Source organism: Aurantiacibacter zhengii (assembly GCF_003584125.1).
Lineage (GTDB): Bacteria > Pseudomonadota > Alphaproteobacteria > Sphingomonadales > Sphingomonadaceae > Alteraurantiacibacter > Alteraurantiacibacter zhengii.
Genome location: NZ_QXFL01000004.1, coordinates 1 through 113,651, shown reverse-complemented (window position 1 = coordinate 113,651; position 113,651 = coordinate 1). Strand labels below are relative to the sequence as shown.

At 63.1% G+C, this 113,651-nt stretch carries 106 protein-coding genes; 42 read left to right on the top strand and 64 right to left on the bottom strand.

Translation table 11 applies throughout. From position 1 onward, the window contains the following. Window positions 1-159: 159 nt before the first annotated feature. The 6 genes from D2V07_RS10000 to D2V07_RS09975 all read left to right on the top strand — a co-directional run bounded on the left by D2V07_RS10000 (window position 160) and on the right by D2V07_RS09975 (window position 7,054). A complete protein-coding gene (locus D2V07_RS10000) occupies window positions 160-612 on the top strand; it encodes a MaoC family dehydratase (RefSeq protein WP_119586858.1) in 453 nt (150 codons plus the stop codon). Further along, a complete protein-coding gene (locus D2V07_RS09995) occupies window positions 609-1,451 on the top strand; it encodes an HpcH/HpaI aldolase/citrate lyase family protein (RefSeq protein WP_119586857.1) in 843 nt (280 codons plus the stop codon). Before D2V07_RS10000 ends, D2V07_RS09995 begins: the two co-directional genes overlap by 4 nt. 705 nt (window positions 1,452-2,156) lie before the next feature. Next, the gene (locus D2V07_RS09990) at window positions 2,157-2,726 is read left to right on the top strand and encodes a hypothetical protein (RefSeq protein WP_119586856.1); all 570 of its coding nucleotides are present in this window, start codon (window positions 2,157-2,159) and stop codon (window positions 2,724-2,726) included. A 195-nt stretch (window positions 2,727-2,921) separates the two neighbouring features. Next, on the top strand, window positions 2,922-3,662 hold the full coding sequence (locus D2V07_RS09985; protein ID WP_158586802.1) for a fimbria/pilus periplasmic chaperone: 741 nt from the start codon (window positions 2,922-2,924) through the stop codon (window positions 3,660-3,662). Between the two features lie 49 nt (window positions 3,663-3,711). Further along, a complete protein-coding gene (locus D2V07_RS09980; RefSeq protein WP_158586801.1) occupies window positions 3,712-6,156 on the top strand; it encodes a fimbria/pilus outer membrane usher protein in 2,445 nt (814 codons plus the stop codon). Window positions 6,157-6,160: 4 nt separating this feature from the next. Then, window positions 6,161-7,054: a Csu type fimbrial protein gene (locus D2V07_RS09975; RefSeq protein WP_147366931.1), complete on the top strand. Its 894-nt coding sequence runs from the start codon at window positions 6,161-6,163 to the stop codon at window positions 7,052-7,054. An 8-nt stretch (window positions 7,055-7,062) separates the two neighbouring features. Here the strand turns inward: D2V07_RS09975 and D2V07_RS18385 are convergent, their stop codons facing one another. Further along, on the bottom strand, window positions 7,063-7,416 hold the full coding sequence (locus D2V07_RS18385; RefSeq protein WP_147366930.1) for a hypothetical protein: 354 nt from the start codon (window positions 7,414-7,416) through the stop codon (window positions 7,063-7,065). A 352-nt stretch (window positions 7,417-7,768) separates the two neighbouring features. On the opposite strand from D2V07_RS18385, the gene D2V07_RS09965 reads away from it, so the two are divergent. From D2V07_RS09965 to D2V07_RS09945, 6 genes are all read left to right on the top strand, one after another. Next, window positions 7,769-9,937, top strand: a complete 2,169-nt coding sequence (locus D2V07_RS09965) for a S46 family peptidase (protein ID WP_119586851.1) — start codon at window positions 7,769-7,771, stop codon at window positions 9,935-9,937. 82 nt (window positions 9,938-10,019) lie between these two features. After that, window positions 10,020-10,115 (top strand): DUF6890 family protein, encoded by a 96-nt coding sequence (locus D2V07_RS19125; RefSeq protein WP_407641597.1) that lies wholly within the window; start codon window positions 10,020-10,022, stop codon window positions 10,113-10,115. 64 nt (window positions 10,116-10,179) lie between these two features. Further along, on the top strand, window positions 10,180-11,658 hold the full coding sequence (locus tag D2V07_RS09960) for an aldehyde dehydrogenase family protein (RefSeq protein ID WP_119586850.1): 1,479 nt from the start codon (window positions 10,180-10,182) through the stop codon (window positions 11,656-11,658). Window positions 11,659-11,663: 5 nt separating this feature from the next. Beyond that, complete coding sequence (locus D2V07_RS09955) at window positions 11,664-12,629, top strand: glutathione S-transferase family protein (protein WP_119586849.1); 966 nt, start codon at window positions 11,664-11,666, stop codon at window positions 12,627-12,629. After that, a complete protein-coding gene (locus D2V07_RS09950) occupies window positions 12,626-13,465 on the top strand; it encodes a pirin family protein (RefSeq protein ID WP_119586848.1) in 840 nt (279 codons plus the stop codon). The genes D2V07_RS09955 and D2V07_RS09950 overlap by 4 nt, the downstream gene beginning before the upstream one ends. A 289-nt stretch (window positions 13,466-13,754) precedes the next feature. Further along, a complete protein-coding gene (locus D2V07_RS09945) occupies window positions 13,755-14,582 on the top strand; it encodes an alpha/beta hydrolase (RefSeq protein WP_119586847.1) in 828 nt (275 codons plus the stop codon). A gap of 87 nt (window positions 14,583-14,669) precedes the next feature. Here D2V07_RS09945 and D2V07_RS09940 read toward each other — a convergent pair whose 3' ends face one another. The 4 genes from D2V07_RS09940 to D2V07_RS09925 all read right to left on the bottom strand — a co-directional run bounded on the left by D2V07_RS09940 (window position 14,670) and on the right by D2V07_RS09925 (window position 22,351). After that, window positions 14,670-16,256 carry a tetratricopeptide repeat-containing sulfotransferase family protein gene (locus tag D2V07_RS09940; protein WP_119586846.1) on the bottom strand — a complete coding sequence of 529 codons (1,587 nt, stop codon included), beginning with the start codon at window positions 16,254-16,256 and terminating at the stop codon, window positions 14,670-14,672. Then, window positions 16,256-17,041: a hypothetical protein gene (locus D2V07_RS09935; RefSeq protein WP_119586845.1), complete on the bottom strand. Its 786-nt coding sequence runs from the start codon at window positions 17,039-17,041 to the stop codon at window positions 16,256-16,258. The genes D2V07_RS09940 and D2V07_RS09935 overlap by 1 nt, the downstream gene beginning before the upstream one ends. Window positions 17,042-17,133: 92 nt before the next feature. Then, entirely contained in the window at window positions 17,134-20,268 is a 3,135-nt protein-coding gene (locus D2V07_RS09930) for a TonB-dependent receptor domain-containing protein (RefSeq protein ID WP_158586800.1), read from the bottom strand. Window positions 20,269-20,479: 211 nt separating this feature from the next. Further along, window positions 20,480-22,351, bottom strand: coding sequence for an ABC-F family ATP-binding cassette domain-containing protein (locus D2V07_RS09925; protein ID WP_119586843.1), 1,872 nt, complete (start codon window positions 22,349-22,351; stop codon window positions 20,480-20,482). Between the two features lie 203 nt (window positions 22,352-22,554). Here D2V07_RS09925 and D2V07_RS09920 point away from each other — a divergent pair, with 203 nt between their 5' ends. Then, a complete protein-coding gene (locus D2V07_RS09920) occupies window positions 22,555-23,598 on the top strand; it encodes a nucleotidyltransferase family protein (protein WP_119586842.1) in 1,044 nt (347 codons plus the stop codon). Between the two features lie 117 nt (window positions 23,599-23,715). Here the strand turns inward: D2V07_RS09920 and D2V07_RS09915 are convergent, their stop codons facing one another. The 11 genes from D2V07_RS09915 to D2V07_RS09865 all read right to left on the bottom strand — a co-directional run bounded on the left by D2V07_RS09915 (window position 23,716) and on the right by D2V07_RS09865 (window position 33,553). Continuing rightward, entirely contained in the window at window positions 23,716-24,327 is a 612-nt protein-coding gene (locus D2V07_RS09915; RefSeq protein ID WP_233548341.1) for a phage tail protein, read from the bottom strand. A 36-nt stretch (window positions 24,328-24,363) separates the two neighbouring features. Then, window positions 24,364-24,972: a phage tail protein gene (locus D2V07_RS09910; protein ID WP_199698772.1), complete on the bottom strand. Its 609-nt coding sequence runs from the start codon at window positions 24,970-24,972 to the stop codon at window positions 24,364-24,366. A 154-nt stretch (window positions 24,973-25,126) separates the two neighbouring features. Beyond that, window positions 25,127-26,101, bottom strand: a complete 975-nt coding sequence (virB11, locus tag D2V07_RS09905) for a P-type DNA transfer ATPase VirB11 (RefSeq protein WP_119586841.1) — start codon at window positions 26,099-26,101, stop codon at window positions 25,127-25,129. An 8-nt stretch (window positions 26,102-26,109) separates the two neighbouring features. Continuing rightward, window positions 26,110-27,156 (bottom strand): TrbI/VirB10 family protein, encoded by a 1,047-nt coding sequence (locus D2V07_RS09900; protein WP_119586840.1) that lies wholly within the window; start codon window positions 27,154-27,156, stop codon window positions 26,110-26,112. Continuing rightward, the gene (locus tag D2V07_RS09895) at window positions 27,153-27,857 is read right to left on the bottom strand and encodes a TrbG/VirB9 family P-type conjugative transfer protein (protein WP_119586839.1); all 705 of its coding nucleotides are present in this window, start codon (window positions 27,855-27,857) and stop codon (window positions 27,153-27,155) included. Before D2V07_RS09895 ends, D2V07_RS09900 begins: the two co-directional genes overlap by 4 nt. Further along, window positions 27,854-28,582 carry a virB8 family protein gene (locus D2V07_RS09890; protein ID WP_119586838.1) on the bottom strand — a complete coding sequence of 243 codons (729 nt, stop codon included), beginning with the start codon at window positions 28,580-28,582 and terminating at the stop codon, window positions 27,854-27,856. The genes D2V07_RS09895 and D2V07_RS09890 overlap by 4 nt, the downstream gene beginning before the upstream one ends. Continuing rightward, the gene (locus D2V07_RS09885; RefSeq protein ID WP_119586837.1) at window positions 28,579-29,799 is read right to left on the bottom strand and encodes a type IV secretion system protein; all 1,221 of its coding nucleotides are present in this window, start codon (window positions 29,797-29,799) and stop codon (window positions 28,579-28,581) included. The genes D2V07_RS09890 and D2V07_RS09885 overlap by 4 nt, the downstream gene beginning before the upstream one ends. Next, on the bottom strand, window positions 29,799-32,174 hold the full coding sequence (locus D2V07_RS09880) for a VirB4 family type IV secretion/conjugal transfer ATPase (protein WP_407641596.1): 2,376 nt from the start codon (window positions 32,172-32,174) through the stop codon (window positions 29,799-29,801). Before D2V07_RS09880 ends, D2V07_RS09885 begins: the two co-directional genes overlap by 1 nt. Next, window positions 32,153-32,440, bottom strand: coding sequence for a type IV secretion system protein VirB3 (locus tag D2V07_RS09875; RefSeq protein ID WP_119586835.1), 288 nt, complete (start codon window positions 32,438-32,440; stop codon window positions 32,153-32,155). The genes D2V07_RS09880 and D2V07_RS09875 overlap by 22 nt, the downstream gene beginning before the upstream one ends. Before the next feature lie 113 nt (window positions 32,441-32,553). Further along, complete coding sequence (locus tag D2V07_RS09870) at window positions 32,554-33,093, bottom strand: type III secretion system chaperone family protein (RefSeq protein ID WP_119586834.1); 540 nt, start codon at window positions 33,091-33,093, stop codon at window positions 32,554-32,556. A 100-nt stretch (window positions 33,094-33,193) separates the two neighbouring features. Further along, on the bottom strand, window positions 33,194-33,553 hold the full coding sequence (locus D2V07_RS09865; protein ID WP_119586833.1) for a TrbC/VirB2 family protein: 360 nt from the start codon (window positions 33,551-33,553) through the stop codon (window positions 33,194-33,196). A gap of 158 nt (window positions 33,554-33,711) precedes the next feature. Here D2V07_RS09865 and D2V07_RS09860 point away from each other — a divergent pair, with 158 nt between their 5' ends. Beyond that, entirely contained in the window at window positions 33,712-34,158 is a 447-nt protein-coding gene (locus D2V07_RS09860; RefSeq protein ID WP_119586832.1) for a lasso peptide biosynthesis B2 protein, read from the top strand. A gap of 13 nt (window positions 34,159-34,171) precedes the next feature. Here D2V07_RS09860 and D2V07_RS09855 read toward each other — a convergent pair whose 3' ends face one another. The 11 genes from D2V07_RS09855 to uxaC form a co-directional block, all read right to left on the bottom strand. Next, complete coding sequence (locus tag D2V07_RS09855) at window positions 34,172-35,659, bottom strand: vanadium-dependent haloperoxidase (protein ID WP_119586831.1); 1,488 nt, start codon at window positions 35,657-35,659, stop codon at window positions 34,172-34,174. Continuing rightward, on the bottom strand, window positions 35,656-38,982 hold the full coding sequence (locus tag D2V07_RS09850) for an FG-GAP-like repeat-containing protein (protein WP_119586830.1): 3,327 nt from the start codon (window positions 38,980-38,982) through the stop codon (window positions 35,656-35,658). Before D2V07_RS09850 ends, D2V07_RS09855 begins: the two co-directional genes overlap by 4 nt. Continuing rightward, complete coding sequence (locus tag D2V07_RS09845) at window positions 38,982-39,860, bottom strand: hypothetical protein (protein ID WP_119586829.1); 879 nt, start codon at window positions 39,858-39,860, stop codon at window positions 38,982-38,984. The genes D2V07_RS09850 and D2V07_RS09845 overlap by 1 nt, the downstream gene beginning before the upstream one ends. A 159-nt stretch (window positions 39,861-40,019) precedes the next feature. Next, window positions 40,020-40,160, bottom strand: coding sequence for a hypothetical protein (locus tag D2V07_RS18565; RefSeq protein ID WP_158586799.1), 141 nt, complete (start codon window positions 40,158-40,160; stop codon window positions 40,020-40,022). A gap of 131 nt (window positions 40,161-40,291) precedes the next feature. Then, window positions 40,292-40,435: a hypothetical protein gene (locus D2V07_RS18560; RefSeq protein WP_158586798.1), complete on the bottom strand. Its 144-nt coding sequence runs from the start codon at window positions 40,433-40,435 to the stop codon at window positions 40,292-40,294. A gap of 55 nt (window positions 40,436-40,490) precedes the next feature. Further along, window positions 40,491-41,414: a 2OG-Fe(II) oxygenase gene (locus tag D2V07_RS09840; RefSeq protein WP_119586828.1), complete on the bottom strand. Its 924-nt coding sequence runs from the start codon at window positions 41,412-41,414 to the stop codon at window positions 40,491-40,493. A 44-nt stretch (window positions 41,415-41,458) separates the two neighbouring features. Then, window positions 41,459-41,737, bottom strand: a complete 279-nt coding sequence (locus D2V07_RS09835; protein ID WP_233548371.1) for a PqqD family protein — start codon at window positions 41,735-41,737, stop codon at window positions 41,459-41,461. Window positions 41,738-41,742: 5 nt separating this feature from the next. Further along, window positions 41,743-42,654, bottom strand: coding sequence for a phosphoenolpyruvate carboxykinase (ATP) (locus D2V07_RS09830; RefSeq protein ID WP_119586826.1), 912 nt, complete (start codon window positions 42,652-42,654; stop codon window positions 41,743-41,745). 62 nt (window positions 42,655-42,716) lie between these two features. Continuing rightward, a complete protein-coding gene (locus D2V07_RS09825; RefSeq protein ID WP_119586825.1) occupies window positions 42,717-44,681 on the bottom strand; it encodes an asparagine synthetase B family protein in 1,965 nt (654 codons plus the stop codon). A gap of 1 nt (window position 44,682) precedes the next feature. Beyond that, on the bottom strand, window positions 44,683-46,047 hold the full coding sequence (locus D2V07_RS09820) for a mannitol dehydrogenase family protein (RefSeq protein WP_119586824.1): 1,365 nt from the start codon (window positions 46,045-46,047) through the stop codon (window positions 44,683-44,685). After that, a complete protein-coding gene (gene uxaC, locus D2V07_RS09815) occupies window positions 46,044-47,456 on the bottom strand; it encodes a glucuronate isomerase (protein WP_119586823.1) in 1,413 nt (470 codons plus the stop codon). Before uxaC ends, D2V07_RS09820 begins: the two co-directional genes overlap by 4 nt. Window positions 47,457-47,522: 66 nt before the next feature. On the opposite strand from uxaC, the gene manD reads away from it, so the two are divergent. The 3 genes from manD to D2V07_RS09800 are packed head-to-tail and all read left to right on the top strand — an operon-like array spanning window position 47,523 to window position 50,688. Beyond that, on the top strand, window positions 47,523-48,731 hold the full coding sequence (manD, locus tag D2V07_RS09810; RefSeq protein ID WP_119586822.1) for a D-mannonate dehydratase ManD: 1,209 nt from the start codon (window positions 47,523-47,525) through the stop codon (window positions 48,729-48,731). Further along, the gene (locus D2V07_RS09805) at window positions 48,725-49,669 is read left to right on the top strand and encodes a sugar kinase (protein ID WP_407641595.1); all 945 of its coding nucleotides are present in this window, start codon (window positions 48,725-48,727) and stop codon (window positions 49,667-49,669) included. Before manD ends, D2V07_RS09805 begins: the two co-directional genes overlap by 7 nt. Continuing rightward, window positions 49,666-50,688, top strand: coding sequence for an oxidoreductase (locus D2V07_RS09800; protein ID WP_119586821.1), 1,023 nt, complete (start codon window positions 49,666-49,668; stop codon window positions 50,686-50,688). Before D2V07_RS09805 ends, D2V07_RS09800 begins: the two co-directional genes overlap by 4 nt. Before the next feature lie 129 nt (window positions 50,689-50,817). On the opposite strand, the gene D2V07_RS09795 is transcribed toward D2V07_RS09800, so the two are convergent. From D2V07_RS09795 to D2V07_RS09780, 4 genes are all read right to left on the bottom strand, one after another. Continuing rightward, window positions 50,818-51,396: a DUF1989 domain-containing protein gene (locus D2V07_RS09795; RefSeq protein WP_119587170.1), complete on the bottom strand. Its 579-nt coding sequence runs from the start codon at window positions 51,394-51,396 to the stop codon at window positions 50,818-50,820. An 8-nt stretch (window positions 51,397-51,404) separates the two neighbouring features. Then, a complete protein-coding gene (gene gntA / locus D2V07_RS09790) occupies window positions 51,405-52,091 on the bottom strand; it encodes a guanitoxin biosynthesis heme-dependent pre-guanitoxin N-hydroxylase GntA (RefSeq protein WP_119586820.1) in 687 nt (228 codons plus the stop codon). 66 nt (window positions 52,092-52,157) lie between these two features. Continuing rightward, window positions 52,158-52,943, bottom strand: coding sequence for a sulfotransferase family protein (locus D2V07_RS09785; RefSeq protein ID WP_119586819.1), 786 nt, complete (start codon window positions 52,941-52,943; stop codon window positions 52,158-52,160). Further along, a complete protein-coding gene (locus tag D2V07_RS09780; RefSeq protein ID WP_199698771.1) occupies window positions 52,940-53,704 on the bottom strand; it encodes a Crp/Fnr family transcriptional regulator in 765 nt (254 codons plus the stop codon). The genes D2V07_RS09785 and D2V07_RS09780 overlap by 4 nt, the downstream gene beginning before the upstream one ends. A gap of 160 nt (window positions 53,705-53,864) precedes the next feature. On the opposite strand from D2V07_RS09780, the gene D2V07_RS09775 reads away from it, so the two are divergent. After that, window positions 53,865-54,920 carry a glycosyltransferase gene (locus D2V07_RS09775; RefSeq protein WP_233548340.1) on the top strand — a complete coding sequence of 352 codons (1,056 nt, stop codon included), beginning with the start codon at window positions 53,865-53,867 and terminating at the stop codon, window positions 54,918-54,920. On the opposite strand, the gene D2V07_RS09770 is transcribed toward D2V07_RS09775, so the two are convergent. The 3 genes from D2V07_RS09770 to D2V07_RS09760 are packed head-to-tail and all read right to left on the bottom strand — an operon-like array spanning window position 54,848 to window position 58,970. Continuing rightward, complete coding sequence (locus tag D2V07_RS09770; RefSeq protein ID WP_119586816.1) at window positions 54,848-55,765, bottom strand: glycosyltransferase family 2 protein; 918 nt, start codon at window positions 55,763-55,765, stop codon at window positions 54,848-54,850. The two genes, D2V07_RS09775 and D2V07_RS09770, sit on opposite strands and share 73 nt — an antisense overlap. Then, on the bottom strand, window positions 55,762-56,901 hold the full coding sequence (locus D2V07_RS09765) for a glycosyltransferase family protein (protein WP_119586815.1): 1,140 nt from the start codon (window positions 56,899-56,901) through the stop codon (window positions 55,762-55,764). The genes D2V07_RS09770 and D2V07_RS09765 overlap by 4 nt, the downstream gene beginning before the upstream one ends. Further along, the gene (locus D2V07_RS09760; protein WP_119586814.1) at window positions 56,898-58,970 is read right to left on the bottom strand and encodes an HAD-IIB family hydrolase; all 2,073 of its coding nucleotides are present in this window, start codon (window positions 58,968-58,970) and stop codon (window positions 56,898-56,900) included. The genes D2V07_RS09765 and D2V07_RS09760 overlap by 4 nt, the downstream gene beginning before the upstream one ends. Before the next feature lie 303 nt (window positions 58,971-59,273). On the opposite strand from D2V07_RS09760, the gene D2V07_RS09755 reads away from it, so the two are divergent. The 4 genes from D2V07_RS09755 (at window position 59,274) to D2V07_RS09740 (ending at window position 62,654) form a co-directional block, all read left to right on the top strand. Further along, window positions 59,274-59,921: an SRPBCC family protein gene (locus tag D2V07_RS09755; RefSeq protein WP_119586813.1), complete on the top strand. Its 648-nt coding sequence runs from the start codon at window positions 59,274-59,276 to the stop codon at window positions 59,919-59,921. After that, on the top strand, window positions 59,921-61,108 hold the full coding sequence (locus D2V07_RS09750) for a zinc-dependent alcohol dehydrogenase (protein ID WP_119587169.1): 1,188 nt from the start codon (window positions 59,921-59,923) through the stop codon (window positions 61,106-61,108). The genes D2V07_RS09755 and D2V07_RS09750 overlap by 1 nt, the downstream gene beginning before the upstream one ends. Continuing rightward, window positions 61,105-61,905: an SDR family NAD(P)-dependent oxidoreductase gene (locus D2V07_RS09745; protein ID WP_233548339.1), complete on the top strand. Its 801-nt coding sequence runs from the start codon at window positions 61,105-61,107 to the stop codon at window positions 61,903-61,905. The genes D2V07_RS09750 and D2V07_RS09745 overlap by 4 nt, the downstream gene beginning before the upstream one ends. 242 nt (window positions 61,906-62,147) lie before the next feature. Next, a complete protein-coding gene (locus D2V07_RS09740) occupies window positions 62,148-62,654 on the top strand; it encodes a c-type cytochrome (protein WP_119587168.1) in 507 nt (168 codons plus the stop codon). An 83-nt stretch (window positions 62,655-62,737) separates the two neighbouring features. On the opposite strand, the gene hemA is transcribed toward D2V07_RS09740, so the two are convergent. The 14 genes from hemA to bchF are packed head-to-tail and all read right to left on the bottom strand — an operon-like array spanning window position 62,738 to window position 77,933. After that, on the bottom strand, window positions 62,738-63,958 hold the full coding sequence (gene hemA / locus D2V07_RS09735; protein ID WP_119586811.1) for a 5-aminolevulinate synthase: 1,221 nt from the start codon (window positions 63,956-63,958) through the stop codon (window positions 62,738-62,740). A 20-nt stretch (window positions 63,959-63,978) separates the two neighbouring features. Then, on the bottom strand, window positions 63,979-64,764 hold the full coding sequence (gene puhE / locus D2V07_RS09730) for a putative photosynthetic complex assembly protein PuhE (protein WP_119586810.1): 786 nt from the start codon (window positions 64,762-64,764) through the stop codon (window positions 63,979-63,981). Then, window positions 64,758-65,843 carry a magnesium-protoporphyrin IX monomethyl ester (oxidative) cyclase gene (gene acsF, locus D2V07_RS09725; protein ID WP_119586809.1) on the bottom strand — a complete coding sequence of 362 codons (1,086 nt, stop codon included), beginning with the start codon at window positions 65,841-65,843 and terminating at the stop codon, window positions 64,758-64,760. Before acsF ends, puhE begins: the two co-directional genes overlap by 7 nt. Further along, window positions 65,840-66,127, bottom strand: coding sequence for a hypothetical protein (locus D2V07_RS09720; RefSeq protein WP_199698770.1), 288 nt, complete (start codon window positions 66,125-66,127; stop codon window positions 65,840-65,842). The genes acsF and D2V07_RS09720 overlap by 4 nt, the downstream gene beginning before the upstream one ends. After that, window positions 66,124-66,630: a photosynthetic complex assembly protein PuhC gene (puhC, locus tag D2V07_RS09715; protein ID WP_119586808.1), complete on the bottom strand. Its 507-nt coding sequence runs from the start codon at window positions 66,628-66,630 to the stop codon at window positions 66,124-66,126. Before puhC ends, D2V07_RS09720 begins: the two co-directional genes overlap by 4 nt. Next, window positions 66,627-67,253 (bottom strand): photosynthetic complex putative assembly protein PuhB, encoded by a 627-nt coding sequence (puhB, locus tag D2V07_RS09710; RefSeq protein WP_119586807.1) that lies wholly within the window; start codon window positions 67,251-67,253, stop codon window positions 66,627-66,629. The genes puhC and puhB overlap by 4 nt, the downstream gene beginning before the upstream one ends. Continuing rightward, on the bottom strand, window positions 67,244-68,005 hold the full coding sequence (gene puhA, locus D2V07_RS09705; RefSeq protein ID WP_119586806.1) for a photosynthetic reaction center subunit H: 762 nt from the start codon (window positions 68,003-68,005) through the stop codon (window positions 67,244-67,246). The genes puhB and puhA overlap by 10 nt, the downstream gene beginning before the upstream one ends. A gap of 22 nt (window positions 68,006-68,027) precedes the next feature. Beyond that, complete coding sequence (locus D2V07_RS09700; RefSeq protein ID WP_119586805.1) at window positions 68,028-69,455, bottom strand: BCD family MFS transporter; 1,428 nt, start codon at window positions 69,453-69,455, stop codon at window positions 68,028-68,030. Continuing rightward, window positions 69,455-70,171, bottom strand: a complete 717-nt coding sequence (gene bchM / locus D2V07_RS09695) for a magnesium protoporphyrin IX methyltransferase (protein ID WP_119586804.1) — start codon at window positions 70,169-70,171, stop codon at window positions 69,455-69,457. Before bchM ends, D2V07_RS09700 begins: the two co-directional genes overlap by 1 nt. After that, window positions 70,171-71,067 (bottom strand): ferredoxin:protochlorophyllide reductase (ATP-dependent) iron-sulfur ATP-binding protein, encoded by an 897-nt coding sequence (bchL, locus tag D2V07_RS09690; protein ID WP_119586803.1) that lies wholly within the window; start codon window positions 71,065-71,067, stop codon window positions 70,171-70,173. The genes bchM and bchL overlap by 1 nt, the downstream gene beginning before the upstream one ends. A gap of 13 nt (window positions 71,068-71,080) precedes the next feature. Further along, the gene (locus tag D2V07_RS09685; protein WP_119586802.1) at window positions 71,081-74,617 is read right to left on the bottom strand and encodes a magnesium chelatase subunit H; all 3,537 of its coding nucleotides are present in this window, start codon (window positions 74,615-74,617) and stop codon (window positions 71,081-71,083) included. Continuing rightward, a complete protein-coding gene (gene bchB, locus D2V07_RS09680) occupies window positions 74,607-76,139 on the bottom strand; it encodes a ferredoxin:protochlorophyllide reductase (ATP-dependent) subunit B (RefSeq protein WP_119586801.1) in 1,533 nt (510 codons plus the stop codon). Before bchB ends, D2V07_RS09685 begins: the two co-directional genes overlap by 11 nt. Before the next feature lie 4 nt (window positions 76,140-76,143). Then, a complete protein-coding gene (locus D2V07_RS09675) occupies window positions 76,144-77,427 on the bottom strand; it encodes a ferredoxin:protochlorophyllide reductase (ATP-dependent) subunit N (protein WP_119586800.1) in 1,284 nt (427 codons plus the stop codon). Continuing rightward, the gene (bchF, locus tag D2V07_RS09670) at window positions 77,424-77,933 is read right to left on the bottom strand and encodes a 2-vinyl bacteriochlorophyllide hydratase (protein ID WP_199698769.1); all 510 of its coding nucleotides are present in this window, start codon (window positions 77,931-77,933) and stop codon (window positions 77,424-77,426) included. Before bchF ends, D2V07_RS09675 begins: the two co-directional genes overlap by 4 nt. A gap of 231 nt (window positions 77,934-78,164) precedes the next feature. On the opposite strand from bchF, the gene D2V07_RS09665 reads away from it, so the two are divergent. The 7 genes from D2V07_RS09665 to D2V07_RS09635 all read left to right on the top strand — a co-directional run bounded on the left by D2V07_RS09665 (window position 78,165) and on the right by D2V07_RS09635 (window position 84,710). Then, window positions 78,165-79,061, top strand: coding sequence for a cobalamin B12-binding domain-containing protein (locus D2V07_RS09665; RefSeq protein WP_119586798.1), 897 nt, complete (start codon window positions 78,165-78,167; stop codon window positions 79,059-79,061). 11 nt (window positions 79,062-79,072) lie between these two features. Further along, window positions 79,073-80,491: a transcriptional regulator PpsR gene (ppsR, locus tag D2V07_RS09660; protein ID WP_119586797.1), complete on the top strand. Its 1,419-nt coding sequence runs from the start codon at window positions 79,073-79,075 to the stop codon at window positions 80,489-80,491. A 65-nt stretch (window positions 80,492-80,556) separates the two neighbouring features. Next, a complete protein-coding gene (chlG, locus tag D2V07_RS09655) occupies window positions 80,557-81,462 on the top strand; it encodes a chlorophyll synthase ChlG (RefSeq protein WP_119586796.1) in 906 nt (301 codons plus the stop codon). Further along, on the top strand, window positions 81,459-82,784 hold the full coding sequence (locus D2V07_RS09650; RefSeq protein WP_119586795.1) for a BCD family MFS transporter: 1,326 nt from the start codon (window positions 81,459-81,461) through the stop codon (window positions 82,782-82,784). Before chlG ends, D2V07_RS09650 begins: the two co-directional genes overlap by 4 nt. Further along, the gene (locus D2V07_RS09645) at window positions 82,781-83,977 is read left to right on the top strand and encodes a geranylgeranyl diphosphate reductase (RefSeq protein WP_119586794.1); all 1,197 of its coding nucleotides are present in this window, start codon (window positions 82,781-82,783) and stop codon (window positions 83,975-83,977) included. Before D2V07_RS09650 ends, D2V07_RS09645 begins: the two co-directional genes overlap by 4 nt. Further along, on the top strand, window positions 83,974-84,456 hold the full coding sequence (locus D2V07_RS09640) for a TspO/MBR family protein (protein WP_119586793.1): 483 nt from the start codon (window positions 83,974-83,976) through the stop codon (window positions 84,454-84,456). The genes D2V07_RS09645 and D2V07_RS09640 overlap by 4 nt, the downstream gene beginning before the upstream one ends. 5 nt (window positions 84,457-84,461) lie before the next feature. Then, complete coding sequence (locus D2V07_RS09635) at window positions 84,462-84,710, top strand: hypothetical protein (protein WP_233548337.1); 249 nt, start codon at window positions 84,462-84,464, stop codon at window positions 84,708-84,710. A gap of 16 nt (window positions 84,711-84,726) precedes the next feature. On the opposite strand, the gene pufC is transcribed toward D2V07_RS09635, so the two are convergent. The 10 genes from pufC to D2V07_RS09585 form a co-directional block, all read right to left on the bottom strand. Next, on the bottom strand, window positions 84,727-85,842 hold the full coding sequence (pufC, locus tag D2V07_RS09630; RefSeq protein ID WP_119586792.1) for a photosynthetic reaction center cytochrome PufC: 1,116 nt from the start codon (window positions 85,840-85,842) through the stop codon (window positions 84,727-84,729). Then, entirely contained in the window at window positions 85,839-86,813 is a 975-nt protein-coding gene (gene pufM, locus D2V07_RS09625; RefSeq protein ID WP_119586791.1) for a photosynthetic reaction center subunit M, read from the bottom strand. The genes pufC and pufM overlap by 4 nt, the downstream gene beginning before the upstream one ends. A 14-nt stretch (window positions 86,814-86,827) precedes the next feature. Next, window positions 86,828-87,652 (bottom strand): photosynthetic reaction center subunit L, encoded by an 825-nt coding sequence (pufL, locus tag D2V07_RS09620; protein ID WP_119586790.1) that lies wholly within the window; start codon window positions 87,650-87,652, stop codon window positions 86,828-86,830. A gap of 101 nt (window positions 87,653-87,753) precedes the next feature. Then, complete coding sequence (gene pufA / locus D2V07_RS09615; protein WP_119586789.1) at window positions 87,754-87,927, bottom strand: light-harvesting antenna LH1, alpha subunit; 174 nt, start codon at window positions 87,925-87,927, stop codon at window positions 87,754-87,756. A gap of 81 nt (window positions 87,928-88,008) precedes the next feature. Continuing rightward, window positions 88,009-88,164 (bottom strand): light-harvesting antenna LH1, beta subunit, encoded by a 156-nt coding sequence (gene pufB / locus D2V07_RS09610; protein WP_119586788.1) that lies wholly within the window; start codon window positions 88,162-88,164, stop codon window positions 88,009-88,011. Window positions 88,165-88,285: 121 nt separating this feature from the next. After that, on the bottom strand, window positions 88,286-89,731 hold the full coding sequence (gene bchZ, locus D2V07_RS09605) for a chlorophyllide a reductase subunit Z (protein WP_119586787.1): 1,446 nt from the start codon (window positions 89,729-89,731) through the stop codon (window positions 88,286-88,288). Further along, entirely contained in the window at window positions 89,728-91,251 is a 1,524-nt protein-coding gene (gene bchY / locus D2V07_RS09600; RefSeq protein ID WP_119586786.1) for a chlorophyllide a reductase subunit Y, read from the bottom strand. Before bchY ends, bchZ begins: the two co-directional genes overlap by 4 nt. 39 nt (window positions 91,252-91,290) lie before the next feature. Further along, window positions 91,291-92,289 (bottom strand): chlorophyllide a reductase iron protein subunit X, encoded by a 999-nt coding sequence (locus tag D2V07_RS09595; RefSeq protein ID WP_119586785.1) that lies wholly within the window; start codon window positions 92,287-92,289, stop codon window positions 91,291-91,293. Beyond that, window positions 92,286-93,221, bottom strand: coding sequence for a chlorophyll synthesis pathway protein BchC (gene bchC, locus D2V07_RS09590; protein WP_119586784.1), 936 nt, complete (start codon window positions 93,219-93,221; stop codon window positions 92,286-92,288). Before bchC ends, D2V07_RS09595 begins: the two co-directional genes overlap by 4 nt. A gap of 109 nt (window positions 93,222-93,330) precedes the next feature. Further along, a complete protein-coding gene (locus tag D2V07_RS09585; protein ID WP_119586783.1) occupies window positions 93,331-94,440 on the bottom strand; it encodes a methyltransferase in 1,110 nt (369 codons plus the stop codon). Between the two features lie 114 nt (window positions 94,441-94,554). On the opposite strand from D2V07_RS09585, the gene crtD reads away from it, so the two are divergent. Further along, window positions 94,555-96,114, top strand: a complete 1,560-nt coding sequence (crtD, locus tag D2V07_RS09580) for a 1-hydroxycarotenoid 3,4-desaturase CrtD (protein ID WP_119587165.1) — start codon at window positions 94,555-94,557, stop codon at window positions 96,112-96,114. A gap of 86 nt (window positions 96,115-96,200) precedes the next feature. Further along, the gene (locus D2V07_RS09575) at window positions 96,201-96,950 is read left to right on the top strand and encodes a hydroxyneurosporene dehydrogenase (RefSeq protein ID WP_233548336.1); all 750 of its coding nucleotides are present in this window, start codon (window positions 96,201-96,203) and stop codon (window positions 96,948-96,950) included. Here D2V07_RS09575 and D2V07_RS09570 read toward each other — a convergent pair. The 4 genes from D2V07_RS09570 to bchI are packed head-to-tail and all read right to left on the bottom strand — an operon-like array spanning window position 96,900 to window position 100,697. Continuing rightward, window positions 96,900-97,100: a hypothetical protein gene (locus tag D2V07_RS09570; protein ID WP_119586781.1), complete on the bottom strand. Its 201-nt coding sequence runs from the start codon at window positions 97,098-97,100 to the stop codon at window positions 96,900-96,902. The two genes, D2V07_RS09575 and D2V07_RS09570, sit on opposite strands and share 51 nt — an antisense overlap. After that, window positions 97,093-98,010, bottom strand: a complete 918-nt coding sequence (gene bchO / locus D2V07_RS09565) for an alpha/beta fold hydrolase BchO (RefSeq protein ID WP_119586780.1) — start codon at window positions 98,008-98,010, stop codon at window positions 97,093-97,095. Before bchO ends, D2V07_RS09570 begins: the two co-directional genes overlap by 8 nt. Continuing rightward, complete coding sequence (locus D2V07_RS09560; protein ID WP_233548335.1) at window positions 98,007-99,689, bottom strand: magnesium chelatase subunit D; 1,683 nt, start codon at window positions 99,687-99,689, stop codon at window positions 98,007-98,009. The genes bchO and D2V07_RS09560 overlap by 4 nt, the downstream gene beginning before the upstream one ends. A gap of 6 nt (window positions 99,690-99,695) precedes the next feature. Beyond that, entirely contained in the window at window positions 99,696-100,697 is a 1,002-nt protein-coding gene (gene bchI, locus D2V07_RS09555; RefSeq protein WP_119586778.1) for a magnesium chelatase ATPase subunit I, read from the bottom strand. A gap of 131 nt (window positions 100,698-100,828) precedes the next feature. Between bchI and D2V07_RS09550 the strand changes: the two genes are divergently transcribed. Continuing rightward, window positions 100,829-101,527, top strand: a complete 699-nt coding sequence (locus tag D2V07_RS09550) for a Crp/Fnr family transcriptional regulator (protein ID WP_119586777.1) — start codon at window positions 100,829-100,831, stop codon at window positions 101,525-101,527. 15 nt (window positions 101,528-101,542) lie between these two features. Here the strand turns inward: D2V07_RS09550 and D2V07_RS09545 are convergent, their stop codons facing one another. Beyond that, complete coding sequence (locus D2V07_RS09545) at window positions 101,543-102,223, bottom strand: OmpW/AlkL family protein (RefSeq protein ID WP_119586776.1); 681 nt, start codon at window positions 102,221-102,223, stop codon at window positions 101,543-101,545. Between the two features lie 213 nt (window positions 102,224-102,436). On the opposite strand from D2V07_RS09545, the gene ccoN reads away from it, so the two are divergent. From ccoN to hemN, 10 genes are read left to right on the top strand one after another with little or no spacing between them, the layout of a single operon-like run. Continuing rightward, window positions 102,437-104,092 (top strand): cytochrome-c oxidase, cbb3-type subunit I, encoded by a 1,656-nt coding sequence (ccoN, locus tag D2V07_RS09540; RefSeq protein WP_119586775.1) that lies wholly within the window; start codon window positions 102,437-102,439, stop codon window positions 104,090-104,092. A gap of 11 nt (window positions 104,093-104,103) precedes the next feature. After that, complete coding sequence (ccoO, locus tag D2V07_RS09535) at window positions 104,104-104,925, top strand: cytochrome-c oxidase, cbb3-type subunit II (RefSeq protein WP_119587164.1); 822 nt, start codon at window positions 104,104-104,106, stop codon at window positions 104,923-104,925. After that, on the top strand, window positions 104,922-105,092 hold the full coding sequence (locus D2V07_RS09530) for a cbb3-type cytochrome c oxidase subunit 3 (RefSeq protein WP_119586774.1): 171 nt from the start codon (window positions 104,922-104,924) through the stop codon (window positions 105,090-105,092). Before ccoO ends, D2V07_RS09530 begins: the two co-directional genes overlap by 4 nt. After that, window positions 105,085-105,996 carry a cytochrome-c oxidase, cbb3-type subunit III gene (gene ccoP / locus D2V07_RS09525; protein ID WP_119586773.1) on the top strand — a complete coding sequence of 304 codons (912 nt, stop codon included), beginning with the start codon at window positions 105,085-105,087 and terminating at the stop codon, window positions 105,994-105,996. The genes D2V07_RS09530 and ccoP overlap by 8 nt, the downstream gene beginning before the upstream one ends. Then, window positions 105,983-107,437 (top strand): cytochrome c oxidase accessory protein CcoG, encoded by a 1,455-nt coding sequence (gene ccoG / locus D2V07_RS09520; protein ID WP_119586772.1) that lies wholly within the window; start codon window positions 105,983-105,985, stop codon window positions 107,435-107,437. Before ccoP ends, ccoG begins: the two co-directional genes overlap by 14 nt. Continuing rightward, a complete protein-coding gene (locus tag D2V07_RS09515; protein WP_119587163.1) occupies window positions 107,437-107,895 on the top strand; it encodes a FixH family protein in 459 nt (152 codons plus the stop codon). Before ccoG ends, D2V07_RS09515 begins: the two co-directional genes overlap by 1 nt. Continuing rightward, the gene (locus D2V07_RS09510; RefSeq protein WP_119586771.1) at window positions 107,892-110,006 is read left to right on the top strand and encodes a heavy metal translocating P-type ATPase; all 2,115 of its coding nucleotides are present in this window, start codon (window positions 107,892-107,894) and stop codon (window positions 110,004-110,006) included. Before D2V07_RS09515 ends, D2V07_RS09510 begins: the two co-directional genes overlap by 4 nt. Continuing rightward, the gene (ccoS, locus tag D2V07_RS09505) at window positions 110,003-110,158 is read left to right on the top strand and encodes a cbb3-type cytochrome oxidase assembly protein CcoS (protein WP_119586770.1); all 156 of its coding nucleotides are present in this window, start codon (window positions 110,003-110,005) and stop codon (window positions 110,156-110,158) included. The genes D2V07_RS09510 and ccoS overlap by 4 nt, the downstream gene beginning before the upstream one ends. Next, a complete protein-coding gene (locus tag D2V07_RS09500; RefSeq protein ID WP_147366929.1) occupies window positions 110,155-110,388 on the top strand; it encodes a hypothetical protein in 234 nt (77 codons plus the stop codon). Before ccoS ends, D2V07_RS09500 begins: the two co-directional genes overlap by 4 nt. A gap of 32 nt (window positions 110,389-110,420) precedes the next feature. Then, the gene (gene hemN, locus D2V07_RS09495) at window positions 110,421-111,734 is read left to right on the top strand and encodes an oxygen-independent coproporphyrinogen III oxidase (RefSeq protein ID WP_119586768.1); all 1,314 of its coding nucleotides are present in this window, start codon (window positions 110,421-110,423) and stop codon (window positions 111,732-111,734) included. Between the two features lie 11 nt (window positions 111,735-111,745). On the opposite strand, the gene acs is transcribed toward hemN, so the two are convergent. Beyond that, window positions 111,746-113,651 (bottom strand): acetate--CoA ligase (gene acs, locus D2V07_RS09490; protein ID WP_119586767.1); only part of this gene is annotated, 1,906 nt, incomplete at its 5' end.

Below are 113,651 nucleotides of genomic sequence, written 5' to 3'. Positions count from 1 at the left end.
GATCGAGCGGGGGAAGACTGGTGTCGCGCGTAGTCCCGGCAGAAAGGCAGCTGGACGCGGCGATCGAAGCGGCAAAGGCTATTGCGAGTATGACTTTCGTTGAGAAACGCGATCCGAAATGGCAGGGCCGCTAGAGGCCAGCGAAAAGGAAGAGAGTGGATGGCAGGCAAGTTTTTCGACGAGTGGCAGGTGGGTGAGACGATTACCCATGAAATCCGTCGTACGGTGACGGAGACAGACAACCTGCTGTTCTCCACGATGACGCACAACCCGCAGCCGCTTCATCTCGATGCGCAGGCTGCCAGCGAAAGCGAGTTCGGCCAGATCCTGGTCAACGGCACTTTCACTTTTGCGCTGATGGTGGGGCTGAGCGTTGGCGACACCACGCTGGGCACGCTGGTGGCCAACCTTGGCTATGACAAGCTGCTGCATCCCAAACCGACATTCCTTGGTGACACGCTGCGCGCCGAAACCGAAGTGATGGATAAGCGCGAGAGCAAGTCCCGCCCTGGCTCGGGTATCGTCACCTTCAAGCACCGCCTGCTGAACCAGCGTGACGAGGTGGTGTGCGAGTGCCTGCGCATGGCGCTGATCAAGGGCAGCAAGGCGTGAGGCTGCGCAGCCTTCTGTTCGTCCCTGCCGACCGGCCGGAACGCTTTGCCAAGGCTGCCGCGAGCGGGGCCGATGCGATCATCATCGACCTGGAGGATTCGGTCGCTCGGGCGAACAAGGCGAAGGGCAGGGAGGCCGTGGCCGAGTTCCTGCAATCGCCCGGCGATATCCCCGTCATCGTGCGCGTCAATCCGCTCGACAGCGGCGAAACGGAAAGCGATCTCGCCGCTGTCCTGGCGAACCCGCCGGCAGGCGCCATGCTACCCAAGGCCGAAGGTGCGAAAAGCGTCGGGCTGCTGGTAGAAATGATGGACGGTGCGGCAATACCGGTCTTCCCCATTGCCACCGAGACCCCGGCCGCGATCTTCGAACTTGGCACCTACCGGGACGTTACGACCCCGCTGATGGGTCTGACCTGGGGGGCGGAGGACCTGCCCGCCGCAATCGGGGCCGCGACTTCCCGCGAGGATGACGGCAGCTATACCTCGCCATACGAGATGGCGCGCAACCTTACCCTGCTGGCAGCGCACGCGGCCGGCGTGCCTGCAATCGAAACGGTCTATCCGGACATCAGGAACACCGAAGGCCTTGCCGCCTATGCGGCGCGGGGACGGCGCGATGGGTTTACCGGCATGATGGCGATCCACCCGGCACAGGTGCCCGTAATCAATGCAGCGTTCGAGCCGACAGCGGAAGAAATCGCTCACGCCAGGGCCATCGTCGCCGCGTTCGACGCGCAGCCGGATGCAGGCGCTCTGCAACTCGACGGCAAGATGATAGACCGGCCGCATCTGACGCAGGCCAGGCGCCTGCTTCGGAGCGCGGGCGAAACTGCCTGAACCAGAGGCGCATCGGCGAGGCGACGAATCGTCGGCGCTGACTTGCCAAAGTTGCGAAAAATGCATCGCATGATGGGCCTGTATGCAATCATATGACAGGCGTGTTCGGTTCGCTCGGGCTGCGTTTTCAGAGGGCCGATCCCTGCAAGTTCTTGGAGTTCATTCGACGGATTTGGGAGGGCATTTGGCTGTTATCGGAGCATCGCGAGAACGAGGTATCCGTTCGCCTTAACAGGCACTGTTAAGGCGCCGACCAAGATATTTTCGCGACAGAACAGAAGGTTAATCGCAGTCCCCTGCCATTCGCATTGGGCTGTTTCCGCTGGGCGAGCGGCACACGATCCTCCAGATTGACGCGAGATGAAGCTCAGAAAGCCGTTGATACTGCTTCCATGGAATGGATATGGGAAAGCCAGGCTTGACGACCTCAGGCGAGGCCAAACCCTCACCAAGACGAACGTGCCAGTCTGACACAAGGGCGGCGGAATCGGGGCAGTTCGTTGCAAAAATGTAAATGCATCGTTAACCAATAGTCAGTCGCACCGGCAAATCGATTCGTTTTCAAGGCGAGTATAGATTGCCGGTTACAAAAGGGGGGAGAGGACTCCCACACCAAAGAAGGCGAAACGCGCCTCGCTAAACGACCAACCGAAGATCCTCGATTCTTCGGATGGAGATCTATTGTCCAAGGAAGAGGATAAACTCATGAAGAAACTTGCAATTCTTGTCGCAGGCGTTGCCGCTATTTCAGCCGCTCCAGCTTTCGCGCAGGCCAACACGACCAGCGATTCGTTCGTTGTCAACGCTACCGTGACGCCGACCTGCCTCATGGAAGACGTGCAGGATATCACCATCACGCCGGCGCTGAAGATCGTCACCACTGCTGGCTCGAATGCCCTGCTCTTCGGAAATGGTTCGACCCAGACGAACAGCAACGAGGTGTTCCTGAGCTGCAACGACAACAACCAGATGACGATCACGACCAATGGTCCGCTGGTCAATCCGCGCGGTGTCACCCCCGAAGAAGAAGCCGAAGGCTTTAGCGACGAGATCGATTTCCGCGTCGCGGCCAACAACTATGGCGTGGGGACCGGGAACAACCGCCTGTACTACGCTACCAGCACCGGCAACACCCGGAACGATGATCCGCGTCACGCCCTGCATCGTCAGATCAGCTTTGCCGGTTGGGTCGACTATGACGACAATCGCGGTTTCCGCGCGGTCGCAGGCACCTACAGCGCAACCGCAGAAGTGACGGTCGCGATCGCACCCTGATATGCGCTGACAGTTCAAATGCCGGCGCGCTTCGCGGCGTGTCGGCATTTTTACGTTGTCTTCGGAGTTGGGCACCAAGGTGAAGAAGAATTTTGCGCAGCCGCAGCCGCGCCAATTCTTAGAGGGGTTTAGATGTCATTTCGCCGTACTTTGAGTGTAGCGTCTGTTGCAGCAGCCTTCGTTCTGTCGATCTTCATGACCGCGCAGCCGCTGAAGGCGGCGCGGGTAACCCCCATGGTGGCCGAGATCGAGCCTTCCGGCACCGGGTCTACCCTGCGCCTGGAAGTTTCGAATTCAGAAGATCGCGCAATCCCTTTCGAAATCACGATGCACCGTGGAATCATTTCCGAAGACGGGACGGTCACGCTTGAGCCCGCCGATGATCGCTTCGTCGTCTTCCCACCCCAAACGGTGCTCCAGCCGCAAGGCCAGCAGGTTTTCCGCATCCAGTACATCCCCGATGGCTCCACGAACCAGTCGGAAATATTCTACGCTTCGGTCAGCCAGGTCCCTGTGGCGCTGAGCGAGGATGAATCGCGCATTCAGATGCTGATGCGGTTCAATGTTCTGATCAACGTGGTTCCGCGGGGCACTCAGGCGGAGCCAAAGGTGGAATGGATCAGGACCGCAGAGCGCGTCGTTCCCCTGAGCGAGGAAGAGGCGGAGGTTGCGGAGGAAGGCGTCGAGACCAAGACCGTCTCCGGTATAGAGGTGCGCATAAGCAATTCCGGCGACCGTTATTTCGGAGCGGGACAGACAAACTGGGCAATTAAAGGCACCACGCTCGAGGGATCGCCTTTCGAGCAGCGGTTCAGTGACAGCGAAGTGCGCCTGAACACGGGCCTGGGAATCGTGGCTCCGAGCAAGGCGCGGATATTCTTCATACCGCTCGAGCAGTCACTGGATCCGGACAGCGTCGAAATCGAATTCCAGTAAGCCGGCGTTGGGGGCAGGGGACATGTACGGGCATTGCATTTCGGGAGCGATGCTCTTGCTGTCGAATGCGGTTGCGCCGAGCGTCGTATCTGCGCAATCCGTCCCGCCGGAACAAGGCGGGCCTGCCATTGAAGATCGCGCCGAGCAACCCGCCCCTACCCAACTCCTTCTGCCCCTTGTGCGCGGCGGGCGGGTCTACGGCGATGTTCTCGTCGATCTCTATCTGGATGGCCGGATACTTTATAATCGGGCGTCCCTCATCGAGAAACTCGAACCGCTGCTCTCGCCGGACGGATATGCTCTTTTCGAAGAGAACCTGATCGATAGGCCGAAACTGACCCCGCAAGATGTCGCAGCCGCAGGTATCGACCTTCGCTACAATTCTTCCCAGCTGGAAATCTCTGTCGAGCGGATCGATGGTTCGCTAGCCGTTCTTCAATCGCTCGGCTTTGATCGGGTTGCCGACGAAGTGCCGATTACCCTCGAGCCCAGCGGGACAAGCGCCTATCTCAACGTGTTCGGCGATTTCGGGGTCGACAATTTCGGATCGCCGCTCGCTCCGGGCATACTATTCGATGGGGCACTGCGCGCCCGCGACATCGTCCTCGAATTCGAGGGTGGCTATGATGAGAACATCGCCGGTGGTAGCGGCTTCTACAGGCGGTCGGTACGCGCGATTTACGACGAACCGGAAGAAAGCCGTCGCTGGTCGGCCGGAGACGTGCAGGTTGCGGGCCTCAGCCAATTGGGCGGGATCTTCTTGGGCGGTATCGGCGTGCAGAAGGGACGCCGCGTCTTCAACGATTCCGGGCCAATCACCGAGCTGGGTGGCCAGCAAATCCTGCTAGAGCGTGATGCAACTCTCGAAGTCCTGATCGACGGTCGGCAGGTCGACTTGTTGCAGTTGACCGCAGGCCCGTACGACCTGGCTCAGTTGCGTGCGCAATACGGTGGGCGCAATGCCCAGTTGTTCGTGACGGATGCGGCGGGCCGCCGTCAGATCACGTCATTCGATACGTTTCTCGATCCCAATGCCCTTGCTCCCGGGGAAACCGAGTACGGGGCTGCGATAGGGTTCATCCCCGTCGGGTTTGGCATCAACCCGACCTATTCAAGCGATCCGGCGCTCTCGGCATATTACCGCCGCGGGATCAGCAATCGGTTCACCGTGGGTGGCGCAGTCCAGGCATCGCAAGATGTCCAGGTCATCGGCACCGAGATGATTGTTTCCCCGCGCTCGATTCCCGGCCGGTTCGAACTCGGCCTGGCTGCAAGTCTTGGCCAGGGAACAGGGTATGCCGCTGAAATCCGCTATTCTCACCAATTCGAAAATTCCCTGGGGTCGGGCCAGATTTCGCTCAACGGAGAGTACCGCAACGCCAATTTTGTGACAGTCAACGACGGGATATTTTTCAACCGGGCGGACTCGTTCTTTCTGAATGGAAATTTTTCCCAGCGGATCGATGAACGATCTTCCATTGTGGTGGGCGCGAACTGGTTCGAACGTGGCGGGACGCGGGCGAACCGATCAATCTTTGCCGACTTCGTGCGCTCGACCCGCCGGTTCCGCTTCAGCGTCGGCGTCGAATACGGCGATGACTTCTTCCGGCGCAATTTCGGCGTTCGCGCCACTATCTCGATCCCGCTTGGCCGATCGGTCAGAGCTGACGCGAACTATAGCAGCCGCAGAGACGATGCCCGCGCCTCGATCTCGAAGGGCTTCGAGAACACTGTCGGATCCTGGGGATACGACGTGATCATGCGAAGCTCGCAAGGCATCCAGGGCGTTGAGGCAAGCGCCTCTTATGTCGCCAACCGGTTCTTCGCCCGCGGGTTCGTCGCTTCCAGCGGAAATGGCATAGGCAACATCACTGACGCGCGTAGTGCGCGACTTCAGATCGGCACGGCACTCGCATTTGCGGACGGTGTCGTGGGCATCGGGCGTCCGATCAGCGACAGCTTCGTGCTCGCGCGTGCGAATTCCGATCTGGAGGGACCGCGAGCGACGCTGGGCCGCACGCTTGGGGCCGGTCGCTCGGAAGCCCTGAGCGGACCTCTTGGCGCCGCCCTGAATGGCAATCTCAGCTCGTACAATCGTCAGTCCATCATCTACGACTTGGCGGATGCGCCTGCTGGTGTCGATATCGGAACTGGTGTCGAAACTGTCCTGCCTCCCTATCGCAGTGGGTACAGCATAGTCATCGGCTCAGGAGCGAGCGTTACCGCAATCGGGTTCTTGAGTTACCCCGATGGCAGGGCAGAGCTGCTGTCGGGAACGGTAATGTCGATCGACGACGCGGAGTTTGTCGATCAACCGTTCTTTACGAATTCCACAGGTCGTTTCGCCATCGTCGGTTTGCGGCCGGGCTACACTTACCAAATCGATTTGTTCGGGGCTGAAGCAAGCTTTACGGTCGAAGTGCCAGACAATTCGGATCCCATTCTTCAACTGAATGAGATTTACATAACTCCGGAAGGCGGAGAAGAGGAGTGAGAGGATGATCCTTTCCCGCATCATAGCAATGTCAGTAGCGGTTCTGTTTGCTACCACGTTTGCTACGACAGCCAAGGCAGAATGCGACCCGTCGTTTGTCGATGGTGACAATACCATCAGGCTCATCCCGCCACCTTCGTTCAGTAGCGACCAATTGAACGAAACCTTTCAGGTGCGGATCAGGAATGCTGGCGACGAACCATGCCTGCTGCGTTTGGGTGTCGGTCGCAGAATTGCAGATGGGTCCCAGCAATTCCCTACTTATTCGCTGACCGGACCGGACGGAAACGTTCCTCTGTCATCCTTGTCGGGAGCCCCGGACACCGGAAGCTTTGGCACCGAGTTCGTGGCGCCTCCCGGCGAACAGGTTGTTATCGCTTATGAGATCAGGATGGACGTGGGCTGGGGCTCGGAGGCAGGGATTTTCACAGAGGACCTGGTGTTCCAACTGTTCGACGACCGCCCCGGACATCCCCCGATCATCCGTGATGCGAGATTGATGCTCGAGATACCGAAAATGGCCCTGATCCGGTTTGCAGGGGTAAGCGGTATCGATGGCCCAGCACTTATCGAGATGGGGGCCATTTCTCCCCATTCCGTGACGCAATCACCGCCATTTGCCCTGCGAATTCTCAGCACGTCAGGATATCGTATGGAACTCGTATCGGACAATGGCGGGGCGCTTCGCCGGGTCAATGGACCAGATCTGATTCCTTACGAACTTTCGTTACGCGGTCAGAGGCTCGAACTGGATGGAACCTCCGACGGGATCGAAGTGAACCGCCACACAAGCTCCTTGGGCGATGTGCATCCGGTGACCGTGATTATCCAGCCCAATCCGGAATACCATGCGGGCGACTATTCCGACCGCGTTTTCATCACCGTCACGGCGATGTAACCCAGCTGTCAGAATGGCGTGACTGTCAGCGTGATCGCGAGGGGGGTGCGCAGCGAATTGTAGGTCACATTCACTTCTCGCACGCCGTACCGTGCTCCTGTGCGCTTGGCGATCTCGCTCGAGCCATTTGCTTCCAGAGACCTGTGCACGCCCGCGAATTCGAAGTTGACCTGCTCTTGTTCGTCCAGCGCCCGGTGAGAGGCTACGATCGCATATCCGCCAGACCCGTTGCACATTTCCAGGACTTCGCCACGAAAAATGCCGGCGCTGCCCGAAATATACAGGTCCGACGCAGAAACGTGGCAGACCTCAGGAACAACAGCGGCTACCCTGAAGCTACTGGCGACTGGCTCGGCGTTCACACTGGTCGACAGTGCGCAAGCGGCAAGAGAACATACGACTAAGCGGTACACGAGCTTCTCCTTCAGGGCCCGTGTAACCTCAAATTATTAAGCCTGCGTCTACGGGCAACGTCCGGTTTCGCCCGGCACCGGCGGGTGTTGTCCATCTTCTCCGAGCTGACACTTCCGGCGAGGCGCAGAAAACGGCGCTGAACGGTCGGATACAATACCAGGTCCGCAACCGCTGCATGAATCCAGTGATTTATCGAAAAGGTCCGGTTGCAGCTGCAACGTTATCGTTCTAGCGAGAGCGCCGAATAGGCATGACACTGGGGCTCGCCAGGCGCGCGTTCCACTGCGAGGAGAATCCAAGATGAACAACGCAAAACTGCTTTCGCTTAGCCTGCTGCTGAGCTCCTCGTTGGTTGTGCCGGCAGCGGCTGAAGAGGGCATGTTTACGCCGCAGCAATTGCCCGACATTGCGGAGCAGCTCGAAGAGGCAGGCCTCGAACTCGACCCCGACACGCTGACCGACCTTACCGGCTTCCCGATGGGCGCGGTGGTATCTCTTGGCGGGTGTTCGGCAAGCTTCGTCTCGCCCGAGGGACTGGTTGTCACCAACCATCACTGCGCGCGCGGATCGGTGCAATACAACTCCACCGCCGAGAACAACTACCTTGCGAACGGCTTCCTCGCGCAGACGCAGGATGCCGAACTCCCCGCTGCGCCGGGATCGCGGGTCTATGTCACTACAGAACTGACCGACGTGACCGAGCGGATGCGCGCGGGCACCGAAGACATGGAACCGCTGGCGCGCTACGAAGCCATCGACCAGCGCCGCAAGGACATTACTGCCGAGTGTGAGGCGGATCCGGGCTATCGCTGCCTCGTCGCAAGTTTCTATGGCGGGGCGGAATATACCCTGATCAAGCGGCTCGAAGTGCGTGACGTCCGCCTGGTCTACGCGCCTGCCGACTCCATCGGAAAGTATGGCGGCGACGTCGACAACTGGATGTGGCCGCGACACACCGGCGACTTCTCCTTCTATCGCGCCTATGTCGCACCCGATGGTTCGGCAGCGGACTTCGATGAAGCCAACGTTCCCTATTCGCCGGAACACCACCTCAAGGTGAGTGCGGCGGGCGTCGAGGATGGCGACTTCGTCATGGTCGCGGGCTACCCCGGTTCGACGAGCCGCTACGCCCTGCTCGCCGAAGTCGAGAACACGTTCGACTGGCAATATCCGACATTCCAAGGGCTGCTGACGAGCTGGATCGCCACGATCGAGAACACCGCGCCCGAAGGTTCGGATGCGCGGGTTAAATATGAAAGCCGCCTCGCCAGCCTCAACAATTTCGAGAAGAACCTGCGCGGGCAGATCGAGGGCGCGCGCCGCGTGGGGCTGGTGGATCGCCGTCGTGCGCGCGAGGCTGCGCTGGCCGAATGGATCGGCGCCGATCCCGCACGTGCCGGGTACGGGGATGCGATTGCTGCGCTCACCGACCTTTCGGTCGAAAGCGCGACGGCTGCGCGTACCAATTTCTGGTTTGGCAACGCCACCCGGCCGCAACTCTTGTCTGCCGCCCAGCGTCTCTATCGCCTTTCGAAGGAACGCGAGCTGCCCAATGCGGAGCGCGAAAGCGGCTATCAGGAGCGCGACATGACATTCTTCCGGCAGGGCCTGCAGGCGCTGGACCGGCGTTTCGATCCCGAGGTAGACAAGGCAGAGTGGGTCCTGTTCCTCAGCGGCTATATCGCACAGCCCGAGGCAGAACGTGTCGAGGCCTTCGATGAAGCCCTGGGAATCACTGCCGAAACGACCGCTGCCGACCTGCCCGGTCTTGTCGAGCGTTTCTATGCCGGAACGCAGCTTGACGATGCCGATACGCGTCTCGCGCTGATGGAGGCGGATGCGGCCCAGTTCGAAGCCAGCGACGATCCCTTCATCGAACTGGCCGTGGCGCTCTACGACTATGAGCGCTCGCTTGAGACCGAAGGCGAAATGCGCGCCGGTGAGTCTCTGGCGCTTCGCCCGGCTTACATGGAAGCGATCACCCAGTGGCAGAAGGAGGAAGGTTCGCTGCCCTATCCCGATGCGAACTCGACCCTGCGCATTACCTTTGGCAATGTCATGGGCGGCTCGCCCTTCGACGGAATGGCTTATCTTCCCTTCACCACGCTGGAAGGGATCACGCAGAAGGACACCGGCGAAGCTCCGTTCGATTCTCCGCAGGCCCAGCTCGATCTGATCGACGCACAGGACTACGGCAGCTACGAACTGGAATCGATCGGTTCGGTGCCAGTCAATTTCCTGTCCGACCTCGATGTGACGGGCGGCAACAGCGGTTCGGCAACGCTCAATGCAAGGGGCGAACTCGTCGGACTGCTGTTCGATGGCACTTTCGAGAGCGTAAACTCCGACTGGGATTTCGACCCTCGCACAACCCGCTCGATCCACGTCGATACGCGTTACATGCTGTGGGTGATGGAAAAGGTCGATGGTGCCGAGGGCCTGATCGAGGAAATGGACATCGTTCGGTAACATCGTGCATTCCCGATGCTCGTAACTCGAACCACTCGGCCGCATTGGCCGAGTGGTCGAACCTCATGTCTGATAGTAGGCGATCGGGACAATCGGGGCCGCTATTTGGCTGCGTTCAAAGCTTAGTCAAAGAATGAGATCTGCGGTTCCTAACGGTTCCCAACCTCAGTTTCGATAAGTGTGATTGCAATTTTCTGTCAGCGCAGCGCGAAACGATTGCGGACAAGGCCCGTTTGATTGGCATGTCCAGACCATATGAAAAGCTCGACCGCCTCTTCGTCGCGGGTGAATGGCGTGAAGGAAAGGGCGAAGCCCTAACAAACATCAGCCCGTGGGACGAGAGCGTCATCTTCGAGATGAACGCCGCCCAGAAAAGCGATGTCGACGAGGCATGCCGCGCCGCTGCAGAAGCGCAGAAAGAATGGGGTTCACTCCCTCCAGCCGCGCGTGCAGCCAAAATGGGCGAGATCGCCGACGTGCTCGATGCACGCCGCGAGGAAATCGCAGAGTGGATCGTAAGGGAAGTGGGCGGCACGAAGGTCAAGGCCGCGCTAGAGCTTCAACTCGCCACCGACTTCGCGCGCAAAGGTGCGGTCTGGCCCTTCATGGTTGAAGGCGCGATCATGCCGGAGGACATTCCCGGCAAGGAATCGCGTGTCTACCGCCAGCCTGCCGGGGTCGTTGCACTGATAAGCCCGTGGAACTTCCCGCTCCAGCTTACTGCACGCACGCTGTTCCCCGCGCTCAGCCTAGGCAATGCAGTGGTGATAAAGCCGGCCAGCGATTCCATCGTCACCGGCGGCACCATTTTCGCCGCCATCGCGGAGGAAGCGGGCATCCCCAAGGGACTCGTTAGCGTCCTGCCGGGTTCGGGCAGCGATATCGGCACGCCGCTGATCGAACACGACATCCCTTCGGTCGTGTCCTTTACCGGGTCGACGAAAGTGGGTCGCGGGGTGGGCAAGACCGCGCTCGATGCCAACCTGATCAAGCCCGTCGAGCTTGAGCTGGGCGGCAACAGCCCGATCGTGGTGCTCGACGACGCCGATCTCGACTATGCCGTCGAAGCCAGCGCCTGGGGCAAGTTCATGCACCAGGGCCAGATATGCATGATCGCCAACCGCATCATCGTGGCAGAAGGGATATACGACCGGTTCGTCGAGGCTTTCGTGGAGCGCGTCGGCAAGTTCGTGGTGGGCCAGCGGGACGACCCGGAATGCTTCATCGGTCCGATCGTAAACCGCGACCAGTTCGACAGCGTGACCGGGCTGATCGCCAAGGCGAAAGAGCAGGGCGCAACCTGTGCGCTCGGCGGAGAGCCCGACGGGCTCGTGGTGCCACCGCACGTATTCACCGACCTCGACGATGACAGTTGCCTGCTCAACACCGAGATTTTCGGCCCGGTGGCGCCGATCGTACGCGCGAAGGACGATGATGACGCCGTGCGCCTGGCAAATGCGACCGAATACGGGTTGTCGGCGGCAGTGTTCAGCGAGGACGAAGGCCGCGCGTTGAAGGTGGCGAAGCGGATCCAGTCTGGCGTGTGCCACATCAACGACCAGCCGGTGAACGACAGCCCCTTCTCGCCCTTTGGCGGCGTCAAGAATTCAGGGATCGGTCGCTTCAACGGGCGCTGGGCGGTGGAGGCCTTCACAACCACCCGCTGGATATCGGTGCAGCACGACAAGCGCAGCTACCCGTTCTCGGCGAAGGACCTCTGATCCTCATGGGTTATCTGAAGAACGGCACGTGGCACGACGAGTGGGCCCATAACGACGAGAATTCCGGCGAGTTCGAACGTGACGAAAGCGCATTTCGCAACTGGATCACGCCGGACGGTTCGCCCGGTCCTACCGGGGAGGGCGGCTTCGTTGCCGAGCCCGGCCGGTACCGCCTCTATATCAGCCTCGCCTGCCCGTGGGCACACCGCGCCAACGCCGCGCGCCATTTGAAAGGCCTGAACGATGCGATCGAACTAAGCGTGGTTCACTGGCTGATGAAGGACGGCGGCTGGTCCTTCCGCGAAGGGGAGTGCGTGACCGGCGACCCCGCGATCGGCGCCGTTCATCTTCACCAGCTCTACACGCACGCCAAGCCGGATTATTCGGGCCATGTCACCGTGCCTGTTCTGTGGGACATCGAGCGCGAGACGATCGTCAACAACGAGAGCGCCGACATTCTGCGCATGCTTGGCAGCGCATTCGACGGGGGTGGCGCGAACGATCTCGATCTCTATCCCGAAGGCCTGCGCGACGAAATCGATGCTCTGAACGACCGGGTCTACGATGCGGTCAATAACGGGGTATACAAGGCGGGTTTTGCAACCACGCAGGCTGCCTACGACAAGGCGGTTAAGCCATTGTTCGCCATGCTCGACGAGCTGGAGAAACGGCTGGAAGGCAAAGACTGGCTGGTGGGCAACAGGCTGACCGAGGCCGATATTCGGCTATGGACCACGCTGATCCGGTTCGACCCCGTTTATCACACGCACTTCAAGTGCAATATTCGCCGGATCGCAGACTACACCAACCTGTCGGCGCTGACGCGGCGGATGATGAGGCTCGATGGAATGGCAGAAACGGTGAATTTCCGCCACATTCGGCATCATTATTACGAAAGCCACGAGCGGATTAACCCGCACGGCATAGTGCCTGCAGGGCCGGATCCGCTGGTACCGGGGACGGTACCATGAGCACCCGGCAAGTGGCTTCGCTCCACCCGGCCGTGCGGGACGACATCCAGGATCTGGTGACGCGGCGCCCATTGCCGGGGCCGGGTTTGCCACAGGTCGACCCGTTCCTGTTTCTCAATCACCACGGGCCGCAGACCTATCCTCCGGGCAACCGCGGTCTGCCCTTCGGCCCGCATCCGCATCGCGGATTCGAAACGGTTACCTTCATCATCGAAGGGAGCCTTGCGCATCACGACAGCGGTTCGGGTGCAAGCGTGGTAGAGGCCGGAGGGGTACAGTGGATGACCGCCGGCAGCGGACTGGTGCATGCAGAGCTTTCGCCGGACGATTTCAAGCGCTCGGGAGGGCCGCTTGAGCTTCTGCAATTGTGGGTCAATCTGCCCGCACGGCTGAAGATGACCGACCCGGCCTATGTGCCGGTACCCGCATCGGACATCGGTGAAACACATTTGGCTGAGGGCGTCATGATGCGTGCGGTATCGGGCGCGCCAAATGCGCCTCTTACATCCCTAACGGGCGTAATGCTGGCGACGATTACCATGGAAGCCGGAACCAGCGCCACTCTGCCCGCGCCCGAGGGGCGGAACGTGCTGTTCTATACTGTTCGGGGATCGGCACAGATCGGCAAGTCACACGTGCCTGAGCACAACCTCGCGACGTTGGGCGAAGGTGCGGATGTGGAGGTTGAGAGTGATGATGGCTGCCTGATCCTGTTCGGCCACGCCGACCCGATAGGTGAGCCGGTGGTGGCCCATGGGCCGTTCGTGATGAACAGCGAAGCCGAGATAGTGAAGGCAATTCGCGACTATCAAGCCGGGCGGCTTGGCGGTCTCTGAACTGCTGCGCCATTATGAGCGTTCAGCGATTTGCTCAACTTTTCCAGCACCAGCGTAGCGCCATTGGCCTGTTCGACCAGTTCGGGCGAGAGAGGAATCCTGAAGGCCATCTCAAACCCGATGATATCCGGGGAGAACCGGCGTCTTGGCGCTCTGCGAGCCAGAAGCGGCAGAGCCGTTTGCGAACCACGATCGGTGCGAAAGATTCTTGATTTCTTTGACTTTGCCTATCGACTTTCGCGACGGTAGCCAGAAATGTGAGGCATGCGATTTATGGGAGACCTGCACGATGGCACTTAACCGTTTGGTATTCTCGATCCTCTTGGCGGTGTTCCTTGCTTCGTGCACTGCCGGTCCTGCGAATTCCGATCCGATCCCGGTCCACAGCGAGTTTTCCATACAGTCGACTGTTCTAGGCGAAGAACGGGTTACCAATGTCTACACCCCGCCGACCTATGATGACGGTCAAGCGGCGCTTCCGGTCGTCTACATGCCGGATGGAGGCATCGAGGAAGATTTCCCCCACATCGCGAACACCATCGCCGCACTGATTGAGAGGGGCGATATCCCACCGGTTATCCTAGTGGGCATCGAGAACACCGAGCGCGGCCGGGATCTGACGCCGGATTCTACCACCGACTTCGATCGCGACTATGCTCCGCAGACCGACGGGGCGAGCAAGTTCCGCGCTTTTATTCGCGATGAATTGATGCCCGAGATCGAATCCCGTTACCGGACGACTGCAGAACGCACCATTATCGGCGAATCCAGCGCGGGACTTTTCGTCATGGATACGTTTTTCCGCGAGCCTGATCTGTTCGATCATTACATAGCGATGGACCCGGCGCTGTGGTGGGATGACCATGCTCTCGTCAGGCGGGCGTCAGAAGCCATGCAGACGATATCTGGCGAGAAATCCCTCTGGTTCGCAGGTTCCGATGCCGAGGATATTTTCACCCATACGCGTGAGCTGGCCAGCATCTTGGACGATCGGGCCCCTGATAACCTGCGCTGGACTTATACAGACAGGCCCGAAGAACAGCACAGCACAATCTTCAGGGCGACAAAGGAAGAAGCATTGATCTGGAGTTTGGGCGAAAACCGCTTGAACAATTGATCGAAGTCGATCTCTGTCTGGTATTAGTCCCTTTCGGCTACAAAGATGCGTCCCCGCCTTGGGTGAGGCACGCGAGCTCATCTTTGGTCAGGTTTTGGCCAGGCTACCCAGAACATTCCGCAATGGTTCAAGGTGATGGGAATAGGGGCGCCAGACTTCCATCCCGTCACGGTTGAGGGGGCGGCGAACCTGTTCGCTGCTGGGGGTGCGCACGGCCCTTTGCAGCCGGTGAAACTCGAGCACTTCGTCCTCCCATTCGAGGCCCAGATATTCGAGCGCTGGCGCTAGTTGACCTTGCGGGTCTTCGACCAGCGCCTCGTAATCGACCTGGTGAACGAGCCCGGGGCAGCTTCGGGCAAAATGATCCATCAGCCGCACGTTCTCGACATAGCTGCGCCCGACATGCTCAAGCGCAAAGGAGGACGCGTGCGCACTGGTAAACGACTGGGTAAAGTTCGAGAAACAGCAGTCCATCGCATCGCGGCGGATACTGATGAACCGCGCCTGCGGCAGGATCTTGCGGATGAAAAGGACGTTGCTCCAGTTCGGCGGCAGCTTGTCGATGAAGAACGGTTTCTCTTCCGCAAGGTGCACCGCTGCGCGGGCCATGTAATCCCTTCCCAGCGCGTCCGCGACGTCGGCGTTCATTGCGTGGATGGCCTGGGTCACGCTGACCTTGCCGCGGCGGGTGGCCATCTCCATGAAGCTGCGCAGCATGGCGGGTATGTAAGGCAATTCGCCTGCCGGTTCGATCTGCGTATGCGATCCCAGCATCTGCTCCAGCAAGGTGGAGCCAGAGCGCGGCATCGATACGATGAACACCGGCACGATATCGCCAACCGGCTTCTGCGGCAGCCGGGCGATATAATCGGCATCGACGCTTGCAATGATCTCGTCGACTTCCTGCGTCAGCTCTTCGGGATCGTAGTTGATCGCCTCCGCGCGGATCTGGTTGCCTGCTCGATAGTGCGCGAAAGCTTCGTCGTAATTCTTGCGGTCGTGAAAGGCGCGGCCCAGCGCAAAATGCAGCGGGGCCGTATTCCGCTCGTCAACAGCGATTGCCAAGGCTGCCCGCATGGTCTCGATGTCATCGTCGGTCAGGATAGGTGACTTGATACTTGCCAGGCCCCACCAGGCATCGCCGAAGCCGTCGTCGATCTGGATTGCCCGCCTATAGGCCGCGATGGCATCTTCGACTTGTCCATTGGCACGCAGGCTGTGACCGAAAGCCACCCATCCCAACAGGTGCTCCGGATGGGCCTCCGAAATCGCACGATACATTTCCCTGGCCTGTTCGCCGCGACCCGTCTTCTCGTGGATCGACGCGAGGATGAGCTTCGTGTTCGGGTCGGGCCTTTCGCGGTTCAATACCTCGAACATCTCTCGCGCTGCTTCGGGCTTCGCCTGTTGATTGAAGACCGAGGCGAGCTGGCGGCGTGTCTCGTGATCTCGCGCACCGGCATTGATCGCCTTGCGCAGGAAATGCTCCGCTTGGCCCAGAGCGCCCAGCTTCGCCGCAGCTTCGCCGAGCATGGCGAGGCCCTGCGGATGCCCGGGATTGCTGCGCAGAAATCCTATGAGATGCTGCGAAGCCAGTTCGTTTTTGCCGTCCTCCAGCAATTCCTTAATGGGAGACAGCCGGGGATCAACGGAAGGGATCGCTTGGGCATGCATCAATTGTAACCCAGCAGCTTGCGCAGGCAGGGTGCCTGGTAGTCCACCAGTGCCCGGTGCTTCTCGGGCAGGGTCTCCGGCAGGTCGATGGTTACGCCTGTCAGGTTCTCGCGCGCAGTGGCGCTCTCGCCGCGCGCGGAGCCCGCTTTCACGCGTTCGGCCCAATCGTTCGGAGTGGCGATACCGCAGGCACCCAGCAGTCCGCTGAAGAACTCTGCCGCGCCGCTGCTTTCGGTATCCTGCACGTACGAGACGAGCTCTTCATACTTTACGACATGGCATCGCGCGCCGAGCCAGGCGGCAGCGTTGAGTTCGTATATATCGTTGAGCGAAGGGAGCTTTTGCGGAAGGCCGAAGATCATCATCGTCAGCAATTCGTCGCTTGAAAGGACACCGGTACGCAGATGATCGACATTGCCCCGGAACTGTTCCGAGAGGATGAAGCGGGCCCGCGCGATGACCCAGTCGTACGGATCACGGTAAAGCAAAATTCTTCGGACGTGGGCGGTTTCGATCACCGAGGCATCGGCGAAGAAGAGATGGCCCCAGCTCAGTTTCGGTGAGGCCGGATCGAACGCGCTGCGATGGGCCTGCAGGTTGCCCCACTGGATGAAGTCCGCCGTGTAGGTCTGGTCGGTGGGCACGAACATGCGCAGGATGTTGCGCAGCAGATGGCTTCCGCTCTTGGGAATGGAGTTGAGAAAAACCCCCTGCTCGAGGGGTTTGCGGTCGAACCGCTCTGCGACCTCGTCGAGATTGTCACGTTGAACTAAGATTTCCGGCATGTCCGCTCCTTCCCGGCGGCCTAACAGAAAGGGCGGCATGTTGCCATGCCGCCCTCTCGTTTCGAACGGTTCCCCGCCCGTATCTGTCGACCTTAGAAATCGAGCGATACGTTGACGAAGGCGCGGCGTCCCACGAAGGGATACTGCGACGCCGCCACAACCGGACCAAGCATCGAGATCTGGCCGCCATTGCGCACCGAAACACGCGGCGGACGGGTATTGAAGATGTTGCTCACACCGGCCGTGAGTTCGGCGCGGCCATTGAGCAGTTCCTTGCTCACCGAGAAGTTGTGGTAGAACGTCGTGCTGGCGGTCAGATCGGGGCAATAGGTCCCGTAGATCGGCAGATCGTCGCTCGGATCGGACGTGCCCTGGCTGTTGAACGAATTCAGGCACGGACCGCCGTAACGATCTTCGAAATCTTCCTGGTCCGATGTCGCTCCGATCAGGTTGATGCCGTAGAAGACTGACAGACCCGAGGGGTGCGAGTAGCTGGCACGGAAGTCGGCGACCCACTTGGGAGAGCCGGATTCCCCGTTGCTCGATTCCACCGGCGAGGTGGGAAGGAGCTGGAAGTCCCTGTCGAGCTGGCGGGTTGCTTCAGCGCGCAGCGTGACCAGACCTGCCCCACCAAGATCGTGAACCACGTTCGCGGAGAAATCGATCCCCGAGTTCTGCTGGCTCGCGATGTTGATGAACTGGTCGTAGATTTCATCGATCTGATAGATCGCCGTCTCGTTCTGGCCGCGGGTGAACTGGTCACACAGCGGTTCGTTGGCGAAATCCTCCGAATCGTAACATCCGAAGAGGATGGTCGAAGCGCCAAGCTGCGAGATTTCACCATTCACCTCGATTTCGAAATAGTCGACGGCGAAGCTGAAGTCGGTATCCGGCAGGAAGGAGAAGTTGGGCGTCAGGACCATGCCGACCGTCGTGGCCTTCGAGGTTTCGGCCTCGAGAATGCCAAGACCACCCGAAGCGAAGGACGTCGCAGTGATGCCGCCGCCCTGGTAGTCAGCCGGAATGCCGTCCGCAGCGCAGTTTGCAGCGACGCGTTCGGACGTCGTGCCGTTTTCCACACCGGCACCGTAGTTGATGCAGGGATCGTTGCGCTGGTTAACGAAGCTCGTCTCGTCGGCAAGGAACTGTTCGAACAGCGCAGGTGCGCGGAACGAAGTGCCGTAGCTGCCGCGGAAGCGAAGCCAGTCGGTCAGAGCCCAGTTGAGGCCGATCTTGTAGGTGAAGTTGCCATTGTCTTCGTCTTCCACGCCATCGGAACGGCGCGTTGCCGTAACGTTCGTGAGGCGGCCAGCGAGCGACAAGGTGAGGTTTTCGAAGAACGGACGATCGGCGAGGATCGGAACGCTGAGTTCGCCGAAGGCTTCGGTCGTCACGCTCTTGCCCGCGGTGACGCCGCCCGAACTCGAGCCCCAGGCGTTGCCGGCCAGAGTGATATCACCCGGCGTGTCGTTGATCTTGTCGCGACGCGCCGTGAGACCGGCAGCAAGGCCAACCGGCCCGCCGGGGAGTTCGAAGAGCTCGCCAGAGACGACGACTTCGCCGGTCAGCTGGGTGTAGACCGTACGGCCTTCTTCCCAGTCGAACAGGAAGCCGATCTGCTCCGACGTCAGGTTGCCGCGCAGGAATTCGGGATCCGCCCAAGGGATGTCGATGCAGTTGCGGCCCGAAATGGGCGTGACGGTGCCGACGCAGGAACTGGTCTGGAAGTAGCCCGTGTCATAGGCGTCCTGCAGAATCTGCTGCGAACGATAGCGACCGTCGCTCCGGCTGTACTGGACGTAGGCGTCGTACTGCCAGTTCCCCGTGGCGGACAGCAGGCCACGAAGGCCGGCCACGCCGCGGTAGTAATCGACCGTCTGGCTGCTGTCGGACTGGTTGGTAATCGCGGTCGGGCTGATGAAGTTCACCCCTTCGAACCCGTCGCCCCAGTAGTTGAACGTGGTGCCCGGTCCCGTACCGTAGAGTTCGCCGGTGTAGCCGAAGTTCCAGAACTGGCGCCAGCCGTTCTGGTAGGTTTCGCGGCGGTTGAACAGGAATTCGCCGAACAGTTCGACTGCGTCGGAGAACTCGTAAGCACCTTCCGCATAGGCGGTATAAAGATCGGTTTCCGGGATCAGCGTCTGTTCACCGGCGAACGGATGGTAGGCGTTCTGTACGGCCATGCTCTCGGCGTTGTAACCGGTCGGGAAGAAGCCAGCGGGGGCGCTGAAGTCACCCTCGTATGCCGGAGCACCATAGGCGGGAATGCCGAGGTTGCCCGCAGCCACGCCGCTGCCGTACTGGTATTGCAGCAGCACGGTGCTGCCGTTGGGCGAGGTCTGGATGCCCGTGTTGGGGCCGCCCGGACCGTCAAGCTGAAGGTTGTCGATCAGGTTGTAGGTCCAGATGTGGCCCCAGCGCAGATCGTCGCACATGAATTGGCCCGTCCGCGGATCGACCAGGTCGGCGCGGTTGCCGCTTTCGTCGAAGATGTACGATTCCGGGCAAGCCAGGTAATCGCGATCGTTGCGAGCCAATTCGTTGGTGTGGGAATAGTCGCCGGCCACGGTGATATGACCGCGGTCGAAGTTCTTCGTATAGGCGATACTGCCACGATACTCTTCGCCGCCAGCGTCGAAGGGCAGCGAGACGTTGAAGTCCAGCGAGAGGCCTTCTTCGCGGTTGCCGGTGAAAATGTTCACAACACCTGCGATAGCGTCGGAACCGTAGATCGACGATGCGCCAGTCTTCAGGATCTGGATGTCGTTGACGATCGAGAGCGGGAGGACGTTGAGGTCGAAGGACGACACGCCGCCGCGCGTACCGGCGGGGCCGGCACGGCGACCGTTGAGCAACACCAGCGTACGGTTCGGGCCAAGACCACGAAGGTCGATTGTCTGCGCGCCCGGGCCACCGTTGGTCACGAAGTTGGACGACAGGGCTGCGGTGATCTGCGTCGAACCGGCAGCGACGGGCGAGCTCTGCAGCGCGCTAGCAAGGTCGAGCTTGCCTTCGCGGCGAGCGATCTCGGGGCTGACGATAGAGATGGGGTCGGGGCTGTTGAACGGCGTTACCGAGGTAATGCGCGAGCCGGTGACAACGATCGTCTCGGCCGGAGCAGCGTCCTCGGTCGGAACAGCTACCGTCTGATCTTCTTCACTCTGCGTGTCTTGCGCGTAAGCGCCCGTGGAAAGCGCGATGGCTGCAAGACCGGCACCGGCGCTCAAAACTGAACGACGTTTCAAATTCATACTGCTGTGACGCATTAGAGACCCCAAATACGATTGATTCCAAGTGCATTTGGGTAAAGCGCACCCCCGAAGTTACAAGGGATACCTTTCACGCGCGCCACGCGGCAGATTTTTTGCGACTTTTGCGCAACACTTGCCCTTGCCGTCAGCGCGCGACGGTGCCGCGTCAGGCAGTGGACAGCGCGATTTACGCCTTCTCGAGTTTTTCCAGATCTTCGCCCAAGGCCAGCCAATCCGCCTCGGCCTGTGCCAAGCCATCACTGACCTGCGAACGCCGGACCAGCAGATCGCTCATGGCGATGTCGGCCAGATGAGCGGGGGCAGACGCAGGCTCGCCGATTGCGCTGTCGATTTCGGTCAAGCTGGCTTCAAGTTTTGCCATGGCTTTTTCGGCCGAGGCCAGCTTGGACTTGAGGTAGCGTGCCTTCTCCTTTGCTTTCGCGCGGTCGGCAGGCCTAGTCTTGGGCGTGCTGGAGCTAGCTTGCTTCTTCGGTTGGTTGCGGCCCAGCACGAAGTCGATGTAATCGTCCATGCTGCCGGCGTATTCTCTCGCAGTGCCGCTATCGACCAGCACCAGCCGGTCCGCCGTCAGCTCTACCATGTGGCGATCGTGGCTGATGAGGATAACGGCGCCAGCGAAATCGTTCAGCGCCTGCACCAGCGCTTCGCGCGCATCGACGTCGAGGTGGTTGGTCGGTTCGTCCAAGATCAACAGGTGCGGCGCATCGCGGGTGATGAGGGCGAGCGCGAGCCTGGCCCGCTCCCCGCCGGAGAGTTTCTCCACCTTCTGCGTGGCGCGCGGGCCGGAGAAACCGAACCGGCCCAGTTGCGCTCTCACCGCGCCGGGCGCCATGCCCTCCATCGCCCGCGTCATCAGCTCAAGCGGCGTCGTGTTACTCTCCAGTTCCTCGACCTGATACTGCGTAAAGTACCCGACCTTCAGCTTGCCGGGCGCAGCCAGTTCCCCTTCGATGGGCTTTAGCTGCGAGGACAGCAGGCGGGCCAGCGTGGTCTTGCCGTTGCCGTTGCGGCCCAGCAGCGCGATCCGGTCGTCCGCGTCGATCCGCATGTTCAGCCGCTGCAGGATCGGCGGTGCCTCGCCATAGGCCACGGCAGCCCCATCCAGGGTAATCATGGGTGAGCGCAATTCTCCGGGCGAGGGAAAGTCGAAGGACAGCGACGGGTCTTCCATCAGCGCAACGATCGGCTGCATTTTGGCCAGCATCTTCGCACGGGCCTGCGCCTGCTTCGCGGTGGAAGCGCGCGCACTGTTGCGCGCCACGTAATCCTGCAGGCGCGCCCGCTGCGCATCCTGCGCTGCCTTGGCCGATTCCAGTTGCGCCGCGCGTTCGGCACGTTGCTTTTCAAAAGCGTCGTAGCCGCCCGAGTAGAGCGTCAGCTTGCCGCCCTGCAGGTGCAGGATGTGATCGACGACATTGTTCAGCAGGTCGCGCTCGTGGCTTATTACCAGCAGCGTCGCGGGATAGGACCGGAGGAAGTTTTCGAGCCACAGGGTCGCCTCGAGATCGAGGTGGTTCGACGGTTCGTCGAGCAGGAGCACATCCGGCTCGGAAAACAGCAGCGCGCCCAGCGCCACGCGCATTTTCCAGCCGCCGGAGAAGCTGGAGAGGGGCCGACGCTGCATCTCCTCGTCGAAGCCGAGACCGTTCAGGATCTTGGCCGCGCGCGCCGGTGCCGTGTAGGCATCGATCGCCAGCAGCCGCTCGTGCACTTCGCCAAGCCGATCCATATCGGTGCAGGTTTCCGCTTCCTCGAGCAGGGCCGCCCGTTCGACATCCGCAGCGAGCACGGCTTCCTCCGGCGTGATCGCACCATCGGGAGCCTCCTGCGCGATATAGCCGATGCGCGCCCTGGACGATTTGCCGATCTGCCCGTCGTCCGGCTCGATCTCGCCGATGAGGGTCTTCATCAGGGTCGACTTGCCAGCCCCGTTGCGGCCAATCAGCCCGACCCGCGCGCCCTGCGGGATCGACGCACTGGCGCGTTCGAGAATGGGCCGGCCTCCAAGCCGGACAGTGATACCGTCGATCGTAAGCATGGCGGGCCCATAGCAGCACAAGAGGCCGCTCCCAATATGGTGAATCGCGACAGGTTGCCGAAACGGCGGAGGCCCGAGATTTCGGCTAACCTGCGACAAACAATCCGTGCGCCCATGCGGCAACTGTTCCAGCAATTCAGACGAAGGGGGAACTGGGCAATTCAGGCTTGCCTTGACCCGTGTCGATCCTAAGGCTGCGGCCGATGCCCTTCCGCCCTTCCGAGAATGTTCAATCGCTTGCGGACGCAATCAGGCCAGCGCTGGGTCTTGGTGCCGCAGAAGCGCCGCCTCCTGGCGATCTGCAGTTTGTCGTAGAGCGGCACCGCGTCACGTTCTTGCTCCACCATGCCTTGCAGGTGAGCGGAAGTAGCAATGAGCAACTCCTGTCGGACCTTACGGGTATCGTTCAGGGCAAGGCGCGGCAGGTCTTGCGGCAAAGAGCGGCCGCGGCGTGTGTGCAAGCCCTTCTCGACGACCGCGGCATCGCCAGCGTCGAAATCAAGGGGTGGCAATTGGGGCACATTCTCTACGGCGAGGAAACACTGCGGCAATCGCGCGATGTCGATGTCCTCCTGCGCCCCGATCAGGTTGCGGAAGCGATCAAGGCGACTGCCGAGGCAGGATACACGAACATACGAGGTGGGCCTCTGAAGGCCGGTATTGCGCAAGCTATCTTGCGGTTCCATCGGGAGGTCGAGGTACGCGATCCCCGCTCGGGCGTGATTGTCGAACTGCATTCACGGTCCCTTGAAAATCCGCCCGCGGGCTGGAGTGACGCGACCATGCTGGAAGCCCCTCTGGACCTCTCCAATCCCCATTATGTTTTGTACCTCATACTTCACGGGGCTGGATCCAACTGGAAGAGGCTGAAATGGCTCGCTGATCTCGCCATGATTGTTCAGCGTGTGGAGAGGGATGTGATGGACCAGGTCCTGGACCTGGCACGCCGTTTTCAGTGTCTTCCGGCCATTGCGGCCAGTCTCCGCGCGTGCGGCGCGATCTGGGGGGAGGCGTTTGTTGACGAGTGGCTCGCACAAGCAGAACCGCACATGGATGAGAAACGCGTCCAGGCGCATCTCCAGGCATTCGCCGCCGCGCTCAATCGCGAATCTCCACTATCCGCAATGGAATTATTCGCCAGGCGGCTGGAACTGATGCGAGATCCGCCGCTTTTCGGTGACAAACCCCCATCGCGGATCGGTGCCATCGGAAACCGGACCGCGATGTGGTTCCTTCGCCGTATCTAGAAGCTCGTAAACAAGTTCGCCGCGGTTCATGGCATCGGCTGAAGCAGCCAGACCAGGAACCGCTGCTCACACATACTGTTAGACTGCCGGTTCGTGGCCCGGCAGCGACACATGCAATCAGTTACGTGACGGGAAGATGCCCTGCAGGGCGATACAGTAACGAATTACCAGAGAAGGCTGGATATTGTTGACAGCCTGGCTGCCCCCCATGGTCTGCGAGGAGATCGCGCCTGCGGCCATTTGTTCCCCAGTCAAGGTTGAACCCTCTTCGTAGGTATTTGTTGCCGCGCGGGCGATGAACGAGTTGATCGGATTGCGACTGATGGCATTGACGCGCGACACGTTCATTCTGGGGCTGTGATTGTGCGCTGGCATCTGGTTGACGGTAAGCGTATTCGTTTCACTACCAAAGGCCTGACCCTGGACGCGTGTAGTCAGTCCCGGTCCGGTGCCCAGATGCATGGGTACGCGGCCCTGAAGGTTTGGAAGCGCGAAGGTCGTACGGCCATCGCCACCATAGGTCGTTCCGAGCAAGGAGAACAATGCGGAGTTCTGAGCGATCGAAAGCAACTGGCCGTTTGTATCGCTGTACCCGCGCGGGCAGAAGGTAAATCCGACCATCTTGATCTCGCCGAGGAAGGGGGTCTCCTGCGCAACTGCGGGAACCGATCCCATCGCGAGACATGTGCTGGCCGAAAGAACGGCGGCAATCTTGGCAATTCTGGACATATGCTATTCCCTCAAATCAATTTGTGTCTGCCGCAATCAGTTGCGCGACGGAAAAATGCCATACAGCGCAACGCAGTAGCGCAGGACCAAGGTTGGCGCGATGTTGTTGACGGCCTGGCTACCGCCCACCGTGCTGGACGAGATCGCTCCGGGTGCCATCTGGTCTCCGGTAACATTCGTTCCGGCCTCGAACTTGTTGTCTGCTGACTGGGCGAAATACGAATTGATCGGGTTGCGGCTGATCGCATCGCTGGTGGAAACGTTCATTCGTGGGTCATGATTGTGCGCTGGCATCTGGTTGATGGAAAGCGTGTTCGTTTCGCTGCCGAAGCGCTGCCCCATCTGACGGGTGGTGAGACCTGGCCCAGTACCCTGGCCCATAGGGACACGGCCTCGAAGATCGGGAAGCGCGAAGGTTGTGCGGCCATCACCGCCGTAGGTGGTGCCATAAAGCGAAAACAGCGCAGTATTCTGCGCGATAGACAAAAGCTGTCCATCAGCGTGAGCCCAGTCTCGCGGGCAGAAGGTGAACGCATAGGGGACAATCTCGCCGATCATGGGCAGGTCCCCGGCCTGCGCCGGAGCGGCAGTCATGCCCGCAGCGGCCAAAGCGAGCGCCGACGACGAAACGAAAAACTTTTTCATGCTTCCCCCAGTCAAGCACCAGTAAACAGGTCGCCATACCGCGCCTATAAAACCGGTTCTCGATTGCGACCATACACGATTTAATCTCGGGATTAAGTCTGAATTTTCACTTTTTAACTGAAAAAGCGCGCACCTTCGGAAAAGGTGCTCCGCGTCAGTCGCGAGAAGCGACGAGCACTTGCGAAACCGAGCGCCTGCCGTGATCGCGGGATAGCTGGACGAAGACATCCACGCTTTCGCGTACATAGTGACGCACATCGTCGCGGCCCAGCTGCGTACCGGCCTGCAGCACCAGGAGGGTGAGCTGCTCGATTGCGCGAGCGGGGGTATCGGCGTGGATGGTCGTCATCGAGCCCGGGTGCCCGGTGTTGACCGCGCGCAGAAATGTAAAGGCCTCTGCTCCTCTCAGTTCGCCAAGGATGATGCGATCCGGACGAAGGCGCAGGGCCGAAATCAGGAGGTCTTCGGCGGAAACATCTGCCTCGCTCATCTGTCCGCGCGCGGCGATCAGGCCGACGGCGTTCTCTTGGCGTACCTTCAGCTCCTCTGTATCCTCAATCAGGACGAGGCGCTCCCTGGCGGGAATCTCTGCCAGCAGGGCGTTGAGGAAGGTCGTCTTGCCGCTCGAGGTGCCTCCGGAAACGAGGATGTTGCGCCTTTCGCGAACGGCCTGCTTCAGCAATGCGGCCGCTTCGTCGGGGCCTGCGGTCCGGTCGGTCGTTACCCGCTCGAGGCTTGCATGCCCGCCCGACAGGCGATCGAACGCGCCTGCATCGTTCCAGTCGTCGATCGAAAGTTCAGGCGAGACGTGCTTGCGGATTGCAATCACATGACCGGCCCGCGTTGCTGGAGGCGCGACGATCTGCACCCGGCTGCCGTCCGGAAGGGTCGCCGCGAGCAGCGGCTGCGCGCGGCTGATCCCTTGCGAGGAATGGGCCGCAACCTGTCTTGCCAGCCGCCGGAGCATGTCCTCGTCGAGTGCTTCAACCCCCTCGCGCGAGATACCGCCGCCGATGGTCTCGAACCAGATTTCGCCTGGCCGGTTGATCCAGATGTCGGTGATGTCGTCGCGGCCCAGCCACGGGGCCAGGGGGGCAAGGAAGTTGTCGAGATAGTAACCCGCTTCCATCTCGCGGCTCAGCGCTCGACATTCGAGAAATCGAGATCACGCGAAACATAGACGGTGACGCTGGTGCCGTGGTCGATTTCCAGCACCGGTCGTGCCTGGTTCGGGCCGGGACTTGAGATGTTCTGTGTGCTGCCGGGCAGCGCCACGACGGTTCCGCCGCCGCCGGTCGCCTCGCCAATGGCGATGCCGGTACCTATGCCGAGGAGGGTCTGCAGCAGGGCACCGCCGAAGCGGGAAAAGAACCGGGAATTGACGTCGCCTTCCACGCCGCCCCGTCCCAGGGGATCTGACGCCGGGGAATCGAGCGAGATCGATATTCCGTCGGGCGTCAGCAGCCGGGTCCAGGTGATAGCGGCGCGGCGTTCGCCGGGATTCACGCCCGCCTCGTACTCACCGAAAAGCCTGCTGCCCCGCGGGACAAGCACGCGGGTGCCGTCGAACCCGCGGATATCGCGCTGTACGAGGGCCCGCACGCGCCCCGCGCGCGTCGAATCGAAGGCCGTCTCCAGCACGGCGGGAATAATCGTGCCCTGTGGCACTGTCATCGACGGGTTTGCCAGCTTCACCGCCCCTCCATCATCGGCAAACGGACCGGGACCGCTATCGACGTTTTCCCTGCGCTGGTAGACAACCGCCGGTGAAGATGGTGCAGGTGACGTGACGGGGGCAGGTGGAGGGCCGGGCGGCGTGTAGCCTTGCGGTGGTTCGACCGCAGGAGGACGCTGGGGCGGTGTGGGAAAGCTGACCGGTGGGGCCGCTGCCGGCGGCGAGAGCGGCGCTGCTTCCTCTCCTATATCGCGGGGCAACTCGCGCGCCGCCGGGGGCAGCACCAGCGGCGGAGGGGAGGATATCCGCGATGTGCTGTCCTGCGGCAACAGCACGCTGGGAATTTGCGCAGCCTCGCCAGCCTCGCGGAGGGTGCTGAACAGCCAGAACCCGCCTACTAACAGGATGACGAGGAAGGCCCAGAGGCCATAGTCCCTCTGCGACCCGGTACGTACGACGGGACGAAGATCGTCATCGGGGAGGTAGGAGGTGGAGGACGGACTGCTCATCGTTCGGCATCCGGTTCGGAATTACGCCGCGCAGTCGCTTTTTCCCCATCGAGCCGGAAAACCAGTTCGCCATAGACCCGGTCGATCACGTAGATGCCGTCGCGCATGTAGCCGTTGACCATTTCCTCGTCCCCCGTCTGGCCGATGGCGAAAACCGCCGGAAGAGCCTGCTCGGGAAAGTAGGTGATGTAGGTGCGCTGCGCATCGTCGCGAATGGCCTGCGGACGAACCTCGCGGTCCCCGCGCATTTGGTAAGACCAGCTTTCGGTGGGGGCTGGCGGGGCGGCGGAAGCGGTAGCCCTCGTGGCCGTTGCCCCGTAAGTGAAGCGCAGCAGGTAGGCTGCTGTCAGCCCCTGTCCGGTGCGCAAGGAGAGGGGGTAGCGGCGCCGGTCGGTCTCTATCGTCATTGCGGCAGCTTCGGCGGCTTGATCGGCAAGTACCAGCAGGCTGTTGCCTTCGGGAGAGATGCGGACGCTGTAATCGAACTCGTTCGTCAGGGTTACCCGCCCGATCGCCTCACCCGGCTCCAGCATGATCGTGGTCCCGGAACCAGGCATGATGGTGAGCAGGACCTCTATCCCAGGCTCCCACGCAATCGTCTGCACGCGCGGATTGTCCAGTTCGAGATTGGGCACCACCGGCCCCTGCGCCTGCGCGATGGAGGCTGACGCGAGAAGCAGAGAGGCGAGGGGTAATCTCATTCGGTTTCATCCTGTCGTTCGAGCAGGACGGGTGCGCCATCGGCGACTTCGGGCAGCGTTTCCGCATTGCGGCGATACCGCGTGACCTGGAAACCGAGCGGGTTGAGGAACCGATCGGCCTCGCTCATCTCGGCACCCACGAACGTATAGTCGATCACCGCAGCCCAGTGTTGTGCCACCTGCGGCTGTCCACCCGCATCCATGCGCGTTGTCGAGAACCGCACGAGGGCACGATCGGCCGACAAGGCAGAGACACTGCGAACCTCTACCGCAATGCGGGTGCCAGAACCATAGATCGTCAGCGGATTTCCCGGAGCGCCCGCTCGCATGGAATCAACATAGCGCTGGCGCGCTTCGCCATCGCTCCACAAGGCCACCTTGCGGTAGTCCTCCTGCACGTCGTTCGTGTCGAAGCTTTCGCGGGCGATGACATATTGCACGAGGAAGCTGCGGGTAAGCGCGGCATCGGCGGTAACGATCTGCTCGTCCAGCGGCGCGAGAGCCTCAACATGGCCGGTCTGTCGATCAACCAGCAGCGTGTAGGGCTCCACCGTCTTCAGCGGCAGCAGGATAACCAGTGCAATCGCCAGCAGCAGCGCGATGGCAGCGGACACGCTCGCGACGATCCAAGCGATGCGACGCGATTTTTCCAAGCTATCGGTAACGCTGTCCGACCAACTCTCGGCAATCGCGATATCGTCATCAACTGGACTGTGAAGGCTCATCCGTCCCTCCTCTGGCTCGAGAGCGAACGTGCATGGGTAGTGCGGCGATAGGAATTGCCAAGTCGCTCGGGCAACTGGACGTTATTACCAGATCGCGCACTTCCTCCACTTGTGAACGCGGATCCCGAGCCGCCCTGGCCCGAAGCCGGGGAACTTCCCGCAGGGGAGGAAAGGCGGGCGTATCGGTTCTGTTCGAAGTTCACGCGGTTCTCTATCTGCTGCGCGATCCTGTGCGCACGGTTGTTGAGTGGTAGCGGCTCGCGCGGTTGCCCCCCATCACGCAGCGGGGCGAAACCGGCGCGGCGTGCAAGTTCCGGGAAACGAAGGGCGGTGGGCCAACCGGGCATGAAGGCGACCTTGGCGAGCAGCCAAATCATCAGCAGTTGCAGCAGCGCGAAACCGGCAGTCATGGCAAACAGCTCAATCGGGGCGCTAGGTGCGGCATAGCCCGAACCGCGCACGAGCAGTGCGTCGCGCAGGAATGGCTCCAGCACCGCCAGTTCAACCGCGAGGACGACTGTCACTCCGACAGAGCCGAGCAATGTCAGGACCAGCCCTCGCAGCCACCCGGCAAACAGTCCTCGCGTCGCTTCGAACAGCAGCATTCCCGCAGCCAGCGGCGCAAGCGCCAGCAACAGCCCCGCCAGAAGCCGCAACAGGCCGAGCGAGCCGATCAGCCCGGCAAGGTAGAGCAGCCGCGACCAGCCAAAGGCGCTGTCGTCCTGAAAGATCGTTCCGGCAAAGGTGGCATTGCCAGCCTGTCCGGCCAGGTACTGATCGCTCCAACGGCCGGTGCCGGTGTCGATCAGCGTGAGGATATCGTTGTCGACGCCCTGCAAGCGCTGGATGAAGTTGCCGCCCGTGCCGGCAAAGCCGGGGTTGGAGAGCGAAGAGGCGATCTCGGCAGGTCCATCCAGGGTCACGTCGTGAACGACAGTGCGGAACGCCGGCCAAGAGAAGGCGAGGGTGAGGACAATCCCGATCTTGAGTGCATCGTTGATCAGGTCCCGCCCGTCGGGGGTGGGCCCGAACAGCAGGCGAATACCCCAGATCGCGATGAACAGGGTCAGCAATCCGGCCATGGCCGTTGCGGCGATGGAGCCGGGCTGGCCCAGCGTTTCGTAGCCATAGCTGCCCAGGTAACGCGCCTGGCAATCGATATGCGTGACCAGCCTGGTCACAAACTGCGTTCCGGTGATGATCTGCGGGCAGGACATTACGCGGCCCGTTCCAGCAGTTTCTTCATCCAGCGGGCGGGATCGCTGCCCGTCTCCTCGACCAGTTCGTCGAACAATCGCACAGTGCTCTCGCGACCTGACAGGATAGTAAGCAGGTCGCGCTCTCCCGATAGATCCAGCCGCGCGACGACGCTGTCGTTGCCGTGCTTTATCAGGAAGCAGTGCGAATTGTCGGGGAGCATGCGCACAAGGTCGAATTCGTGGCGGGTGAGGCCGAACCCGTTCATGTAATCTTCTGCGCGTGCCTTGGGATTGATCATGAAGATCTGCGTCGCGGCCTGTTCGATGATGGCGCTGGCGATCCGGCTTTCGAGCGCATCCTGCGCGCTCTGCGTGGCAAAGCCGACGATGCCGTTCCGCTTGCGGATGGTCTTTTCCCAATCCTTGATGCGGCGCACGAACACTTCGTCGTCGAGCGCCTTCCACCCTTCATCGACAACGATGATCGCGGGCGACCCGTCAAGGCGCTCTTCCACGCGGTGAAAGAAGTACATGAGCGCCGGTGTCCTCGCCGCCGGATCGTCGAGGATCGAGGTCATGTCGAAGCCGACAGTCTTCGCTTCGAGATCGGTCCTGTCCTGCTCGTTATCGAACAGCCAGGCATGTTCACCATCGCCCCACCACGGTCGTAGCCGGGCAAAGAGGTCGCGCGCATGCGGACGCGCGCCGCCACGGAACAGTTCGACGATATGGCGCAGCCGACGCTGTTCGCGCGGTTGCGCGAAGTTGGTGTCTATCGCGTCACGGATCGCCTCGAGCTCTTCCTCGTCAGCGCCGCCGGCGAGAACGCCAAGCCATTCGATCAGGAACTGGCGATTGGCGGGCGTATTCTCGAGCTGAAGCGGATTGAGACCGGATGGCCGGTCCGAAGAGAGGCGATCATATTGCCCGCCGATAGCGCGAATGAACAGTTCCGCACCGCGATCCTTGTCGAAGAAAATGATGCGCGGATCGAACCGCCGGGACTGCGCGAGAAGGAAGTTCATCACCACCGTCTTGCCGCTGCCAGAGGGTCCGATGACAGTGAAGTTGCCAAGGTCGCGCTGGTGGAAATTGAAGTAGTACGGCCCTGCAGCGGTGGTTTCGAACAGCGTCACCGCATCGCCCCAGTGGTTGCCGCTGGGCTTGCCGGTGGGGAAGTTGTGCAGGCTTGCAAGACCGGCGAAGTTGGTTGTCGAGACAAGTCCGCGCCGCGCGATATACTTGAAGTTTGCCGGGAAGCGCGCCCAGAAGGCCGGTTCGAGCGCCAGGTCCTCGCGCACGCCGGTAATCCCGAGATCGGCGAGCAGGGCGATGACCTCTGCCACCTGCCCGTCGAGCGATTTGAGATCGCCGGTGTGGACGGCGATCGTCGTGTGGTGCTCCCCGAAGCCTGCGCGACCTGCCGCAACCTCGTCTTTCGCCACGGTCAGCTCGTCGCGCAGCGATAGCGCCTCGTCCTCCGCGGAACGCATGCGGCGCAGTGCAAGGTTCATCCGGCCAAGAGCTTCGCCGCGTTCGACGAAGGCGAAGCTCTGCGTCACGTCCAGTTCGAAGGGGAGGCGGTACAATTCGTCGAACATGCCGGGCATGGTTCGGCCTGGATAGTCCTTGATCGATACCAGGGCAGTAAAGCGCCGCTCAAGCGGACCGGCAGGTCCAAGCTCGATCGTGTCGGTCCCGAAACTGATGCGGCGCGCTGCAAGATGATTGCCAAGATCGCCGTGGGGCAGGCCAACCGGGCGCATGTCGGCATTATAAAGGTAGGACAGAAACTCGAGCGGCTCGGACCTCGTGCCATCGGGAGTCTCGTAGGTTGTAAGCAGGCGCGGATCGTACTGCCGCAGCGAAGAGACCAGCGCATCGCGCGCATTGTCCAGTGCGTGCTTTTCGGCGGCACGGCGAGAAGCGTCCTGCCCCGACCGGCGGCCGAACCAGTTGCCGATTCGATCCGTCAGCCCGATCCGGCCCTGCAGCGGTCGCCGGACGATCGTGAGAAACAGGTCGTTCACATAGAGGTTCTTGGCCCCCAGACGCTGCCGCCAGCGCGTATCGAGCGTCTGCGAAAAGCGATCCGGATGGTTTCCTTCCATGGTCACGTCTGCGCGGCGCCGAACGACATGGTGGTAGAGGGCAAAGCGCGAATTGCCGACCACCCGTAGCATGGCATCGCGCAGTTCGGCCCGATAGTTCAGTTCTTCGCTATCGGCGGTTTCGAAGTGAAAACCGGCGATGCGAATGGTCTGCATAAGACGCCCGTCGCGCGTCTCGATCGTCGCTGCATCAAGATGGCGGGCATAGGGAAGGTGACGCCCGGCCGGGGCTTCGCGCTCGGCAAGTTTGGCGTTGCTGGTCATGGACGGTACGAATTGCAGCGCCAGTAGGCGTGGTTCTTGACACGCGGGCAATTGCGCACGCGGGTTAGCCAGAGTTCGACGATCCGCGGTTCACGCAGGCTGAGCAGAACACCTGCGAGGTGGATAACGACGGCAGCGAGAAGAACCCACAGGCTCTTGAAAATGAGGAACAGTTCAACCGCGATGATCAGGTTAATGATGGCGAAGCTGAAGGTAACGCCGGCAAACATCACCGGGCGTGTCAACGCTACAAACAGCGTATCGCTGCGCAGTTGCTCGCCCATACCCCCCTCTTCTCAACTTCCTCTGCTCACCGAACCGCCAGTCTGCGCAGCGGCAGGACAAAAGCAAGGTGAATCTGGCCTGCAGCCGCGAGCGATAACGCTCGTATCGTTAACTATTCGCTGGCAGTCGTGCTGACCACTTCGTTGTGAAAGTCGGTAGCCGTCTGCACGAAGTTGGCGAATTCCGACACCAGATTGCCCTGCGGCGTGCCGAAGTCTGCAATCACATACCGCGCGACATAGGGGCTGCCATCCTCCAACGTTCCGGCGCTGACCATCGGCTGTTCGCGGGTAAATGCAGAGACCGATTCCGACAGCCGCTCTTGAAATTCGGCAGGGAATGCTTCCCAGACGGCCAGCAAAAGCATCGCCTTGCACCCCTCGCGCGCCGTTTCATCGCAGGCTTCGAACTGTATTCGGAAACCGAGACCATTGGCTGCGGTAGCGCTGATGAACTCAGAACCATCCTCGTTCGCTTGTGCCACCTGGTTCGCCACAACCACTGCGAGGGCAGGGGTTACAGTATCGATCCCGAGCGAAGAGACATGCTCTTCCTGGTCGATCGTCTCTATCGGCAGCGCCTGGCCAAGGGCCGGCACTGGGCCGAGGAGCAGGGCGAATGGAGCGGCCAGCACCCATTTACGATGGTTCATTGTCTTTAATATCCTCGTCTTTGTTCGCGGAAACGTGAGCGAACTCAACGCTCCATCCATACGCGATTGACTGTGCTCGGCAAATCCAATCCGCCGAACCCTAGTTCTCTTCCCCCTCTGCCTCGGGTGAGGGCTGGACAAACGGCGTATAGGTCGAGGGCTCGAGGCGTTCCCGCGCGCCGAGATCATCGTATGCCTGTACCGGAGGTGCGGCAGGCTGATCGGCGCCCTGCCAGGTCCCCATTACGCCAGTTGCGATGACCGGGGCGGCAAGGAGAACGAAGCAGCCGAGGATCACGCGCGCGCCTGTACGTATCGACAGGCGCCCCGTGAGCATGGAAAAGCCGACAAATGCCACCGCGATGATGCAGATCGTCACCGCCGCCTGTCCGAACAGCGTGTCGGCAATCCAATCGACAGAGCTTTCTATCGGTCGCTGGTTGGCGGAAGTAGAGAACATGGCCGCTGGAATAGCTCGTATCGCTTTCGACAGCCAGTCTTTGTAAAAGCCTTGCGGCCTGCCTTGCCGGGTAAAGGCGAAAGTTACGGTGTTGAATCGATGGCTACGCGCCGCGCCATATGGTTGCTGCTGCGATTATCGTTTAGGGTCATCCCGCCATGGCAATTTTAAGCTTTCGTCGCAAAATCGTGCTCCGGATAGAAACGGTTTTCTGCCTTGCAGTCGCGCGTTTTCTCATCCGGTTTCTGCCGTTCCGCTGGTGGCGCAGCGCGCTTGGTCCGCTCGGGAAGTCGGCGAACGAGGGGGAACAGAACCTCTCTGCGGAAAAGGAAATGCGCGCCATGCAGGTCGGGCGCTTTGTCACCCGTACGGCGGAGGCGGTGCCCTTCGCGGCGGTCTGTCTTCCGCAGGCCATGGCCGGGCGGTGGATGCTGGCCCGCCGCGCGATCCCCACACGCATTGTCATCGGCTCGATGAAGGACCTGGAGGAGGGCGGTGCGCTGAAGCTGCACGCGTGGCTGATCGCTGGCAGCAAGACTGTGATCGGCCATGACGAGAGCGAGGCATACACACCGCTGAACGACACGCGCGTCGGTGCTGAATGAGCGAAGTCTTTTCTCAGCCGTGGCCGAAAAGATCCTGCGCACGGTCGTGAACCAGCTGCCCCACGCTGCGCCCCATGCGCAAACCTTCTATGTTGTCGGCCTGGATGTGATAACCGCCCATGATACGGCTGATACCCGCCATTTCAGCAGACTCGGTCAATGAAGGAAGCCAGAGGGTCACCTCGGCGCCAAGAGCATCAGGTTCGGTAATCTCGCCGGGATGCCGGACAAGCTCGACCTCCAGCCGGTCCGATCCTGTAAACAGGCGGAGGGTTTCTGCGCAGGCTGCGCTGACCGTGCTGTGGCCGGAGACATAGCTGGGGAAGGGCGGGCTGACGAAAACATAGGGCGAATAGGGATACCATTCGCTGCCGCGCATCTCCACAGTACCCCGGCCCGGTCCACCCCAGCCACGAATGGTTCGGTCACCGTAATAGTGGCGCACCAGCGTCCATGGCCTGGACGTGTCCCAGTATCGCTTGGAATCCCACGACGCGATAAAGGCATCGTGCGCGCATTGCCCCACCTGGAAGAAAAGCTTCACGTCAGTGTCGAGATCGTTGCCGTCGCGCCGTGAAATGTCCTGCGCAAAGCGGAGCCAGTGCCCCGACTGCCCGGTGGAGCCTGGCCCATCGCGCATGAATTCGACGATAGCTTTCTGTTCGTCGGTGAGCCCTGCGTTGTAGGCGAGCACCTCGTCGATTTCGGCGCGCAGGCGGTCGGACCCGACACGGGGCGGCTCCGGAGCGCGGAACTGGTCGGGGCTGGCAAGAGCGAAGGGTTCGACCCGGTACCATTGCGGCGTGAGAAAGCCGGGGGCGAAAGTCGAACCGTCGTCGCGCCGGAACGTGATCGGCTGCCAGCGGTCGGGGTTGTAAATCGTGTCTGGCGGATTGACCGGCGCGTACTGGGTGTAATCGGAATAGGGGACACCGCTGGAACCAGTCTCGTCTCCCAGCTGGTTCGCCCCGTCCGAGTGCTTCATCGCACACAGACGCTCTCCGACCAGCACCCCGATGCCAATAGCGCTGGAGCGCGCCGCTACTCCGCGCGCAGGGTCGAACCCGAAGCGCCGCAGCGCGGTATTGATCGACGCTCGCGATTCGGGGTAGAGGTCTCCAAGTGCGCAGGCAGCCGCATAACTTATCGCTGCCTGCTTGTTCTGAAGCGTGCGTTCGGCTGCCGGGCGGCGGAGGGAATCGCCGAAAAGCGGCCCCCGCGCACGATCATCGAAAGGTACCCATGCTTCGTACATCGCCGCGGTGACGATCGCCATCGCACGCGCCAGCACGGTGGGGCGGGCGCTGTTGCGCACGACATCTTCGGCGGCGACGTCAAGCAGGGTGTCGAGCCAGTGATAGGCCAGTGATTGCTGCGCGCCGCCGATGGATAGGCCCGCATGCTGCAAGTGTTGTTCGGCAGCAAGTGCGCTCACCGGGCGCAGGGCTCCGCCCGCCAATGCGACCATGCAGCCGGATTTCAGCAGATTGCGACGGTTCATGACATTCCTCCCCTACTGGTCGCCGGGCTGTTGCCGCGCGTGATCACGACTTCGCCACCGGAAAGATCGGCGGGGCGCAGCAGCGAGCGCCCGCCATCGGGCCATACCACCTCTACAAGCGAGACCGAGCGCGCTTCTCCGAGCCCGAAATGCGCGGCAATCGGGTCGAACGACTGGTAACCCCCGCTGGCCCTGACCGACCGGGTCTGGCAGCGACCGGGGCGCACCTGCGTTTCCCCGTCGGTGCAGATGGTCACCCGGGCACCCACGGCCATGCCGTTCCCGCCGGGCTGGCGCAAATGTACCCGCAGGCCGGGGCCGGCGGGACGGTCGTTACGATGGACGATGACATTGGGGCCGGACAGAGAGCGGATCAGGTCGATATCGCCGTCGCGGTCGAAATCCAGCCGCGAGGCGCTTAACGACGGCAGGGGATCGGCGAGGCCGAATGCTTCGCTGGCGTCCACGAAGCTGCCGCGTCGGTTCTGATACAGGCGATTGATGTCACCTTCGGGCGCGCGCGCCCAGTAACCGGTCAGCACGTAAAGGTCCTGCCAGCCGTCCTGGTCGAGATCGGTGAAGCGCGCATCCCAAGTCCAGCCGGGAAGGCGCACACCCTGGGCGTCGGAATCCTCGGAGAACACACCGTCAGCACTGCCGGTTAACAGGATGTTCGCGGCGCTCAGCGTGGGTCCGAGCAGGTCGTCCAGTTCGGTGAAACGTGGCTTCGGCGTCAGCTGCAGCAACAGTGTGTCGCACAGGTCGACAAAGCGCGGCGTGCGCGCCAGCTCGCGGCGGCAGCGATCGTACATGGGACGGTCCGGCGCGTCGGTCCGGTTGGAGTTGTAATACTGTGTAAGTGCCCTGGCGGCGCACTGCAGGCGGTAGGTGCGGTCCCGCATGCGCTCGCAGCCGCTTTGCAAGCCAGACTGGTAGGCGCCCTTCAACTGCGAGATCTCGTTGAGTTCGGCGACACACGATGTGCGCCCGGCCGCATCCCAGCCCTGGTCTTCGCCCAACTGGGCACACAGCACCTCCAGATTGGCGATCCGGTCCGCAGTGCCCTGCGTGCGGCGCGGCATCGCGATCTGGCCGCCGTAGTAATCCGGTATCAGGTCGTTGTTGTAGTCGCCCTCGTCGTAACTCATGCTGGTGAGCAGGCGAAACGGAAAGGGCGTGCTCTCGCCGCGCGCGATATCGAAGGTTCCATCGGGGCGGAACATCGCGAACTCGTCGGTGTTGGCGACATCGTCGCCCGAGAGAAGGTCGATTGTGCCGTTGCGATCGAAGTCGCTGGCCAGCAAGGTCAGCGACTGCCCTGGATAGGCTTCGGAGGTAATTGCCTCGAACGCTCCCATTCCGCGGTTGAACAGCAGCGTGTTGGGCTGCATCTCCGCGTAATTGTTACCAAAGCCGGGAGCGGAGATCCCGATAGCGGCGTTGCCCAGCGCAATATCGAGCCGCCCGTCACGGTCGAAATCGGCAAAGGCCAGCGATTGCGTGATGGCCCTGTCATCACCGGGCAACTTGAGCATGGACCTTGCATCGAAGCCGCCGTCCCGGTTCCAGAAGAGGTAGTTACCGCTGCGTTCGGTGGTCACCACGAGATCCAGAGCACCATCGCCGTCGAGATCGGCAAGCGCGACCACGTGGACGTTGACCGACTCCACCGGTCCGAGATCTGCGGCTTGCCGCACAAACCGGCCACCGACGTTGGCGTAAACCGCCAGCCCGCCGTCGAGGAAGCTCTTGCGCAGGATCACATCGGTCCAGCCGTCGCCGTGAATGTCGCCTGCGGCAACACCGCCCTCGAACAGGTGGAAGAAAGAGCGGGCCAGCGAGTTGATCGGTTCAGTGATGCCGATGCCGATGTCGCGCCCCATCACGCGGGAGAAGACGGTCTCGCCACCCGCAGGGGCGGGCGCCGCAAGAGGCAACGAGGCCATGGCCGCGACAGGCGCATCACCGGATTGCTCGAACGCGATCGTGACGGGGGACACGGCCTGCGCGTCCAGCATCGGGCGGATGTCCGCCAGGGGCACCGCGACTTCGGTGTCGGGCGCGGCCGGCCAGGTCGCCCCGGTCTCGGTAGCCAGAATGGCGCGATAACCTTCCAGCTTGTAACGCTCAGCAGGAGCGGCCAGCTTATAGGCCAGCAACCCTGCGCACACCGAAGCGCAGACCACCATCAGCCACAGCGACACCGCCGTGCGGAGCGAAATCGCACGCCAGATCACGATAAAGGCGTAGACGCTGAACGATCCCAGCGCGACCACCGTCACCGCGCCATAATGATCGCGCATGCCGAGGCTGATCAGGACGATCGTGAGGATCACGTCCAGCGCAATCGGGGCGGGGGCAAAGCTCATGAACAGGGCAAGGCCCAGCATGACGGCAACAAGAGTAATCAGTCCGCCGTTTGGAAGCGCGCGTACGAGTGTGGTGGGACTGAACAGTTCGACAAACAAGGCGCCCAGCAGGGCGGCCGCGAACATCATCGGAACCGTCACGATGAAAATGAAGAAGAAATTGCGCGCGTATGTCCGCACGAACCACTTGATGGTGGCCAGGGGGCCGTATTCGCCAGCCTCGAACTCGCGGGGAGACAGCTTGCGCATCAGCCAGCCCGAAAGACCGCCAAGTTTCTGGCTTACAGCACTCACCGCGCTGGCGTTACGCGTGGCTTCGGTTTCTGTCTTCAGGACGTAACGGCACAGCAGCGGAACGCCGACCAAAACCATGACCAGCGAAGCCAGCAGCTTCACTGCGGCGACTTGCACCGGTAGCAGGGCGAAGCTCATCGTCACTACGATCACGTTGAGGGTCGGCGATGCGATCATTGCCGAAAGCGTCGTCTCCAGCCGCAGCCTGCCGGCATGGAGGCCCAGCGCAATGGGCACGGCGCAATTGACGCATACGCCGAGCGGAGCACCGATCAGCGCGCCCAGCGCCGAATTGGCGAATCCGTTGCGGAAACTGCGTTTCTGTAACAGCGACAGGAGCGTGAGGGCCATTGCGCCGAACAGCACACCAAAGGTCATGCCCTTGCGATTGGTGGCCAGCCAGTTGACGGTGTTTGCCCAAAGCGCAGACAGGAAATCAGAGCCGGGGATGACTTCGATGGCAACATCGAACGAGAGACCCGAGAGCGGCGCATCGCCGCCCATCAGCGCCTTTTCTTCCAGCGCCGGGTAACGTGACTGCGTCCAGAAATATACCGCGAGCAGCGCGGTCAGCAGCAGGACCAGGGGTAATCGCAAGTCCCGTCCACGCCGCAAGCCAAGCTCGCCTGTTTGCGCAATAGTGTCACCGATCGCATTCATCAGGCGTTCCCCATCCCATGCCGGGCAGACCCCTCGCCGGACATCAGGAACTTGGTATAGGTCATTTGCGCCAGTTCAAGCAGTTCCCGATGCCTGGCGGCGAAACTCGATACCTTTTCGGGCTCCACCGGCCGGTATGGGGCAGCCGCTTCGGGGTTTCTCGCCTTTGCATCGATCAACGCGTTCCACGGCTGACCTTCGCCCCTCAAACCGCAATGCCGCAAGATTTCCGGCCAGCGTCGGGCGAGGTCGCAATAAGCGATTTTCAACAGGTCCGCGTCGGTCACCTCGGCAAAAGCCCGCAGCGCGGTACAATATCGACTGACAGCGGCGTGCATCAGCGACGGGGCCGTCATTCCTTCCTGTTCCGGCTCGGGCGCATACCGGTCTTCGTCACCCCCGCGGAGTAGGTAGGATGGCGGATGGCGCTCTATGGACTCCAGAACCGGTGCAGGTTCGCGGTGGAGGAAAAGAAAGCGCGCGCCGGGCAGCGCCTGCATCAGCTTCTCGCTGTAACTGTGTGCCTGCGAATTGAACTTGATGACAAGTTTGCGGTTGATGCTCCGGGCCCAGTCCTGCCAAGACCCGATCGTGCGGGCGACGATGCCGATCGCCATGTCTTCATCAAGCGTATCGTCCAGCAAGGTCCGCATGATGCGCATGAACGGCGGTTCGCTCAGGACGACGACTTCGCCGGTCGCTTTCATATTCTGCGTCAAAAGTGTGGAACCGCAGCGCGATACATGGAAGATCGCTGAAGTATCGGCGAACTCAGTGGGGAGTGCTACCTGATCGCACCATGCATCCAGCGGCTGGATGGCAGCCACGGGTGCCTCTACGGGCAGGCCGAGCTGGAAAAAGCCCGGACGCCAGTCCATTCGCGCCGGGTCGACAAATTGCACTAGCCGATGCGAACCTGCGGTGCGGAAATAGTACGGAAGCCGAGTTTCCGCTACGTCGGAAAGTGCCCGGGACATGGTCGGTAAATTTTTGGTAGCGGCCCCTTGTCACTGCTCATCGGCAGCGGGCCTTGCCGATCACGAAACGCCGGTAAAATCCTCATCCGTGGATGAACCCAGCACTGCGGCCACGTCTGCCACGGTCACGACCACATTCATGGACGGGGTAATCCACGCAAGCTTTTCACCCTCGGCGGCTGAAAACTTCGAGACACTCATCAAACTTCCCCCAAAAGCAATAACGTCGGTTGCGGCAGTTCATTGCTGTATTCGCTTCGAAAGTCAATCGCGCTTACCATCGGTTTTGCGCCATGCGGAACCGTGGCTCGCCACTTTTGGACTGACTGCTTCTACGACGGCGTGCCGGACCAATCCTCGTCCACGTCAGGACCGACACTTGAAGCAACCTGTGCCACGGTGACGACGACATTCATTGACGGCGCAAGCCACGGCAGCTTCTCACCTTCAGCTGACAATGATTTCGAAACGCTCATAGTATCTTTTCCTGAAATCCAATGGGTTGACCCAATGATGTGTTCGGCGGGGAAGTCAATCAGATAAATTTTCGATTTCCCACCATGCGACACTGTTATCGGCGCGCTTTCGAATATGCCCGCTTACGGCGAAGCGTCCCCGCGCAAAGCCGCCGACATGACTGAGCGGCGTGACTGCATGGTAAAACGCGCTGGGAAAAGCGACAAAGCGATTCGCCAAGGGAATGACCTTGCTGAACCAGGCGGGAGATACCGTCGATTTGTCCGGGCAGGAATCGAGGACAAGCAATTCGCCACCGCTAAAGCTGGCTCCCTCGTCAGCGAAATAGTAGAGCCACGTGATCGCTCGCCCCGCATCCGCGAAGGCGGCGTGGTTGTCGGCATGGATCCGGAAGAAGCCCCCGTCGACATGGTTCGTCAGCTTAAGTTCGCACCTGTCCACTGAGAATTCCGGCAGGCCGAGACCGTGCTGTAGAACTTGCAGGTTCTGGGAAATGAACGTGCCGAAGAATTCACGCTCGAGAGTGAACTTGTAATCCAGCAAACTTTGGCGACGATCGGGATCGTATGACGGTTCGGCGCCCTCGTTGGTGGCCAGGGCGGCGCGAAACTCTCCTTCGCGCTCGCAGGCGTGACGATGCAGGGCCTGCATGCGTTCGACGGGAAGGAAATCGTCGATGATGACAAGCGGAGCTATTGCGAATCCGCCGTTCGACCAATTATTCGCCGGAATGCACGGCCAGTCGCGGCCGCCTCCGGTCGAGGCGTCCCCCCCTCCCGTGCCGAGCTTGGCGAACTCGGCTCGCGCCCCAGGCAGGTCACCGGAGCGGCGCAGCAGGTTCGCCGCGAACAGGGTTGTGTTGGTGTCGCGATTCCGCTCCGCCAAGGCTGCAAGAAGCGCCTGGTTCAGCCGGGCATCACCCAGCTTGAGAAGCTGGGCGAAACTATCTCGAGCCGTCTCTAGCACGGTGAAATCCAACCCCCTGCAGAATACCTTTTGCGGTACTCCACTGCCACATCCGCCTAACTCGAAATCTCGACCAGGCCTTCCTCGTGCAACTTGCGGTAAAGGGCCACCACCTCGGCAAGGCAATGATCGTGCGCGACATCGTACTGTTCTTGCAGCGTGTCTACGATCTGCGACACGCTGGTCGACCCGTCTGTCAGTTTCCAGATATCACGGCCTGTCTCGTTCAGTTCGATGAACTTCCCGCTATCCATCGACATGAGGACGGCGGCTCCGCTGACTTCTGTCGACAATACGTCCTTCGCCGGCAAGGGCACGGTCCGAGAGGAAATCACTTCGCTCAATTGCCTGTCTCCACGCGAAAATCAGTCGCTTCGATGGCCTCGCTGATGGCGGACACGATGAAATTTGTCGAGTCCCCCGTTTGCGGGCGAAGGGCGAGCCACGCAGGGATCCTATAGGCGAGATCGATGCACCTTCTGACATGCTCGGCTTCGTTGCCGGGTACGATGTAGCCTTTGCGATAGGTGTGCCGGCGAAGGTACTGCGCCACCAATCCCGGCTCCAGCTGCTCGAGCGAAGGCCGCGCCGAACTGGTCCGTTCGATCACGAACAATCCCGCGATAGGGGCAGGGTCGGCGCGAAACTGCTGGTGCCGCGCGATGGCAAACTTGCCTCGTTCGCCGGCGAGTTTCCGCATTTCTCCACCCGGTTCCACCAGCCCCTCTATGGCACCGGGGGTCAGCTTGGTCTGGGCATAACCGGGTTGGACGCATTCGCCCTGCCGGTCGAACACTGCAAGGTCGTCCGAAAGCAGTTCCGCTCCCTGCTCTACGAGATGGGCCGAAGTCGTCGATTTGCCCAGCCCGGACTTGCCGCAGATCGCGAACGCCCGGTCACCCACCGATATCGCGGCGGCGTGCAGGACCAGCAGGTGACGCTGATGCAGGACACCTCCCATGCAGCTTCCGAGGAGATAGGCTTCCACATCCTCGGCACTCGCCCCGTTGACGGGTTGGTACGTAATCTTGCGCCCATCGTGGATATGAAACCGGGCAACGTTCGGTACGTCGATCAGCAATTCGCGCGCATTGGCCGTCCATCGCGGCGTCTTGGCCTCGACAGTGTCTAGCCGGTCGGGCACCTCGCTTTTAACGATCCGGACGTCGGGCCCGCCTTCGTGGGCGCATAGAGCGCGCAGCGGCAGGTCCGCTTCGATGTCGAGTCCATAGGCGCGGTAATGGAATGTCATTGCAATTTGCAGGCAAACTCAGAGTGATTTCCGGCGGGTAATCCGAGTTAAAGTCGCGCGTGTCAACGCAATGACCGGCTGTTCGCCGTGGCCGCCGGGATGGCCAGATCGGGTCGTTCGCCCGCGCCTGGTCGATACCACAGGCCGAGCAGGGCAAGGCGCAGGACCTGTCCGTGATCGGCACGCCGATAATGCGGATTTCCGCCCTTGATCATTTCCATCTTGGGGAATTCGCCATGCGCAAGCGTTGCGTCCAGCGCTGCAAGAACTTCGTCATAACTGGCAAAGTCCGCCAGGACCGGGTCGCGCGCCATCGCGGCGATATGATCGCGAAGGGCAAGGCTGTGTTGCAACACGTTCACGAAGACGCCCGGAACGGTCATGCCGAACTTGTCGCGGCGCTGGCGAACCTTTTCAGGCAGCCTCCCGCGCATCAGCAGTCGTATAAGTCTGCGCGGTTCACCGGCCCGGTTGCGATAGGTAGCAGGCAGGCGGTGCACGAATTCGATCAGGCGTATGTCGAGCATGGGGTAGCGATACTCGACGCCGCGCGCTCCTGCTCCGACCTGACTATCTTGCAGGCGGTACGCCATCACGGGCCTGGAGAGGTTATGCGCATCCCGCTGTCGAAACGTGCCTGACCATGCAGGCCAGCTGTGCAGCTCGGCGCGGCCTGGGTAACCCGCCGCCGCGCGTGCCTTTTCGCTGGCAAGGCGAGGACTCGTGCGAATTGCGTGCTTTTGCGCAGGAACCAGCGCGCGCACAATCGGCACCTGCCGCATTATCGTGGCTAGCGTTCGCACTCGCCCTCCACCGCTTGCAAGCAATCGAAAAGTCGAAAGCCAGTCGCCCTCGGCAACGAGACTTTCTGCGAGCGCTCCGGCGTTTGCCGTCACCATCTGGTCTCCGCCAAACCCTGATAGCAGCACCCTTGCACCGCGCTCGGCGAGCAGATCGGGCGCTTCGCTGGCCAATCCGTTGAAGTCGTTGCGTGGCGGCACACCGTGGCGGGCGATAGTGCCAGCCAGCATGTCGAGCACATTGTCTGTCCGGTTGTCGACGTTCACTCGTTCGATCTGCGGGTAGTGGGCATAGACGGCATCCGCGAAATGCCCTTCGGAAAGCAAGGCATAACGACGCTGGAAGTCCTCCTGCGTCGACTGGGTAACACCGATCAGCCGCTCGTCGCGCCTCGATAGCTGGTCGGCGGCAACTGCTGCTATCGAGCTGGAATCGAGTCCGCCGCTCAATTCGCAGCCAATCCTGCCTCTTCCCGTCACGAGGCGGTCGGCAACAGCCCTCTCAAACAGTTCACCAGCCCTGGAAATTGCCTCACCCAGATCGATGTCGAGCAGCTCTGCGTCGACGGGCAGTGACCAAAAACGGTGCCGCTCTTCCGCAGAGCTCCGGAAGCGCACGACGTGAGCCGGAGGCACTGCGGTTATCCCGCGATAGGCGGTGTATTCGGCATCCGGCTTCACTTCCTCCAGATAGTCTACCACCCATTCAAGGTTCCAGCGCGTGTCGCAGAATGGCAAGGCGAGCAGCGGAGGCAGCGCGGTGGAGAAGGCGACGAAGTCCTCGTTGCGGATCACGAAGAGCGGGCGAACGCCCAAGTGGTCGCGAATGAGGACAAGATCGCCGCTGTCGTGATCTTGAACGGCAATCGCGAAATCGCCGATCAAATGCTCCGCAAGCTGCTGGCCGAACCGGTGCCAGCCTGCGAGTATGAATTGTGCATCCGACATGGCTTCAGCCGACCCGAGGCCGAGCTTGTCCGCCAGTTCAGCGCGGTTATCCAGCCGACCATCGAAAAGCACCGTAGCCGCATCGTCCGCGACAATCGGTTGCGAGCGGGATGCCCACGGCGTCGTATCCATCTGCTTGCAAAATGCGGCGAGACGAGACTTGTCTGTCGTCTGGCTCCGATCCGCCGGCCATGCCTCGACCGCATGTTTTGCAGCGCCAAGCCATTCGGCTGCAATGGGCGCGCCTGCGCGGGATACGATGCCGAAGATGAAGCTCATATCACAGTAGGGCGGTTACGAAAGCGCGGTCGGACGGCGTGGGTTGCCAGTGCGATGCAAGCAGGCCACCAGGCCCGAACATGGCCTCCACGATGCCTTCCGTACCGGCACTTTCCCAGGCGGCTGCCAATTCCTGCGCCATAGGATCCTCCACCTCCCGGCGATCGCCGCGAACATGGCGCAGCCAGGCGGCGAGGGCGGTCAGGATCGCGGGGCATTGCTGCCCGTCCCGTTGATGCGCGGCGAGCGTTTCCAGCCACCGCTGGGGTATCTTCTGGCTGCCGTCCATGGCGATCTGGATCAGCTGGTGGTTAAGCGCCGGATTGGCGAAACGGGCGACCAGCGCATCGGCATAGGCCGACAGGTCCTGATCCGCGCCCGCCGTAATCGTCGGCGCGGCTTCCTCGCGCATCAGACTGTCCGTCAGCTCCCGCAGTTCCGCATCGGCAATCGCTTCGTGCACATAGGTGTGGCCTGCATCCAGTCCGCTATAGGCCAGCAGCGAATGCGCGCCGTTCAGCATGCGCAGCTTTGCGGTCTCGTAAGGGGTAACGTCAGTCACGATCTGCGCGCCGTGGTTTTCCCACGAAGGACGCGGCCCGGCAAAGCGGTCTTCGATCACCCACTGGCTGAAGGGTTCGGTAAAGACCGCCCCCTCGTCGCGCATACCGAGCGCGTCTGCAAGGTCGTCCAGGTCGGTCGCCGCGCTGGCGGGTACGATCCTGTCGACCATTGTGTCTGGCGTGCTGCATTCGCGCGCGAACCACTCCGCCAGTTGAGCGTCATTCCGCTCTAGCCATGCACGCAGCAGTTCACCCAGAATGCGCCCATTGCCTGAAAGGTTGTCGCAGGACAGCAAGGTGAGGCCAGGCAAGCCAGCCTCTGCACGCTGCGCCAGCGCTTCTGCCAGAAGCGGGTAAAACCCCTCGCCAGCACGCTCGAAATCAAGCGAGCCGTCGGCCTGTCGGCAATAGCCCTTTTCGGTAACGGTAAAGCTGGCGATGTGGCAGTCGGGGGAGGCGAGACGCGCGACGATTGCGTCGTTGTCCTGCCCCGCCACCAGCACCTCGCGCACCGCGCCGATCACGCGCGTCTCGGCACTCTCGCCGCTGCGCTGTGTCAGCGTATAGAGCCCGGATTGCGGGTTGAGTTGCTCTGCCACGGTAGCGGAGCGCATGGAGACGCCGCAAATCGCCCAACCGCCTTCGCCGGCATTCAGGCAGGCATCGGTATACCAGGCCTGGTGCGCGCGGTGGAACGCGCCGATACCGAAATGGATAATACCGATGGCGGTCTTATCACGGTTGTAGCCGGGCCGGGCAACCGCATCTGGCAGCCGGTCGAGGGTGTCGGGAGAAAGCCTCACAGTTTGTAAGCCTCCTTCGCCAGGTTGTACGCGAGATCGGCGGCAAGATTCGCGGCCGCCTCTTCTGAAAGGCGATGCTCTGCCACCAGTTCGGCGAGGTAACCGCAGTCGATACGGCGAGCCAGTTCGTGACGTGCAGGGATGGAGAGGAAAGCGCGCGTGTCGTCGTTGAAGCCCACAGTATTGTAGAAACCCGCAGTTTCCGTGGTCATCCGGCGGAAGCGGCGCATCCCTTCGGGGCTGTCGTGGAACCACCACGCCGGGCCCAGCTTGAGCACCGGATAGTGCCCCGCCAGCGGCGCAAGTTCGCGCGAATAAACCGTCTCGTCCAGCGTGAAGAGGATGATCGAGAGATCGCGCTCGTTGCCGTATTTCGCCAGCAGCGGGCGCAGATTCTCGACATATTCGGTGCGCATCGGGATATCCGCGCCGATGTCGCGACCGAAGCGTTCGAACAGCTGCGGATTGTGGTTGCGGAAGCTGCCGGGGTGGATCTGCATGACCAGCCCGTCCTCCAGGCTCATACCTGCCATCTCGGTCAGCATCTGAGCGCGGAAGAGCTCGGCATCCTGCAGCGAACAGGTGCCGGACGTGACGCGGGTGAACAGCGCCTCCGCGTCGGCCGGCGAAAGGTCTGCGGTGGCGGGCGTCGGGTGGCCGTGGTCGGTTGAGGTGGCGCCCATTTCCGCGAAGAATGCACGCCGCTGGCGATGCGCGGCGAGATATCCCTGCCACGTCAGGCAATCCTCTCCTGTGATGTCGGAGAAGCGCTGGAGGTTATCAAGAAAACCCTCGAACTCGGGATCGACTACCGGATCTGGGCGGTAGGCGGTGATTACCCGGCCGTTCCAGCCGCTATCCCGGATGGTCTTGTGGTGCTCCAGTGTGTCGAGCGGGTTCTCCGTCGTTGCGATCACCTCGATATCGAAGCGGTCGAACAATGCGCGCGGACGGAACTCGTCGCTCGCGAGCTTGGCATTTATCGTATCGAAGTAGTGGTCCGCCGTTTCGCCTGACAGCGCCACGTCGATGCCGAAAGCCTCGGCGAAGACCCAGTCCAGCCAGATCTGCGAAGGTGTACCGCGAAACAGGAAATAGTTCTGGCCGAACAGCCGCCATGCCTCTCTCGGGTCTGCCGATGAGACACTCCCTTTGGGCGCGATGCCAAGGTCTTCCATGGGGATGCCTTGCGAGTAGAGCATGCGCAATACGTAGTGATCGGGCTTCAGCAAGAGCTCTGCCGCATTGCCGAAGCATTCATTCTGCGCAAACCACGAAGGGTCCGTATGGCCGTGCGGACTGATGATCGGCAGGCCCTTCACCTGTGCGTACAGCGCACGGGCGATATCGCGGACTTTACTATCGACAGGCAGCAGGCGATCAGGATGAAGCGTGAGTGTTTGAGGCATACGTCTCTCGTGAAAAGATTTGGCGCCGCTATGCCACAGGCAGGCGCAGGGAAAAGGGAATTTGCGATGAAGATCACCGGGGCGAAGTGTATAGTCTGCTCGCCTGGACGCAATTTCGTGACGCTGAAGATCGAAACCGATCAGGGCGTCTACGGGATTGGCGATGCTACGCTGAACGGGCGGGAACTGTCGGTCGTTTCCTACCTAGAAGATCACCTCATCCCCACGCTGATCGGCAAGGATCCGCGGCGCATCGAGGATATCTGGCAATACCTTTACCGCGGTGCCTACTGGCGTCGCGGCCCGGTTACCATGCGCGCCATTGCCGCGGTCGATGTGGCGCTGTGGGACATCAAGGCCAAGATGGCAGGCATGCCGCTGTACGACCTGCTGGGCGGAAAGAGCCGCGATCGGGTGATGGTCTACGGCCATGCCAACGGTACCGATATCGACGAAACCGTCGATGCGGTGGGCCAGTATATCGACATGGGTTACAAGGCGATCCGCGCGCAGACCGGCGTTCCCGGCATCAAGGATGCCTACGGCGTTGGACGCGGGACGTTGTACTACGAACCCGCCGATGCCGCGCTGCCCAGCGAGACCGGGTGGGATACGCGAAAGGCGCTGAATTACGTGCCCAAGCTGTTTGAGAAGCTGCGCGAAACCTACGGCTTCGATTATCACCTGCTGCACGACGGGCACCATCGCTATACCCCGCAGGAAGCTGCGAACCTGGGCAAGATGCTGGAGCCCTTCCAGCTGTTCTGGTTGGAAGACGTGACGCCTGCGGAAAACCAGGAAGCGTTCAAGCTGATCCGCCAGCACACCGTTACGCCGCTCGCCGTGGGGGAAATCTTCAACACCATCTGGGATGCGAAAGACCTGATCCAGAACCAGCTGATCGACTATATCCGAGCCACCATCGTTGGGGCGGGGGGCGTTACCCACCTGCGCCGCATTGCCGACCTTGCCAGCCTCTACCAGGTGCGTACCGGCTGTCACGGCGCGACCGACCTATCGCCCGTTACCATGGGCACCGCGCTGCATTTCGATAGCTGGGTACCCAATTTCGGCATACAGGAATACATGCGCCACACAGAGGAAACCGATGCAGTGTTCCCGCATGATTACCGGTTCGACGACGGCTTCATGATCTGCGGTGATACGCCCGGCCACGGCGTCGATATCGACGAGAACCTGGCGGCCAAATATCCCTACAAACCTGCCTATCTTCCTGTCGCGCGCCTGTCCGACGGAACGATGTGGAACTGGTGACGGCCCCCCGGATAATCTGCCTTGGCGAAGGCATGGTGGAGGAGCGGGTGGCACCGGACGGTACGCTGACCGCACACTACGGCGGCGATACGCTGAACACCGCGATCCATCTTGCTAGGCTGGGCTGCAATGTCGCCTATGCCACGGCGCTGGGATGCGACGAGGAAAGCGATAAGTTGGTCGCCGCATGGCAGGCGGAGGGTATCGACACTTCGCTGATCGGGCGACATCCGGATCGCGGGGTGGGCCGATACCGGATCGCGGTGGACAGCGCGGGAGAGCGCAGCTTTTCCTACGACCGGTTGCGCAGCGCCGCGCGCGACATGTTTGCTCTCGACGCGAGCGATGGCTGGACAGACGCGGTCGGTGAGGCAAACTGCTTTGTATACTCGCTTATCTCGCTGGCTATCCTTCCCGAAATAGGGCGGGAACAGGTGCTGGACCTCGCGGAGAAAGCCAGACGAACCGCCTATGATGGCAACTTTCGCCCGGCCTTGTGGGAAAGCGCCGATGCCACGCTGCATTGGCACGAGCGCGCGATAGGCAGCGCCGATATTGGGCTGCCGACCGTCGAAGATGAAGTCGCCCTTCGCGGCGAGGGTTGGGCGGGCGCGGAAGCGGACGTCGCGGCGTGCTGGCGGGGCCTGGGCTGCGGCGAAGTGCTGGTCAAAGCGGGCGCTGCCGGTTGCCTGTTGCCTGACGGAACCCCGCTCGCCCCGCCAGAGCCGCTGTCTCCCGTCGACACCAGCGGTGCCGGCGATGCCTTCAACGCAGGCTACATCGCTGCCCGCCTGCGGGGGCGCGAACCAGGGGATGCGGCGCTGGCCGCGCACCGCCTGGCGGGGTGGAACATCATGCGGGCCGGGGCTATCCCGGCTGCGGACGATGCGGCGCCTTACCGCAACATGCGGGGACATGATCGGGAGCAAGCGCAATGAGCGAAATCGGTGTCGGCCTTATCGGCTTCGGTCTCGGCGGAAGGGTTTTCCATGCGCCTTTCATCCAGCACACTCCGGGCCTGGCGCTGCGGGCCGTGGTGTCGAGCGACCCTGCCAAGGTGCAGGCGCATCATCCCGAAGTCGCCGTGATGCCCACCGTCGACGATCTCCTGCGGGACGAGGGGATCGCCCTCGTGGTCGTCTCCAGCCCGGATCACCTTCATGGAGAGCACGCGATAGCTGCTCTTCAGGCGGGCAAGCATGTGCTGGTGGACAAGCCCTTCGCCACCAGTCTCGCCGATGCGCGCCGGGTATCCGAAGTGGCAGAGGAACAGGGCCGCCTGCTCACGGTATTCCAGAACCGCCGCTGGGATGCCGACTTCCTCACGCTGCGCCGCCTGCTTGATGCAGGGGAACTGGGCGATGTGGTGCATTTCGAAAGCCATTTCGACCGCTGGCGCCCCGATGTCGCGGAGGTATGGAAAGAGCAGCGCGACGGGGGATCGTGGCAGGACCTGGGGCCGCACCTGATCGACCAGGCGATCGCGCTGTTCGGAAGGCCGCAAGCGGTCACGGCGGATATCGCCACAATGCGAGCCGGGGCGCAGGCGCCCGACTGGTTTCACGTGGTCCTCCACTACCCCGCGATGCGCGCCATCCTGCATTCGACTAAGATGGCGGCCAGCCACGATCTCCGCTTCATCGTTCACGGCACCGGTGGCAGCTGGATAAAGCACGGCATGGATACGCAGGAGCCAGCCCTTATCGCTGGCGCCTTGCCGCGGGATGAAGACTTTGGGCGCGATCCGCGGGAAGGACTGCTGACCTTTGGTGACGAGCGGGAATCTATCCAGCCAGCGAACGAACGCGGCGACTACGCTGCCTTCTGGAAAGCGCTGGAGGCCGCCTTGTGCGGCAAGGACGCCAATCCCGTACCGGCTTCGCAAGCTCTCGCCGTGATGGAAGTCCTCGACGCCGGATTGCGCAGTTCCGCCGAGGGCAAGACCGTCGCCCTTTAGTTAGCCAGTTAGTTAGCCAGTTTGCAAAACGACCATGCTACGCGCGATCTGAATAGAGGCGAATTAGGTTAGCAGAGCGGAAAGCGCGAGTTCTCCTAACTGGTCTAGACCAGCGAAATTGCCCGCGGTTCAGAGTATCCTGTAACCGATGGGTTTGAAGGTCCCGCCGTTGGAAGCAAATGCCGAACACGCCGTCAGGCCGATCACGAGGTCCATGCGCGCTTTCAGAGTCAGCGTGTCGCCCGCTTTCGAAACCGGCGGCTCGACCGAGAGGCGACCGGTCTGGCCGTCGACCGGCACGTTCATGAAGACGTTAAACGCGCAGGGCAGGTCATCCTCCGCAATATCGTATTCTTCCAGTGCCGCCGCGAGGTTGCCGAAGCAGCCCCGGTGAACGGGCTTGTCAGGATAGAAATGCCGGAAGGTATCCTTGCTACACGGTGTCAGCAGGAAGTCGTGCAGACCGACATCGTCGGCAACAATGTCCAGCATGGGGTTCGAACGGTTCGACCACAGGGTGTTACCGGCGGTCAGGCTGATCGTCTCTTCGTAATCGAACGTGCGTCCGTTCGACAACGCCTCGCGCCGGTCGGCCAGGCCGAACGCTAGCAGGTCGGAGACCTGCCCTCCTTCGATATCGACCACTTCGAGGCGCTGTCCTTCGCGAAGGACGAAGCTGGTGCCGCTGCGTGGCTCTATTCGTGTCATCTCGTTGGTCACGACCGGCGATCCTCGAACGGCGGCTTCCAGTCCTTGTCGACAGCGCGGCCGCTGTACTGGCGCGCTTCGCTTGTGTCTCCATGGCGCGACAGCATCGGGTTGATGTCGCCTGCCAGTTCGCGATCCCGCTCCAGGATGGCTTCGCGCATCCTTTCGTACCGCCCCTGTTCGCGCAGCCGCTCGAACTGGTCGTGCAGATTGAAAACCATGACCGGGCGAGAGAACCTGCGGGCCGGGCGCGATGCGTTGGGATGCATCCCCACGACAAAGAACGCTTCCCCGCCAAAGCTCAGGCTGAAGTGCGGACTTTCAGGATCGGCGCTGACTCTTTTGTCATAGGTCTGGCCGCGCCAATGGTCCTTGTCGGCGAGCGACTGCAGCCTCTCCCACAGGTTCGCTTCGAACTCGTCCTCCGACAGGTCCAGCGGTCCTTCGAAAATCACCGCGAGACTCCGCAACCCTTCGGGATCGTCCTTGTAGGCAAAAGCCCACTTCAACAGCGCGTCATGAATGGCAACATCGTTCCATGCGCTGGTGAGGTCGCGGGCGTGAACGACGTTCAGCTTACCGGTGGCGAGCGCCGACTTTGCCCCCACACAGGGAAACCCCTTGTCCCTGATGTAGTCTGCAAAGCGTTCTTTCGCTGCTTCGTCGCCTTCAAGTGTAGGTTCGAGTGTAGGCATCCGATGCTCCAAATCCTTTGGCGGAAAAGCGTCTCAACAGGCGCAGTGTTCCGGGATTAGGAAAAGTCAAACACCCTCCAATGCCGCTTCCCGGACCGCCCGCAGCGGATGTTTCACCACGCCGAAGCCGGGATCGATGCGCATGCCGGGAAGATAGCCGTAGCGGCTGGCGCGTACCGCCTGCTGCTGGTCCAGGCACGACGCGCCGTCGTAGGTCTCGTTGCCGTCGCGGACCTCTTCCTGGACTTTGACCGGCGCGAGGCCCGCAAATTGCGTGATCCGGTCCAGCACCGCCTGCGGCTGCGCGACCAGGTCCTCGTATCGAACAACCGTGGCGGCGTGAATGTATTCAAGATCGGCGAATGCCAGATCGTAGGCGTCGAGCGTGTAGTCGATCAGTTCCTCCGCGGGCCTGTCCACCCACTTGCGCAAGGCAGCGGCTACCGCTTCGGGATGGCGCAGGATGACTATGAACTGGCTGAGCGGGAAGAGCTGTTGGTAAAGCCGCATCCGTGTGAGGTTGACCGGCGATTTTTCCAGCCTCCATTGTCCTTTAGTCGTGAACCAGGGCGCCCAATCGTGCTCCATCCTTTTGCGGGTCGGCAGCGTGTCGTGCGCGCACCCCTCGATCAGATGCTGCTCGGGGTCGACGGCATAATGCCCGGGAACGCCGTGCCTTGCGGTGTGCGGTATGGCCCCTTGCAGATAGACACCTTCGTTCTCCGGTACGGGAGCGTCGACTATGGCATCAATAGCGTCGTGCGCTGCCAGCAGCCGCGCGATCAGACTTGTGCCAGTCCTGTGGAGACCGCAGACGAAAAGATACCGATAGTGCCGCTCGCCCGGTGTCATTCGGGTGCGAGTTCGTCACCGATGCCAAGGCTGTCATCACCATAGAGATAGCCCGGATCGAACCTGCCGAATGCCTCCAGCCCCTGGCGGTTTTTGCAGTAGAAGCGGCCGCGGCGAAATTCGCCCAGTCCTGCCTCTCTCAGCGAGCTTAGCATCCGGCTCATGTGAACAGGCGTGGTGCCGCAGATATCGGCCAGATGGCTTTGGGTCAGCGAGCTAATGAAGCCATCAGCCTTCGCCATTCCCACCAGTTCCAGGCGCGCCCAGGTTTCGGCAAGGAAGTGGGCAGCGCAGGCATCCGCACGCAGTTGCTTTGTCTTGAGAATCCATTGGCGGTGAATCGCAGCGTCCAGCAAGGTCGCAAACCACAGGATGCGTGCCAGGTGGATATTGCGTTCGCACGCCTCCTTCAGATCCGCATGGCTGGCGTAGGCGACGCTGCAGTTCCCCACCGCCACGATGTTGTGATCCAGGCGTTTGAGCGCGAAAGAATGAAGGTCCACGAAATCGCCGGGCACCTGAAGCCCTACGATGTGCTGCCGACCGTCCTGTTCGATCGTGCGCAGCATCATGCCGGAGGTCAACAGCATGCTCTTGTCATACAGTCGGCCTGCTTCGAGTACGACCGTACCGTCCGCAGCCTCCTGCTGATCGGACAAAATCTCTTCGAGTTGTGCCTTCTCCGTGATCGTCATTGCATGGCGAAGGCGACCTTGCAGGAAGGTCTCGCTACGGGGATAAATTGAAATATCGCGGGCCATCATCGATCCTGTTGTCCAGTTGCCGGGTGGCTCAACTATTCAATTTCAGAAAAGGGCTTCGGTTCCCTGCATCTGCGGAACGGCAGCGAAGTCCTCTCGTTGCAACGCAATGCGGATCGCAGTGGTCGCCCATATCCGACATCCGGTCGCCGAGCCTTTCATGGGTGGGATGGAAGCGCATGCCGCTCTTCTTTGCCAAGGGCTGCGCAGCGCCGGTCACGATGTTACGCTTTTGGCTGCGCAGGGTAGTAGCGATCCTCAGCTGATCCGGATTTGCGAGGAGCCGTACGAAAGCGTCCTGCCGTGGGATGAATGGCGCGGCACCAGCAAGCTCGACGAATTCCAGCGGCGCGCCTTTGCCAGAGCGCGAGAGATCGTGGCCGAGCAATCTTTCGATGTCGTGCACAACAACTCGCTGTTCCCCGACCTGATCGACTGGGCGCGCGAGGACGGGATCGCCATGGTAACATCGCAGCATGTCCCGCCGTTTGGTAAGATGGCGGATGCTGTACGCCGGGCCGCGGGCTGCGGCATCGCGCAAATTACCGTCGCCTCGCACAGCCAGATGCCGTTGTGGTTCGATGAGCCTTCGGCTAACATTCGCGTGGTGCACAACGGCATTGACTGTCGTAGCTGGCATCCCGCGGAGGACGGCCTCAGCGGTCGCCTTGTCTGGACCGGTCGCATCACGCCCAACAAGGGTCTTCGCGAAACCATAGAGGCGGTGCGCAAGGCGGGGGCCGCGCTGGATATTGCGGGTCCTGCCGAGGATCGATCCTATTTCGAGGAATGCATGGAAGCGGGTTCGGGCGCCGATATTCGCTATCTCGGGCAATTGCATGGGGACGCGCTTCGCCTGCTGGTGCGACAGGCAAGGGCCGCTCTCGTCACGCCGATGTGGGACGAACCGTTCGGCTTGGTGGCGGCAGAGGCGTTGGCAAGCGGGGTTCCCGTCATAGCTTTCGATCGCGGCGCCATGCGCGAAGTCGTCGGACCGGTCGGGCTGCTTGTCGAAGGCGGCAGTTCCGACAGGCTGGCACGGGCCATTGCGAAGATCGATACCCTCGATCGAGGTCGCTGCCGGTCAAGGGCCGTGGAACGCTTCTCCGTCGACGCGATGATCGCAGGTTACGAGGGGGCCTATCACGATGCCATCGCTGCGGGAGACCGCGCTTCGTCCTCCAGTTGTTCCAGCACGACCGCGCTGCTGGCGTAGGGCTGCCGCTCCTGCTGACGGGTTAGCGCCAGGTCTTCCTCGGTCGGTTCGCGAAGAATGCGCCAGCCGTTCTCGCTGCGTTCGATCAGGCCCATAAGGGTGAATGCACGCAGCCAGTGCTGCATGGTCGGGTGTCCCCATTTGCGCCGAAAGTGTTCAGCGTTGGCAACCACACTGCGCAGGTGGTGAACAGGTGGCATGTGGTGGGGGTGGTACTGGTGATAGGCCTTCGCCCCGCGAAGCCACCAGATCGGCAGACCTGCGGCGACGGCCCCGCGCGCGAAGTCGGTATCTTCACCGCCATACCCCTCGAAACTTTCGTCGAAACCGCCGGACCTTGCAAAGTCGCGCGCCGTCATCGCGAAATTGAGCGACCAGAAACAGCGATAGTCGTTGCAGGGTGCAGAAGGTGTCTGCGGGGGACCAGCGCGTTCCGAATGCTTTTTTGCTACCGCTTCGAAATGTCCGAAATCTATTCCGCTGTCCGTAGCACCGGCGGGAAGATAACCGACCTCACCCATCATGATGCCAGAATGCGTGTCGGCCATCTGGGCGTAGTCGCCGATGAGGCGGGGGTGGGGGATGCAGTCGAGATCGAGAAAGACGAGCAGCTCGCTCCTGGCGTTCCGCGCCGCCGTATTACGACCCAGTGCAAGGGGTATGCCTTGGCTACCAAGTACGATCTGACGGATCGGAAAGCTGGTTGCGGGCAGATCGTATTTCTCGTCCTGTAGCACCGCAATCACCAGTTCGCACGGGGGGCGCTTTGACTGGCACAGGCCCTTCACCATGTTGACGAGGTGCTGGTTTCGTCCGTGCGCGAGGGTGCAGACGGAAACTTTCATGCCTGCGCACTTTCAAAAACGTTCGCAGACTTGCTGCCAGCCCAGATGGAGCAGATGAGCCCGTCCAGCCAATCGGCTGCATCGCGGGCGGCAGCAGGTTCGACCAGCGCCTGTTGCGCATCGTGATCGAGACGCGAAGCCGCATCCCAGAGCTTGCGCCAGCTGTTCACGTGGCTTGGCCACATGCGCGATACAGCCGCCAGCCCCGCCTGCTCAAGCGCGTCGGCTTTGCACAACTGTTCGTCGAAATAGCGCCATTCGGGCACCACGATCCACGGCTTACCTGCCGCCGCGACCATGTGTACGGTGGTGTTGCCACAGCTGGATACGATGCCATCGGCAGCGGCGATCCAGTCCTCGGGATTGTCGACCCAGCCCTTGTGAGACAGGTTGCCGGGCGGCGTTTCGTGCCATTCGCTGGTGATGTTCCCGATGGTGATCCAGAGCGCCTCCTCATCGTCGCGCGCGCCGAGCGTCAACGGCGCGGTCGGTGTACCGGTGCCGCCACCTCCGGCGATAACCAGCACGATACGCTTGTCCGCTGGCAGGTTCAGCCGCTTGCGTGCCTCGGCCTTGTCGGTCCGCTTGCTTGGTGAAATGCCCAGGCCCGGTGCATAATGGGTCTTGTCGCGCATCCAGCCCGGCCTTTCTGGCTGTTCCAGCTGGCGGGAATAGGGCGCCAAAATGCCCACGGCGCTCTCATAGCTCGACATGTGTCCTGCATCGCTGCGGTCGCCGTGCTGCAATACCGCGACGTGCGGAACGGATGCGATCCGTGCCAGCTGGCCGAGTTCTGCGGACACGTCGGTCACGAACAGGGCAGCGTCGGCTGTGTCGAACCACTGCGCAATCGTGGCAACTGCGTGCCGGATCGTGTGCCAGCCGAGCGGCGCGCAGTGCAGGGTGTCCGGCGTCCGCCAGTCGGCAAGCTTCGGCGGCTCCCCGCCGTTAGCCTCGAAAAGAGAGGGAAGCTGACACAGTTCAATCCGTGGGTCGAGACGAGGAAAGATGTTCGTGCGCGCGCAGAACAGGGTGACGGGGCGGTGCGCCACCATTTCGTTGGCAAGCGCGCCAGCCCGTTCGGCATGGCCGCGGCCCTGGTGGTGGACGAAATAGCCGACGGGACGTTCGCTCATGCCGCCGACCTCGCAGCTTCGCCTGCGCGCCGACGGCGGCGCGCGTGGCTCAGGTGTCCTTCCAGTACGCCGCCGGCATGGGCGCGCCTCGCGACATACACGCCGGGGTCCCGCACAAGGTCGCGAAGGTCCTCGTCGTAATTGCTCACCAGCACGGCGTTGCGACACTCGCGCAACATATCGAGGTCATTGCCGCTATCGCCCACAGCGACCACGGCTTCGGGCACCACGCCCGCTTTCTGCGCGACATGGCGCATCGCGGCGCCCTTTCCTGCGCGAAGCGGCAATACGTCCAGCAGCTTTCCGTGGCTGAAAATGACTTTCGCCTTCAGGCCAGAGTCTTCCAGCCGTTTCCTGACGCGCGATGTCAACCCGTCTCCGGCGGCGAAATAGGAGCGCTTCCAGCGCCTCTGTTCGACCGCGGGCTGCGGCGTGAGTCCGTTCAGCCCGTCCAGAACGCGCGTGACTTCGTCCGCATGCCAGTCCGCCTCGATATACTGTGCAAAATCGCGGTCCGCCTCCAGCCCGCTGCCTGTCTGCCAGTAGATTTCGCTACCAACGCTTGTGATCAGGACACGCGGGCGGGGCAGGTGCCATTCCCGCAGGATCCGCCGCGCCTCGACAAGGCTGCGGCCTGTCGCGACGCAGAACGACATTCCGTCCCGGCGCTGCACGTAGCGAGCCAGCCGTTGCGCGCCGTCCCGGCAACCGGTCAAGGTGTTGTCGATATCGCAAACCAGCAATTCCCGAGGAGCGCTGGCGAGTAGCTGATGCGGCTGGCTGTCGGTAATCTCCAGCGCCAGTTCGACGAACCCGTCGGCATAGGCATCCCAGCTCATGCTGCGGCAACGGGTTCGGCCGTTGGTGGAAGCTGTCTTCCAAGCTTCTTCATTATCCAGGAAATCGATCACGGCCGATGCGATGGCCCCGGTGTCCACCGGGTCGACGAGCGTGCCGTGTTCGAGGTCTGCGACGATATCGTTGGGTCCGCCATTGCGCGTGCTGACCACCGGCAGGCCGTGCGCCGCCGCTTCTACCAGCGTCAGGCCATAAGGTTCGGTCAGGGCGGGATTGACGAACACGCCGCCGGTCGCGCTGGCCAGCGCGTAGAGCGACTGGACATCGTCCTGCGTATGGCGCGGGGGATAGGCCACGCTGCCGTAGAGATTGTGCCGATCGATCGCATCGGTCAGATCGGCCAGCACGGCGCGCTGCTCGCTTTCGCCGCTTTCCAGCCCGCGGCGCAATCCTGCCAGGATGACGAGATTGGCCTGGCTGCGCAGCGCCGGGTTCTGTCCGAACGCCTCTACCAGGGCGACAAGGTTCTTCTTGTGCACCGGCCTCGCGATGGCGAGGATGATCGGTAGGCTAGGTTCGCGCAGGAAGGGGGCGATCAGCGCCCGTGCAGGCTCCAGATCGGGTTGATCCTCGGGTATGGCGACACCCGGTCGCAGGCGGTGAATGGTGGTAGGGTCCACGCGGTCATAACGCAGCAACTGCCGTTCGCATTCGTCGCGCGATGATGCCACGATGGCATCGGCACAATCGATGGCGCGCTGCTCCTCTGCGATCCGCTGCCGCAGGCCCCGTGCATCGCTTCCAGCTACGGCATCTCGCTTGTCGATCGCCAGCGAATGAGCGGTATAGACAAAGGGAATGCCGAGTTCCGCGCGGATCTGGCACGCCACATCGGCGGCGTCCGCGAAATGGGCATGGATCAGGTCTGGCAGGCGTGGCCTGTCCCGCAGTTCGGTGATCAGCGCGCGCACGAAGGCTCTGCGGTCGTGCGCCAGTGCTTCCTTGGCAAGGTAACGCCGGTTGCCGCTGTCGATGCGGGTGATGGTGACGCCAGATGGCAGTATTTCGACCGGTCGCGCATAGCTGGCGCCCAGTTCGGGCTCTTCAAACAGCCGGGTGACGATTTCGGCACTCTCCACCTTCGGATGGCGCGCAAGTGCGGCCATTTCTCCAAGGATGTAGGCGATGTGCCCACCGGTATCCTCTGTCAGTCCGTAATTGACCGGCGGACCCTTTATGCAGCCACCCAGGGCGAGGGACATGATGTGCATATGCTGCCTTTTTCGGTGTTGGTAAGTCTCCACAAAGCGGACCCATTGGCGCACCGTTCCGAAGTTATGATTTACTAAGATTCTGATTTTTCGAAATTAACTTAAGTTAACATCAAGTACTTTTCGGTCTGCGCACTGCAACCAATTGGCCGATGTTCCGTTGCAAGGTTCAACTGTCGACATCCTTCGTCAGACGTTCAACGCAAGGATGCGATCGGCCTCGAGGCACCTGGATGGTGTTAAACCGGTGCAAAGGATGCGAACGGTTTTCGGGGCTCCAGAGCAACTCGGAAAGGTGTGGCAATGCGCAGCAATCGAGATTTGAAAACCCCCGCTTCCGTCGTGGGCCTTGGGCTGGCGATTGGCGGTATCGCCTTCGGAACCTTCCTGTCCCGTCGGCGGAAAGGCGGCGCGGACGATGCGCCTGTCTACGCACGGAAATCCCCTCCGGGCGATCACAGCCTGGTCGGGCGCACCGTGACAATTCGCAAGCCGCGCGCCGAACTCTACAGCTTCTGGCGCAACTTCGGTAACCTGCCGCAGTTCATGGAAAACGTGGAGGAAATTCGCGAGAACGGCGATACCGCGACCTGGGTCATCAAGGCTCCGGGCGGCGCGAGCGTCGATGTCGAAACGCGCGTTTCGGACGAACGTGAAAATGAACTGATCGCCTGGCGCTCCACCGACGGGTCGGACATTACCACCAGCGGAAGAGTTGAATTCACGGACGCTCCCGGAGACCGGGGAACGCGCGTCTCGCTGATCATGGCCTACGATCCGCCGGGCGGTGCCGCAGGCCGCGCACTGGCAAAACTTTTCCTGCGCGAACCCCAGGTTCAGGCCCGCCACGACCTGAAACGGTTCAAGGCGCTGATGGAAACCGGGGAGATCACCACCTCGGCGCGCCGCAGGGACCAGACCCGCGAAGCCAAGCAGCAGGAGAACGGATGATGAGAGCGCTTACCTGGCACGGAACGCACGACGTTCGCGTGGAAACCGTGGACGATCCCGAGATCATCAACTCGCGCGATGCCATCATCAAGATCACCTCTACCGCGATCTGCGGCAGCGACCTTCACCTTTACGATGGCGTCATTCCCGGCGTGATGCCCGGCGATGTCCTGGGCCATGAATTCATGGGAGAGGTGGTGGAGACCGGCAAAGATTCCACGCTGAAGAAAGGCCAGCGGGTAGTGGTTCCGTTCACCATATCGTGCGGCGGCTGCTTCCATTGCAAGATCCAGCAGTTCTCGGCCTGCGAGAATTCCAATCCGGCTGAAAAGCAGGACATGTCCGCTACGCTTTACGGGCATCCGATGGCCGGACTGTTCGGCTATTCGCACCTTACGGGCGGCTATTCGGGCGGGCAGGCAGAGTACGTTCGCGTGCCCTATTCCGATGTGGGCCCGATCGTCGTTCCCGATCACCTTGAGGACGACAAGGTCCTGTTCCTTTCCGACATCCTGCCCACCGGCTGGATGGGCGCGGAAAACGCCGAAATCCAGCCCGACGATACCGTTGCCGTCTGGGGCTGCGGCCCTGTCGGCCTGTTCGCCGTGCAGTCTGCCATCGTGATGGGGGCGAGCAAGGTGATTGCCATCGATCACTATCCGAACCGGCTGGCGCTGGCGAAGCAGATGGGTGCGGAAACCATCGATTTCCGCAAGACGGACGTGCGCGAGGCGCTGATGGAGATGTCCGGCGGCATCGGCGTCGACGCTGTGATCGACGCGGTCGGCATGGAAGCCCATGGCTTTGCTGCCGACAACATGATCGATATCGCCAAGCAGAAGATCGGCATCGGCGCGGACCGGGCGAAGGCATTGAAACAGGCGATCCTGGCGGTGCGTCCGGGCGGGCGCGTTTCGATCCCCGGCGTCTATGGCGGCATGACCGACAAGTTCCCGCTTGGGGCGCTGATGGAGAAGGGTCTGCAGGTCCGCACGGGCCAGACCCACGTGCAGCGTTACCTGAAGGATCTGCTGGAGAAGATCGAGGATGGCACGCTCGATACGACCTTCATGATCTCTCACCGCCTGCCGCTGGAGGACGCCGCGCGCGGCTACAAATGCTTCCACGACGAACAGAACGACTGGACCAAGGTTGTCCTCAAGCCCGACATGGAGATGGCCAAGTGAGCAAGAACAAGATTGAAAAGCTGAGCGGCTTCACGGTCGTGACAGGGGCGAGCAGCGGCATCGGACTCGAGCTGGCCAAGCTGGCGGCGAAAGACGGATGCGATCTGCTGCTGGTCGCCGACCGTGATCTTGCCGCTGCGGCAACAGAGGCGCGCAACTGCGGCGCTTCATCGGTTGCCACACTTGAATGCAATCTCGCCACCGAAAGCGGGGTAGAACAGTTGATGGACGCAATCGGCAGCCGCCCCGTCGATAACCTTGTCGCCAATGCCGGCACGGGCGAGGGCGGTGCATTCCTGGACCAGGAATGGAGCAAGATAGCGCATACGATCCACACGAACGTAACCGGCACGGTGTCGCTGATCCACCGCGTAGGTCGCGCCATGCGCCAGCGGAACCAGGGTCGCATTCTTGTGACCGGTTCGATCGTCGGCGATATGCCGGGAGCCTACAATCTGATCTACAATTCCACGAAGGCCTTCATCGACGACTTCTGCGTTGGACTTGCTACCGAAATCAAGGACACCGATGTCGTGATAACCTGCCTGCTACCCGGCGTAACCGACACCGAGTTCTTCGAACATGCCGAAATGGAGGACGACACCATGGTCGGCCAGACCGACATGAAAGCCGATCCGGCCAAGGTGGCCAGGGACGGTTACGAAGCCTTGCTGGATGGTGAGACCAAGGAAGTCAGCGGGCTTATGAACAAGGTCCAGTATTTCTTCGCCGACATCTTGCCAGCGGGTATCGTGTCGAAAATGCATGAACGCATGGCAAAGCCCGACGATGCCTGAGCGGATATCGGCAGCCGCCCTCAGGCTGTAACGGGACGCAACCTTCGCACATCTGTTAGCGCGTCGCTGCAATATTTGTCGGGGTTTGCGCAGAAAATGTCCTGAGATATTTCTTTCTTTCTGCTATGGCATGGACGAAAGTCAGGATTGCCCGCGTAGAAATCTGGACACTAAATGCGCGCTGGGCCGTTAGTTTGCGATTGCCGTCTGTTCGGCAACGCATGAAAGGGGAGAGTTCGTTGATGAGAACCTTGTCGCAAGTTGCAGCGGTAGCCGTTTCCCTAACCTTCCTTTCCGCCTGTGGAGGCGGAGGTGACGAGCCGCCGCCGCCGCCCGAGCAGACCACCGCTGCCGAAACAGAAACTGCAGCAACTCAGGAAGCTCCCGCCCCGACCGCGGACTCGACCGATACGATCGACGGAACGACTCTGGCTGAGTTCACAGCGGATCCCGCTCACGGCGGCGAGGTTTTCCAGCAGTGCGCCGCATGCCACGTGCTTGAGCCTGGCGTGAACCGTGTCGGCCCGTCGCTGGCAGGGGTCGTTGGCCGCGAGGCCGGCACTGTCGAGGGCTACAACTATACCCCGGCCAACGCCAACAGCGGCATCACCTGGACGCCTGAAAAGCTGTTCCAGTATCTCGAGAACCCGCAGCGCGTCGTTCCCGGTACGAAGATGGCTTTTGCAGGCCTTTCCGACGGGCAGGATCGTGCAGACGTGATCGCCTATCTGGAATCCGGCGGCGAATAAGCTGCGATCATAGATTGCCGAATAAAAAAGGGGCGCCGGATCGACCGGCGCCCTTTTATTGTGCCAGTTATCCAAATCGAAGGTCAGGCGGCGATGGCACCCCTGGCCAGTTCGCACTGCGACCAGATGTCGCTTAGCGCGTCGATCAACCGGCCGATGTCGCCATCGCTGTGGACCGGCGAGGGCGTGATGCGCAGACGTTCCGAACCGCGCGTAACCGTGGGGTAATTGATCGGCTGCACATAGATGCCGTGGTTGTCCATCAGCCAGTCGCTGATCCTCTTGCACTTGTGCGCATCGCCCACCATCACCGGAATGATGTGGCTCGGATTGGGCAGGTGCGGAATCCCCAGCATGTCCAGTTTGCGCCGTACCGTTTCCACCCGGTCGCGTTGCAGGATACGCTCTGCCTCGCTTTGTTTCAGGTGGCGGATGCTGGCACAGGCACCAGCGGCCACGGCAGGCGGCAGCGCGGTGCTGAAAATGAAGCCGCTGGCAAAGCTGCGTACGAAATCGACAAGGTTGCTCGATGCAGCGATATAACCGCCCATCACGCCGAAGGCCTTGCCAAGCGTCCCTTCGATCACGGTGATACGGTCCATCAGGCCTTCGCGTTCGGCCACGCCGCCGCCGCGCGGGCCGTAGAGGCCGACGCCGTGAACCTCGTCGATGTAGCTCATCGCGCCATGGTTTTCGCACACGTCGAGGATTTCCGCGATCGGCGCGATGTCTCCGTCCATCGAATACACGCTCTCGAACGCCACCAGTTTGGGCACCTCGGGGCCATAGGCCGACAGTTGCCGGTCGAGATCCTCGGCATCGTTATGCGCCCAGATCTTGTAGGGCGCGCGGCTGTGGCGGATGCCCTCGATCATGCTGGCGTGGTTCAGCGCGTCGGAAAAGACAACGCAGCCCGGGATCTTGCTGGCCAGCGTTCCCAGGCCCGCCCAGTTGGAGACATAGCCGCTGGTGAACAGCAGCGCCGCTTCCTTGCCGTGCAGGTCGGCCAGTTCCTGTTCCAGCAACACGTGATGGTGATTGGTGCCGGAGATATTGCGGGTGCCGCCTGCACCAGCGCCGCATTCATCCAGCACGCGGTGCATCGCCTCGATCACGACGGGGTGCTGGCCCATGCCGAGATAGTCGTTGGAGCACCACACGGTAACGTCCTGCGTGCCGCCGCCGACATAGCGCGTGGCGTGGGGGAACGATCCGCGATGCCGCTCGATCTCGGTGAAGACGCGGTAGCGACCTTCTTCGCGGACTGCTTCCAGTTCGCTATTGAAAAACCCCTCAAAATCCATGGCCAGATCCCTTTTGACTTTTACTGCTGGGTATCGTGGTTGCGGGCCGGAATGGCCCACCGCCACAAGGCACCGTCGCGAAACGGCAATGCGAGAAACAGGTGTTCGAGCGCGCCCAGAGCCGCGAGCGCGAAAAGCAGGCTGGCTCCGGCGGATTCGGCGCTGCCGGGTGCCGCACTGAGCGCCGCGGCGCCCAGCCACAGCGCCAGCGCCGTACTGGCGACCAGCGAGGCCAGCAGCAACGGGTGCAGCCTGCGCGGTCCGAAATAGCTTTGCAAGTAGGCGAGGTGCGGCGGCAGGATCTCGGTGCTCATATTGGGCACGCCGACGTAGATGTTCAGCTTGGTGCTCAGCCGCATGACGAACAGCAGCGCAAAGACCATGGCGCCCACCTGGTTGGGGGCAGACCAGGTCAGGGTGATCAGTACCAGCGCCGTTATCACCAGCGCGACCTCGTGCCAGGCCATCGCCGCGCTGGCGTGGCTGAAACGTTCCCAGCCGCGCGCATCGGGCGGGCAGGAGCCGCGGCGCGGACCCGATACGGCGCCGGTCAGGAAAGCGATTTCGTGCCAGGCCCAGATCAGGATCGCCCCGGCAAAGGAGAGGTAGACCGCGCCTAGCGAAACGGTGTGCATTGCGGCAATCACCGCCACCAATCCGGCCACCCCCGCGATGCCGGCCCAGGCCAGGCTGCGGGGGAAGGTGCCCCGCTCGCGGTTGTCGAGCCAGGCGATCAGCCCCGTGGCGAAGAACCACATGGCAATCGTCACCACGACAGGGAGGATATGGCCCGACCAGCTTACCATGCAGGTTGCAGCCGGATCGTTTCGGGCAGTTCGTTTTTCCTGGCACGGTGGAAATACATCGAGGCAAAGGCCATGCCCGCGCCTGCCATGCCGCCGAGGCGCTGGAGTGCACCTGTCACGCCGCCACGGGACTTGCCGTCCTCAATCCGGCGGTTGGCAACCAGCAGCCTGTCCATTTTGCGGCGGAAACCGGCATCGTCGATATCCAGCTCCACCGGGAAGACCTGCTTGCAGATCTGGTTGCAGATGGAGAAGACCTTGTAATCGTACTCGGTCGGATCGATGCCAAGCGCGGCGTGAAATACCGGGCGGTTGTGGTCCCGCACGTACATCGTCGCATAGACCGCCAGCAGGAAGAAGCGGATCCACAGCTTGTTGTGCCCGCGCAGCAGCTTGGGATCCGCCCGCATCAGCAGGGCAAAGGCTTCTCCGTGGCGGAATTCGTCGTTGCACCATTCCTCGAACCAGCTGAAGATCGGGTGGATCTGCTTGTCAGGATTGGCGGCAAGGTGCCGGTATATCGTGATATAGCGCGAATAGCCGATCTTTTCCGAAAGGTAGACCGCGTACCAGATGAATTTCGGCTTGAAGAAGGTGTATTTCTTGGTTCGCGTCAGGAAGCCGAGGTCGATACCGATACCGGCATCCTTCAGGCTTTCGTTGATGAAACCGGCATGGCGGCTCTCATCGCGCGCGAGCAGCTTGAACAGCTGCTTCACATCCGGGTTCTTCGTGCGCTTGGCGATTTCCGCATAGAGTACGCAGCCGGAAAATTCGGCGGTGAGCGAGCTGACGAGGAAGTCTATGAATTCGGCGCGCAGTTCGGGTTCCAGCCGGTTGATCGCGCCCTTGAAGCTGTCGTCCTTCTTGAAATGCTTCTTGTTGGGGTCGCCGATCATCTCCGCGATCAGCGCGTCCCATTCGCCGCGCACGGGGCTGACGTCTATCGCATCCAGCGCATCGAAATCGGTGGTGTAGAAACGCGGCGACAGCACGGTTTCGTGCGTGGCCATCGCCATCGTGTCTTCGCTGGATGCCGGAGTGGCCGCGGGCGTGGGGAATTTTGTCTGGGCGTTCATCGCACCCTCCCTGGGTTGAAGCTGACTTCGTACAGTTCCTTGAAGTCGAAATAGGCGACCAGTCTGGTCCATGCCCGTTGCAGCGCGTTGGCCCGGGTGACCGTGGCCATGCGCTCGAACACCGCCGTTTCGCCGAACGCAACCGCGATCGGGGCACCGTGAACGCGCACCCGGTCGCCCGGTTCGATGGCGATTTCATCGGCCAGTTCGACGTGGGCGTGGAAATGATACTCGCTCTGTTCCACCGCGATACGGCAGGGCACGTTGAAAGTGCGTGCGCTCACGATGCTGTTCCTTCGGGCAGCAGGGCGATGAAGGCGGCGCGGTTGTCCGGGCCGAACCCGCCAAGTTCGATGATGCGCCCGGTTGCCTCGTCCGTCAGCGAGAGGGAGCCGTCTTCCCACAGCGTGAGCGCGAAGGGAGGAGCCGCGCCGATGCCCTGCATCCGCCTTTCGCGGGCAAGGCCGCGCAGCACGCCGCGAATGAAGCCGCTGCCGGTGGTATCGCTGGTGATCAGCGCGACCTCGTTGTCGCTGCCGGCTTCGGCGATGCGCACGCCGCCATCGGCGAGGTCGGCGAAGGTCAGGTGACGCGTGGTGACAGGCGCAACATTCGCCTCGGCGCGCACGGCGGTGGGAACGGCCTCGCGCTCCAGCCAGCCCGTCGTCACCAGTGCCGTCATTGTCAGCGACGCGAACACCAGGCCACCCACCAGGAACAGCGCCGGGCGCGGCACCGTGTTTTCGTGGCTGTGGCCGTGACCCTGGTGGTGCGCCGCATGGGTCATGCTGCGGCCTTTCTTGGCGGGGCGATGTTCGCCGCTGGTGCCGTGTCCGTATCGATCCGGGCGTTGGGGACCACGCCGCTGCAGGTGCGGCGCAGGATCGCCGCGACGTTTTCCGCATCGGGCAGTGCGCGCAGCATCGGCTCTGCATCACGCAGGCGCAGCGGGCGGACATGGGGCCACAGCACGGCATAGCCCAGCCGGTGCTTGCCGGTGAGTTGCAGGGCGATGTCGCCGTGACCGGCCGCGTGGGCACGCAGGCTGGCGGAACCGACGGTGGCAAGCGGCAGGTTGATGCACTTGTTCAGCGCCACACCGATCCGCAGCACCAGTCGGCGGTTGGTAATGGTATAGACGGTCGTCTTGCCAACGCCCCAGGCGAAAAGATTGAGCAGGCCAAGGGCCAGCACGCCGCTGATCGCGGTGAGCAGCGCGCCGCCCAGGCTTCCGCTGACGAGTGCGAGCACGGTCAGCAGGGTGAAGTAGAACCCGATCCAGCGGGTGTAGAGCGCGCTGCGGGCGAACACCCGCCAGTCCGGCACGCCCTGCCACACGATATGCTCGCCTTCGGGCAGGTACCCGGGCAGGCCGCGGATCGGCTCGTTCTCGTACTCGGTTACAGCCACGGTTCCTGCCTTTCGTCATTGGCGTAAAGGTAGCCACCGCCAAAATAGGCGACGATGCGCTCCTCCTCGTACCGGGTGATGGTTCCCGCCCCTTCGAGGCCGGGGACGCCGGTGAAGTGGGCGGCGTTGATGGCGTCGATGGAAACGTGGTCGCGTTTCACCAGCGCCATTGCCATCGGGGCAAGGGCCGTGCCCGCCCCGGTGTCCACGGCCAGGTAGCGGATGCAGTGCTCGGCCCGGTCGACCCACAGGTCCGTTACCGTGCCGGCCTTCATGCCGTCGGCACCATAAACCGGCAATCCGCGCGGGTCGGTGCTGAGCGGTGCGATGGAGAAACCCTCCAGCGTCGACATGGGCACAATGCGCGGCGCGCCGTGGGCATCGATATCCGGGGTGCGGGCGCGCTCGGCGTAGGCTGCCGGACCCACGCCATCGGCCAGCGGGTTGCCGGTGGGAGAATAGGGTGCGCCGCCGAAGTTCTCGCGCCGCCTTGCCGCGATATCCACCTTCTCGCGACCCTGGGTAGGCGCGGTGACCGTGCCGCCGCCATGGGGCAGCTTGAACGACTTGGTGGATGCGGTGGAGAGCGGGCCACCGGGCGATTCAATCGCGCCGGTCAGTTCATCCTCCAGCGGATAGCCTTCGCGTCGGTCCTCTCGCCGCAGGTAGAAGATGAGAGCGATGAAAAACAGGACGAAGGTGTAAAACGCCAGCTCCGCAACGTCGATCGATCCGACAATATTCTCGTTCATGGTTCTTTCCTTTCCCGCAGGGTCACGTGGGGAACTCGGTCAGCCCGAAACGGGACTGTTGCATGTGGTCTGCGTTGCTGCGGTCGCGTCCCACCAGCGGACCGATCACCACCAGGGTGACCAGCAGAAGGGCGATTTCGATCATGTAGACGGTGGCGTAGCCGGTCGCCCGGTCGGCCACGGCGGCACCCAGGCCGTCCGCCACCGCAAAACTGGAAATCAGGTCGCGCAGGACGCCGCCGATGGCGATAGCAAGCCCGGCACAACTCGCCTGCACCGCGCCCCATGCGCCCAGGGCGATCCCGCTAGTGCCGTTGCTGGCCAGGGCCATGGCGGCCACCAGTGTGCCGACGGAGAACAGGCCGACCCCGAAGCCGATCCCAATAGCTCCTGCTGCCAGCATGCCGGGAACGTCGAACGGGGCGGCGAAAATCACCAGCATGAAAGCGGCGATCCCGGCGGTAATGCCGTAACCGGCCATGCGGAGGGGATCGGCCCCCTGGTTCATGCGGCGGGCGGTAAGGGCAAATCCTGCCAGCGTGCCCAGCGCCCAGGCGCCTGTCAGCCCGGTGGTGGCGCCCACCGTCAGGCCAAGCACCTCGCCCCCGTAAGGCTCCAGCAGCGCATCCTGCATGGCGAAGGCCGCTGCGCCAAGGCCGATGGCGATCAACAGGCGGCGGGTATCGCGCTGCGCGGTGAAGGCACTCCATACCTCGGCCAGCGGCGGCCGCGGCGTATCGCGCGAAGCGACCGCAGCACTGCGCGTTTCCTGCTTCCACAGCGCTGCGATGTTGAGGAACAGCGCCAGCACGGCGGCCCCCTGGATCACCTGAACGAGCCGGGTGGGGGTGAAATCTGTCAGGATGGCACCGATCACCAGCGCCGCCAGCATCATGCCCGCCAGTAGCATCACGTAAAGGAGTGCCACCACACGCGGCCGCCGGTCCGCGGGGGCAAGATCGCTGGCGAGCGCCAGTCCGGCTGTCTGCGTCGTATGCAGGCCCGCGCCGGCCAGCAGGAAGGCCAGCACGCTTGCTGCAAGGCCCAGAGAAAAGGTTTCCGGCCGACCCAGCAGCAGCAGGGCAAACGGCATGATGGCAAGGCCACCGAATTGCATCAGCGTGCCGAACCAGATGTAGGGGACACGGCGCCAGCCGAGGACGGAGCGGTGCGTGTCGGAGCGGTGGCCGATGGCGACGCGGAAGGGGGCAAGCAGCAGCGGCAAGGCGATCAGCCCGGCAACCAGCCAGGCCGGAGTGCCAAGCTCCACGATCATCACCCGGTTCAGCGTGCCGTTCAGCAATACCATGGTCATGCCCACGCTCACCTGGAACAGCGACAGCCGCAGAAGGCGCGGCAGGCGCAGTTCGTCGCTCGCCGCATCGGCAAACGGCAGCCAGGTCAGGGCGACCCGGCTCCAGCGTGCCGCAAGGGGAGCGCCGCGGTTCATCAGCGCCGCACCAGTTCCAGCGCCTGCGAGGTGTAGAACCCGCTCGACACACGATGGCTGCGCCCGATGCGCCAATCCGAAAGAGATGCCAGCATCTGTCGCAGGTCGGCCTCCGACACCGGCACGATGGCAGGCGAACGGTCCGAACGCGGGAACAGCTTGCCCACGCGGTGCATCGCGCCCAGCAGGGGCGTGTAGGGGGCGAAGGTGAACAGGAGCGAGGAGCGGCAGTTGGCGGCCAGCCCCGCCACGGCTTCGACCATGTCGGCAGGGGTATAATGGATCAGAGAATCCATCGCCACGATGTGATCGAACGTGCCCAGCGCGGGGTCGAGCATGTCGCCCACGCGCCAGTCTATGCGGCCATGACCGTGAAAGCCGTCCGAACGCTTGCGCGCAATATCCACCAGGCCGCCTGCCACGTCGATGGCGGTGATTTCCGCACCCCGGCACGCCGCATCCATGCTGAGCGCCCCTGTGCCGCATCCCGCGTCGAGCAGGCGCTGGCGGCGCAGGTCGGCAGGCAGCCAGTCCAGCAGCGTGGCGCGCATTTCCTCGCGACCTGCACGCACGGTGGCGCGAATGCCGCTGACCTTGGCATCGGAGGTGAGGTCGATCCATGCCTTGCGCGCCGTGCCGTCGAAATAGGCGGCCAGCTTGTCGCGCTGCATGTCGTAACGACCGGGAGCGGTGGAATGGGAGTATTGCGTGGCCATCACTCGAACCCCAGGAAGTCGAAGATGTCGCGGTCCTTCATCGGCTTTGCTTCCACCGGATCGACCCCGGCCCACAGCATTGCCGCCAGGCGCAGGTATTCGTCCTTCGCCATCTGGACCTCGGGCGAATCCTCCATTTCGAACAGCGTGCACTTCTTCAGGCGAGAGCGGCGGATCGCATCGAGATCCTGGAAATGGGCAAGCCGCTTCATGCCGATGGCATCGGAAAAGCGGTCGATCTCGTCGGTCTGGGCTGAACGGTTCGCGATAACGCCAGCCAGGCGCACCTCGTAATTCTTCGCCTTCGCGCCGATGGCCGCGACAATGCGGTTCATCGCGAAGATGGAGTCGAAATCGTTCGCGGCTACCACCAGCGCGCGTTCGGCATGTTGCAGCGGTGCGGCGAAACCGCCGCATACCACGTCGCCCAGCACGTCGAAGATAACCACATCGGTATCTTCCAGCAGGTGGTGCTGCTTGAGCAGTTTCACCGTCTGCCCCACGACATAGCCACCGCAGCCGGTGCCCGCGGGCGGGCCGCCGGCCTCCACGCACATCACGCCGTTGTAGCCTTCGAACATGTAGTCCTCGGGCCGCAGTTCCTCGCTGTGGAATTCCACCGTTTCCAGCACGTCGATCACCGTCGGCATCAGCTTCTTGGTGAGGGTGAAGGTGGAATCGTGCTTCGGATCGCAGCCGATCTGCAGCACCCGGTGGCCCAGTTTCGAGAAGGCCGCGGAAAGGTTCGACGATGTCGTGGACTTGCCGATCCCGCCCTTGCCGTAGACCGCGAATACCTTCGCGCCCTTGATCTTGTCTTGCGGGTCGAGGCCGACCTGCACCGATCCCTCGCCATCGGGGGGCGAGAAGGTTGTCTTCGGGTCGAGCAGGTTCATAGATTGATCCTCATTATTCTGCGGCCACGCCTTCCATCCGGTCTTCGAGGTCGTCGGACGCGGCCTGCAGGGCTGCGAGCGTTTCCTCGTCCGGACGCCACAGGTTGCGCTCGCACGCTTCCAGAAGGCGTCCCGCGACACGGGCGGATGACTTGGGATTAAGCTCGGAAAGGCGGCGGCGCATCGCCTCGTCGAGCACGAAAGTTTCGCTGATCTGCTGGTACACCCAGGGTGCCACGTCGCCCGTCGTGGCAGACCAGCCCATGGTGTTGGTGACGTGTCCCTCGATATGGCGCACACCCTCGTAGCCATGCTTCAGCATGCCCTCGAACCACTTGGGGTTCAGCGTGCGCGTGCGGGTTTCCAGGGCGATCTGTTCTGCCAGCGTGCGCACCTTTGTCGCGCCCTGCGTGGCGTCGAGTATGTAGACAGGAGCATCCTTACCGCGCGCCCTGGCGATGGACCGGCTGATACCGCCAAGCCCGTCGACATACTGGTCGAGATCGGTAATCCCGACCTCCACGCTTTCCAGGTTCTGGTAGGTGAACTCGACATCGGCCAGCGCGCTGCGCAGCAGGTCGCGCTGCTGCACCGGCATTCCGTTCACGCCGTAGGCATAGCCCTTGTGCGTTTCGAACGCGTCGGCCAGCTCGTCGGGATCGGCCCAGGCCCCGCCTTCGATCATCAGGTTGACATTGGCACCATAGGCGCCCTCGTTGTTGGAGAAGACCCGCAGGGCAGCGGTTTCCAGATCGCAGCCGTGGGCGGCCTGGTGGGCCAGCGTGTGCTTGCGCACGAAATTCATTGCCGCCGGTTCGTCCGCCTGGCTCGCCAGCAGCGCGGCCTCTGCCAGCATCCGGGTCTGCAACGGCAGCAGGTCGCGGAAGATGCCCGAAAGCGTCATCACCACGTCCACACGGGGGCGGCCCAGTTCTTCCAGCGGGATCAGCTCTGCACCCGACAACCGCCCATAGCTGTCCAGACGCGGGCGTGCGCCAATCAGGGTAAGAGCCTGCGCGATCTGCACGCCCTCGCTTTTCATGTTGTCCGTGCCCCACAGCACCATCGCCAGGCTTTCGGGGAAGTCCGCACCGCTGGCAGTATGGCGTGCAATGACACCCTCTGCCTGGGCGCGGCCCTGTTCGCAGGCGAAACGGCTGGGAATACGGAAGGGATCGAAGCCGTGGATGTTGCGACCGGTGGGCAGCACTTCCGGATTGGCGAGCAGGTCACCGCCGGGGGCTGGGCGAATGTAACCACCATCCAGCGCATGGACCAGCGCGGTCAGTTCGTCGCAGCTATCCAGCGCGGCGGCAAAATCCTCGGGCACGGCGTCGGGGTTGGCCTCGGCAAAGGCGGCCAGCAGGTCCACGCGTTCCTCGCCCGCCGGGGTCTGACCCAGCACGTGGAGACCGTGCGGGATCAGCGTGCGTTCGAGCTCGTACAGGTCTTCTGCCAGCGTCTCGATATTACCGCACGGAATGTCGAGAGCGTCGCATTGTTCGGCGATCATGGCTTCCAGCGCGTCCCGCTCGGCACCCGGCTCGGCAGGGCGCCAGCGCTCTACGCTGGTTTTCAGTTCCGCCAGCCCCTTGTACAGTCCGGCCTGCGCCAGCGATGGCGTGAGGTAGCTGACGAGGGTCGCGGCAGAACGGCGCTTGGCAATGATGCCTTCTGAAGGATTGTTTGAGGCGTAGAGGTAGTAGTTCGGCAGGTCGCCCAGCAATCGTTCCGGCCAGCAATCGCCGGACAGGCCGGTCTGCTTGCCGGGCATGAATTCCAGCGCGCCGTGGGTGCCGAAATGCAGGACCGAGTGGGCGCCCAAATCTTCGCGGATCCAGCGGTAGAAGGCGCTGAACGCATGGGTCGGGGCAAAGTCGCCGTCGAACAGCAGGCGCATCGGATCGCCCTCGTAACCGAAGGCGGGCTGGATCCCGACAAAGACATTGCCGAACTGCGCGCCCAGCACGTGGATGTGCGAACCGTCGCTCTGCTGCCTGCCGGGCGCCGGGCCCCACTGCGCCTCTATTTGCGCCAGATGCGGCTCACGCCGTACGTGGTCGTCTGCCGGAATGCGCGCGGCGACATTGGCATCGGCACCGAAGCGGGCGGCATTGCCCTGCAACACTGCTTCTCGCAGCGCATCGACGCTTTCGGGCACTTCCAGCGAATAGCCTTCGTCAGCCAGACGCAGAAGCGTGGCGTGGAGCGATTCCCATACGGCAAGGTGCGCCGCGGTGCCGGTGGCCCCGGCATTGGGCGGGAAGTTGAAAAGGGCGACGGCCAGCTTGCGATCCGCCCGGGCCGAGCGTCGCAGGGCGATCAGTCGCACGACCTTGTCGGCCAGCGCCTGTGCGCGTTCGGGGTCGCTCTGCATGGCCCGCACGCGGCCTTCGCCCTTGTCGCTGCGCCCGCCGAACACGCTGGGCGCGATGCCGCCGTCAAGTTCGGGAAGGGCGACCATCATCGTGGCTTCCAGCGGCAACAGTCCCTGCCGCCGCTCGCGCCATTCTTCCAGGGTCTGGAACTCGATGGCATGCGCGGCGAGATAGGGCACGTCGAGAGCGGCCAGAGTATCGGCGGCCGCATCGCTGTCGCTGTATGCCGGGCCGCCGATCAGCGAAAAACCGGTGAGATTGACCACGGCATCGACGACGGGCTTGCCATCGCGCACGAAGAACTTGTCGATCGCCGGGCGCGCGTCCAGGCCGCTGGCGAACACCGGCACCACGCGCAGGCCCGCTGCCTCCATGGCTGCGATCACGCCGTCATAATGCCCTGCGTCATGGCCCAGCAGGTAGGATCGCATCAGCAGCAGCCCCACGGTGCCGTTCTCGCCTTTCCGGCGAGGGAGCAGGCGCAGGCTTTCGGAAATCTTCTGTTCGGTGCCCGGGTGATAGACCCCGACTTCGGGATATTCGCGCGGCGGATCGAACGCGGTCATGCCCCGGCGGGTGAGCCGTTCGCCTGCAGCATACCGGTCAACCAGCGCGCGGACCATCGCCACCACATTCGCTTCCGATCCCGCCAGCCAGTATTGCAGGGTGAGGAAATAGGCGCGCACATCCTGCGCGGTGCCGGGAATGAAGCGCAGGATCTTGGGCAGACGGCGCAGCATTTTCATCTGTCCGGCACCCGAACTCGCGCCGTTCTTGCGCGACCCGCGCATCTTTTTCAGCAACGCCAGCGGACCCTTGGCAGGCGTGTCCATCCGGTAGTTGCCCAGCCGGGTCAGCTTCACGACCTCGCCCGCGGACATGAGGCCGAGCATCGCGTCGCACTGCTCGCGGCGTTCTTCCAGCGCGGGCATGATGGCGCGCACGTGATCGTCGAGGAACAGCATCGTGGCGATGACGATGTCGGCCCTGGCCACGTCGTCCTTCGCGCGGTCGAGCGAGGCGGGATCGCGGTCCCAGTCAGCGGCGGCGTGCAGGGACAGGTGGATGTTATCCATCGCCAGATGATCGCCCGCCCGCTCCGCTGCACCTTTCAGGTGCTTGTCCAGCGTCACGATGGCGACGCGGACGTGGGGGCGGCCACTACCGGGCATAATGCGCTTTCGCATCGTACAGGGTGGCAATGTCGATGGCCGCGCGGCCCTGGTCGGCGGCGAAGGTTTCGGTATTACGGCGGGCCTTGCCGCGCACGAAGAAGGGGATCTTCTTCAGTTCCCGTTCGGCCTCTTCGGTCCAGAGCGTGTCGATGGTGTCGCCTGCCAACGCCTGTTGCGGCGCGGCGGCTTTCGGCGCCCCGGCGTGAAGGTGGGATGCGCCCGCATCGTCGGAGAATTCGAAATCCTCGCGGAACATCGTCAGCAGGTGTTCCTCCAGCCCCATGACCAGCGGATGCACCCAGCTGTCGAAGATCACGTTCGCGCCTTCGAAGCCCATCTGCGGGCTGTGGCGGGCGGGGAAATCCTGGACGTGGACGGGCGAGGAAATCACCGCGCACGGCAGGCGCAGCCGCTTGGCGATATGCCGTTCCATCTGCGTGCCGAGCACCAGTTCGGGAGAGGCTGCCGCGATGGCGTCCTCCACCGCCAGGTGATCGTCGGTTATCAGCGGTTCGACGCCGTAAAGGGCGGCAGCCTCGCGCAGTTCGCGCGCGAATTCGCGGTTATAGCAGCCAAGGCCGCAGACGACGAAGCCAAGCTCGTCCTGCGCGATCCGGGCGGCGGCGATGGCATGTGTCGCGTCACCGAAGATGAAGACCCGCTTGCCGGTAAGATAGGTCGAATCGACCGAACGGCTCCACCACGGCAGGCGCGAGCCGTCGCCATCCAGCGCCGGGGCGGGATCGACGCCCGCCAGCGCTGCCACTTCGCGCACGAACGCGCGCGTCGCGCCCACGCCGATGGGCACGGTGCGAATAGTGGGCTGGCCGAAGGTCTTTTCCAGCCAGCGTGCCGCTTCCATCCCAGTTTCAGGATAGAGAACCACGTTGAAATCGGCCGCGCCCAGGCGGGCAATGTCGGCAGGCGAGGCACCCAGCGGGGCGACGCAATTCACGTCGATCCCCAGCGCATCCAGTATCCGGCGCACCTCGATCACGTCGTCGCGGTGGCGAAAGCCGAGGGCGGTGGGGCCAAGGATGTTGGCCAGCTTGCGCCCTTCGCCGCGAGGGCGGATCGACTGGTCCGCCAGGTGCCGCACGACCTGGTAAAAAGTCTCCGCAGCGCCCCAGTTCTCCTTGCGCTGGTAGCTGGGCAGCTCCAGCGGGATGACGGGGCAGGGCAGGTTCATCGCATCGCACAGGCCAGCCGGGTCGTCCTGGATCAGCTCCGCCGTGCAGCTTGCGCCCACCATCACTGCCTGCGGCTTGAACCGCTCGATCGCATCGCGCGCAGCGTCCTGGAAAAGCTGGGCGGTATCCTTGCCCAGGTCACGCGCCTGGAAAGTGGTATAGGTAACGGGCGGGCGCTTGCCGCGCCGTTCGATCATGGTGAACAGCAGGTCCGCATAGGTATCACCCTGGGGGGCGTGGAGGACGTAGTGCATCCCCTCCATCGCGGTGGCGACGCGCATGGCCCCGACGTGGGGAGGTCCTTCGTAGGTCCAGACGGCCAGCTGCATCGCCCTATACCCTCAGCACGTCGCGCCGCCGCAGCGGGCGGGCGAAGAGTTCGGCCAGGTCGCCTGCCTGCTCGAAACCGTGGATGGGGGAGAACACCAGTTCAATCGCCCACTTGGTGCTCAGGCCCTCGCTCTCCAGCGGGTTGGCAAGGCCGAGGCCGCAGACGGTCAGATCGGGCCGGTCGGCGCGTACTCGGTCCAGCTGGCGGTCGACATGCTGGCCTTCCGAGATGCGCGTCTCTGCCGGCAGCAATGCCAGTTCGCGGCCGACCAGGCGGCGATTGAGATAGGGGGTGCCGACTTCGACGGGCACCATGCCGAGTTCCGTGGCCAGGAACCGCGCAAGCGGCACCTCGAGCTGCGAATCCGGCAGGAAGGTGATGCGCTTTCCTTCCAGCTTCTCGCGGCTGTGAGCGATCGCGCGCTTGGCCCGCTCACGGCCCGGAGCGATGACGCGGTTAAAGTGCATGTCGTCTACGCCGAAGGCATGCGCCGCAGCACGCAGCCAGTCTGTCGTGCCTTCCGCGCCGAAGGGCAACAGGGCTTCCAGATGCCTTGCGCCGCGATTTTCCAGCGCCATGGCGGTTTCGGTCAGGAAGGGCTGGGCGATCAGGAACAGCGTATCGGGGCCGACGGGCGGCAGGTCGCACGCGCGGCGGGCAGGCAGCACACCGACACGCTCGACGCCCAGCTCTGCGAACAGGCGCATAAACTGGTCTTCGACGATATCGGGCAGGGCGCCCACCACCAGCAGCTCTGTCGGCGATCCGGCTGGCAGTGCGGACATTTCCGGCACCAGTGCGGCAAGGCAGGCGTCCTCGCCTTCCGTGAAGGTCGTCTCTATGCCGCTGCCCGAATAATTGAGAATGCGGACCTGCGGCGCATATTGCGTGCCCAGCCGCTGCGCCGCCTTGGCCAGGTCCAGCTTGATAACTTCGGAAGGGCAGGAGCCGACGAGGAACAGCGTGCGAATTTCCGGGCGACGTTCCAGCAGGCGGGTGACGACCCGGTCCAATTCGTCGTGGCAATCGGCCATGCCTGCCAGGTCGCGTTCCTCGATGATGGCGGTGGCAAAGCGCGGCTCCGCAAAGATCATCACGCCCGCGGCGGATTGCAGCAGATGGGCGCAGGTGCGCGAACCCACGACGAGGAAGAAGGCGTCCTGCATCTTGCGATGCAGCCAAACGATCCCGGTCAATCCGCAGAATACCTCGCGCTGACCCCGTTCGCGCAGCACCGGCGCACAATCGGCACCGCCTGCGGGAGCGTGGGCAACGCCGCCGCTCATCCTGCGGCCGCCATCGTCTGAGCGGTCTGCAACCGCGCGGCGCGCAGCTTCAGCAGGAATTGCCCGGCGTTGATGACGTATGCGGCGTATGCGGCGAGAGCCACCATCATGCGCTGCTCGACCGTTCCGAAAGCGCCAAGCAGCATCACCAGGTAAGCGGTGTGCAGCGCCAGCACGAGCATGGAAAACACGTCTTCCCAAAAGAAGGGGCGGGCAAACAGCCAGCGACCGAAGACGACCTTTTCCCAGATGGAGCCGGTTACCATGATGGCGTAGAGCGCAGCGGTCTTGGCGACGATGGATATGTCCGCCGCCCATTCCCCCGTGCCCGTCGCCAGATAGCGCAGGACAAGGGCGAGGCTGCACAGGAAGATCAGAAACTGGATGGGGGCAAGCACGCCCTGAACGATGGTCCACGGGGAATTGTCCCGGCGCCGGCGCTCTTCCGGAGTGTAGAGCGCCCCGCCTGTACCGTCACCACTGCGACTGTGAGTCGCGGTGTGCATTATGGCATCATTTCCCGTCATACCAGGCGTAACCTCCGCTGGTTAGACAAGCAACCTACGACTCTATTCCCCAAAGTGTCAATCTATCTTGACGACAATATAAGTTGACATAAGGGCGTTTGCACGCCGACAAGATGAGGCGTAGGGTCCAATCTCCGGCACGATTCGTCACGTCAGAGGTCGAACGGTCGGAATGACGCAATTCGCGCCGCACGAGACCGGGAGAGGTCCATGGCTTCAGCGTACAGGACAGGGGCAGCACCAAGCCGGAAGGCAGTTGCAGGAACGCTTGGTCACGATGACCAGATCCGATCGGATACCAATAGCGACAACGACGATCCCGACACTTGTCTCGACGTCGACAAGCTGATTGCCGGCACGATCATTCCGCATCTTCTGCTAATTCGCCCCACTGCGCCCGGAGAGCGACCGGCTATAGAGAATGGCACAATCCATCCTGACGAAGCGCTGGAATTCGCCACCCTTGCCCTGACCCTGGAGGCGGGCGACCTGTTCGACCGTGTCGAGGCCTACCTCGATCGCGGCGTCAGCGCCGAGACCATCTTTCTCGATTTGCTGGCACCAGCGGCACGCCGGTTGGGCGTGATGTGGCAGGAAGATACCTGCGACTTCGTGGACGTGACGATGGGCCTTTGGCGCCTGCAGGAAATCCTGCGCACCGTGGCTGAGAACTCGCCGGCAATAATGGAAGGCGCGATCGCCCCGCGTTCGATCATGCTGTCTCCCATGCCCGGCGAACAGCACTCTTTCGGCACGCTCATGGTGGAAGAGGTCTTTGCCCGTGCTGGCTGGACCAGCGAGGTTCTGCTTGAGCCCAGGCGGCTCGAATTGCTCGCCCTGGTCAAGGATCGTTCCTTCGATATCGTTGGATTGACGCTTAGCGGCGATTGTCCTAGCGACGCGCTTTCTGAATTCATCAACTGTCTGCGAAGCGTCTCAAAGAATCCGGATTTGATCGTCATGATCGGTGGAAGGCTCGTTAATTCCGATCCTTCCATGGTCGATAGAGCCGGGGCCGACGGTACTGCCGTCGACGCCAGTTCGGCGCTTCGCCTGGCGGAGCAACTGGTGGCGAGAGTGAGGCCCTTGGCAACAGCAAGCAACTAGGCTGGCGAACAATGCTTTCGCGAAAGTACAGCATCGAAAAGCGACCGACTTTCGGTGACGTCTCTGCGTTCGAAGGGCTTGCCCCCGAAGCTGTGATGCAGCTGGCGATGGCGGGCGGCGACATCACCCTGGTGCTGGACGACAAGGGGCGGATCCTCGATGCCTCTGCCAACGGAAATGAATTTCCCGTGTTCGAACAATGGATTGGCCAGGAATGGTTCGACACGGTCACCGTGGAGAGCCAGACCAAGCTGATGGAAATGCTGGCCAGCGCCCGCAAGGGCCAGGTCCAGCACTGGCGGCATGTCAACCACATCGGCGATGAAGGCGATCTTCCGGTCGCCTACGTCGTCATCAACACTGGCGACAATGGCAGGCTGATCGCGATCGGTCGCAGCATGCGCGAAGAGGCGGCCCTGCAACAGCGGCTGCTGCAGGCGCAGCAGGCGCTGGAGCGTGATTACATGCGCCTGCGGCAAAATCAGGCGCGCTATCGCCTGCTGCTGGAAAAGAGCCCGGAAGCGGTGCTGGTGGTGGAGCACGAGAATTACCGCATCCGGGAAGCAAATCCTGCCGCGCACCGGCTTTTGGGCGAAAAAAAGGGCAGCCTTGTCGGCAGCAAGCTGCTGCCGCTGTTCGCCGCGGGAGAGCGGGAGTCGCTGATCGAACTGATGGGCTCGGCCATGGCGTCCGACACGGTGTCGCCGCGCGTGGCGCGGTTGCGCGAGGGCGAAACGGAAATCTCCGTGACCGCCAGCGGCTTTCGCCAGCAGGGCGCGCGCTGGTTGCTGTTGCACCTGGCACCTACCCAAAGCGATCCCGTCGCCGTCGATGGACCGATCAGCGACGTGGTAGCGGCCATGCCCGATGCCTTCGTCCTCACCGATGACGACATGCGTATCGTGGCAGGCAATGTCGCCTTTGCAGAGCTGATCGGGGCTGCCAGCATCGACCAGGTGCGGGGCAAGTCGATTGGCGACTTTGTCGGCCGGCCCGGCATCGATCTCGAACTTATCCGTGGTCAGCTTGGCAAGAGCGGGTTTGCCAGCAACGTGATGACCGTGGTTGGTGAACAGGAAGACGGCGGAGGTGAACCCGTTGAACTGTCTGCCGTGCAGACGGAGGGCGGAAATCCGCACGTCGGGTTCGTCCTGCGTCCGGTCGGACGGCGTTTGCGCGACCTGCCGCCGACCGCCCATGACCTGCCGCGCTCTGTCGAACAGTTGACAGAACTTGTCGGGCGGATGTCGCTGAAAGACATCGTTCGGGAGAGCACGGATCTGATCGAGCGACTGTGCATCGAAGCGGCCCTGACCTACACTTCCGACAACCGCGCCTCGGCGGCGGAAATCCTCGGCCTCAGTCGGCAAAGTCTCTATTCGAAGCTCAATCGATACGGTTTTGCCAATTCCGTCGCAAAACCAGACTGATCTGCCTTACACTTAAGGTGTCAAAAGAAATTGACGTTGCCGTCTGGCGAGCTTAGCCTCGTGCCATGGCTCGTTCGGTTTCTACCATCCCTTCGGCGCCGCTTCTGGCGGCAAGGGATGTCATCGAACTCCTTAAACCCATCACTTGGTTCCCACCCATGTGGGCGTTCATGTGCGGCGTTGTCTCGTCCGGGGTTTCGATCGATGGTCGCTGGGCTTTCCTCATTGCAGGAATAGTGCTGACCGGGCCGCTGGTGTGCGGCAACAGCCAGGCCATCAACGACTGGTTCGACCGGCATGTCGATGCCATCAACCAGCCCGATCGGCCGATACCTTCGGGCCGCATTGCCGGGAACTGGGGCCTCAGGATCGCCGTGGTCGGCAGCTTGCTGTCGCTGGCTGTCGCCTGGCTGATAGGGCCGTGGGTGTTTGCCGCCACGATCCTGGGCGTGGCCTGCGCCTGGGCGTACAGCGCGCCGCCATTCCGGTTCAAGACCAGCGGCTGGCTCGGCCCTGCCGTAGTTGCGCTGACTTACGAAGGGCTCACCTGGTTCACCGGGGCCAGCGTCATGGCCGGCACCTTGCCATCGGGCCAGATATTGGCCGTGCTGCTGCTCTACAGCATCGGTGCGTTCGGGATCATGACTCTCAATGATTTCAAGGCCGTAACGGGCGACCGTGCGACCGGTTTGCGCTCGCTGCCGGTCACGCTGGGTATCGGTTACGCCGCCCGGCTGGCCTGCCTGGTGATGGCCGCCGCGCAACTGGTCGTTATCGCGCTGCTATGGCGCTGGGGGATGACCTATTCCTGCGCCGCGGTGACGGCGGTGTTGCTGGCGCAATGCGCGCTGATGCCGCGCCTGTTGTCCGATCCTGTCCGCAATGCGCCCTGGTACGCGGCGCTGGGCGTCACACTTTACGTGCTGGGAATGCTGGCAGCGGCACTCGGACTGGGGGGATACCTGGGATGAATAACGGGCAGGCCGCAACCGGATTTGGCTGGCTGGCGATTGCCAGGCTAGGTGCCGTACAGGCCTCGATCGGTGCTATTGTGATGTTGGCCACCTCCCTGCTCAACCGCCTGATGGTGGTGGAGTACGGACTGGCCGCAGCAGTCCCCGCGGGATTGGTTGCGTGGCACTATGCGGTGCAACTGACGCGCCCGATGTGGGGACAGGGGTCCGACAAAGGCCGCAAGCGGACACCATGGATCCTGTTCGGCATGGCGCTGCTGGGGCTGGGCGCGCTGGTGGCTGTCAATGCCACCATCCTCATGCCGACAGCGGGCGTTGCCGCGATCTTGCTGGCCGTGCTGGCCTTCACAATGATCGGCGGCGGCGTGGGCGCTGCGGGCACGTCCTTGCTGGCCCTGCTTGCTTCGGGCGTAGTCCCGCACCGGCGCGCGGCGGCTGCGGCAACGACGTGGATCATGATGGTGGCAGGGATTGTCCTCTCTGCCGGAGTAGCAGGTTCCATGCTCGATCCCTTCTCCGAAACCCGCCTGGCCCTGGTGTCGAGCGGAGTCGTGGCATGCGCGCTGGTGGTCACTGGCCTGGCAGTATGGCGGCTGGAAGCCAGCGCCTTGCCGGTGGAGGCGTCCGGCCGCGATACGCCGGTTCCCGATTTCCGCGAGGCACTGGACGAAATCCTGCGCGAACAGACCGCTCGGCGGTTCACGCTGTTCATCTTTGTCTCCATGCTCGCCTACTCGATGCAGGATCTTATCCTGGAGCCGTTTGCAGGCCTGGTGTTCGGCATGACGCCGGGCGAGTCCACCCAGCTTTCCGGAATGCAGCACGGCGGCGTGCTGATCGGCATGATCGCCGCGGGCGTGGGCGGCAGTGCCTTCGCGGGCCGGTTGCCCGGTGAATTGCGCAGCTGGACCGCCATCGGCTGCCTTGCCTCGGCGCTCGCGCTCGCAGGATTGGCTATCGGGGCGCAGGTCGGGCCGGGCTGGCCGCTGGAGGCAAATGTCTTCGTGCTCGGGCTGGCCAATGGCGTGTTCGCGGTGTCGGCCATCGGTTCGATGATGGGCCTGGCGGGTGCCGGTGAACGCACGCGCGAGGGTGTTCGCATGGGCGTGTGGGGCGCGGCGCAGGCCATCGCCTTTGGCGCGGGCGGCCTGCTGGGCGCGCTGGGCGTGGATTTCGCTCGTCGCGCGCAGGGCCACGATGCGGAGGCATTCCAGCTGATTTTCGCAATCGAGGGGGGCCTGTTCATCGTGGCGGCGTGGCTGGGCCTGCGGGCTGCATCGCGGCGCAAGCACATTACAGTGGAGGTAGCGGGATCATGACAGAAGAATTCTTCGACGCGGTGGTGGTGGGCGGCGGACCGTCCGGCGCGACGGCGGCCTGCGACCTCGCCAAGGCCGGTCACAAAATCCTGCTGCTGGACAAGGCGGGGCGGATCAAGCCGTGCGGCGGTGCCGTTCCCCCCCGATTGCTGGCCGATTTCGACGTGCCGGAAAGCCTGCTGGTGGCGCGCGCGCGTTCAGCCCGGATGATCGCGCCATCGGATCGCAAGGTGGATATGCCCGTGGGCGTGATCGGTTACGTCGGCATGGTCGACCGGGACGTGTTCGACGAATGGCTGCGCGAGCGAGCGCAGACCGCCGGGGCTGAGCGGCGCACCGGCATTTTCGAGCGGGTGGAGCGCGACGATGGCGCAGGTCCGCTGGTCTGCTACCGCGAAGGGCGCGGCGGAGAACTGCGCAAGGTACGCACCAAGGTGGTGATCGGCGCAGACGGCGCCCGTTCCGCTGTCGCACGGCAGAACATTGCCGGGGCCGAGAACATGAAGTGTGTCTTCGCCTATCACGAGATCATTCGCTCTCCGGCCAGTACGAAGGAAGGCTTTGACGGCGATCGATGCGACGTGTTCTACCAGGGCAAGCTTTCGCCCGATTTCTATGCCTGGATATTCCCCCATGGCGAGACCGCCAGTGTCGGGGTGGGCAGCGCCAACAAGGGTTTTTCCCTGCGCGGCGCGGTGAAGACGATGCGCGGCGACCTGGGGCTGGCAGGCTGCGAGACGGTGCGCACAGAGGGCGCGCCCATTCCGCTACAGCCGCTGAAGCGGTGGGACAATGGCCGCGACGTTATCGTTGCAGGCGATGCCGCTGGCGTGGTGGCTCCCGCATCCGGAGAGGGTATCTACTATGCCATGACCTGCGGTCGGATCGCAGCCATCGCCGCCAACGACTTCATCGTCACCGGCAAGCCCGCCATGCTGCGCCGCGCGCGCCGCGACTTCATGCGATTGCATGGCCGGGTTTTCTGGATCCTGGGGATGATGCAGCGCTTCTGGTATTCCAGCGACAAGCGGCGCGAACGTTTCGTGGAGATGTGCGCCGACCCCGATGTGCAGGAACTGACCTGGCAGGCCTATATGAACAAGCGGCTGGTAAGGGCGAAGCCGATGGCACACGTGCGCATCTTCCTGAAGGATTGCGCCCACCTGCTGGGGCTGCGACCGGTAGCACAATGAGCAGAAGCTGGGTTATGCCGGTGATCGTCGCGGCGCTGGCAGCGCTGGGCATCGCCACGCAGGGGGCCACGATCACCGACCTGGGGCCGTGGTATCAGGGCCTTGAGAAACCGTCGTGGACACCGCCGGGGCCGGTCTTCCCCATTGCCTGGACGGTGATTTTCGCGCTGGCGGCCTGGGCGGCCGTCACCGCGTGGCGGCGCGCGCCGAATGCACGGCAGGCCGACTGGCTGATCGGCATGTTCGCCCTCAACGGGTTCCTGAATATTTTGTGGAGCCTGCTGTTCTTCCGCATGCAGCGCCCCGACTGGGCCTTTGCCGAAGTGCTGCTGCTCTGGCTCTCGATCCTTGCGCTGGTGGTGCAGTGCTGGCGCCAGTCGCGCCTGTCGGGCGTGCTGCTGCTGCCGTACCTGGCCTGGGTCACCGCTGCCGCTGTCCTCAACTGGAGCGTGGTCGAGCTGAACGGCCCGTTTGGCTGATTAGCATGGATGAATTCTTTGCAAGCGGCCACGCGGTAGATGTCGTGCTGGCGGTGGTGGCGCTGGAATTCCTGTGGCTGGCCTTCAGGCACGGCCGCGCCGTGGACGCGGCGCTGATGCTGTTGCCGGCAGCTTTCATCCTGCTGGGACTACGCGCGGCGCTGACAGGCGCGCCATGGTACTGGGTGGCAATTCCGCTGACCCTGGCCTTCCCGGCGCACCTGGCCGACCTTGTCCGCCGGATGCGCCGCTGAAGCTTATCTTTCCGCTCTAGTCGGTGGCCTCGACCCCGTTCTGGGTGTCGTCCGCGGCCGGGCCCATGATCATGTCCATCGCCGCCTGTGAAGGCCGCCAGCCGGATTGCGGGGGAGACTGCAGCGCAGGATAGTCCGCCACCATCTGCACGCCGCCCATGGGCTTGTTCTGCCCCTGGTGGCAGGTGGTGCAATTCACCTTGTAGGGATCGCCCATCGGACCCAGGCGGTTGTCCGGGAAGATGGACTGCAACGGCGTGATGTAGCTGCCGTTGAGGTTGCGAACCATGCGGATGCCATGCCACGCGGTGGCGCGCGGCGGCGTGGAGATGTTCCAGGCCGAGAACGACTGTGAGTTATGGCAGTAGGTGCAATTCACGCCCAGCGAATCCGACATGTGCATCATCAGGGCGTAGCTGGATTCCGTTTCCATCGTGGTGATCGTGTTGGCAGGCGTGGGGTGCATCGTGGTCGATACCACCCGGATATCCTCCGGCTCCACCTCGCCCAGCAGGTAGCGCGCTACGGCATACTGGGGCAGCGACGAATAGGCGGTGTTGCTGACCGGTTCGTTCTGGCCATTGCGGTTGCCCACGATGCCCCGCTGCGGTTCGCCCGGCAGTGTCCAAACCGCTTCGGGAATGTTGTTGCCCCGGTGGCAGGTCCAGCAGGTGACACCCGTGGCACCCACGTGATCGGACCAGTTGTTGTTCGCACTCTGGGTCATCTGGATCATGCTGCGGGCGACGGTCTTGGTGTAGATCTCGTCGGACGCCATGTTGGCCGGGTTGTGGCAGTAGGCGCAGCCCTCCTCGGGCGCGACCCATTCCGTGATCGCCGCCATCAGGTAGTTGAATTCGTCTACCGAGACATTGGAGAGCACCTGGACGTTCTCGTACACCTCGCCTGCGGACTGGCCTCCTGGCGGCGGCAGTTCGTAGGGCGGCGCAGGCACTTCGTCGCGGATCTCGCTGTCGGAGATATAGATCTGGTCCATGCCGGTGCCGCGATAGCCGTTCTGCTGGGAGACCTTGGGGGCCACCTCGCACCCGGCCAGGGTTGCCGATCCCGCGAGAACGGCCAGCGCTGCCAGCGGAAGGCGCCTGCGGGTCAAATTGCCATGAAGGGTCATTCCACAATACTCCCCAACCCGGCAGGATCAGCAATCCCGGAGTCGGGATAGCTGGGCGCATAGCCGTGTTCCTGCGCCCACAGGTACCAGTTGTCGACAACCGTGCCTGTCAGCAGGATGCCGATGCCGCCGGTCAGCGTGGTCAATACCGCGAACCACCAGGCCCAGCGGTGGATCGATTCCATCGTGGCGTTGAAGCCCATCGTCCAGCGCCAGAACAGCGCGGCGCGCTCCGACGCGGTGCCGCGATCGGTGATCTGTTCGATCTCGCGCTCCCCGCCGTAGCGGCCGACCGCAAGGATCGTGGCCCCGTGCATCGCGAAAAGCAGGGTGGAGCCATAGAGGAACGCGATCGAGAGGGCGTGGAACGGATTGTAGAACAGGTTGCCGTACCGGATGGAGAATGCCGCAGTCCAATCCAGGTGCGGGAAGATACCGAAGGGAACGGCTTCCGCCCAGGTGCCCATGAAACCGGGACGGATGACGCCCAGCACCAGGAACAGCCAGATGGCGGCCAGGAATGCCCAGGCAACGTGCGTGCCCATGCCCAGCGCACGGGCGCGGCGATATGTCCGCACCCACCACAGCAAGACGGAGGCTGTCAGCATCATGCCGGCCAGGATCCACCAGCCGCCTTCGGCCAGCGGCACGAAGGGGGTGAAGCCGTATTGCGGGCCCGGAGGTTCCAGCGCCAGCCAGGGCAGCTGGCGAACGAACTGGATCGGGTCCCAGTTGACGGATGCCAGCATGTTCAGGCCGATGATCTCGAACGCCAGAAACCCGCAGAGCAGCGAGGCAACGCCCAGCCAGCCAAGATAGATCGGCCCGATCTGCGCCTGGCCGATGATGCCCGCCCAGTGGTTGAAAGTGGTTCCGCCGCTGCGGTCCTCGTCACCGACGGGAAGGGCAATGCCCATCTCGTGTGCCGAGCGCAGCTGGACCTGGGTGAAAATGTTCTGATAGCGCGCCATCGTGTTATCTCCCCTCAGGACCAGATCGGCAGGTTGAGCCACCAGGTCCACCATTCAGGCCAGCCCTTGGTCCACAGCGGGCCGCTGATGATGATGCAGACCGCGCTCCAGAAGCCGGCGTTGAGCGCCAGCAGCAGGCCCAGGCGGTGAATGCCCAGCGTGCCGATGGAATAGCCAATGAGGTCGCGGAAGAAGGTGTCTTCGTATTCGGGGCTCTTCACATCCTCACCCGGGGCCGGGTTGACCGCCGAAAGGACGAGCGAGCCGTGCAATGCCAGCGCCAGCGCGGTGGTGAAGAAGAAGCTCACCGCCAGCATGTGCGCCGGATTGTAATGGAAATGCAGGTACTGGTATCCTGTGTTGGATACCCAGTCGAGGTGGCTGAAAATGCCGTACGGAAAGCCGAAATGCCACCCTCCCAGAAGGACTGGGCGGATCACCACCAGCGAGACATAGGCGAAGATGGCCACGCCAAAGGCGACGGGCACATGATAGCCCATGCCCAGCTTGCGGCATATTTCCACCTCGCGCAGCGCCCATGCGGTGAAGGAGATTATCGCGCAGACCGTGATGACCTGCCAGAACCCGCCTTCCTTGAGAGGCGCGAAGCCAAGGCCGTGGCTCAGGTCTGGCGGGGCGATGGATATCAGCCAGGGATTCCAGGTGGGCCCCTGCGAAGCCGCATAGAAGATAAGAAGCGTACCGAGTGTGGCGAAGATCGCCGTTACCACTCCGAAGAAGCCGACGTAGAACGGCCCCACCCAGAAGTCGAACAGGTCACCACCGATCAGTGTGCCACCGCGCACGCGATATTTCCGCTCGTAACTCAGGAGCGCCATAGCCTTATCCTCCCCCGCCGCAGGGCGACGGGCCTAAAAAGATGCCAACCGGGGTGAGCCGGCGACGGCCGCAGCCGCCGCCCCTCGCAAATCCGGTGTGCTTAGCCGGTGGTCTCGACGACCATGGCGCCTTGCGCCGAATTGGGGCCGTCGAGCCAGTTGTAGGTGTCGGTGCTGAGCAGGATGAAATGAATCACCAGTGCCAGCACGAAGAGGAAGATGAACAGTGCCACCAACGCCCTTCGCGGATCGAAAATAAGCCAAGTTCTCCACATGGTACTTTTCCTTGTTCTAGTTTGTCCTGGCCGCGCCGCTCTGGCCCTGTGGCCGTTCGGACGCTGCCTGCGAGGTTGGCATCAGAGCCAGGGACGCCACACCCAAACGAGGATGTGTGCCACCACTGCCACCGCGGTGAAGCCGAGGAAGCTGCCCATGAAGAGCTTGTGGAATTCCTTCGCTTCTTCCGGGGTGAGGTATGTCCTCAGCCCGAGGCGATCATCGGGATCACTCATAGCGTTTTCTCCAGTCTTGCTTTGGTTGCGAGGGGCGCACGGCCCCGGCGAGTACCCTCGAGGAGAAATCCGCGAGGATGGCGTGTCCCGGTGGTGGTCCGGGCGAAAGTGACAGGCGCGCTCACGAGCGCTGGCCTTCGAGAAGGGCGTCGGCGAGGTGATCGGCGCTCACGCGCTCGTCGCCTGCACGTCGCGCTGCGCGCTCTGCCGCATCGCGCAGGCGCTTCGCGGCGGAGATGCGGATAAGGACGGGCTGCGCTTCGATCAGCTGGTCGAGCCGCGTCTTGGCATCCTCGTCCCACGGCAGTTCCTGCCGCGCGCGCGCTGGCGTGGGGTCTATCCGGTCGAGATCGGTGCCAAGTGGCAGGATGTGGAACAGCGCGTCGAACAGCGCATTGCACACCTCCTGCACCAGGTACGTCGCGCCGGAATAGCCCATGAACGGCGTACCGGTGTGGCGGCGGATCGCCGCGCCGGGGAAGCTTGCGGGAATGTAGGTGCCGCGCGCCCCGCACTCGGCCATGTACATCCGCTCGTTATAGCTGCCGAACACCACCAGCGGCGGGTTGGCATGGATGGCGGCGCGCACATCCTCGTTCTTCGGCTTCACCCCGGCAGAGCGCGAGAAGGCGAAAGCGCAAGGCAGGCCCATGTCCGTTTCCAGGAAGTGCCGGATGCCGCGGGCATAGGTTTCGTTGGCGACAATGCCGAAGCTTGCCGTGCCGAAGAAATCCTGCGTGACGGAGCGCCACAAATCCCACAGCGGCTTGATCGTGGTGTGCTTCTCGCGCGTGATGAAGGGTTCGGGATCGAGGCCCAGTTCCTTGCCCAATGCGCGCAGGAAAGCCGTGGTGGAGGAGAGGCCGACCGGCGCCTGGAAATAGGGCCGTTCCATCAGCTCCGAAAGGTTGCGCCCGTATTCGCGGTACAGGCAGACGTTCGCCTGCGCATTGGCAAGCTGGCGAATTTCGGCGAGGTGCGTGCCCAGCGGGAACACGAGGTTCACTTCTGCCCCGATCCCCTCCACCAGGCGGCGGATTTCGGCGAGGTCGCTCGCCATGTTGAATATGCCGTAGGCTGGGCCAAGGATATTGACGCGCGGCTTTTCGCCTTCGCGCACCGGCTTGATCGCGGGCACTTTCTTCGGCCCGAATTCGGTCCACAGCCAGGACAGCGCGCGGTCGGCGCATTCCCACTGGTCCTCGTCGATCGTGCGCGGCAGGAAGCGCTTGATATTGGTGCCTTCCGGCGTCACGCCGCCGCCGATCATCTCCGCGATGGAGCCGGTGACGACGACTGCGGGAAGATCCGGATCCAGCGTTTTCCACGCGCGTTTCATCGCGCCTTCGGTGCCGGTCTTGCCCAGCTCTTCCTCGCCCAGGCCGGTGACGACGATGGGCAGTTCGTGCGGGGGCAGGCCGTCTGTGTAATGGAGCACGCTGGTGACCGGCAGGTTCTCGCAGCCCACGGGGCCGTCGATCACCACCTGCAATCCCTTCACCGCAGTGAAGACATAGACTGCGCCCCAGTAGCCGCCTGCGCGATCGTGATCGAGAACAAGGGTCATGATCCCACCGCCTCTGCCGCCTTGCGTGCGGCCTCGTTCTGGGCGGCATACTTCTGCTTGAACTTGGGATGCGCGACCGGCGTGTTTTCCCAGATGCCCGCATTGTCCCCGCTGCCGACATCGCCGAAAAATTCCTCCATCGCGGCAAAGCGTTCGCGGTTGGCCAGCGCGCCGTTGATGACCTGCGCCAGGCTGCCTGCACCTGCCGGACCCATCAGGGGGCGGGCAGAAATCAGGTTGGTGAAATAGAGCGCCGGAATGGCTTTCTGCTTGGCGTGCTGGACGACCGGCGTGGTGCCGATGGCAAGATCGGGCTTGAATTCGTCGACCGCAGCGATGTCCTGCTCCAGGCTGGCGCGGTACTGGATGCGGACACCCTTTGCCTCCAGCCATTCGCGATCCGGGTCGGACCACTGAGTCCGCGGACAGGCCGTGCCGACGTAAGGCACCTCGGCCCCGCTCTCTACCAGCAGCCGCGCCACCAGCAGTTCCGACCCTTCGTATCCCGCAACGGTTATCCGCCCACGGATGGGGTTGGCGGCGAGCGCGCCACGGATGGCGGCGACAAAGCGGTCCTTTGCGTTATCGACCGTTTCTTGCTTGATACCGCAGGCCGAGCCGATAGCGTCGAGCCACGCCGCCGTCCCCTCCGCACCCACGGGCGCAGATCCGATTACAGGCCGTCCGGCACCCTGGAATTCGCGGATGCTGGCGGTGTAGAATGGATGGATCGCGGCGACTGCGGCGCAATCGAGCGCGGAATAGAGTTCACGCCATTCGCGCGTCGGGACGACCGGACCGGCCGCGAGGCCCAGGGGCTCCAGCAGCATGCCGATGCCTACCGGGTCAGCGGGGAACATCTCGCCGAGGAGAGTCACCGTGGGCCTGTCCGATCGCTCCCTTGGTGCGGCGACGGGCCCGGCAGAGGCCTCCTCGCGCGCGTAGGCGAGCATGGCGCCCGCCAGAACGTCCTTGGCCTCGGCATGGGTTGGAATGCCGAAGCCAGGAACGTCTATGCCGATGATGCGCACACCGTTGATCTGCTTCTTCAGCAGTCGCAGCGGAACGCCGCTGGCGGTGGGGACGCAGAGATTGGTGACGATGATGGCATCGTAATTTTCAGGATCGGCAAGGCCTTCGACGGCTTCCTTGATATCTTCGAACAGCTTGCCGGTGACGAGCGTTTCGGAACTGAAGGGGACGTAGCCCACCGTCCGCCGTGCACCGTAGAAATGGCTGGTGAAGGTCAGGCCGTAGACGCAGCAGGCGCTTCCCGAAAGGACGGTAGCGGTGCGCCGCATGCGCAGGCCCACGCGCAGCGACCCGAATGCGGGGCACATGCTTTGCGGCTGGTCGTGCGGGCCGACCGGATAATCCTTCTCGTAGCGGTCGAGCACTTCGCTCTTGCCCGCCTTGCGCGCGGCATCCTTCAGCGTATCGCCGCTGGAACACCCACCGCTTTCGGCCCCGCCAAGGTCGAACGTGTCGCGTTCACGGACAGGGGAGCCGAGATCGGTCATTCCGCCTGGAATCCCGTCGGGGGAACGGGGGAAAGCGCGCTACACCTCGTCATAGATCACCTCGAGCGAGGGCTTGGGTTCGAAAGAACCGCCGCGCATGTCTGCCTGGGTGGCGGGCACCAGCTGGACGTTGCCGCCCGTTTCTTCTGGCGTGAACAGGTCCAGCAAGCCGTCCTGTTCCAGCGGCCTGGGCTGCTGCGGAGGAGCCTTGGCGACATTCTCCGCCAGTTCCTCGAACAGGCTCGCCCATTCGCTGCCGGACGTTCCGATGATCTGGTAATTCGCCGATTTGCGGCGGATATCCTCGTTGGCCGGGATGGAAGTCAGCACCGGAATGTCGACCGCGTCGGCAAAAGCCTGCGCCTCGCCGGTACCGTCATCCTTGTTGATGATCATGCCGGCAACGCCCACGTTGCCGCCCATCTTGCGGAAGTATTCCACCGCCTTGCACACGTTGTTCGCAACGTAGAGCGACTGCATGTCGTTCGACCCGACGACGATCACCTTCTGGCACATGTCGCGGGCAATCGGCAGGCCGAAGCCGCCGCAGACCACGTCGCCCAGGAAATCGAGCAGCACGTAGTCGAAGCCCCATTCGTGGAAGCCCAGCTTCTCCAGCAGTTCAAAGCCGTGGATGATGCCGCGCCCACCGCAGCCGCGACCCACTTCGGGGCCGCCCAGTTCCATTGCGAACACACCGTCGCGCTGGAAGCAGACATCTTCGATGGTCACTTCCTCGCCCGCGAGTTTCTTGGCCGAGCTGGTTTCGATGATGGTCGGGCAATTTTTTCCGCCGAACAGCAAGCTGGTGGTGTCGGACTTGGGATCGCAGCCGATCAGCAGCACGCGCTTGCCCTGCTGGGCCATCATGTAGCTGAGGTTGGAGAGCGCGAAGCTCTTGCCCGAACCGCCCTTGCCGTAGATCGCGATGATCTGCGTTTCGGATTTCACTTCGCCGGTGTGGACGGGGTCCGGCTCTATCGCCGCCTCCTCCCGCAGGGCATGGTCATTGCTTGCTTGGGTATCGAGCATGTTCATGCGCTTGCGCTCCAATCGAGAACCATTTTCAGGCATTCCGGCTCGAGCAGGGCCTTGCGGTAGGCACCTGACGCATCCGCAGCGGGCCTGATGTCCGATACGAGGCCAGTAAGGTCGAGCGCGCCGCTTTCGATAAGCGCGCGTGTGGCGGGCAGGTCTTGAGCCCGCCATTCGGCGGCAACGCGCAGGCGTGCCTCCCTCTGGAAGGCGGGCGCGAAGGCGAAGTTGATGCGGTTGGAATAGAAGCCTGCGAGCACAATCTCACCGCCGTGCGCCAGCTTCCCGACTAGGGTGTCCACGCCGTCCGCATAACCGCTGACATCGTAGATGGCGCGGTAGTCGCGCCGGTCGTCGTCCTTGGGGGCGATGACATCGTACCCGCTCGCGCCTTCACGGCGGCACGGCTTGTTGTCCCACACCACCGGCGCGGGCGCGCCCATGGCCATGGTCATGCGGGCCAGCAGCCGGCCAAGCACGCCGTGACCGACGATCAGGTCCGGCGGATCGCCGCCCGCCAGCGCATGGTGCGCGGTGGCGGCGAGAGCAAATAGCACCCCGTCGGAACCCAGCGACTCGGAAACGGGGAATGCGCGCGCCGAGGGGACGATAAGGCGCTGGGCGGAGCCGCCGAACAGGCCCCGCGCGTCGGCAAAACAGGTGGAGCCCGGCACGAATACCCAGTCACCGATCCGATCGCTGACTTCAGAGCCTGCATCGACCACGCGGCCTACCGATTCGTAACCGGGGACCAGCGGATAACCCATGCCGGGAAAGTTCGGCATGTCGCCGCTCCACAGCAGCTTTTCCGTGCCCGAACTGATGCCGCTCCAGAGGATTTCAACGACGACATCGGAAGGGCCGACCGGCTTGAGCGCCAGCGACTTGACGGCGATCTGCCGCGGTCCTTCCATAATGACTGCCATTGCATCCATTTTCCGAGCCGACCTCCCTTCGGTTCATGTCTCGGTGCCACAGCCTAGAGAGGCTTTGGCGCAGCTTTACATTAGACATCTTGAATAAAGTGTCAAATCACAATGACACTTAGGTGTGTAAAGCAGAGGTGACGATGAGAGATGTGACCACCGGCTGGGACGTGCGCACAAGGCGAAAGCCGGGGAATCCCGCAGCTTTCAGCAAGCTGCCGATCTCCTGCCTGGTGCGGGGCCGTCCGGAGCGCATGGCCCAGAGATACAGGCCGAAATAGGCGTCGCCCATGGCCTCGGCACCGCGAGTCCCGGACATCGGTTCTGCAATCACCAGGCGGCCGCCCGGCGCGAGCGCTTTCCTGATTGCGGACAGCAGCCGGACCACCGGTTCGTCATCGTGGTCATGCAGTATGCGCACAAGCGTAATGCAGTCGTACCCACCGGGAATCGGGTCCGCGGAAAAGCTGCCGGGGTGGAATTCGACACGCCCGGCATCGGCAAGGTCCGCGCAGTTGCGGCGCGCACCGTCGATCACGCCCGGAAGGTCCATCAAACCCAGTCGGGGACGCGGGAACCTGTGCGCGAGAGCTTTCAGGAAGACCCCATGGCCACCACCGATATCCAGTACCGATGCGTGGCGGTCGAAATCGTAGGCCGCTAGCACTTCGCGTGCGACCATCGCCTGCGAAGTAGCCATCAATTGCGAATAGGGCGAAACCGCGTCCTCCCCCTGCGCTGCCGGGTCCTCGCGGGCGGCATAGCGCCAGAATTCGCTGAGCTTCGTGGGTTCCTCCCGATCCTGCCGCAGCAGGGCGAGCGGATCGGTAAGGTCGGCATAGAGCAGCGCATGATGGCGCACCATCGCCAGCGCACCGGCATTGCTGCTGAGCGCGGCGCCCTGCTGGCCCAGGGTCCACCAGCCCGGCGCCACCTCTTCTGCCAGGTCCAGGGCTGCGGCAGCGCGGACGAGCCGCTCGGTCGCGGCTGGTGAAAGCTGCGTATGGGAGGCCACGCGCTCCAGTGCACACGGACCCTCGCCAAGCAGCTCGAGCATCCCGCTTTCCACGAAGGCGAGCAGCGTCTGGGTATAGGTGAAGCCCGCCAGCAGATCGAAGAGCGCCGATGCCCTGCGCCGTGCGACCGGGCGCAACAGGGGCATCCGCGCGGCGAACGACTGGAAGCCTTCACTGGCAATAACGCGATTGCGCCAGGCTGCCCAGCGCATTCTCCAGCCGGACGGTGCCGTATTGCGGAGTGAAGGAATCTTGTCGCCCATATGTCCAATGAACTGGACATATGCTATGTAAAGGTCAACTGATTGATCGAATGGGAGACAGGCATGGCCGGGCGCACCGTCATCATCGGAGCAGGAATGGGAGGGCTTGCCTGTGCGGCCAGACTCGCCTGCGCCGGGCATGACGTGACCCTGCTGGAAAAAGAGGCGTGGGCCGGTGGCAAGGCCCGCCAGGTCGCCGTCGATGGCGCTGCGATCGATGCCGGGCCAACCGTTTTCACTATGCGCGACGTCTTCGACGATATCTTCCGCGCCGGTGGCAGCGAACTGGACGACTACGTCAGCGTGCGTCCGGCACAGGTATTGGCCCGCCACGCATGGGACGACGACAGCCACCTCGACCTTCATGCCGACCCGCGGCAGAGCGAAGAGGCGATAGGTGCCTTTGCCGGGGCCGATGCCGCCCGCGGATACCGGGCCTTTCGCACCGAGGCCGCGCGTATTCACGGTATACTGGAAAACTCCATGCTGCGGGCGGGCAAGGTCTCCTGGCCCCTGCCGCTCATGTGGCGAATCGGGTTGTGGCGCGTGGGAGACCTGCTGGCGATCCGGCCCTACGAAAGCATGTGGAAGGTGCTGGGAGAGCACTTCGCCGACCAGCGGCTGCGCCAGCTGTTCGCGCGCTACTCCACCTATTGCGGTTCCTCGCCCTTCGCCACACCGGCAACGCTGATGCTGGTCGCCCACGTGGAGGCGCAGGGCGTATGGCTGATCGATGGCGGGATGAGCGCAATGGCCGATGCCCTGCGTCGTCTCGCGCAGGAAAACGGCGCCACGATCCGCTTTGGCGCGAAGGTGCGCGATATCGAGGTGTCTCGCGGGCGCGCGCAGGCCGTCGTGCTCGACAACGGGGAGCGTATTGCGGCGCAGGCCATCGTGGCGAACTGCGATCCCGCGGCGCTGGCCGATGGCCGTTTCGGCCAGTCCGCAAGCCGGGCCGTTGCCAGCCTGAAGCCGCGGAACCGATCGCTTTCCGCGATGGTCTGGCTGGCCCATGCGCGCACCACGGGCTTTCCCCTGTCGCGCCACAACGTGCTGTTTTCGCCGGACTACCCGCGCGAATTTGCCGATATTTCGGCCGGTCGTCCGCCCGGCGATCCCAGTGTCTATGTCTGCGCACAGGATCGTGATGCCGAGGACGGTACGCCGCCCGGGGCGCGCGAGCGATTGCAGATCATCGTCAATGCGCCGGCCAACGGCGACACCCACACCTATACCCGGCAGGAGATGGACCAATGTACCGAGGTCATGAGGCACAGCTGCGCCAGGGCGGGGCTTATCCTGGAGGATCCCCTGCCGCACGCGCTGGCGAGCCCGAATACGTTCGAGGGGCTGTTCCCGTCGACGGGTGGAGCCCTTTATGGACGGGCCTCGCACGGATGGGCGGCGTCCTTCCTCCGGCAAGGAACGAAGACCCGGATCGCTGGGCTCTACTGCGCGGGTGGAAGCACCCATCCGGGGGCGGGCGTGCCGATGGCCGCCTTGTCGGGCGGCCTGGCAGCAGCGCAAGTGACGCGCGACCTCGCTTCGATGCGCCGGTTGCACCCGGTGGCTATGCCTGGTGGTATGTCGATGCGGTCAGCGAAGACGGAAGGCACGGCCTGACGATCATCGCCTTTCTGGGCAGCGTCTTTTCGCCGTACTACAAGGGTTCGGGAAGGCCCGAGCCGCTCGATCACTGCTCGCTCAACGTGGCGCTATACGGGCCGCGCGCACGCTGGTGCATGACAGAGCGCGGCAAGAGCCAGGTGGAGCGCGAGGAGGACTATCTGCAGCTGGCGGCCAGCAGCGTGCGCTGGGAGGGCGACGCGCTGATGATCGAGATTGCCGAGCGCGACAAGCGGCTGGGCATTCCCTGGCGCCGGCCCGTGCGCGGCACTGTGACAGTGCGCCCCGAGACGCTGAACGGGCGCAGCTTCGCGCTCGATCCGGCGGGCCATCACGTGTGGCACTGCATCGCTCCGCGCGCCCGGATCGAAGTGGACATGCAGCAGCCCGCGCTATCGTGGAAAGGCTCCGCCTACTTCGATTCCAACTTCGGCTCCGAGTCGCTGGAGGAAGGATTCCGCGTCTGGCACTGGTCGCGCGCGCACCGTGGCCGCGATGCCTCTGTTTGTTACGAGGGGGTGAGGCGCGACGGCTCGCATTTCGCCAGCGCGTTGCGGTTCGATTCCAGCGGCTGCCCTGGCGAAGTGGATCTGCCGATGGTCGCGCCGCTGCCCAACACGCTGTGGCAGATGGAGCGCAAGACGCGGGGCGATCGCGGCCACGCCAGCGTCATCAAGACCTGGGAGGACGCGCCGTTCTACGCACGCTCCACACTGGCGACGCGCTTGTTCGGGCAGGAAGTCGTGGCGGTGCAGGAAAGCCTGGACCTCGACCGGTTTGCTTCACCGATCGTGCAGTTCATGCTCCCCTACCGCATGCCCCGGCGCACTTGATTCAGGCGTATTCGATTCGCGCTCTTTCTTTTCCTTGTCGCGGGCGATCTCGCGGTTGACCGACCATAGCTGGTAGAAACCGAAACCGAAGGCGACCAGCGCTGTAAAGACGATTTCGACCCAGCCGAAATGCTGCGAAAGGTTATCCATGTCGCTCGTCCTCCTCGTCCACTGAACCGGACGCGATGATAGCATGGCGGGCGGCGAAGTGGCGAATGTGACGGGCAGCATCCTCCGGCCGTTCCTCGTGCGCCAGGTGGCCGAGGCCATCCAGCACCGTCAGTTCGCAATGGGGCAGCTTGCTGCAAGCCTGCCTGGCGGATGAAAGCGGCACCGCGCGGTCGCGCGATCCGTGCACCAGGCTGACCGGAACGGTAAGGTCGGGCAATCGCCGCGACAAGGCATCGAGGTCCCAGTTCGCCATCAGTGCCAGCGCGCCTTCGCAATGGCGGCTGTTGCCCAGCAGGGCTTCGTAACAGCGCAGGCCGCTCGCATCGATATCAGACCCCGTTGCACGCCTAAGGAACCGCGCCGTCTCACCCGATTGCCGAGCCATGCGCGCGAAGATGCGTGGCACGAACGGATTGACGAACAGCACCTTTGCCATGGCGGGGAACAGCTGTGCGGCAAGACCGGGGAAGGGCATGAGGGCGGGTGAGAACCCTGCAACGGGCACCGCTGACCCGCCAAGCGCCAGTTCGATCGCGATGGCGACCCCGGCAGAATGCCCAACCAGCATGTCCGGCTTCACCGCCATAATATCGAGGAGCCGGGCAACCTCACGCGCAACTGCTTTTAGGTTCGGACCTCCGGCAATACGCCCGCGGGTAAAGCCATGACCCGGCAGGTCGGGCGCAATGACGGTGAAGTCTTCGGCCAGGAGAGGCATCACGTCGCGCCAGCTGTGGGCGGAGGCACCGGTCCCGTGAAGCAGGAGGAGCGCCGGACCGCTGCCCATGACCTGCACATGCCATTCGAGCGATCCGGCCTTGACGAAACGGCTGGCGTCCTGGTGCGGAAAAATGCGGCCCTCGCGCTGCCAGTCTGGCGGGCCGCTCAAGCTGCCATGCCTTTTGGCCTTGCCGCATCGACTGCGGCGCTCAAAGCCCTGGCATCGGCCATCGGCAGGGGCAGGTAGCGCGCTGCCATGGCTGCGGCGAGGTCGCGGGCGTCGGGGCGGGGGCGCGGCGCAATGTCGACCACCACGGCGGCGAGGCCACTGGCGGCAATGGCGCGAGCGGCCTTCTCCGCATCCGCCCTTGCTTGGGCGCGGCCGGGAAAGCCATCCGCGCCGATGTTCGCGCTGCCATCTGTCAGGAAGACCAGAAACGGGGTGCTGCCCCGTGCTGCCACGCTTTCGCCAAGATGACGCGCGGCGTGGAGTCCCGCTGCCAGGGGTGTTCCGCCGCCGCCCGGCAGCCCTGCCAGCGCCCGGCGTGCCCGCGTCAGCGAGCGGGTGGGCGGCAGCAACAGTTCGGCCCCCTCGCCGCGAAAGGCGATCAGCGCCACCTCGCTGCGCGTGACGTAAGCCTGCGCCAGCAGTAGTTCGACGGCGCCCTTCGCCTCTGCCAGGCGGGCCATGGCGGCCGAGCCCGAGGCATCGACCGCGAAAATCGTCACGGCTGCGCTGCGTTCCTCGAACCGGCGGATGCGCAGGTCCGACTTGCGGACCAGCACGTCTTCGCGGGGCGTGCTCAGTTCTCGCCGGCGCAGGGCCTGCCATGGCACGGCGGACCGCAGGGTATCCACCAAAGCCAGCCGGGCACCGCCGCGCGGTGTGCCGGGCCGGGCCCCCAGCGGCTTGCCACGCAATCTGGACTGGGCCTTGCGACCGCCGCCGCTGCCACCCGCGTTTCGCCGTCCCTTCTGGTCTGCCAGCAGCGCGAGAACATCGGGAGGAATGGCCGCCAGCGCCGCTTCCAGCACGAGGTCCTCGGGCGGCGGACCGCTGGTCTGCTGTTCCGGCGCGTCGGAATTGCCGGGGGAGGGCGCTTCATCGGCAGGCGGGGCCTCGGGCTCAACCTGCGGTATCTGCGTGGCGCGGGGAGCGAGAACGAGGCGGGCGGCGGCCTGCAGATCCTCGTCGCCAACATGGCCGCGGCCATGCAGAGCGGCATTCGCACGCGTCGCAGCATGGGCGAACAGCAGCGCACGTGCCGAATGTACGCCAAGAGCCAGGGCCGTCGCGGCAATGGTATCCAGCTGTCCGTCATCTGCGGATGCTACCGCTTGCAGCGAAAGTGGCTGTTCGGCGGGGGCAGCAGGGAAATCGAGAGTATCGATGGCCGAAAGATCGACAGCCAGGGCGGTTCGTTCCAGCAGCGATTCCGGCGGCCTCTCGTCGGGGCCAATGCCATCGTCCAGCAGGATGAGACCGAAGGTCTCGCTGCCGCTTTCCATGGCCTGCGCGATCTTTCCGGCAACCGCGTCCCGCAACCGCTCCGCCATCGGCACGATCAGGATGCCGCCTCCCTGCACTTCGTCGAGCAAGCCCGCCTGGCGCACGCTTTGCCCGGCTGTAAGGCTGGCGGCGATGTCGATGCCGCCCTGCAATCGCTCGTCATCGACATTGGCAGGCAGGCGGCGGATCGTCCGCCCCGCCATCAGTGTGCGCAGTTCCTCGATCAGCAGGTCGCGCACCGGCCCCCCGCCGCGCAGGGTTATGCCGCCAAGTTGCCGTGGGGCGAGAGCGAACAGGCGGACCGCCAGCAGGGCATCGGCGAGCGGGTCCGTCGGCACCGCGATCTATCCGAAAAGTTCTTCGATGGCCCGCTCTATCCGCGCGCTGGAACCGGTTTCGTCCAGCACATCGCGCCGCAGCCGGTGGCGCAGCGCCATGGGGGCGACCTCGAGCAGGTGCTTGCGCTGCACAGTCTTTGCGCCGTCCAGCGCGGCCAGCGCGCGCGAGGCGCGCATCAGCGTGAGTTCGCCGCGCATCCCGTCGGCCTTCACCGCCTGGCACAGGTTGGCGGCGTCGATCAGCACCTCGTCAGGCACGCTCATCGAAGGAAGCTTTTTCTGTCCGCGTGCAATCTGACGCAGGACCTTCTGGTCCTCGTCCTGCCAGCTTTCGGCAAACGCATCAGGATCGGCTTCCTGCGCGGCGCAGCGCCGCATGATCTCGACCCGGTCATCGATATTGCCGGGCGTGCGCACTTCCACCGAAAGGCCGAAGCGGTCGAGCAACTGGGGGCGAAGCTCGCCTTCTTCCGGGTTGCCGCTGCCGATCAGCACGAACCGGGCGCGGTGGCGTACCGATAGCCCCTCTCGCTCAACGAGGTTCTCCCCCGAAGCGGCAACATCCAGCAGCAGGTCGACCAGGTGGTCTTCCAGCAGGTTGATCTCGTCGATGTAGAGAAACCCGCGGTGGGCCTTGGCCAGCAGGCCGGGCTCGAACGCCTTTTCCCCGGAACGCAGCGCCCGTTCAAGGTCTAGCGCACCGACGACCCTGTCCTCCGTCGCGCCAAGCGGCAGGTCCACGAAGGGAACCGCCATTTTCCGCGTGCGTCCCGATGTGCAGGGATCGGGGCAGGTGCCGCGTTCTTCGGGCCGGCAGTGATAGCGGCAACCCTCCGTCACCGGTATCGGCGGCATCAGTGCTGCCAGTGCCCGTGCTGCGGTGGATTTGCCGGTACCGCGGTCGCCGAAGACCATCACCCCGCCAATTGCAGGTTCGACAGCGGCGATCAGCAGCGCCCTTTTCATCTCGTCCTGGCCGACGATTGCAGAGAAGGGAAAGCGAGCCATGCAGGTGCAGTCTGGCCAAGCCGCGGCAGGAGGGCAAGCGCCAATTTTCCCGCCGCCATGCGCGGCTGGTTTCAGTGACATGATCGCTATCGGCGATTGAGCCTGACGCCTGCAACTGGTAGCGGAACAGCATGACTGGATGTGATACCTGCGTTGTCCGCAATCGCGCAATTTGTGCCGGGCTGGGTGCGGACGAACTCGTCACGCTCAACGCGATCGGCAGGCGCCGTACGCTGGAGCCGGGCGAACCGCTGATCTGGGAAGGCGACGAGAGCGTTCTTGTCGCCAACGTGATCGAGGGCGTGCTGAAGCTTTCATCTTCCACCGAGGACGGGCGGGAGCAGATCGTCGGAGTCGTCTATCCGTCAGATTTCATCGGCAGGCCATTCGGGGGCGCTGCCGGCCATTCGGTAACCGCGCTGACCGAAGCGCGCGTATGCGTGTTCGCGCGGGCAGATTTCGACCGGTTTGCCGGCGAACATCCCAAGCTGGAGCACAAGCTGCTGGAGCGGACGCTGGGAGAACTGGACCGCACGCGCAAGTGGATGTTGCTCCTTTCGCGCAAGACGGCGCAGGAGAAGGTCGCCACTTTCCTGCTGGAAATGTCCGACCGGCTTCTCGAAACCGGCTGCGAAGGCCCCTCGAGTGGGCCTTTGCGAAAATTCGACCTGCCGTTCTCGCGCCAGCAGGTCGCCGATGTGCTCGGCCTCACCATCGAGACTGTCAGCCGCCAGATGACGACGCTCAAGCGCGAGGGTGTGATCGACCTGCCCACGCGCCGCACGGTCGAGATCCTCGACCGAACGGCGCTGGAGGATATGGCGGGCTAAAACGCCCGCTACCGGTCAGAAGCGGAAGCCGACACCTGCGCTGATTACCCATGGATCGAGCTGGTGCTCGGTCTGGATTACCGGCGTACCGTTGGCGAACCATGTTGCGGTGGTGTCGATGAAATAGCGCTTGGCGTCCACGGAAACGAGGAAGCTCTCGCTTACGGGCACGTCGATGCCCGCCTGCAGCACTACGCCAAACTCGTCGCTCAGCGAGAAATCGTCCGCTCCAAGAGCCACGGCGGTCGCGCCCGGCTCATCATCGAGCCAGATGAAATAGGCGACCCCCGCGCCAAGATATGGCGACACGCCCCCGGCGTTGAGATGGAACTTGCCCGTAACGGTCGCGGGCAGCAGCAGTCCGTCGGCGACAAGTTCCGTCCCTGCCGCGCCATCGACGCCGTCGACATCGTGCTGGGTAACGCAGCAGATCGTCTCGATCGAAAAGCTGGGGGCTACGAAATACTCGATGGCCACGGTGGGAACGACATTGTCGTTGGCCTCGGTCTGGGTGCCTGCGGGCAGCCCGACAAGGTCGAGATCGACCGACTTTATCTTACCGTCGGGCAATACTCCCGTCGCCATTACCTTGACCTGGATATCTCCGGCTTCCTGCGCGGCGGCGGGCAGCGCAGCAAGACCGGCAGCAGCGGCAAGGGCAAGGATGCCCGCCTTCGAAACCTTGGCAGTTTTCATGGTATGTCTCCATAATCGCCGCGGTGGTCGTCAGATATATGACCCATGCCGGCGGCGTGGCGGGGATGTGCGCCGGGCGTTGCCGGGGCGCTTTGACCCAGCGCAAATTTCGCGCACGAAAATTTCTTTTTCGCGAAACGATGTTTTTGACTCAGGTCAACGAAACCGGTGCTGCGCTGCCGCAAAGGCCCCTTGTTCTGAAGGGGTCAAACAATGGACGCTACACTCTCCCGCACCGGCATGTGGTTCGCGATACTGCTGCTGTGCCTCGCCGCGCTGGCGGGCGCGCAGGACGCGGCTTTCTCCGCGCACATGCTGGTCGTCTCGATCGCCGCCTTCATTGGCTTGGTCGCAACGGTCTGGAATACCGAGTTCGACGCGAAGACGCGTGACGTGCTTCGGCTTCCGGCGGACCAGTCGCGCTATGACGACGATCCGGTACGCTGGGGTGTCATCGCCACGGTCTTCTGGGGAATTGCCGGTTTCCTGGCGGGGCTTTTTATCGCCCTGCAACTGGTCTGGCCCGAACTGAATTTCGAACCTTGGTTCAACTTCGGACGTGTGCGCCCGCTGCATACCAGCGCAGTGATCTTCGCCTTTGGCGGCAACGCGCTGATCGCCACCAGCTTCTACGTCGTGCAGCGCACCTGCCGCGCGCGGCTGGCCTTTCCGGGCGCGGCGCGCTTCGTGTTCTGGGGCTACCAGCTGTTCATCGTGCTGGCCGCGACCGGCTACCTGCTGGGCGTCTCGCAGGGCAAGGAATATGCCGAGCCGGAATGGTACGTCGACTGGTGGCTGACCGTGGTCTGGGTGGTGTACCTGGTTGTCTTCGTCGGCACGATCCTGAAGCGCAAAGAGCCGCACATCTACGTCGCCAACTGGTTCTACCTCGCCTTCATCCTGACGGTGGCGATGCTGCACGTCGTCAACAATCTCGACATTCCCGTCAGCTTCCTGGGCTCGCGCAGCTATCCCGTCTTTGGCGGCGTGCAGGGCGCGCTGGTGCAGTGGTGGTATGGCCACAACGCGGTGGGCTTCTTCCTCACCGCCGGCTTCCTCGCCATGATGTACTACTTCGTGCCGAAGCAGGCGGAGCGGCCGGTCTATTCCTATCGCCTGTCGATCATCCACTTCTGGTCGCTGATCTTCCTCTACATCTGGGCAGGCCCGCACCACCTTCACTACACCGCGCTGCCCGACTGGGCGCAGACGCTGGGCATGGTGTTCTCCATCATGCTGTGGATGCCCAGCTGGGGCGGCATGATCAACGGCCTGATGACGCTGAACGGCGCATGGGACAAGATCCGCACCGATCCGATCATCCGCATGATGGTGATGGCGCTGGCCTTCTACGGCATGAGCACTTTCGAAGGGCCGATGCTGTCGATCAAGAGCGTCAATTCCCTGTCGCACTACACCGACTGGACCATCGGCCACGTCCACTCAGGCGCGCTGGGATGGAACGGCATGATCACCTTTGCCGCCGTTTACTTCCTCGTCCCGCGCCTGTGGAATCGCGAGCGGCTGTATTCGCTGCGCATGGTCAACTGGCACTTCTGGCTCGCGACCGTGGGCATCGTTTTCTACGCCGCCAGCATGTGGGTGGCGGGCATCACCCAAGGCCTGATGTGGCGCGAATACGGCATCGACGGATACCTGGTGAACAGCTTCGTCGACACCGTGGCAGCATTGCACCCGATGTTCCTGCTGCGCGCGTTGGGCGGCCTCATGTACCTCGCCGGTGCGCTGATCATGGTCGCCAACGTGTGGCTGACCATCGCCGGCAAGCTGCGCACCGAAGCTCCCATGAACGATGCGAAATACGACGAAGCGGCGGACCGCCCGTTCGTCGCCACGCCTGCCGAATGAAAGAGACGGACATGACCGACAAAGACAACGTCCAAAGAAATCAGGCCAGGTCCGCACCGCCGCTTTCCGACGTGCCGCCCGATGTCGCCGCCACGGTGAAGGGGCACCAGGTGCTGGAGCGCAATGTGACCCTGCTGGGCGCCATCGCGCTGGTAGTGGTGGCAATCGGCGGCATCGTGGAGATCGCCCCGCTCTTCTGGATCGATAACACCATCGAGGAAGTGGAGGGCATGCGCCCCTACACCCCGCTGGAGCAGGCCGGACGCGATATCTACGTGCGCGAAGGGTGCTACACCTGCCACAGCCAGATGATCCGCCCCTTCCGTGACGAGGTGGAGCGCTACGGCCACTACTCGCTGGCGGCGGAATCGATGTACGACCACCCGTTCCAGTGGGGCTCCAAGCGCACCGGGCCAGACCTGGCGCGCGTGGGCGGTCGCTATTCCGACGAATGGCATGTGCAGCACCTGGAAAACCCGCAAAGCGTGGTGCCGCAATCGATCATGCCGCAATACGGCTTCCTGTCGGAGACGAGCCTTCGCGTGCCCGATCCCGAGGGGATGCTAAAAGCGCTGCGCATCGTGGGCGTGCCCTATACCGATACCGATCTCGCGAATGCCGAGGCCGACCTGATCGCGCAGGCCGATCCCGATGTGCCCGCAGGGGACCTGGAGGAACGCTATCCCGGCGCCCAGGTGCGCGATTTCGACGGCGATCCCACGCGCGTTACCGAGATGGATGCGCTGGTCGCCTACCTGCAGATGCTGGGCACGCTGGTGGATGTGAACAGCGCCGCCGCGCAGGAAGAACTGGCATCGGAGACAGGCCGATGAGCGGGCACTCGACATACGAATTCCTGCGTCACCTGGCCGATAGCTGGGGCCTGCTGGCCATGGTGCTGCTGTGGCTGTTCTTCGGCCTCTGGGCCTTCCGTCCGGCTGCGAAACCGCACCACGACAATGCCGCCAAGATGATCTTCAAGGACGAGAACGATGGGTAACAAAAGAGTCGACGAGCCCACCGGCACCGAATTTGTCGGCCACGAGTGGGACGGCATCGAGGAATTGAACACCCCGCTGCCCCGCTGGTGGTTGTGGACCTTCTACGCCACGGTCGTGTGGGCGCTGGGCTACGTGATCCTGTTCCCGGCATGGCCGCTGATCGAGAAGGGCACCGAAGGCGTGCTCGGCTGGACCAGTCGGGGACAACTGGCCGAGGAAATGGCCGTTGCCGACCAGGCCCGCGCCACGGTGCGCGAGGAAATCGCGCAGGTCCCGCTCGAACGCCTTTCCGAAGATGCGCCGCTGATGCAGCAGGCCGTGGCCGGTGGCCGCGCCGCGTTCCAGATCCACTGCATCCAGTGCCACGGTTCCGGCGCGGCGGGCAATCAGGAACTGGGCTATCCCAACCTCAACGATGACGACTGGCTGTGGGGCGGCGATATCCGCGCCATCGAATACACGCTGACGCATGGCATCCGACAGTCCGGCGATAGCGAGACCCGTTTCAGCGCCATGCCGAGCTTCGACGGAATTCTCGCGCCACAGGAGGTGAGCGCGGTTGTCGACCACGTTCGCTCGCTCAGCGGCCTGGGAGAACCCGATGCGCGCGGTGCGGAGCTGTTCGAGCAGAACTGCGCGGCCTGCCATGGTCCTGCCGGGAAAGGCTCCCGCCAGTTCGGAGCGCCGAACCTTTCCGATGCGATCTGGCTGCGCGGCAGCAGCCGGGAAGCCATCACGTCGCAGATACTCAATCCCAGAATGGGCATGATGCCCAAGTGGGAGGGGCGCCTCGACCCGGTCACCATCTCCATGCTGGCCGCCTATGTCCATTCGCTCGGGGGAGGTGAGGACTTCATCGAAGTTGCCGAGGATCCCGAGGTCGAGGTCGATGAACAGCCCTGATCCCCAACTGCATCACAGCCTGCTGGGCACTTACGAGTCCCGCAGGAAAGTGCATCCCAAGCGGATCGACGGGTTCTTCCGCCGCTTCAAGTGGCTGATCATGCTTGTCACCCTGGCGATCTATTACGGAACGCCGTGGATCCGCTGGGACCGTGGACCCTACGCGCCGGATCAGGCCGTGCTCGTCGACCTGGCGAACCGCCGGTTCTACATGTTCAACATCGAGATCTGGCCGCACGAGTTCTATTTCGTGGCCGGATTGCTGATCATGGCGGGCATCGGGCTTTTCCTTCTCACCAGCATGGTGGGCCGCGCCTGGTGCGGCTACGCCTGCCCGCAGACCGTGTGGACGGACCTGTTCCAGCATGTCGACCGCTTCGTGGACGGTGACCGGAACAAGCGTATGCGGCTGGACGCGGCGCCGTGGACGGCGGGCAAGATCGCGCGGCGATTGTTCAAATGGACGATCTACCTCGTCATCGCCTTCTGGACCGGCGGCGCATGGATCATGTACTTTGCCGACGCGCCCACGCTGGTGCGCGAGTTCTGGACGCTGGAAGCGCCCTTCGTCGCCTACGCGACCGTCGGCATCCTGACCGCCACCACCTTCATCTTCGGCGGTTTCATGCGCGAGCAGGTGTGCATCTACATGTGCCCCTGGCCGCGCATACAGACCGCGATGATGGACGAAAAGTCCCTCACCGTTACCTACAAGGACTGGCGCGGCGAACCGCGCGGCAGCGTGAAGAAGGCGCAGAAGCACCCCGGCGAATTCGGCGACTGCATCGACTGCAACCAGTGCGTGGCCGTGTGCCCCACGGGCTGGGACATCCGCAAGGGACCGGACATCTCCTGCATCACCTGCGGCCTTTGCATCGACGCCTGCGACCGGGTGATGGACGAAGTAGGCCGCCCGCGCGGGCTGATCGACTACCTGACGCTGGAAGATAGCGAGGGCGAGATCAGGGGACAGGACCATCGCCCGACGTGGAAGAAGGTTCTTCGCCCACGCTCGGTGCTGTATTTCTGCGTCTGGGCGGGCATCGGCCTTGGCCTGCTGTTCGCCCTTTCCGCCCGCACGCATACGGAAATCAGCGCCGCGCCCGATCGCAATCCGCCCTACATGCTGATGAGCGATGGCGAGGTGCGCAACAACTACACCGTGAAGCTGCGCAACATGGAAGCCCGCCCGCGCGAAATGCGCGTGGGGATCGAGGGCCTGCCCGGGGCGGTGATGTGGTCCGACACGATGTCCGGTGACGATGCAGCTCGCACGATCGACTTGCCCGTACCTGCCGACGCGACCCAGACCGTGCGCCTCTACGTGCGCGCGCCGCAGGGCACCGATGCGCAGGATTTCAGCCTGTCGGTCGTCTCGCTGGACGAGCAGGCAGAAACAGACGCGGTGGAAGTCCGCTTCGTGACACCCGGAGACGAATGATGGCCAAGACATCCCGCAAGCAGTTCACCGGCTGGCACATGACCGGCATCCTCGTCGCCTTCTTCGGCAGCGTGGCGGCGGTGAACTTCACTATGGCAAGCTACGCCAGCTCCACCTTCGGTGGGATCGTTGTCCAGAATTCCTATGTCGCCAGCCAGGAATACAATGGGTGGCTGGAGCAGGCGCGCGAAAGCGAGGCGCTGGGCTGGCAGGCGGTCACGACGTGGCGCCCGGATGGGCGGCTGGTCGTCTCCGTCGATGGCGCACCCGATTACCTCTCGGCCACGGCAACGGCCCGCCACCCACTCGGGCGCAGGCCCGACCAGACGCTCGGCTTTTCGCGCATCGGGGAGGGCACCTACCTCTCCGACGAGGAACTGCCCGAAGGCCGCTGGACGCTGCGGCTGGAACTGAGTGACGGTGTCTCTACCTGGCGGCGTGAGGATGATCTCTCATGACCGCGCTGCCGCAATTTCCCGACGAGCACGTCAGCGTTCTCGCCGTGCCGGGGATGCACTGCGCCGGTTGCATGAGCAAGGTGGAGCGCGGTCTCTTGGCGCATGACGGCGTGGTCGCTGCCCGCGTGAACCTGTCCTCGCGCATGGTGACGGTAACGCACGATGGCACCGTGGACGAGGGCGACCTGACCCACTTCATCGCCGAGGCCGGGTTCGAGGCGCAGCCGCGTCGCAAGCAGGCGGAGCGGCCCTACAGTGCGGTAAAGCCGCTGCTGGCTCCACTGGCCGTCGCGGCCTTTGCGGCGATGAACGTGATGCTGCTGTCGGTCAGCGTGTGGTCGGGCGCGGAAGGCTCCACGCGGGAACTGTTCCACTGGATTTCCGCGCTGATCGCGCTGCCCGCCATCGGCTTTGCCGGGCGGCCGTTCTTCAGGTCCGCATGGGGTGCGTTGAAGCGCGGCACTACGAACATGGACGTGCCGATCTCGCTCGGCGTCATCATCGCCAGCGGTCTCAGCCTCTACGAAACGTGGGTCGGCGGCCAGCACGCGTGGTTCGATGGGGCACTTATGCTGCTCACCTTCCTGCTGGCGGGCCGCGTGCTCGATGCGATGATGCGCGACAGGGCGCGCAGCGGCGTGGAGGCGCTGGTGAGCCAGGCGGCCAAGGGCGCGCAGGTCGTCGGCGCTGACGGATCGCTGACCTATCTCGCCGCCGAGGACCTGCAGCCGGGCATGGTGATGCGCGTTGCCACGGGAGAACGCCTGGCCGCCGATGGCGAGATAGTTTCGGGTCGCAGCCGGTTCGACCAGTCCCTGCTGACGGGCGAGAGCCGCCCGGTCGCGCTGGCGCAGGGCGAAACGGCGCTGGCCGGAACGCTGAACCTCGAAGCACCGGTGGACGTGCGCGTCAGCAGCGCCGGCGCCGACACCACGCTGGCCGAGATCGCCCGCCTGATGGAAGCCAGTACGCAGGACCGCAGCCGCTACGTCCGCATCGCGGACCGCGCCGCGCGGCTCTATGCGCCCGCCGTCCATTCGCTCGCCCTGCTGACCGTGGTCGGCTGGCTGGTGGCCGGGGCTTCGCTCTACCAGGCGCTGGTGATCGGCGTGGCCGTGCTCATCATCACCTGTCCCTGCGCCCTCGGCCTCGCCGTTCCGGTGTCGCAGGTGGTGGCGAGCGGCGCCCTCATGCGCGCAGGTATCCTGGTGAAGGACGGGTCCGCCTTCGAACGCCTCGCCAGTATTGACCGCGCACTACTCGACAAGACCGGCACACTGACGCTGGGCCGCCCGGTGCCCGATGAACAGTCGCTGGCGACCCTGAGCGAGGATGAGGCGGCAATCGCTCTCGCGCTCGCGTCGCACAGCCGGCACCCGCTGTCGCGCGCACTTGAAAAGGCGCTGACCTCGAACGGGATCGTTTCGGCCACGCTGACGAACGTCATAGAGCGGGCAGGCGAGGGCGTGTTCGGCACCTGCGAGGGCCGCGCGGTAGCACTGAAGCGGCCCGAAACTTCGGGCACTACCGCCGTCCTTCTGCAGACCGGACTGGGGCCGGATCGCCTGATCCCAGTTGCCGATACGCTGCGCCCGGATGCCCGTGACGCTATCGAACTATTGCAGGCGCAGGGTATCGAGTGCTCGATACTGTCGGGCGATACGGCACGGGGCGCGGCAGGCGTGGCCCGCGAAGTCGGCCTGACAGTGCAGGCCAATGCCCGACCGGAAGACAAGCAGGCGCTGGTCGCCCGGCTGCGCAATGCTGACCGAAAGGTACTGATGGTTGGCGATGGCCTGAACGATGGACCGGCGCTGGCTGCAGCCAATGTCTCCATCGCACCGGGCTCTGCCAGCGACGTGGGACTGCAGGCTGCCGATTTCGTGTTTGTGCAGGATTCGCTGTCTGCCCTGCCACGCACCGTGCGCGCTTCCCGGAAGACCATGCAGGTGGTGAAGCAGAACTTCGCCCTTGCCATCGTCTACAACCTGTTTGCCGTACCGCTGGCTGTCGCGGGACTGGTGACGCCGCTGATCGCTGCGATTGCCATGTCCGCCAGTTCGCTGCTGGTGGTGGCCAATTCGCTGCGCCTGATGAGAGCTGCAAAGTGAATGGAGTGATCATCCTCTTGCCCATCGCGCTGCTGCTGGGCCTGGCTGGTCTGGCCGCGTTCTTCTGGGCGCTGCGCAACAACCAGTTCGAGGATCCCGATGGCGCGGCCGCGCGCATCCTGCTGGACGATGATGAGGATAGCCCCGCATGAGCATGGTGGGACAGATCGTCGGGATCGCGGCACTTGTTCCGGCCATGGCTGGTTCGATCGCTCTGCCCGGCGATACGGGGCAATCCCGGCTCGTGCTGGCCCTGTGCCACGGCGGCACTCTCGCCATTCCTCTGAAATCGGGCGATGCGCCCGCCATGCCCGCCACGCTTTGCTGCGCCAAGGGATGCCAGCGGCGCGAGAAACGCGATGCCGTTGATCCAGAACAATGAAACCGCCCGCAAACCAGTGAAGGGATAATCGCATGTGGCCTTACTATCCCGATCTGCTCGCCGTGCCGGTTCCGCGCTATACCAGCTATCCTACCGCGGCGGAATTTGCCGATGACATCGGCCCGGCGGACCTTGCCGATGCGGTCGCCACGGCGACTGGCGAGGTATCGCTCTATATCCACATCCCGTTCTGCGAGAAGATATGCTGGTACTGCGGCTGCAACACGGCGGCGGCCAACCGCAAGCAGCGCCTCGCCAGTTACATGGAAGCCCTGCACCGCGAGATCGCGCTGGTTGCCGCGCTGTTGCCGGCCAATGCCCGCGTCACGCGCATCGCATTCGGCGGCGGCAGTCCCAATGCGGTCGCCCCGGTCGATCTCGTTCGCCTGTTCGACCAGCTCGTCATCAAGTTTCCGCTGGATAGGCCGACGGTCTCGGTCGAACTCGACCCCCGGACCCTTACCGACGAATGGCAGGCGGTGTTGCGCGGGATCGGGGCCACGCATTCGAGCATGGGGGTGCAGACCTTCTCCCCGCGCTTGCAGGAAGCGATCGGCCGCGTGCAGCCGGTGGAGATGATCGAGAGAGGCGTGGAGATCCTCCGCGAGGCCGGGATCACCTCGATGAACTTCGATCTCATGTACGGCCTGCCGGGCCAGACGATGGAGGATCTCGAGCAGTCGCTGGATTGCGCCGCACGCTTTGGCGCGGATCGCATCGCCCTGTTCGGCTATGCCCACGTGCCAGGCATGTTTCCCCGCCAGCGCCAGATAGACGCTTCGAACCTTCCGGATAACGCGGCACGTTTCGCCATGGCGGCATCAGGCTACGAGCGGCTGCTGGCCGCAGGTTACCAGCCCATCGGTTTCGACCATTTCGCGACGCCTGGCGATCCGATTGCCGTGGCTTCGCGAGAGGGCAGGCTGCGGCGGAATTTCCAGGGCTTTACCGAGGACCAGGCACCTGTTCTGATCGGACTCGGCGCTTCCGCCATAAGTTCCTTCCCCGGATTGCTGGCACAGAACGAAAAGAATTCGGGCCGCTACCGGGAAATGCTTTCACAAGGCCGGCTGACGGTGACACGCGGCAAGCGCCGCAGCATAGAGGATCGCCGCTGCGGCGCGATCATCGAGGAACTGCTGTGCCGGGGCCGTGCGCGGGTGGGAAGCGCTACGCTGGACGCGGCCAGCGCGCGCCTAACGCCTTATCTGAAGGCTGGCCTGTGCTCGCTGGACAACGGCCATGTGACTATAGGCGACCATGCTGTGCCCTATGCGCGCAGCATAGCGTCGGCGTTCGATCCCTATCGTCGGCAAAGTGCGCGGCAATTCAGCACCGCCATCTGAGCGGCCCGCTACTACGTGTTCTGGCGTCCGTCGATAAGGCGCTGGACGAGGGATGGGTCTGCGAGGGTAGAGGTATCGCCGAGGGCGTCGTAGTCGTTCTCGGCGATCTTCCTGAGGATGCGGCGCATGATCTTGCCGCTGCGGGTCTTGGGCAGGCCGTCGGTGAAATGCAGGTGGTCGGGCGTGGCCACGGGGCCGATCTCGCGGCGCACCTGCTGTTTCAGTTCGGCGTGGAGCTCGTCCGATGGCTCCACCCCTTCCATCGTGGTGACGTAGCAGTAGATGCCCTGGCCCTTCACCTCGTGCGGGTAACCCACCACCGCGGCCTCTGCCACCTTGGGGTGCAGCACCAGCGCGCTTTCCACCTCGGCCGTGCCCATGCGGTGGCCCGAGACGTTGATCACGTCGTCCACCCGGCCCGTGATCCAGTAGTACCCATCGCCGTCGCGGCGGCAGCCGTCGCCGGTGAAGTAGCGGCCGGGGAAGGTGGTGAAGTAGGCCTCGATAAAGCGGTCGTGATCGCCGTAGACGGTGCGCGCCTGGCCCGGCCAACTGGCAGCGATGCACAGGTTGCCCTCGGCCGCGACCCCGTCCTCTTCCGGCAGCGGCTGCCCCTCGTTATCGACCAGCAGCGGCTGCACGCCGAAGAACGGCCTGCCCGCACTCCCTGGCTTCATGTCGTGGGCATAGGGCAGGGTGGTGATCATGTGGCCGCCGGTCTCGGTCTGCCACCAGGTGTCGACCACCGGGCAGCGGTTCTCGCCCACCACCTCGTAATACCAGCGCCAGGCTTCCGGGTTGATCGGCTCGCCCACGGTGCCAAGAATGCGCAGGGAAGAACGGTCGTGCTGCGTCACCCAGCCATCGCCCTCGCGCATCAGCGCGCGGATGGCGGTGGGCGCGGTGTAGAAGATGTTGACCTTGTGCTTTGCAATCACGTCCCAGAAGCGGCCGTGATCGGGATAGTTGGGCACCCCTTCGAACACCAGGCTGGTGCCAGCGTTCAGCAGCGGGCCGTAGGTGACATAGCTGTGCCCCGTCACCCAGCCGATATCGGCGCTGCACCAGAACACTTCGCCCGGCTGGTAATCGAAGGTGTAGTAAAAGGTCGCCGCGCACCACAGGGCATAGCCGCCGGTGGTGTGCAGCACGCCCTTGGGCTTGCCGGTGGAGCCAGAGGTGTAGAGGATGAACAGCGGATCTTCCGCGCCCATCTCCTCGCACGGGCATTCCGCATCGCTGGCAAGATCGTGGTACCAGTGGTCGCGGCCTTCGGTCATGGCGATATCGCCGCCGGTGTGGCGCACGACCAGCACGCCGTCGACCGTGACCCCGTCATGATCCAGCGCGGCATCGACATTGGCTTTCAGGGGGATCGTCCTGCCGCCGCGCAGCCCCTCGTCGGCGGTGACCACGAAGCGGCTGTCGCAGCCTTCCAGCCGGCCCGCCAGCGCCTCTGGCGAGAAGCCGCCGAACACCACCGAGTGGATCGCCCCGATGCGCGCGCAGGCGAGCATGGCCAGCACGCCCTCGACCACCATGGGCATGTAGAGCGTGACCCGGTCGCCCTTCGCGACGCCCATCGCCTTCAGCGCATTGGCCATCTGCACCACTTCGGCGTGAAGCTGGGCATAGGTGAGGGTGCGCGCGGGCGAGGCAGGATCGTCGGGCTCGAAGATCAGCGCCGCGCGCTCTGCATGCTGCGGCAGGTGGCGGTCGACGCAGTTGTAGCACAGGTTCAGCGAACCGTCGGCGAACCACCTGATGTCCACCGGATCGAACGACCACTCACCCGCCTTCGTCGGCTCAGCATACCAGTCGAGCCGCTCCTTCGCCTCTTCCAGCCAGAAACCGTCCGCATCCTCCACAGAACGCCGGTAGCGCGCTTCGTAATCCGCGGGCGCGGCGTGGGGATCG

Excerpts from the sequence above, each read along its gene's own strand:
- D2V07_RS09960 (WP_119586850.1), top strand. The coding sequence starts at position 10,180 with ATGTCCAGACCATATGAAAAGCTCGACCGCCTCTTCGTCGCGGGTGAA.
- D2V07_RS09665 (WP_119586798.1), top strand. The coding sequence starts at position 78,165 with ATGGCTTCAGCGTACAGGACAGGGGCAGCACCAAGCCGGAAGGCAGTT.
- D2V07_RS09885 (WP_119586837.1), bottom strand. The coding sequence starts at position 29,799 with ATGTCCTGCCCGCAGATCATCACCGGAACGCAGTTTGTGACCAGGCTG.
- D2V07_RS09800 (WP_119586821.1), top strand. The coding sequence starts at position 49,666 with ATGAGCGAAATCGGTGTCGGCCTTATCGGCTTCGGTCTCGGCGGAAGG.
- D2V07_RS09685 (WP_119586802.1), bottom strand. The coding sequence starts at position 74,617 with ATGCCCGGTAGTGGCCGCCCCCACGTCCGCGTCGCCATCGTGACGCTG.
- D2V07_RS18565 (WP_158586799.1), bottom strand. The coding sequence starts at position 40,160 with ATGAGTGTCTCGAAGTTTTCAGCCGCCGAGGGTGAAAAGCTTGCGTGG.
- bchL (WP_119586803.1), bottom strand. The coding sequence starts at position 71,067 with ATGAACCTGCTCGACCCGAAGACAACCTTCTCGCCCCCCGATGGCGAG.
- ccoG (WP_119586772.1), top strand. The coding sequence starts at position 105,983 with ATGAACAGCCCTGATCCCCAACTGCATCACAGCCTGCTGGGCACTTAC.
- D2V07_RS09980 (WP_158586801.1), top strand. The coding sequence starts at position 3,712 with ATGCTCTTGCTGTCGAATGCGGTTGCGCCGAGCGTCGTATCTGCGCAA.
- bchM (WP_119586804.1), bottom strand. The coding sequence starts at position 70,171 with ATGGCCACGCAATACTCCCATTCCACCGCTCCCGGTCGTTACGACATG.
- bchF (WP_199698769.1), bottom strand. The coding sequence starts at position 77,933 with ATGCACACCGCGACTCACAGTCGCAGTGGTGACGGTACAGGCGGGGCG.
- D2V07_RS09635 (WP_233548337.1), top strand. The coding sequence starts at position 84,462 with ATGGATGAATTCTTTGCAAGCGGCCACGCGGTAGATGTCGTGCTGGCG.
- ccoO (WP_119587164.1), top strand. The coding sequence starts at position 104,104 with ATGACCGACAAAGACAACGTCCAAAGAAATCAGGCCAGGTCCGCACCG.
- pufA (WP_119586789.1), bottom strand. The coding sequence starts at position 87,927 with ATGTGGAGAACTTGGCTTATTTTCGATCCGCGAAGGGCGTTGGTGGCA.
- D2V07_RS09855 (WP_119586831.1), bottom strand. The coding sequence starts at position 35,659 with ATGAACCGTCGCAATCTGCTGAAATCCGGCTGCATGGTCGCATTGGCG.
- D2V07_RS10000 (WP_119586858.1), top strand. The coding sequence starts at position 160 with ATGGCAGGCAAGTTTTTCGACGAGTGGCAGGTGGGTGAGACGATTACC.
- crtD (WP_119587165.1), top strand. The coding sequence starts at position 94,555 with ATGGCCGGGCGCACCGTCATCATCGGAGCAGGAATGGGAGGGCTTGCC.
- D2V07_RS09935 (WP_119586845.1), bottom strand. The coding sequence starts at position 17,041 with ATGCCGGAAATCTTAGTTCAACGTGACAATCTCGACGAGGTCGCAGAG.
- ccoN (WP_119586775.1), top strand. The coding sequence starts at position 102,437 with ATGGACGCTACACTCTCCCGCACCGGCATGTGGTTCGCGATACTGCTG.
- D2V07_RS09870 (WP_119586834.1), bottom strand. The coding sequence starts at position 33,093 with ATGAACCATCGTAAATGGGTGCTGGCCGCTCCATTCGCCCTGCTCCTC.
- D2V07_RS09795 (WP_119587170.1), bottom strand. The coding sequence starts at position 51,396 with ATGACACGAATAGAGCCACGCAGCGGCACCAGCTTCGTCCTTCGCGAA.
- D2V07_RS09700 (WP_119586805.1), bottom strand. The coding sequence starts at position 69,455 with ATGAACCGCGGCGCTCCCCTTGCGGCACGCTGGAGCCGGGTCGCCCTG.
- D2V07_RS09965 (WP_119586851.1), top strand. The coding sequence starts at position 7,769 with ATGAACAACGCAAAACTGCTTTCGCTTAGCCTGCTGCTGAGCTCCTCG.
- D2V07_RS09675 (WP_119586800.1), bottom strand. The coding sequence starts at position 77,427 with ATGAGCGGCGGCGTTGCCCACGCTCCCGCAGGCGGTGCCGATTGTGCG.
- D2V07_RS09650 (WP_119586795.1), top strand. The coding sequence starts at position 81,459 with ATGAATAACGGGCAGGCCGCAACCGGATTTGGCTGGCTGGCGATTGCC.
- hemN (WP_119586768.1), top strand. The coding sequence starts at position 110,421 with ATGTGGCCTTACTATCCCGATCTGCTCGCCGTGCCGGTTCCGCGCTAT.
- D2V07_RS09985 (WP_158586802.1), top strand. The coding sequence starts at position 2,922 with ATGACCGCGCAGCCGCTGAAGGCGGCGCGGGTAACCCCCATGGTGGCC.
- D2V07_RS09865 (WP_119586833.1), bottom strand. The coding sequence starts at position 33,553 with ATGTTCTCTACTTCCGCCAACCAGCGACCGATAGAAAGCTCTGTCGAT.
- D2V07_RS09830 (WP_119586826.1), bottom strand. The coding sequence starts at position 42,654 with ATGACATTCCATTACCGCGCCTATGGACTCGACATCGAAGCGGACCTG.
- D2V07_RS09925 (WP_119586843.1), bottom strand. The coding sequence starts at position 22,351 with ATGCTTACGATCGACGGTATCACTGTCCGGCTTGGAGGCCGGCCCATT.
- D2V07_RS09890 (WP_119586838.1), bottom strand. The coding sequence starts at position 28,582 with ATGAGCCTTCACAGTCCAGTTGATGACGATATCGCGATTGCCGAGAGT.
- D2V07_RS18560 (WP_158586798.1), bottom strand. The coding sequence starts at position 40,435 with ATGAGCGTTTCGAAATCATTGTCAGCTGAAGGTGAGAAGCTGCCGTGG.
- D2V07_RS09765 (WP_119586815.1), bottom strand. The coding sequence starts at position 56,901 with ATGAGCGAACGTCCCGTCGGCTATTTCGTCCACCACCAGGGCCGCGGC.
- D2V07_RS09785 (WP_119586819.1), bottom strand. The coding sequence starts at position 52,943 with ATGACACCGGGCGAGCGGCACTATCGGTATCTTTTCGTCTGCGGTCTC.
- D2V07_RS09895 (WP_119586839.1), bottom strand. The coding sequence starts at position 27,857 with ATGAGATTACCCCTCGCCTCTCTGCTTCTCGCGTCAGCCTCCATCGCG.
- chlG (WP_119586796.1), top strand. The coding sequence starts at position 80,557 with ATGGCTCGTTCGGTTTCTACCATCCCTTCGGCGCCGCTTCTGGCGGCA.
- D2V07_RS09875 (WP_119586835.1), bottom strand. The coding sequence starts at position 32,440 with ATGGGCGAGCAACTGCGCAGCGATACGCTGTTTGTAGCGTTGACACGC.
- pufL (WP_119586790.1), bottom strand. The coding sequence starts at position 87,652 with ATGGCGCTCCTGAGTTACGAGCGGAAATATCGCGTGCGCGGTGGCACA.
- ppsR (WP_119586797.1), top strand. The coding sequence starts at position 79,073 with ATGCTTTCGCGAAAGTACAGCATCGAAAAGCGACCGACTTTCGGTGAC.
- manD (WP_119586822.1), top strand. The coding sequence starts at position 47,523 with ATGAAGATCACCGGGGCGAAGTGTATAGTCTGCTCGCCTGGACGCAAT.
- pufC (WP_119586792.1), bottom strand. The coding sequence starts at position 85,842 with ATGACCCTTCATGGCAATTTGACCCGCAGGCGCCTTCCGCTGGCAGCG.
- D2V07_RS09975 (WP_147366931.1), top strand. The coding sequence starts at position 6,161 with ATGATCCTTTCCCGCATCATAGCAATGTCAGTAGCGGTTCTGTTTGCT.
- bchZ (WP_119586787.1), bottom strand. The coding sequence starts at position 89,731 with ATGACCCTTGTTCTCGATCACGATCGCGCAGGCGGCTACTGGGGCGCA.
- bchB (WP_119586801.1), bottom strand. The coding sequence starts at position 76,139 with ATGCAGCTGGCCGTCTGGACCTACGAAGGACCTCCCCACGTCGGGGCC.
- D2V07_RS09900 (WP_119586840.1), bottom strand. The coding sequence starts at position 27,156 with ATGAGCAGTCCGTCCTCCACCTCCTACCTCCCCGATGACGATCTTCGT.
- D2V07_RS09845 (WP_119586829.1), bottom strand. The coding sequence starts at position 39,860 with ATGGACTGGCGTCCGGGCTTTTTCCAGCTCGGCCTGCCCGTAGAGGCA.
- D2V07_RS09860 (WP_119586832.1), top strand. The coding sequence starts at position 33,712 with ATGGCAATTTTAAGCTTTCGTCGCAAAATCGTGCTCCGGATAGAAACG.
- puhA (WP_119586806.1), bottom strand. The coding sequence starts at position 68,005 with ATGAACGAGAATATTGTCGGATCGATCGACGTTGCGGAGCTGGCGTTT.
- D2V07_RS09510 (WP_119586771.1), top strand. The coding sequence starts at position 107,892 with ATGACCGCGCTGCCGCAATTTCCCGACGAGCACGTCAGCGTTCTCGCC.
- D2V07_RS09515 (WP_119587163.1), top strand. The coding sequence starts at position 107,437 with ATGGCCAAGACATCCCGCAAGCAGTTCACCGGCTGGCACATGACCGGC.
- hemA (WP_119586811.1), bottom strand. The coding sequence starts at position 63,958 with ATGGATTTTGAGGGGTTTTTCAATAGCGAACTGGAAGCAGTCCGCGAA.
- D2V07_RS09940 (WP_119586846.1), bottom strand. The coding sequence starts at position 16,256 with ATGCATGCCCAAGCGATCCCTTCCGTTGATCCCCGGCTGTCTCCCATT.
- D2V07_RS09825 (WP_119586825.1), bottom strand. The coding sequence starts at position 44,681 with ATGAGCTTCATCTTCGGCATCGTATCCCGCGCAGGCGCGCCCATTGCA.
- gntA (WP_119586820.1), bottom strand. The coding sequence starts at position 52,091 with ATGCCTACACTCGAACCTACACTTGAAGGCGACGAAGCAGCGAAAGAA.
- bchI (WP_119586778.1), bottom strand. The coding sequence starts at position 100,697 with ATGGCTCGCTTTCCCTTCTCTGCAATCGTCGGCCAGGACGAGATGAAA.
- puhC (WP_119586808.1), bottom strand. The coding sequence starts at position 66,630 with ATGACCCATGCGGCGCACCACCAGGGTCACGGCCACAGCCACGAAAAC.
- D2V07_RS09530 (WP_119586774.1), top strand. The coding sequence starts at position 104,922 with ATGAGCGGGCACTCGACATACGAATTCCTGCGTCACCTGGCCGATAGC.
- D2V07_RS09645 (WP_119586794.1), top strand. The coding sequence starts at position 82,781 with ATGACAGAAGAATTCTTCGACGCGGTGGTGGTGGGCGGCGGACCGTCC.
- acsF (WP_119586809.1), bottom strand. The coding sequence starts at position 65,843 with ATGAACGCCCAGACAAAATTCCCCACGCCCGCGGCCACTCCGGCATCC.
- ccoP (WP_119586773.1), top strand. The coding sequence starts at position 105,085 with ATGGGTAACAAAAGAGTCGACGAGCCCACCGGCACCGAATTTGTCGGC.
- D2V07_RS09740 (WP_119587168.1), top strand. The coding sequence starts at position 62,148 with ATGAGAACCTTGTCGCAAGTTGCAGCGGTAGCCGTTTCCCTAACCTTC.
- D2V07_RS09945 (WP_119586847.1), top strand. The coding sequence starts at position 13,755 with ATGGCACTTAACCGTTTGGTATTCTCGATCCTCTTGGCGGTGTTCCTT.
- puhE (WP_119586810.1), bottom strand. The coding sequence starts at position 64,764 with ATGGTAAGCTGGTCGGGCCATATCCTCCCTGTCGTGGTGACGATTGCC.
- bchY (WP_119586786.1), bottom strand. The coding sequence starts at position 91,251 with ATGACCGATCTCGGCTCCCCTGTCCGTGAACGCGACACGTTCGACCTT.
- virB11 (WP_119586841.1), bottom strand. The coding sequence starts at position 26,101 with ATGGAAGCGGGTTACTATCTCGACAACTTCCTTGCCCCCCTGGCCCCG.
- D2V07_RS09950 (WP_119586848.1), top strand. The coding sequence starts at position 12,626 with ATGAGCACCCGGCAAGTGGCTTCGCTCCACCCGGCCGTGCGGGACGAC.
- D2V07_RS09550 (WP_119586777.1), top strand. The coding sequence starts at position 100,829 with ATGACTGGATGTGATACCTGCGTTGTCCGCAATCGCGCAATTTGTGCC.
- D2V07_RS09500 (WP_147366929.1), top strand. The coding sequence starts at position 110,155 with ATGAGCATGGTGGGACAGATCGTCGGGATCGCGGCACTTGTTCCGGCC.
- uxaC (WP_119586823.1), bottom strand. The coding sequence starts at position 47,456 with ATGCCTCAAACACTCACGCTTCATCCTGATCGCCTGCTGCCTGTCGAT.
- D2V07_RS09750 (WP_119587169.1), top strand. The coding sequence starts at position 59,921 with ATGAGAGCGCTTACCTGGCACGGAACGCACGACGTTCGCGTGGAAACC.
- D2V07_RS09910 (WP_199698772.1), bottom strand. The coding sequence starts at position 24,972 with ATGAAAAAGTTTTTCGTTTCGTCGTCGGCGCTCGCTTTGGCCGCTGCG.
- D2V07_RS09760 (WP_119586814.1), bottom strand. The coding sequence starts at position 58,970 with ATGCACATCATGTCCCTCGCCCTGGGTGGCTGCATAAAGGGTCCGCCG.
- D2V07_RS09585 (WP_119586783.1), bottom strand. The coding sequence starts at position 94,440 with ATGCGCTGGGCAGCCTGGCGCAATCGCGTTATTGCCAGTGAAGGCTTC.
- D2V07_RS09595 (WP_119586785.1), bottom strand. The coding sequence starts at position 92,289 with ATGAACATGCTCGATACCCAAGCAAGCAATGACCATGCCCTGCGGGAG.
- D2V07_RS09570 (WP_119586781.1), bottom strand. The coding sequence starts at position 97,100 with ATGGATAACCTTTCGCAGCATTTCGGCTGGGTCGAAATCGTCTTTACA.
- D2V07_RS09990 (WP_119586856.1), top strand. The coding sequence starts at position 2,157 with ATGAAGAAACTTGCAATTCTTGTCGCAGGCGTTGCCGCTATTTCAGCC.
- D2V07_RS09640 (WP_119586793.1), top strand. The coding sequence starts at position 83,974 with ATGAGCAGAAGCTGGGTTATGCCGGTGATCGTCGCGGCGCTGGCAGCG.
- D2V07_RS09780 (WP_199698771.1), bottom strand. The coding sequence starts at position 53,704 with ATGGCCCGCGATATTTCAATTTATCCCCGTAGCGAGACCTTCCTGCAA.
- bchC (WP_119586784.1), bottom strand. The coding sequence starts at position 93,221 with ATGGATGCAATGGCAGTCATTATGGAAGGACCGCGGCAGATCGCCGTC.
- D2V07_RS09770 (WP_119586816.1), bottom strand. The coding sequence starts at position 55,765 with ATGAAAGTTTCCGTCTGCACCCTCGCGCACGGACGAAACCAGCACCTC.
- D2V07_RS09955 (WP_119586849.1), top strand. The coding sequence starts at position 11,664 with ATGGGTTATCTGAAGAACGGCACGTGGCACGACGAGTGGGCCCATAAC.
- D2V07_RS09545 (WP_119586776.1), bottom strand. The coding sequence starts at position 102,223 with ATGAAAACTGCCAAGGTTTCGAAGGCGGGCATCCTTGCCCTTGCCGCT.
- pufB (WP_119586788.1), bottom strand. The coding sequence starts at position 88,164 with ATGAGTGATCCCGATGATCGCCTCGGGCTGAGGACATACCTCACCCCG.
- pufM (WP_119586791.1), bottom strand. The coding sequence starts at position 86,813 with ATGGCGCGCTATCAGAACATTTTCACCCAGGTCCAGCTGCGCTCGGCA.
- D2V07_RS09850 (WP_119586830.1), bottom strand. The coding sequence starts at position 38,982 with ATGAATGCGATCGGTGACACTATTGCGCAAACAGGCGAGCTTGGCTTG.
- D2V07_RS09915 (WP_233548341.1), bottom strand. The coding sequence starts at position 24,327 with ATGTCCAGAATTGCCAAGATTGCCGCCGTTCTTTCGGCCAGCACATGT.
- D2V07_RS09755 (WP_119586813.1), top strand. The coding sequence starts at position 59,274 with ATGCGCAGCAATCGAGATTTGAAAACCCCCGCTTCCGTCGTGGGCCTT.
- D2V07_RS09775 (WP_233548340.1), top strand. The coding sequence starts at position 53,865 with ATGGGTGGGATGGAAGCGCATGCCGCTCTTCTTTGCCAAGGGCTGCGC.
- D2V07_RS09920 (WP_119586842.1), top strand. The coding sequence starts at position 22,555 with ATGCCCTTCCGCCCTTCCGAGAATGTTCAATCGCTTGCGGACGCAATC.